The sequence below is a fragment of the Arcicella sp. GW821-FHT09D11 genome, from assembly GCF_059416265.1.
Genome location: NZ_JBWKOV010000003.1, coordinates 57,672 through 173,014, shown reverse-complemented (window position 1 = coordinate 173,014; position 115,343 = coordinate 57,672). Strand labels below are relative to the sequence as shown.

Sequence of the window (115,343 nt, the reverse complement as noted above, 5' to 3'; positions counted from 1 at the left end):
GGAGGCTTAGATGTTGACTCTTGTTTTGGCTTAAATCTTCTTTTCAATAATTCGTAATTAAACCTTGCGATATTATTTTCTGGCATCATCACTAAAGCTTTTTTGAAAAGAGTCAGCGCTTTGGCAGTGTCTTGCTGATTACAAAATATCAAACCCAATTGTACTAACGTAGTGGAAGTAAGTTTGGCTTCTTTTAACCCACTTAATCGAGCATATATTTGACGAGCAGCCAGCGTGTCTTTAGCTTCAAAAAGAGCGTGTGCATAATTTAAAGATACTTCGGGAGGTGTAAAAATGGATTGTTTAGATAAAATAAGATATTGGTTTGCCGCTTCACGATAATCCTTTTTTCTAAATGCAATCATTGCTTCGACTTTTGCTCTATTTCTTGTATTTACTTTCGAGAATGAGCCATTGTCAAGTATCCAAAGAAAAATATATAAAACAAATTGATTTAACAAGGTTGATTGATTTTAATAATTTTATGTGATAATAATAGATTAAACTTAATTAATAGCATAAAGTTTAATCGGCATTAGTTTTAAAAAAAAGTATTACAGCAAAATTATAATTGAAATGTCCTAACAGTAAAGAAAACGTCAATTCCTAGCAAAAATAATGCAATGATTAGAAAATAAAAATATTTATTTACAACAACATTAATTTGCTGATTATTTGAAAAAGTACTTTTTATTTGGCTGATTTCGGTAATTAACGCTGTCAAACTATTAGATATACTGCTTATTTCTAAGTATTTACCTTTGGCTTCATTGGTGATTTTTTTCAAGGAAGTATTGTCTAACTTTGTAATAACGATATTTCCATCATTATCTTTTTTGAAAGAATTTCCTTCTTTTATCGTAGTTCCTTTAGTAGTGCCGATGCCAACGCAAAAGAAATTGATACCATTTTGTTTAATTTGCCCAACAATGTTTCTGTCATATTCATCCGAAAACTCGCCATCACTCATCAACACGATTGTCTTTGATTTATTCTTTGACTTTGATTTTTGTAATCGATTATAAGCCATTTCAAGGGCTGGATTAATCAACGAACCTCCACCTAACAATAAACTAGTATTGATTTTGGGCACAAACAGGCTTATTGCATTTTTATCAAAGGTAAGAGGTGATAGTAAAAATGGTTCTTCTGAAAAAACAATAATACCAATTCTGTCATAAGGAAATTGGTTAATTACCCTGTTTATTTCAAATTTTGCTTTTTCAACCCTACTAGGCTGTATATCAGTTGCATCCATTGATTTGGAGACATCTACAAGGAAAAATATTTCTCTGTTTTCTGCTTTTACGGCTTCATTCAACTCTCCAAACGAAGGATTAAGCAACGCAAGTATCATTAAACCGAAGTAGGCTGATCTTAAAAAAAACTTCAAAATACTTGAACGTGCCGTAGTTTTGAGTCGCCTTGCTATCCAAAAGACACGCCCTAAATAAATTAAGTACAATATAAAAAATATAGCGATAAACCAATATTCAGTTTTGCCTAGCCCTGAGTTTACATTCATTTTATGAGGAAGTAAAAAGATAATTGTCGTTTACCTCACTAGTAATTTTCTGATTAAAATTACAAATAAACCGAAAATACTGTACCAAGCAAAAAAAGGTAAAATCATTTTGGTTAATCCTAAACAAAGCAAAGTACAAATTATTAATAATTGAAAACCTAGCCCTAGCAAAGAAAGTAGACTCATAAACCATTTTGGAAATTTCTTTACAGAAAGAGCAGGTTTGTCTAATACATAAACCAGCGCATCAAATACTAAATACAAACACAGGAATGCAATATGTAAAATATTTGCTATCTGCTGATTTTCATAATGATAGCTAACAGGTTTCCTAAATTCAAGGATACGACTGGTTTCATCGTTGTTCAAGCTTCTCCTCAAAATTACATAATAATAGTTATAAATCGAACATTGAAATTCAATGCCAAAGAAAGCCATCATGAAAATTACCTTCGAAGAACTTTCAATCGTAAGAATACTAAATAGAATAAGTAGATTAATGATAAAATCAAAAATGGAGTCAAGATACCTTCCAATAATTGATGGATGTTTGGTAATTCTGGCAATTTCACCATCGACAGCATCCAAAATATTTTTGAGCATCAAGAAAATTGCCGCCAAAATATAATGATTTGTCTGGATACAATAAACACAAATGATACCAGCCAATAAGAAAACAAAAGTTACTTGAATGGCGTTTATTTTTAAATTCGATAAATGATAAGCTAAAAACGTAGCAATGGGGCGTCCGTAGTCTGAGAAGTCAATAAATTTATCGTCAATCGAAAGCTTAGGCATAATTTATTGGAAAGTACTTATAAAACAATATAGGTAAAATACGCTATTGAATCAATAACTAATTTTTAAACTATTTGTTATTAAAAGTACTAATGTTACATTATCAGAGCCTCCATTAATACAAATGAAGGCTCTAATAATGAAAGCTTTGCTTTATAGTTTTTCGTAATATGCTAAAGTATTAGCGACATCACTCCATTCCTTAATCTTTTCTTTTTTTAAGTACTCCTCTATCTGAGCAGGTTTATCATTCAAAATAGCCAAAATAGCTTTTTTGTCTTTTTTAGCTTTAGCCATCGTGCCATCTGCTTTCAAGATATAATAATTAGTATTATGTAAAAACTTCTTGGTTTTAGTAGCGGAATTATAAGGCTTTTCTTCATACATTACTGCATTTTTGTAACACAGCAATTTAACTTTACCATCATACAATACTTCATAAAAAGTATTATTTGTTTGGCTGTCAACAGCGGGAAAACCTCTTCTGAAAGTAGCATTGAAAATAGTAAACTCATCAAAAGCATTAGTCACTACAAAAGTTTGGTCATCTCTTAAAAACTCAAGTGCACCCGTAGCAGTATTTAGCCTTAATGCATTATAGGTAACAATAGCACCATTTTTCAGTTTTATACTACCGGCGGCCCATTCTTCGGGAAAATACGGATTCCCTTCTATTTCAACAGAATTGTTCGATAGTACAGGTTTTCCATTAACATCTTGTAGAAAATTGCCAGAAGCATTTAAACCTTGGGCATTTGTCGAGAGTACTTTACAGAGAATGAGTATTATAAAAAGTGTTTTTTTCATTGTGTTGTGGAATTTTCAATTGAATAATTAAACTTAACGAAATTATCAATTTGATACAAATATTTAAAAATCAGATTTGAACAATACTTACAACGATAGGTGGATGCTATTATTAGAAATAAGCTCCTAATTTTTGTACCTTTGCAAAACCAAACGATATAGACTTTTGGAAAACAGTAAACAGTTTTAGAAGATGAAAGAAACGGATAGAAGAACAAATGAACGAAATCCAAAAGATACAAAAAAAACAGAACGCCATTTTGAGGTAAGTGAATCAGGAGAATTGTTGACTTTTTTGTTGGACAAGATGCCAAATAAAAGTCGCCATAATATAAAATCTTTTTTAAAAGATAAGCAAGTGTTGGTTGACAATAAAGCCATCACACAATATAATTACGTACTGAAAGTAGGGCAAATTGTTAATATTAAAAGCTCTAAAGCACCAGAAATACAAAAGTATAAAGGTCTTACGATTATTTATGAAGACCAATATTTAATCATTATTGAGAAACAAGAAGGGTTTCTGTCAATTGCTACTGAAAAGCAAAAGCTTTATAATGCCTATAGTACGCTGAGTGACCATGTAAAAAAACAAGACCCTGCGAACAGAATATTTGTAGTACATCGCCTAGACCGCGAAACGTCGGGTTTGATGATGTTTGCTAAAAGCGAAAGAGTACAGAAACTTTTACAAGAATCTTGGAATGAAACAATTCAACAGCGTACGTATTTGGCTGTTACCGAGGACGTTATAGAATACCCATTAGGGACTATTCGTTCGTATTTAGTAGAAAGCAAGGCGTTGACTGTTTATTCTACTTCAAATCCAGATATAGGAAAAGAAGCTATTACGCATTATGATACCCTAAATACTAGTGAATTTAATACGCTAGTAAAAGTGAATTTAGAAACGGGTAGAAAAAATCAAATCAGGGTGCATATGAAAGATATTGGACATCCGATAATAGGAGATGAAAAGTATGGTGCTAAGACCGACCCAATCGGGCGTTTGGGACTACATGCTTGGGTATTATCATTTGTACATCCGATTACCGATGAAGAAATGTATTTTGAGACTGAAGTTCCTAAGAAATTTTTGAGTTTGTTTTAGCCTTTGGTTGCTATGGAATAATTGAACATACGAGCGTGACACTCTTTTCTATTTTGAGTATTTAGAGGGGAATTATTTATTTTAGAAAATAAGTAATTCCCCTCTTTTTTTGTTACCAGTATTACATTATGTTTGTGTAAAGCTAATACATGATTACGTACTACAGATATAACACCTAAAAACCATGTCTTAGCTTGCTAATTTGCAATCTGCTGTATATATTATCAAATAGTTAAACCTCATAAAAATGAAAATTTCGACAATCACTACCGCTCTTTTCGGCTGTCTAACTTTGTTGACTGCTTGTAACAACAGTAAGAATACATCAAATACTGTTTTTGATAAGTTTGCTCCTACTACTAAGGAATACAAAAATGAACTAGCATCAATAGTCAAATCAAATCCTGAGGAACTCCATTACACTTTTAATAAATTCATTGAAAAAGATGGTAAAGAATATCTTGATATTCAAATAAAAGGGGAGGCTTTTGAAGCAACAGGACTTGTGTTAGTTAACAGCTGGAATAAACTTGAAGAAATAAAAAGTACGAATGGACTAGGATATGCAGGAGCAGAATTAAAAGGGCTTGAATTAGCTGTTATACCAAGACCGTCTGGTGCGGATTTAGTTTATAAAGACTTGGAGGAAATAGTTGACTAAGTAAAATATAAATAATTAACCTACGACCAGCATAAGTTTATAGCATATTTTTATGCTATAAACTATACTAATTAGCAATGTATAGATGCCTACTTTGAGTAAACCTTAAACATTCTACGCTTTATCCTCACGTAATTAATTGCATATTGCCAGCTCCTTATTTTTTAAAATCACAAGCAACTAAACTCATAAAATGAATTATATTTTCTGTCTAAGAAAAGGTGGTGCAACAGCACTATTTTATTTCTTACTATGTTCCGCCATTGCGCAACAAACCACTAACCCTAGAATAAAATACAATTTTAATCCATCATGGAAAATGTTTGTCGGCGATGATTCCTTGGCATCAAAAGTTGTATTTAACGATGCTTCATGGAAACCAGTAACACTGCCACGCGCTTTTAATGAGGATGAAGCTTTTAAAGTATCTATCGAAAAACATTCTACAGGGATTATTTGGTATAGAAAACACTTTAAGATTGATGCAAATCAAAAAGGAAAGAAAATATTTTTAGAGTTTGAGGGTGTTAGACAAGCAGGCGAGTTCTTCCTCAATGGAAAGCCAATTGGCATGAGCGAAAATGGAGCCATGGCTTTTGGTTTTGATATTAGCAATGATGTAAAGTTTGGGGAAGACAATGTAATTGCTGCAAGAATTGATAACGCTTGGAACTATCACGAGAAGGCAACGAGAAGTGGATTTCAATGGAATGATAAAAACTTTAATGCTAACTATGGAGGTATTACCAAGAATGTTTATTTACATGTAGCCGATAAATTATATCAAACATTGCCTTTGTATTCTAACCTCAAAACAACAGGCGTATATGTGTATGGGAAGGATTTTAACATTCCTCAAAAATCAGCTACAGTTACTGCCGAAGCAGAAATAAAGAATGAATATCCTGACACCAAAACCTTTCAATATTCGGCTTATATCGAAGATGCGATAACGGGTAAAAAGATAGCATCTGATTTCAAAATCTTGAATGTTACACTCGCGCCCAATGAAACCAAAATTATCAAAACAGCATCGCTCATCAAAAACTTGAATTTTTGGAGTTGGGGCTATGGCTATCTTTATAATGTATATACGTCTATTAGTGTTAATAATAAAGTAATTGATGTTGTTAAAACTACAACAGGTTTTAGAAAAACAGCTTTCACTAATGGTGCCTTGACCTTGAATGATAGGGTATTACATTTAAAGGGGTATGCACAAAGAACAAGTAACGAATGGCCAGCGATTGGGGCATCTGTACCCGCTTGGTTGAGCGATTACAGTAATCAATTGATGGTAGAAAGTAATGCCAATTTGGTAAGATGGATGCACATTAGTCCTTGGAAGCAAGATGTAGAAAGTTGTGATAGAGTAGGGCTGATTCAAGCCATGCCAGCAGGGGATTCAGAAAAAGATGTAGAAGGCAGACGATGGGAGCAACGCAAGGAAGTAATGCGTGATGCCATTATTTATAACCGAAATAATCCAAGCATTATCTTTTATGAATCTGGCAACAACCAAATTAGCGACCAGCACATGAAAGAAATGAAAGACATCAGAAATTTGTATGATGCAAATGGAGGCAGAGCTATTGGAAGTAGAAATATGTTAGCAAGCAAAGAAGCGGAATATGGGGGAGAAATGCTTTATATCAATAAAAGTGCAACAAAACCCATGTGGCAAATGGAATATAGTCGCGATGAAGCCTTGCGTAAATATTGGGATGAATTTTCACCACCTTATCATAAAGAAGGTGAAGGACCTACGCATAATGGACAAGACGCAAGTACATATAATCGTAATCAGGATACTCAGGCAATAGAAAATATTACTCGCTGGTTTGAATATTGGAAAGAAAGACCAGGGACAGGGAAGCGTGTGAATGGAGGAGGCGTTAACATTATTTTCTCTGAAAGTAATACGCATCACCGTGGGGCAGAAAACTTTAGAAGGAGCGGAGAAGTAGATGCACTACGCATTATCAAAGATGGTTTTTATGCACATCAGGTAATGTGGGACGGTTGGGTAGATGTAGAGAAACCTCGTATACATATTATAGGTCATTGGAATTATAAAGAAGGTGTTACTAAAAATATCTATGTGATGTCGAGTGCCGATAAAGTAGAATTGTTTGTAAATGGTAAATCGTTAGGTTTTGGCGAACAGAATAATCGTTTCTTGTATACTTTCAAGGATGTCGCTTGGAAGTCAGGAACTATTTCAGCCATTGGATATGATGCAAAAGGTAAAAAACTTTGTGAAACCAAACATGAAACAGCGGGAGCACCTTATGCTGTTAAGTTAACGCAAATTAATCCATCAAAATCATTGGTTGCCAACGGAGCGGATTTAGCCTTGATAGAAGTAGAAGTAGTAGATGCGAATGGAAAGCGTTGCCCAACAGCGTTGAACGAAATACAGTTTTCTTTATCAGGTGAAGCTGAATGGCGAGGAGGTATGGCACAAGGACCTGAGGATAACTATATTCTTTCTAAAATATTGCCCGTGGAATGTGGCGTAAACCGTTTCTTATTACGTTCAACGCTTAATGCAGGTAATATTATTGTGAATGCGGTTTCGAATGGACTAAAAGAAGGAAGTGTCTCTTTAAAATCTGTACCTTTTGAAGTAAAAGATGGCTTGGCATTACAATTACCATCACATGGTTTACCTGCTAACTTATCAAGAGGGGCAACACCTTTGTCTACTTCTTTTACGATTGATAGAAAATCATTAGAAATTGTCGGTGCCATTGCTGGGGCAAACCAAGATAAAGCAGTATCAAGCTATGATGATAACGAAGCCAGTGCTTGGGTAAACGATGGCAAATTAGGTACTGCATGGATTGAATATGAAATTACCAATGCTAACGCTATCAATGAAGTAACCTTGAAACTGAATAACTTTAGAACGAAAACGTATCCTATCCGAATTTCAATTGATGGAAAAGAGGCATTCAGAGGAAACTCTACCCGCAATTTAGGTTATTTTACAGCCAACTTTAAGGCCATTAAAGGAAAGAAAATTAAAATAGAATTGATTGACCAAGTAGCGGAACAAGAAGATAATACAAAAGAAGTGAATGGCAAGAAACTAGATGATGGAGTAGCCAGTAAAGAGGCTGATGCCAAAGGAGGTTTATCTATTATTGAAGCAGAGTTGTATGGACCTGTTAAGTAAAGAATAAATTATTTGAGTTGTCCAGAGGATAAAAACGCTTGGAGGAAGATACCTTCAAGCGTTTTTTATAGCTAAAATTAAGTTATGCCATCCCTACGGGATTCTTTAGGGGAAATTACATTTTTTCTACCGATATACTGTCTCTACGAGACAAATAGAATAGATTAAAATATGAGGGTAAAACAAGAAAATTTCAACAAATAAATCTCGTTAAGGATTAAAATCGAGAAAAAACAAGAAAATTTCGACAAATAAATCCCGTAAGGGATTGAATATCGGTAGCAAAAATAAACAATAGACTGTTTAAAGTCCCGTTAGGGATGACATAAAACATACGTTTGATTATTATCTTCCTCTAGTCGTAGGTTTATCTACGACTCCAAAGACAAAAGAGCGTCACGCTCATCATATAAAAAAAGGTCAACATTGAATTAATCATCTACGACGATTATCAGTTGAATTAATAACGATGCCTGAATCAACTAAATTTTAGTAGGTATTCTTTCTCAAAACCCCTAAATTTGCACTTTCTTTAGTAATTCAGCTATTTTGTTATCACTTTTTGTGAAAATAGCTGACAAACAACTATCAATCTGCTATCACCATGATTCATTTCTTCGGGAGTCACTCCAGCACAGTTTATGCCGTGCAAACGTATGCCATTATTTCAGATGAGGATATTCAAAAACTCTTTTGGCTTTTCAATAGTAAACAAGACCATGCTTTTACTGTCGTAAACCAAGAAAATGCTACTTTGGAAGCAGTTTTTGTAGGTCCACGTGCAGCAATGATTACGCCGTGGAGTACTAATGCTGTTGAAATTACTCAAAACATGGGTATCGAAGGGATTATTCGTATTGAAGAGTTTAAAGCAGTTGACGAAGATTTTACAGAATTTGACCCGATGTTGTCGCAGAAATATACACAACTGCATCAGGAAATATATACAATTAATATTCAGCCAGAACCAATTATTGAGATTGAGGATATTGCTGTTTATAACAAACAAGAAGGACTTGCTTTAAGCGAAGAAGAAGTAGGGTATCTGAATGGTTTAGCAGAACGTTTGGGTCGTAAATTAACAGACTCTGAAGTATTTGGATTCTCACAAGTAAACTCTGAACACTGTCGCCATAAAATATTCAACGGTACTTTTGTGATTGATGGCGAAGAAAAACCAACTTCACTATTCAAATTAATCAAGAAAACTTCTGAGACCAACCCGAACGATATTGTTTCGGCCTATAAAGATAACGTAGCCTTTATTAAAGGGCCACGTGTTACACAATTCGCGCCAAAATCAGCTGATAAGCCTGATTTTTACGAAGAAAAAGAATTTGATTCTGTTATTTCAGTCAAAGCTGAAACACATAACTTCCCAACTACTGTAGAGCCTTTCAATGGTGCTGCAACAGGCTCTGGTGGTGAAATTCGTGACCGTTTGGCAGGTGGACAAGGTTCGTTACCTTTGGCTGGTACAGCAGTTTATATGACTTCGTATTCTCGTTTAGAGGAAAACCGTCCTTGGGAAAATGCCATGAACGAACGTGAATGGTTGTACCAAACACCAATGGACATTTTGATTAAAGCTTCAAATGGGGCATCTGATTTCGGAAATAAATTCGGACAACCATTGATTACGGGTTCTGTGCTTACTTTCGAGCATGAAGAAGAAGCTCGTAAACTAGGCTTTGATAAAGTAATCATGTTGGCTGGTGGTATTGGTTATGGTAAAGAAAGCCAAGCGAAGAAACAAAAGCCAACGGTAGGGGATAAAGTAGTGGTATTGGGTGGTGAAAACTACCGCATTGGTATGGGTGGTGCAGCAGTATCTTCAGCAGATACAGGCGCATTTGGCTCAGGTATCGAATTGAATGCCATTCAACGATCAAATCCAGAAATGCAAAAACGTGCTGCTAATGCCATTAGAGGTTTAGTAGAATCAGAACATAATCCAATCGTTTCTATCCACGACCACGGTGCAGGTGGACACCTAAACTGTTTGTCGGAATTAGTAGAAGAGACTGGAGGATTGATTGACTTAGATAAATTGCCAGTAGGCGACCCTACACTTTCGGCAAAAGAAATTATCGGAAACGAATCGCAAGAACGTATGGGCTTGGTGATTGGAGAAAAAGATTTAGAAACTCTTCAAAGAGTAGCCGACCGTGAACGTTCGCCAATGTATACTGTCGGAGATATTACGGGCAATCATCGCTTTACTTTCGAATCGAAATCAACAGGTGCTAAGCCAATGGATTTTGCGATTGATGATATGTTTGGTAGCTCGCCAAAAGTGGTAATGGCAGATAAAAACGTAATACGTAATTACGCAGATTTAGCCTACTCAGAAGCACAAATTCCTGCTTATCTCGAGCAAGTATTGCAATTAGAAGCTGTAGCTTGTAAAGACTGGTTAACCAACAAAGTTGACCGTTGTGTAGGCGGACGTGTGGCAAAACAACAATGTACAGGGCCTTTACAATTGCCATTGAATAATGTTGGTGTAATGGCCTTGGATTTCAAAGGAAAAGAAGGTATTGCCACAACGATTGGTCACTCGCCAGTAACGGCTTTGATTGACCCTGTAGCTGGTTCTCGTAACGCTATCGCCGAGGCATTATCAAACATTGTTTTCGCTCCGTTGAAAGATGGTTTAAAATCAGTTTCGCTTTCGGCTAACTGGATGTGGGCTTGTAAAAACGCAGGGGAAGATGCACGTTTGTATGAAGCCGTAAAAGGTTGTTCTGATTTTGCCATCGAATTAGGAATCAATATTCCAACAGGAAAAGATTCGCTTTCGATGAAACAAAAATATCCTAATGATGAAGTAATTGCACCTGGTACGGTTATCATTTCGGCAGGAGCCAATTGTTCAGATATTACAAAAGTAGTTGAGCCAGTATTACAAAGAAATGGGGGTGCGATTTACTATTTGAACTTGTCTAAGGATAGCTTTAAATTAGGAGGTAGCTCTTTTGGACAAATTTTGAATAAAATTGGTACTGATGTACCAACCATTCAAGATTCGGCTTATTTCAAAACAGCATTTAATACCTTCCAAAACTTGATTAAAGCTGACAAAATAGAAGCAGGTCATGACATTGGTAGCGGAGGTTTGATTACTACTTTATTAGAAATGTGTTTTGCTGATGTAAACCTTGGGGCAAATATAGACCTTTCTGATTTAGGCGAAACAGATACTGTAAAAACTTTGTTCAACGAAAACATTGCTTTAGTATTCCAAGCAGATGCTTCGATAGAAGCTGTTTTTGCTGAAAACAATATCAACATTGTTAAAATTGGTGAAGTAGTAGAAGGCAATAGTTTGACAGTGAAAAACAATGAAGTATCATTCGATTTTGCCGTGTCTGAATTAAGAGATGTTTGGTATAAGACTTCGTTCTTATTAGATTCAAAACAATCGAAAAACGGTACAGCTTTGGCACGTTATACAAACTACAAAAACCAACCATTAACGTATACGCTACCAACACAATTTACAGGAAAGTTAGCTGATAATCGTACACTTGCTACTCGCCCGAAAGCGGCAATCATTCGTGAGAAAGGTTCGAATTCTGAGCGTGAAATGGCAAATGCCATGTACTTAGCTGGTTTTGACGTAAAAGACGTACACATGACCGACTTAATTGCTGGTCGCGAGACATTAGAAGATATTCAATTTATTGGTGCTGTAGGAGGGTTTTCTAACTCAGATGTATTAGGTTCTGCAAAAGGTTGGGCTGGTGCTTTCTTGTATAACGAAAAAGCCAATACTGCTCTTAAGAAATTCTTTGCGCGTGAAGATACCCTTTCAGTAGGGATTTGTAATGGTTGTCAGTTGTTTATGGAATTGGAATTGATTAATCCAGACCATGAAATACACGGCAAAATGCACCATAACGAATCGCATAAACATGAAAGTATTTTTACGTCGGTGACTATCCAGAAAAACAATTCAGTAATGCTTTCTACTTTAGAAGGAACTACTTTAGGGGTTTGGGTATCGCATGGAGAAGGCAAGTTTGTATTACCTTACGAAGAAGGGAAATATAGCATTGTAAGTAAATATGGTTATGAAGGCTATCCAGCTAATCCAAATGGTTCAGATTTCAATACAGCGATGATGTGTGATGCCACAGGTCGTCATTTAGTAACAATGCCACACATCGAACGTTCAACCTTCCCTTGGAACTGGGCAAACTACCCAGCTAATCGTAAAAACGATGAAGTAAGCCCTTGGTTAGAGGCATTTGTGAATGCTAGACTTTGGATTGATGCTAAGAATAAATAGAAATAAAAAGGAAGCTTTCGGGCTTCCTTTTTTGTTTGGAGTATATCTTAATTAGTTTTTGGTTTTCCATGAAAAAAATACCAGAAATTATTCAACTTGAAGTTTGTGTGATTACTATTGGTAGTCCTAAAAATGTAATGTTTATCTTTCAAGATTATAATTACAAATAAAGTATTTTATTGCACCAATATGATTTTCGAGAGACTTTGAGAAACTTAAAGCTTTTCTAACCAATCTGGATGCTCTTTGTCTTAATGTTCCATTAAAACGCTCAATATAAGCAGTCAAACCACTGTCTTTACCAACGCCATAATGTTTTTCTTTTCCAAAAGGCTCTATATAGGCTTGCCAATAGTCTGAAAAAAAGCCTGTACTACCTTTGAAAATAGCTGGTATTTTTTCATAAAATAGCTGTGCATCTTCTGCTGAACGTCCTCCTACGTGAAAGGCTATAATTTGCCTATTAATAGGGTTAAGAGCAAGCCACAACCACTGTTTATTACTCTTCTTCCCGACAAAACTCCATAGCTCGTCAAGTTGAACGCCATAAAACTCCACCCTCACACTTCTCTCTTTCCTATACAATTCCGTTACTAACAAATCGTTATTCTCAATATCAACCAAATTGTCTTCAAAAGGGCTATTTTCTTCTATAATTACCTCAATTTCTGAGACTTGAACGTATTCCTGTAATGCAATCGAATTTTTTTTATAACCTCTATTCTGCCTATTTCTTCATCCATCCTGTCTGCTAAGTAAGCTTCAATATCAGGCAAAGTCAAGTCAGCATTCAAATCATCCGGTAAGTTTTCATACAACTTTTTGATATAGGCTAAAAGCCATTGCTCGCTCACATCGCATACTCGACAAATACCTGATAAGGAGATGCGCTCTAAAAGCAATTTGTTGATAAGGGTTTTATCAGATTCCGATACAAACCAATCTTGACCACCTTCTACAAATTGACGGTTGCAACTATGACATAAATAGTTTTGTTTCCCATAATGGGTATGACCATTCTTCTTCGTTGTTACACTACCACAATGACTACAATTCATTTTACCTTTTTTATCACAAAGATAAATAAAGCATTGCATTTACAGGACTACCTACTATTCTTTATCTTTTCACGTATTGGAGTGATTTCAGTTAAACAATTTTCAGTGTGTGTATCGTAAGAACGAGTAGTGGTAATAATATTTTTATTATTTTCTTCAATTTGGAGTACTTGATTTTTTATCACTTTCCAATCTTTTATAAAGTCTTCGTTTTTTGCACCAGGCATATTTAAATAATCTTTTATTGGTTCTGACAAAGTTTTATAGATAGTCCATGCATCTGATTTTGACTCATCAGCAAGCCTATCAAAGGAAGTAATTAAGCTTTTTGAAAGTCTTGTGAACTCATCATTAGTATTGTTTTGTACCGACTTTCTTAATTCAATTATTATTACTTCAAAGTTAAGAAGTAATTGTTTTTTCGTTCATAATCATTGATAGTTCTTGTCTCTATATCTTCTAGTGTCATTTTTACTTTTACTCCAATAGAATCATAATGATTGAATAAATCTAATATCTGCTCATCATTATAAAATGACTTATAGCTGTGAAAATAAGCCTCTTGGTCTATTTTTTCATTAATAACTTTTAATATTTCCGTACTTGAGCCTACCCTAATTTGGGGAATATTAAATGGATTTTCGTTCAGTTCCTCATTAAATTTTTTAAATGCAGATTGATATTCCTGAAGCATTTTATTAGCCTTTTGGCAAACTGAGTACAAATAACTCATTCTATCAATATTAGCTTTTTTCTCTTTATCTACCTCTTGCTTTTTGTCCCAATAAAGTGTGAGAACAATGCCTATTATTGAAAGTCCTGAAAGAAAAGAGTTAAGAACTCCATACATATCCCCGAATGTTCCTCTATCTTCATTCGTAAATTGGCTATTTTCAGCAATACACACCGAGGACATAAAGTATTCTAATACGGATGGAAAAGTTACTACAAGGATTAATATTGCAGGAATGATTAAGAATAAGATTGGTTTAAATAAATTTTTCATTTAGATTAAGTTTTTATATATTCATAGCAAGTGAAATTTCATCATCAATCAAATCGAAATTTTGAACATAAGTTGCTAAATCTGTATCAATCCATGTTAGTAAATTATAAATCTCATTTTTTACCTGATTGGCTTCTGTAAAGTCAATATTTGTACCATTAAAGCAAATTGGTTCGTTGTGATAAATTCTATTCCTAAATTCTCTAATTTTAGTTAGTTTTTTAGTGATAATATTCCTATTGATATGTTTAGGTTTGTTATTGAATATCTGAATTACACATCCACCTATAAGTTTGAAGTGATGTGTTTCAAAAAGACTTGTCCAAAAACCAAAAGATTGTTCCGCTATTATTTTTCCTGATGTTACAGTTACTTTTTTATTTGTAATTGTTTTCTGTGCTTTTTCTATTGATTTTTTTAGGTAGAAATTAGATGCCATTAAACTTTTATCGCTCATAAAACCATTTTTTTGATTTATTATCCAATCAGAATCACCAAAATGAGTCGATATACTTATATCAATGCTGTTCCGTAATACTATTTCAAAGAGATTTAATACTGGATAAAAAGATTTTGCAACGTTTAAATTGGCTCCATATAATTCTTCAGCTCTCAGGGCTGAATGATTGGTCGCTTGTAGAAAACGATTGAATCTTGTCGGTGATAGATATTGTTCAAGTTTATTAATATTCATATTTCAAAGGTGGCTTGCATTTTTATAAAGTTAGTATTATATTTACAATGTAATGCTTAATCAAGCCTCTTTCTTAAAGTTAATATTTTAAGAAACGTAATTAAGTGAAAGACTTAAAGCCCGTCGGTTACCGATGGGCTTTTTTACGTTTAATAAATATATTAACTACTTTAATCACTTCATCACCACCCCACTAGACCCTTCCTCAGAAGGAAATAACTGAAATATATTTCTTGGAAAAAGCCCTTCTTCGGTGCGATGCGAAACGTATAAAATGGTGCTTTCGCTTTCGTTGGCAAATTTGTTGATTAAGGAAATAACTAATGACGTATTATGGTCGTCTAAACCAGCAATGGCTTCATCTAAAATCAACAACGGTGGATGTTTTACCATCGCTCTTGCTACCAAAGCCATGCGTTGTTGACCCGCTGAAAGCATAAAGAAGGGCTTCTTCTTGAGCTTATCCATCTCAATCAACGCAAGCCATTGTTTAGCTAGTTTTATCTGTAAATCAGAAGGTTTATTATACAAACCAATCGAATCATAAAAACCTGACATCAACATTTGCTCTAATGTATGACTGGCTGTAAACAAGTCTGTCATGGCAGGGGTAACGTAACCGATATTATTTTTAATCGACCAAACAGTTTCGCCTGTGCCTTTTCTTCTACCAAAAAGGGTTAAGTCTTGCCCGTATCCTTTTGGGTTATCCCCTGTAATCATCGATAGCATGGTGGTTTTTCCTGAGCCATTTGGACCAATTAAATGCCAAAATTCATTCTTATGGATTGTCCAAGTAATGTCTTTTAGGATATGTTTTTCGCCATAACTTACATCTACTTTATTGAACTTAATCAATTCAGGATTGGCTAAATCATAATGCTTGATAGGAGGAGGGATTTCTCCTGAAAAAGAATAAGTCTGTGTATTTCTATATGCTTCAAGAAATGTTGGAAGGTCTTCGTGCAAAACCAATTGATTATTTTGCTCGATACTTACCACAGTTTTGATAAATGGTAATAAATCTCTTTCACGATTTACCAATTGTATCAAAGATGTATGGCTACTGATTTCACACAACATTGCTAATAAAGATGCTTGTGCTTCAACGTCTAAATTATCAAAAGGGTTATCTAAAATAAGGTAATCAGGTTTTTGAGAGACTAGATAATTCAATAATGCTTTCTTCTGCTCACCACTAGACATCGACTTTAAACTCCTGTTCAAGTGTTTTGTTACAACCGTAAATCCATGCCTGTTTTCTTCATCAATGTATTCATTAACTGTAAGGCTTGAAAACAGCATCCCTTCTAAGGAATTCAATTCGGCAAAAATATCCTTAGCTTTTTGAGATAATAACTGTTGAATAAATACTTGTTTATTGGCACTGTTTGATAAAAATATTGCCCAATGTTTGGTGATTCCCATAAAATAAACCGCTTGATTTTGAATATTTCTGCTAGAAGTAAAGGTCTTTATATTTAGGGGAAATAAAAAACTCCTCAAAAGCATTGCTAATGAGGAGTTTTTTTAAGTGAGGAGTGTTGAGTTTCGAATGTAGAGTGACATATTTTATTAATATTTAATTCCATCCTTCAATCTCAAAACTCTAAACTGATATTTTGAGTGTTGATTTAAAAGTTTAGAATGTAGAGTAATATATTTATAAATATTTAACTCCTCACTCTAAACTCTTAACTGATTTTACATCATTAACTCAAAACTGATTTTACATCATTCCACCCATTCCGCCGCCACCACCGTGTGCGTGTGGAGCTTCAGCAGCTGGTTTGTCAGCAATAACACATTCAGTAGTCAATAATAAACCTGCGATAGAAGCAGCGTTTTCTAATGCTAAACGAGTTACTTTAGTAGGGTCAATGATACCCGCAGCAATCATGTCTTCGTATTTGTCTTCACGAGCATTATAACCGAAGTCACCTTCGCCAGCTTTAACAGCGTTAACAACTACTGAACCTTCACCACCAGCGTTAGCAACGATAGTTCTCAATGGAGATTCGATTGCCTGACGGATAATGTTGATACCAGTTGTTTGGTCTTCGTTGTCACCAGTTAAACCGTCTAATGCTTTGATAGCACGGATTAAAGCAACACCACCACCAGCTACGATACCTTCTTCAACAGCAGCACGTGTAGCGTGAAGAGCATCGTCAACACGGTCTTTCTTTTCTTTCATTTCTACTTCAGTAGCAGCACCGATGTAAAGAATAGCAACACCACCTGACAATTTAGCCAAACGTTCTTGCAATTTCTCACGGTCGTAATCAGAAGTAGTATTTTCGATTTGCGCTTTGATTTGGTTAACACGAGCTTCGATACCATCTTTCGCACCAACTCCGTTTACAACAGTAGTGTTGTCTTTGTCGATGATGATTTTTTCAGCTTGTCCTAAATATTCAATAGTAGCGTTTTCTAATTTGAAACCACGTTCTTCAGAAATTACAGTACCACCTGTTAATACTGCGATGTCTTCTAACATAGCCTTACGACGGTCACCGAAACCTGGAGCTTTAACAGCAGCAACTTTCAGGGCACCACGGATTTTATTAACTACCAAAGTAGCTAAAGCTTCTCCGTCAACATCTTCAGCAATGATTAACAAAGGACGACCAGTTTGAGCAACGCCTTCTAATACTGGTAATAATTCTTTCATTGAAGATACTTTCTTCTCAGAAATCAAGATGAACGGACGCTCTAATTCAGCTTCCATTTTCTCAGTATTAGTTACGAAGTATGGAGATAAATATCCACGGTCAAACTGCATACCTTCTACTGTTTTAACTTCAGTTTCAGTACCACGAGCTTCTTCAACAGTAATAACACCTTCACGACCAACTTTGTCCATCGCGTCAGCAATCATTGTACCGATTGTAGCATCCGAGTTAGCAGAGATAGTAGCAACTTGAGCAATTTGTTGTGAAGTTTCGATTGCTTTAGATTGAGATTTCAACGAAGCAACAACAGCAGTAACAGCTTTGTCAACACCACGTTTTAAATCCATTGGGTTAGCACCCGCAGCAACGTTTTTAGAACCGATAGTGTAGATAGCTTGTGCTAATACAGTAGCAGTAGTAGTACCATCACCAGCTTGGTCAGCAGTTTTAGAAGCAACTTCTTTCACTAACTGAGCACCCATATTTTCAACGGCGTCTTCTAATTCGATTTCTTTCGCTACTGAAACACCATCTTTCGTGATTGAAGGTGAACCAAATTTCTTGTCAATGATTACGTTACGACCTTTTGGTCCTAAAGTTACTTTAACAGCGTTAGCTAAAGTATCGACGCCTCTTTTCAATTTATCTCTAGCGTCTGTGTCAAAAAATAATTCTTTTGCCATTTTTTTTAATTTGAAAATTTGAAGATTTGAGGATTTGAAAATGAAAATATATATTCATTTAACGTTTTCCAGAATCCTATTTTTTTGTTTTACTATATTAGCGTAAACTCAAAGCTTACTGCTTATAGCTTAAAGCCACAATTAAAGAATTGCGAAAATATCGCTTTCACGCATGATAAGGTAATCTTTACCTTCTACTGCAATTTCAGTTCCTGAGTATTTACCGTACAAAACAGTGTCGCCAACTGCAACTGTCAATGGCTCATCTTTTTTACCAGAACCTACTGCTACAACAATTCCTCTTTGTGGTTTTTCTTTAGCAGTGTCAGGAATGATAATTCCAAATGATGTTTTTTCTTCTGCGGCTGCTGGTTCTACCAGAACTCTGTCAGCCAAAGGCTTGATACTAACTGTTGACATTGTTTTTTTGATAAGTTATTTTTTGTATTTGATTTTTTAGGTAAATGTTGAATTTAAATTTGACTTTCAAAGCACATTCATGAACTCTTAATCAAACCAATTCGAGCTTCAACTTCACAAATTTAATCATATTTTGTGCCATTGTCTGAAAAACGGTAAAATTGTCAGGTTTTGATACTAAATAAGAATTTTTGTATATAGATGATTTACTATTTGACAGGCTTTAAAATATTTTCCAGAAATCTTGGCATTTTCATGAAAATTATTAATTTTAAGTATTCTAATAAAGTGCCGTCTGTATTTACTTTTTTAGAATATTGCTTAATAATAATCCTTCACTAAATGATGTCGCCTATGAAAAGCTTAGAGAAAGATTGGCTAACCACTGGACTCATTGATTTTGAGTACAAAAAGTATGTTTTACTGGCATATTTGCAACAGGTTAAAAGTAATTTTAAAAGTAAGAAGTTATACCCTGACTTACGAGACTTACAGTATCATTACGATTATTCTATGTATTTCAAAGATGGTATCACTCAGATGAGCATTCAGTTCCCAAAGAGAATCAAGGGCGTTAATCCTGAAAATTTGAATTTGGAATATGAGTCATCTCACCAACCAGAGAGTGAGTATTTATCCGAGATACAATCTATCATGGAATATGCCTTGCCTCGCTTTAAAAATGCCTTAAGCGAAGGTGAAAAAATTGTAGAGGAAGTACAGAAGGATATTCAGATTGCTCCGATTGGGATTTTACCACTTTACAAAAATGATGGCTATTTGTTATTGCATGAGCCATGTATCAACGAAACACGGGTGTATCAATACAACCTAACCATTTTTGAAAACAAACACGAGCGTTTGAGAGGACTAAAAACTTTTTATGTAGAAACCATCAAAAAAAGTACGCTAAGTACTTTTGAGAACATCAAGCTAGATTTAGTGAAACGGTACAAACACCTTCCTAATCCTGCTACGTATTTAGTAGAATCAAAATATGTATTGCCACTGGAAGAAACTTTTTTGCCAATTGCTAAAAAGAAAGTAGTAGAAGTGGTTACGAACTAAAAAGGGGAAATTCAGCTGAATTTCCCCTTTTTAGTTCGTAACTATAATATTATTTTTTTGAAGTATCAGTTGGGTTTGTTCCTAATGCAGGTGCTGCTGCTGGAATACCTGCTTTTTTAGAAGCCGCTTCAGTGTTTACTGATTTATAAGCTTCAGTACTTTCTGTAGGAGTGATGAATTTTGTAGCTAAAACCAATAGTGCAATAGAAATGGCACCTCCCCAAGTAATTTGTTCCAAAAGGTCTCCTGTACGTTGAACACCAAACATCTGGCTTGCACCAGCAGTTCCGAATTCTCCAGATAAACCACCACCTTTAGGGTTTTGAACCAATACTACAAATACTAATAACACTGCAATGATGCAAATAACTACGATAATTGCTCCGAACATCTTTTATTTAATTTGAAAATTTGAAAATCTAAATATTATTTTTTACGCTTTTAAACGAGATTACAAGGCTTAAATGATTCCTGTAAATTTAAAATTCTGATAGCTCCTGAATTTTGGATGCAAAGTACGCCTTTTTTTCTGGGAATTTCAAAATTAATTTCTCATAAACTCCTATTGCTTTTTCTTTTCTACCCTGCATCGTCAGAATTTTTGCATAGCTCTCCGTAATAATGCCTTTGTCTAGCTTTACACTATTTGATGACAAATCTTCCTGTTTACCCATTGCTTCTAATTGACTTTTACTTGATCTTATCAAGCCTGGGTCTTTCAGTAAGAAACTATCAATAATGTTATTTTGTAATTGTTGTTTCTGGGCAATTTCATTCAGCAGTATATCTTCAGCCACAGTCGAATAACTCAGGAATTCTTTATCTGAAAGCACTTCTTGCTGATATTCTTGTTGTTTACGTTTTTCCTCGTCTTCTTTTGCTTCAATAATATTTTCCAGTTTCCGGATATAATCTGAATCAAATTTAGTAATGGTAGGTACATTTGAATGGTTCACAAAAGTACCATTCATAATGCGACGAAGGGCATTTCTACTAATAGTATAAGCAGCAGCTTTTCTTAGTTTTGACTGTTTCTCAACATCATTATCGTCATAAGCTTTGGCTAATAACGTATAGGCAAGCTGGCAATAAGGATAATTCTTAATGGTTTCCTCAAGTCCATTAATTTCAAGCGCTGAAACCTCAGACGGATTGGCAACAAGATATGTAAAGGTTTCTTTGGTCATTTTTCTTTTTTAAGACTTTAGGGTTGTTGGACTTTAGGACTTTGGACTGGAGGACTTAAAGACTTTAGACGCTAGATTTTAGACTTAAAGACACTAGATTTTAAGACTTTAGGACTTTAGGATTTTAGAACTTTAAGATTATTGGAGTTTTTAGGTATTTTAGCTTCTAAGATTAGAAGGGTTTTGATTACAAGACTTTAAGTTTATATGAAGACTAGGTTAATTATAAGTCCTATAGTCAAAGATTCAAAAAAGCCTAAAGTCGATAAACCTTATACCTAAAGTCTTTTAGTCTAAAGTCTTCAAGTCTTACAGTCCAAAATCCTCAAGTCCAAAAACTACCATTCCCCCGCCGTCTTATTAAAAATATCTAGTACAATCTGGTCAAGAATCTTTGGGATTAAAGTTCCCTGAACAGCCGTAATCGTTTGCGTTTGCGGAAAGTCTTGATAGAACGAAAACTCCTGATCATAGTTTTTGTTTTCGTCTTTTGCATTAGTAAACTTCACTTGAATTCTAATCGTCAATCTGTTTAATCCTCCTTTGTCATTAGCAGTAGGAGCTTGTGCTTCAACTTCAAAACCCGTAATAGCTCCTTCAAACATCAAGTCAGGATTAACATTTGTCATTTTCAAAGAAGTATTTCGTTGAAAATACTCTTTGAGTTTTTCGTTGAAAGTCAAACTTAAATTGGCAGGTCCACCAGCCGTTTGAAAGGCAAAGTTTTGAATTTGAATCGTTTTTAAAGTAGGGTCAATACTGTTACCTTTAAAAGAATAACAACCACTCAGTAACACAATGCTCAATGATAAAAGTGCTACTATACTGATTTTCGAGAAGGCCTTTGAAAAATATTGTTTACTCTTCTTCGATATCATATTGTTTGATTTTTCGGTACAATGTTCTTTCTGAAATTCCCAAATCTTGTGCGGCATATTTACGCTTGTTTTTATTTTTCTGTAAAGCCTTGATAATCATGTCTTTTTCTTGTTTTTCTAGTGAAAAAGATACCTCCTCGGCTTCGTGGGTAACGTCTATGAACGCATTTTTATTCTCAGGATTGTTATTTCCTAAGTTAATAATTGTTAATTCGTTATCGGGCTGATTGTTCGAAAAATTATTGACCGATGGCAATGTCCTAGGGCTTGCAAAATCTGGCTGATATGGGAAAGAACGCTCTTTGTCGATATTCTGAAAAAGACTTTCATTTTGTTTTAGTATATCAGGGCTCACTTCACCATTTTGTAGGACCTCTAAAAACATCTTTTTTAATTCAGTAACATCTTTTCGCATATCAAAGAGAATCTTATAGAGTAACTCTCTTTCTGTGAAATTATCATTTTGTTGAGCCTCAAAATCTCGCCTTACCAAACCATTATTCCCCATCATCTTGCCATTGTTCATCTGAAGATAATGCGCTAGCTTTTCACCATCCACCGTTCTATCATCCGTTTCAAGGATTGATATTTGTTCGGCAAGGTTTTTAAGTTGTCTGATGTTCCCTGGGAAACGTTGCGTTAACAAAATCTGTTGCGCATCAGAGGTAAGCTGAATAGGTTTGATTCTATATTTTTCGGCGAAATCGCTACTGAATTTTCTGAACAACAATTCAATGTCCATTCCTCTGTCACGCAAAGGTGGTACAAAAATCGGTACAGTATTCAAACGATAGTACAAGTCTTCTCTGAATTTTCCACGCTCCACGGCAGTCATCAAATTGATGTTAGTAGCAGCTACTACACGTACATTCGTTTTCTGGACTTTAGAAGAGCCCACTCTGATAAACTCTCCGTTTTCAAGCACCCTCAGCAAGCGTGCTTGAGTCCCCAAAGGCATTTCGGCGATTTCATCTAAGAAAATAGTACCGCCATCAGTTACTTCAAAATATCCTTTTCGGGCGTCGATAGCGCCTGTAAATGCCCCTTTTTCATGACCAAAAAGCTCTGAATCGATAGTGCCTTCTGGAATAGCCCCACAGTTTAGGGCAATGAATTGTCCGTGTTTACGGGCAGATAAATTATGAATTATCTTAGAAAATGATTCTTTCCCAGAACCGCTCTCACCTGTAATCAGCACTGTCATGTCCGTTGGTGCCACTTGCGACGCTACCTCTATGGCATGATTTAATGCTGGCGAATTGCCGATTATACCAAATCGGGCTTTTATCGATTGTAATTCGGTAGTTTGCATAGTTGAATGAGTTTTGGGTGTAAAATGAAATGTATCGTTCTCAGATATTTTTCATTACACTACATCTCCAAACAAAGTAGCCGACGAACAAGAAGTAATTATTACATTGACATAATCACCTTTTTTGTGATTGCCTTTTGGTAAAATCACCATTTTATTTTGGTCGTTGCGTCCTTGTAAGAAATCTTCAGAACGTTTCGAGTCACCTTCAATCAATACCTTTTGAATAGTACCTACCGACATCTGGTTGCGTTCAAGAGAAATCTGACGTTGAAGAGCGATGATTTCAGCCAGACGTCTTTGTTTTACATCTTCTGAAATATCATCTACTAATTTTTTAGCGGCAGGCGTGCCTGGGCGCTCTGAATAAGAAAACATATAACCGTAGTCATAACGAACGTATTCAATCAGCGAAAGCGTTTCTTGGTGTTCCTCCTCTGTTTCCGAACAGAATCCTGCGATGATATCTTGTGAAATACCACATTCTTCTCCTAATATTTCACGAATTTTATCAACACGATTGATATACCAAGCACGGTCGTAAGTACGATTCATCAATTTCAATATTCTACTGCTGCCGCTTTGTGCTGGCAAGTGAATATAGTTACAAACGTTTTCGTATTTTTTGATGGTATAAAGTACTTCGTCGGTAATATCTTTTGGGTGTGAAGTTGAGAAACGAACTCTTAACAATGGATTAATCAAAGCAACTCTTTCTAATAATTGAGCAAAGTTTACTGTTTCAGTGCCATCTGCCGAAGCCCATTTGTATGAATCTACATTTTGCCCCAGTAGCGTTACTTCTTTATAACCATTGTCTAATAAATCCTGACATTCTTTTAAGATAGAATACACATCACGTGAACGCTCGCGACCACGGGTGAATGGTACCACACAGAAAGAACACATATTGTCGCAACCACGCATGATAGAAACGAAGGCCGTTACTCCGTTCGAGTTCAAACGAACAGGCGATATATCAGCATAGGTTTCTTCTTTTGATAAGAAAACATTGATGGCTTTGTTGCCTTCTTCTACTTCTTCAAATAAATTGGGCAAATCACGGTATGAATCTGGACCCGCAACGATATCAACGATTTTTTCTTCCTCTAAAAACTTCGTTTTCAGACGTTCAGCCATACAGCCCAATACACCTACTACTAGGTTAGGGCGTTTTCTTTTGATGTGCGTGAAGTTCTTTAAACGATTTCTTACTTTTTGCTCAGCATTTTCACGGATGGCACAAGTATTTACCAGAATTACATCCGCTTCTTCAAACTGAGAGGTAGTTGCATAACCATTTTCTTGTAGAATTGACGTTACAATTTCGCTATCCGAGAAATTCATTTGGCAACCGTAACTTTCAATATAAAGCTTTTTTTTGTTTTGTTTTCCTATTTCATCAATGGTAGTGCGTGGAAGATCTAGGGTTTCTTTATCTTCTTCAGTAAGTATTTCTAAATTTCTCATATCTTTTTGTTCACAAGCTTTGCTAAAAATGATTGAGCAAACGTGAATATTATTTTTGGACTAATGGAATCACAATCTGTAATGAAGGGCAAAATTACGAAGAAATATTGTTATGTCTGACAGAATGTCAGTAAATTGTTGTAATTAAAAAGGATAACCAATTCCAAAGTTTAAAACCAAAGGATTTCGATACGTTGAAGGCAATTTTTCGCTTGGTTTAAACAATACCCAACGATTGTTTTCTGGTAAGGATGGGTCAAGCATTCTTACTGCCCAGTCTAGGCGCAATACAAAAAATGATAAATCGACACGGATACCAAAACCAGTGCCCACCGCAATTTCTTTGTAAAATCTATCAAACTGAAAATCACTTCCTGTAATCCCCTCTGTATTTTGTCCTTTAAAACGCCAAACGTTTCCTGCATCAATAAAGAAAGCTCCATTGATGTTATAGTCGCCATAAAACCTTAAAATTTTAAAACGATATTCAGCACTGGCTTCTAGCAAAATACTACCAGGTTGGTCAAAATTCCCTTGTGCCGACCCTGGGCCTAATCCTCTGGGTTTCCAAGCACGCAAGCTGTTTGGTCCCCCTACAAAAAAGTTTTTTTCATAAGGAAGTCCTCTTTCTGTACCATAAGCATACGCTAGTCCTGTGTTGACTTTATAAACGAAAATAGAGCTTCCTGTGGGGTTAATCGTGAAGTATTTGCGATAATCGACGTTGATTTTTAAGAACCTGTAAAACTGTAAACTATCTCCAAAGATATCAGAAACAAAGCCTATTTTGCCTTGTGGGAAAAAATTAAGCGTAGTTCCACCAGACTCTAACAATAGTCTTAGGTAATTACCTTTGGTAATTTGTCCATAAGGATTATCAGTATAGGTATAGGAAGCACTGATACTTGATACAAAAGATTTATTAAAGCTTCGTCCTAAATTGTTTCCTGCATATCGTTGAAGGCTATCCAAAAAGTTTTTAAAATCTCGAGCCTGCTGATTATTCGGATACGAAGTAGAAAGTAAGTTTAAGTCAATCAATGAAACCTGCCAAAACTTATTAGGCGAAGGTCGCCATAAATACGTTTCGTTGATTTTGAAATTTAGTCGATTGTATTCTTGCCTTCCTACAAATTCTACACCACCCCCTAAACGAGTTTGTGGTGTGTAGTCATTCAAGCGTTGGGCTATAAAATTAGGGGCTAGAATTTTAGGAATAATAATGGATGAGTTAAATCCTAATTCCAGATTCCTACTGACGATATCAGGACGAATAAAACCAGCTTGCGCCTCAAATCCGAAACGGAAGTTGGTTTCTAATGAACTCGCACTTCCTCTAAGATTCCTTAGTTTGAATGATGTATTAAAGAATGGGCCTAATACCAACTTATAAATACTACCGCCTGTTTCCGCTGTAAATTGGTATTTATCCAATGGTTTAGCATAAATAGTAGCATCCAATACGCCTTTTGTCGTATCAAAGTTTACTCTAGTAAACTGAAACTGGTCAAGTCCGTATAATTTCTTCTGAGTCAGCAATACTTTTTGAAGGCTGTAGTGTTCATTCGGGCGAATGTCTATTTTAGTATCTAACAGTTTTTCAGAGAATCTTTTATTGACAAACAAATACTTGATATTATTAAAAACGACAGTATCAACTTTTGAATTGGGAATATTCGGAGACGTACCATCTGAAATAAATGTTACCTTGTTTAAGAGATAAGATTTATTATAATTTGGGTTTTGAGGAGGACGGTCAGGATTGGGAATAAACGTAATAGCCGCTATTCCTTTGGTAATGGCCGTATCCAAATCATTGATTCTAATGCTTATATTATCTTTTGTAAAATGGTAATACCCATTATTTTTTAGCAATTCTTCTATTCTGGCTTTTTCAGCATTATAGGTTTCTACTTCTAAACGATTTCCATTTTTCAACAGACTTTGTTTTTGATTTTCCTTCAAAATAGCATAAATCGCTTTGTCGGGTGTAACCAACGAATCTGTTTTATAAAAAGGATAATAGTTTCCTTCGTTTACCAGATAAGTAACTGCAATGCTTCTTTTTTTAAAGAAAAGACTATCCGCCTTATAACTCACCGAATAGTTGAAAAATCCGTGGTTTTTGTAATAAGTTTTTACTTTTTCAACATTTTTTTTGGCGTCTTCTTCATAAAAATAAGAAGGAGGCTCGCCAAAAGTACGCATGCCCCAGTTTCCTTCGTTGATTTTTTTGGTAAGTTTTTGTGCTTTACTTTCTTTCTTTTTTGATAATTGTAAAAACTCTACAGAATTATTATCTATCTTATTTGCCTCACGGTCGAAATCCTCGTTTAACTTTGTTAGTTCGTTTTGCCATTTTATTTTCTGTTTAGGGTAATTTTGAGCAAAAAGTTGATGAAAATACAAACCAAGCGTAAGGGGAGTTTTAAGGATTCTTTTGTTGGGTCTTTGTGGGAGTAATGCTTCTAGTTTTTCGGTAGTAACAATTTTATTTCCTTTAAAAGCCTGTGAGTACAACAAAGGTTCGGTAAGAGTGCCTTTTGGTGAACATCCTGATAAATAGATGATTAACGAAAATAAGGAGATATGGAAAAGCGTTTTTTTCAAGGATAATAATGATAAATAGATTTTATAAATAATCAATAATTTTTAGACTGATGCTATCAAAAAATCAAATTAAATACATTAATTCTCTGCAACAAAAAAAGTTTAGACAAGAGCATCAATCTTTTATTGTAGAAGGAGCAAAAAGCGTACTCGAACTTATTCAATCTGATTTTGAAGTAGAATCACTTTTTGTAACCGATGATTTCTACAAAGAAAACGAAAGCCTTTTAGAGAAACAACCACTTCGTGCAGAAATTGTTAGTCAGGCCGAATTAGAGCGAGTAGGTTCGTTCAGCTCCAACAATGCTGCCTTGGCTACTGTCAAAACGAAAGGCAATCAAGAATTATTTGCCCAAGCAAATGAATATGTATTAATCTTGGATGATATCCGTGACCCTGGCAATCTAGGAACGATTGTCCGTGTGGCTGATTGGTATGGTATCACAAAAATTGTTTGCTCTAAAGAAACAGTTGATTTTTATGGACCTAAGGTAATATCCTCAACGATGGGGTCGTTCACCAGAGTGGCTATTTATTATACCGATTTAGTCAATTATCTGAGTAATAATTCCTTAAAAGTATATGGTACTTTTTTGAATTCGGCTAATGTGCATACTACCCAATTTGCAGAGGCTGGTTATATCATTATTGGCAACGAAGCTAACGGTATTTCGACTGAAGTAGAACGCTTGGTAACAGATAAAATCACCATTCCTCGCTTTGGTGGAGCAGAGTCTTTGAACGCAGGAATTGCAACCGCAGTTATTTGTGATAATCTTAGGCGATAGAAATATTAAAATCAGAGGTTTTTTTATGAATTTATGTAGTTTAATCGGTTGATTTTCAATATTTTATTTAAATTTAAATGCTGGTAGAATCGGTAACGATTTGTTAATTATTTACTAACCAGTAAAAAAATCATTTTTGTTTTTTTTGCATTTATATAAACTTTAAGGCTATGTTTTGGTACGAAGACGAAGTAAAAAGATTAGAGCAGGAGCGTTCGAAATTACCATATCAACCTAAAACGGCTTTTTATGGAAGCTCAACGATTACGCTGTGGGAAAGTTTATATGAAGATTTTAAAGATTTTTCTCCTGTTAATTTAGGTTTCGGAGGGTCAACATTGGCTGCGTGTGCTTGGTATTTTGACAGAGTCTTTGCTGAGTTTAACGAAATCAATTCTGTTATTATTTATGCTGGAGATAATGATTTGAGTAATAATCGTCATCCAGAAGAAATATATCTTTTTCTTTTTCAATTATTTGATCTCATTCAAAAACGCTATGGAACGATTGATTGTGCGTATGTATCGATTAAGCCTAGCCCACAACGTTGGTACTTGAATGATCAGGTAAAATATACCAACATGATTATTGAGAAAGAAATCAAAAAACGAGGAGACCAGCTTTACTATATAGATATTTACGACCAATATTTGAATGATAATCATCGCCCTGATTCAAAATTCTTTGAGTCAGATGGTTTACATTTCAATAAGATGGGTCATGATATCCTGAAAGATAAATTAATTGAGCATCTTTCAGCACTTGTTTTGCAATAAGAAAAATAACGAATGCTGATCACCATATCATTTATTCTTTATGACTATCAATATTATATTACCTTATAATCCTTCTGAATCAAATATAATTTCTAAACCTAAATTTTAGAAAATAATGAAAAGACAATATCATAAATGGTTTAGTAATTATTTGCAAAAAGATATGGAAATGCTAGTCTTTGGTCATGCAGGGGCAAGGGTTTTGTTTTTTCCAACACGGGGTGCTCGCTTTTATGATTATGAAGATTGGCGTGTGATTGATGCAATTAAGGATAAAATTGAAGCAGGTTATTTACAAATCTTTTGTGTAGATAGCGTAGATGCTGAAAGTCTTTATAGCTCAGAGAGTTCGCCAAGTTATCGTATTCAGAGGCACATGCAATACGAAGACTATATCATCAAGGAAGTATTACCTTTTACACGGCAACTCAATCCAGATATGACCATGATTTCGGCAGGTTGTAGTTTAGGTGCTTATCATGCCATGAATGTGGCAACAAAATATCCTCAGTTTTTTTCAAGGGTTGTAGGAATGAGTGGGCGTTTCGACCTCACGTGGCAGGTGGGCGTTTTCAAAGATTTATTTGATGGCTATCACGATGAAAATATTTACTACAACAATCCTGTTCAATTTATTCCTAATCTGAATGACGAAAAAATACTCACTGAATTAAGACGAATGGAGTTTATTTTAGCCATTGGTCAAGATGATGCCTTTCTTGAAAACAACAAATACTTCAGCGATATTTTGTGGAGGAAGGGAATAGTGAATAAATTGTATGTATGGGATGAAGAAGCACACAAAGCAAGATATTGGCGAAAAATGGTGCAGCTTTATTTATAGATGTAAGACTTGAAGACATAAGACGCTAGATTTTAGACTTTAGGATTATGGACTTTAGGACTTGAAGATGTTGACATTCGACTAAAACATATAGGACTATAAATATTAGACGTTAGATTATTAAATATTGGATCTAAAGGACATTGCTAATATCCCTTAGTCCTGTATTTATCCAATATCCTTAAGTCTAGCATCTTATGTCTTCAAGTCCTAAAGTCCATAATCCTACAGTCTTCCAGTCTACTCCTGATGTGCTGCTTGGTCTTGTAATCTATCCGTTAAGTCATCTCCCAAGTATTTATCAATTAAAGTATGCGCTAGATAAATCAGTGGGGTTAACAAAATAGCTACAATGAATTTATACAAATAAGTATTTAATGACGTAGAAAGCCATTGTTCTACTGTCCAGTTTCCAAACAATACAAAAGCGATACCGATTACTACAAAACTATCAATCAATTGAGATACCAGCGTTGAGCCTGTAGCACGAAGCCAGATTTTTTTGCCATCCGTTACTTTCCTAATTGCATGGAAAATATAAGCATCTAACAATTGACTAATCAAAAATGCCGTCAGTGAGCCAGTAATAATTCCTAAGCCTTGTCTAAAAATCTTCCCAAAGGCATAATCAATATTAAAATTATCGTCGCCCTTATTTACATCAAGCCAAAAAGGAGCAGGGGAGAGCAGCGTAGCCCCATAAATGATAATGAAACTATAGGCGATAAAACCAGCAGCCAGATACGACACTCGCTTTACGCCTCTTTTCCCGAAATATTCATTGATAATGTCAGAAGTAATAAAAACAAAAGGCCAGTTTAATGCCCCAGCAGTCTGATTAATATCCCAAGTACCCAAAAAGGTTTGTAAATGAAGTGGTTGAAAACCAAAAGTAGCTTCTACCGAAAAGATTTTTACCCCTATAATTTCGGCTACGATAGCATTGGTGAGGAAGATACCAAAAAAGAAAATAAATAGTTTGTTTCTCTTAGAGCTAAGGACGGGTGTTTTAGAGTTCATTTTGATAAGAATGAATATTAAGGAAAATATTGAAAGCCTTGAATGCAAAAAGAGGCTAGATGTTTGAAGCACCTAACCTCTTTACGAAGATAACAAATTATGTCAAAAATTGTTGAGAATCAATTTGCTCAGCATTACTTTTTACGATGATTTTCAAAATGAAGCGCAATTTTGTTCATCGCTATTTCAAGTTGTTCCAAATGCGGTAAAAAGACAATTCGGAAATGGTCTGGTTCTTTAAAGTTAAAGCCACGTCCACCTACTACCAAAATGCGTTGGTCTTCTAACAAACTCAATACGAAATCGCCATCATTTTTGAAATCGAATTGTTTTAAATCTATTTTAGGAAATAAATACATGGCTCCCTTCGGACGCACACAACTAATGCCTGGGATAGAAACTAGTTTTTCATGCGCCAAATTCATTTGTTTATATAACCTACCCGTAGGAATTACCAAATCATTAATAGATTGATAGCCTCCTAAAGCAGTTTGAATACCATATTGTGTAATCACATTGGCACACAAACGCATAGAAGCCAAGAAGGTAAGCCCTTCAACATACGATTTTGCCTTATGTTTTGCACCCGTCAGAATCATCCAACCACCACGGAAACCCGCAGCACGATAATTTTTAGACATTCCGCCCATTGTTACAATCAAGGTATCTTCAGACATCCCCGCTGTAGAATGATGGATAGTGCCATCAAAAAGGATTTTGTCGTAAATCTCATCAGCAAAAACAATAAGTTTATGTTTTTCTGCCAATCGGACAATTCCTTCTACAATTTCTTTGTCATAAACAGCCCCAGTCGGATTGTTCGGATTTATCAAAACAATTCCGCGTGTCTTTTTAGTGATTTTGGATTCAATATCTTTTAAATCAGGATTCCAGTCTGACGCCTCATCACAAACATAATGCACAGGAGTACCCCCGGCAAGCCCTACAGAGGTTGTCCAGAGGGGATAATCGGGTGAAGGTATCAATATTTCATCATTCGGATTCAACAGGGCAGTCATCACTAAACTAATCAGCTCGCTTACACCATTACCAATATATACATCTTCAATTTCAATACCTTTTACACCACGACTTTGATAATATTGCATAACGGCCTTTCTGGCGGCGAAAAGTCCTCGAGAATCGGCATAGCCTTGTGCGTTGCGAATATTCATGATGATGTCATGAATAATTTCCTCAGGGGTTTCAAAACCAAATGCCGCCGGATTGCCAATATTCAACGAAGTGATTTTATAGCCTTCACGTTGTAGTTGAAGAGCTTTTTCGTAAACTGGCCCACGAATATCGTAGCGTAGCGAATCAAGGCGACTACTTTTTAAGATTTCCATGCAATATTATTGTTTCATTGTTGATTGAAAACCATTCAATTAATTATTAGGGTTACAATTGTCTGGTTTCCAATTTTAAGTTTGCAAAGGTGATAAAAAATAAGCAAATACACTTAACTGAAAATCAAAAAAGGTTTATTGAAAGCCAAGTTGTTTCAATAAACCTTTATGAAAAGAAGTTTTTTGTATTATTTTACCGTTTCTCAAACCATTGTTCAAACAAAAAACCAATGTTCGTTTTATCAGAGGTATAATTTAGTTGAACGAATTTTGCATGAGGGTTTGCTTCTAGGAAAACACCTCCTCTGATAGAAGTGTGCGGAGCTAGCGTAGTAGCTTTAAAGTTCTCGTTAATCCATGTATGCTGTTCATTGCTGAGTTTATCCATTCGTGAATAATAATGCTCATGGTCTGCGATACGTTTAATTTGTGCTACTTGAACGATGGTTTCACCAACATTAGCAGTCCGCCAAGCTCTTTCGGGGCTTTTATTAGAAGAACTTGCTATCATGGCTATAATGTCCCCAATAAATAAAACCGTGTTAACCGTTTTAGCTCTTTTGAGTTTTGTTTCCTCATAATTCATTTCTTCACGTACTTTTCCAAGCTCTTCTTCGGGTTCTATGGCTTGATAGCTAAAAGTATACTTTCCATCAGTTGAAACAAGCTGTTGTTTATTGATATCAAGCGGAAGGGCGTTGAAGTCTTTTGGTGAAATGGTCAGCGGTTCGTCTGTATTATTAAATAACTCAACATCAAAAACCATGTATTTCTGATAGCGACCGTCATAAGAGGCTACTATTTTTACACCATTATTTTCTTGTTTAACGATTTCTTTGCCTGCGTCAACGATACTTTCTTGTTCAATAGGACGCATTTTCATGATATTTACTGATGAACATGAAATAAATAAACAGGCAGATAATAGTATGAGGAGGTATTTGTTCATTTTTAAGTCAATATTTTAAAAGTTATTTACAGAACATTGACAGACAAAATAAAGTTTTCCCCTATTGCCAAAGATGGGTTTTTATAAAAATGTTGTTGTGAGAGCGAGAAATTGGAAAAAATATTAATTTTTTTAGGGTTATAAGAGGGTAAATAACCTTCTGATTCTCAATTCTGTATCAGAAAGTTAGCATAAAAGGTTAAAATTATTTCAATTTTTTTTGCAAACAGGCTTGTTTTATTAAAAAAAATAGGCGTACCTTTGCATCACCTAAACACAACGACAGTATCACAAGCGATACAAAATGTGTTAAGGAGAGTTGCCTGAGAGGCCGAAAGGAGCCGTTTGCTAAACTGCCGTACCTCACAAGGGTACCGAGGGTTCGAATCCCTCACTCTCCGCTTAGAAGTATTAATTTTAAGCAAGGGAATATTTTCGGGGTGTAGCGTAGCCCGGTATCGCGCTTGGTTTGGGACCAAGAGGTCGTAGGTTCGAATCCTGCCACCCCGACTTTTAAATGTGTTAGTTTGAAGATTTGAAAATTTGAAAATTACATTTCCTTGATTTTCAACTTTAAATAATCTCAGATTAACACATTTTTTTTCGGTTCCATAGCTCAGCTGGATAGAGCAACTGCCTTCTAAGCAGTAGGTCTCAGGTTCGAATCCTGATGGAATCACTTAATTATAAAAAACCGCTTAGATTCGCTTTCTAAGCGGTTTTTTTGTTTACGAAATACTTTCGATAACACAAACTAGTCCTATGATTCTTTATAAAAACCTACTGATTGTCGCTACAGTAATTTTGCTGTTATTTTCAATATTAAGTATTTATTACGGAATCATTTCTCCTCCGCCATTAGTCACTTATACTACCGACGAAAATTTCATTAGTGAGTCAGGTGTTTTTCTTTGGTACGGTTGCACTCCCCGAACATTAGAATGGGCAGGCATCCCAAGTATTTTTATTGCCTACTTCTTATTTATTTTTCAATGTATCATACATATTATTACCCATTTTTCAGAAATACATCAGCTTACAGATATTTTAAAAGTATTTGATGATAATGCGTACTATTATTTGAATCATCGCGAAGAATTTATCCTTTGGGAGCGTGGTGCACAAATAGTAATAGTGGGTATCATCTTTTTTATGATTATCCGTTTCATTATTAGGTCATCACATTTTTTATTAACCAAAGAAACCAAAATCATACTAGTATTTCTATGCATCTGCATAGAAACAATCTGGGTTTCAATGGCTGTGATTCGACCAGAGGCTATTTCAGGGAGCTTGTTTATTTACTTAGTACTCAGGATTTTATTTACAGAAAAAATTACGCCTCAAATTGCTACGACCATATTTATACTTTTTGTTGCTACAGTTGCTCAGCGATTGATTTTTTTATTCATGACTCCGTTTATCATCGGAAGTTTAATTGTTCATTTACGTGCACAAAAAATCTCTTTTAGAACCTATCGCAACTATTTTTTAGTAATATTATTTGCTGTCTTTACTTTGATACCCTTTATCATTACAGATACCTTCGTAATATTGAAGTCATTTTTTGGGGTGATTTTTATCAAAATGCACCAAAGTCCGATGCAGACGTATTTTAATTATTCATTTATTGTGGACTTTTTGGCAAGTCCCGTGAATGTGATTTTTACTATCTGTGCCATTATTGGAACATGGTTTTTATTAAAGGTTTATCCTTCTAAAATAATTATTCTTTTATACGTGGGTAATTTATTGTTGTTTTTATTTACCTCTTTAAAATCAGCACAACTATATTATTCTCATCTTTTCCCTGCCACCATGATGTCTGTAATTTTAATAGGCTTTGGTTTTATAGGGATTATTCACACCCAAAAAGAAGCTATCAAAAACAAATTAATGCTTATCTTCTGTCTGTTATTAGTGATAAATTCAAGCTATGGCGTATATTACAATAACAAAAAGATGAATGCAGAAGAGGAAAATCTGGCTGATGCCATCAGTTGGGTAAAATCTTTAGATAACAACGACACAATTGCGTTAGAATTAGATTTTGATGGATTTATTCCAAAAAATTTAGCCTGTTTGGAAAGAGAGAAAAAAGCGAATATTAGCGAAGCTTACAAAATTGATAAACTGAGCAAACTCTTGAAAGTGTCAATCACTGATTCTTTACAAAGAATACAAGCCATGCCAGTTATAGCACAGGCTTTTGCGAGCGAAGATGAAAAATTGATGGATGTAGAATATCAAGTATTGTTAAAAAACATTCAGTATGATACTTCAAAGCGTTTTAATACATACTATTTTTTCGATACAAGCAGTATGATGAGCCACTGTATGCTTCGTGAAAAAGCATATCAGCAATTTGGACAAAACGAGTATCATTATATCATTACCACCAAAAAGTTGAATCAATACCAACCCATTAAAGCATTTGAAAAAGACGGAGGCGTAAAATATTGGGTGTATGAAAATAAAGGTTTTAAGAAAGTACTAGCTGAGTAACAGCTTAGATTTATTATTTTTGTAAATATGAAAGAGTACTTCAATTTTAAATATAGTCGTCAATCTTTAGGTTTGTTCATAGTATTTATGGGAAACCCATTGATTTTCTTTTTTAAAGAATACTTAGGCTTTGGTGGTAGTTCTACTTTTACCATCGGGAGCTTATTTATAGGCTTACTATTATTGATTTCCCCAGGCGACCTCTTTAGGAAATTTTATAAACCTAATATCCCTATTACGAGGGTCGCGATGTTTTTCTTAATCATCTCATTGCTAGCTTGTTTATTCTATAATCCTTTTTATGGATATGATAACGACCGTGCTGCCTTTACCCGAGATATAGGGAACTTCATTTTTATTTTCGCTTTCTATTTCTTGATAGTCGGCGTATCCAATGAAGTAGCCAATTATTTTCTACCTATAGCGCTTGTATTTACTTTTTTCGGAAGTGTTTGTTTAATCTATTCAATGGCTACCAACCCTTTGTTTATTATTGGACAAAGAGCAACGGTAGTCTTTGGAGATGGAACAAGTACAGCCAGTGGAAACCCCCACGTGTATGCAAGAAATGCATTTGCAGGCGTGTTTGCTTCGTATTTCTTCTTAAAGTCAAGAAATATACTTTGGAAACTATTTGCTTTCTTTAACCTCATTCTGTCATTAGTAGTATTAATTCTAGCACAAGCAAGATCTATTTTACTTGCTTTCTTATTTTCTGTAGCGTTGTTTGTCTACTTCAATGTTGGAAAAGATACCGTTAAAGTATTTTTTAAGGCCTTATTCAAACCCCTTAATCTAATTTATATCGGTCTGTTTATTGCTGGCTTGCTTTATTTTATCAGTACGCAACAACAGATTATAGATATTATTGATTTATACTATAATACCTTCTTAGAGACTTTTTCAAGAGCATTACTAACAGCTTTCGGACTTGAGGATGAAAAAAACCTCGATATGTCGGCGATGGGTAGGGTTAATAATATCGATTTAATTATTTTTCTCTTTTCAGAAATTCCCTATGCCTTTATTCTGGGTGGAGGATTTAGATTCTTTTATGTAGATGTACCTGTTATTGAAACCTTTGTAGATTTAGGAATTGCTGGTGTAGTATCATTTTGTTTGATGAACTATATGATTTTTAAAGAAGCTGTTTATACATTAAAATGGAAAGTAAATCCATTTGCTTGTTTTGTAGCCTATTTCTATATGACCTACTTCGTCGGGATTTTTACAGGGGGAGAACCCTACGGAACTTCCTATTGGTTTATATTCATTGTGGCCATTCGCTTCTTGGGAATAAAATATATCAAAGAAGAGCCTGTAGACGACTTGAAAGAAAATGAGCTTGCTCCTTTAGAACCAGCCGTTAAGTGATACCCATAAATACCGTTAATTTCTATTAATAATCGCCAGCAAACAAGGCTTATAGCATCGTGGAATAGATTCCTAAGGCTAATTTGCTTCTTAAAAAATGAAGGTTTTAATTGTTCATAATCAACTTTGGGCTCACTATAAAGCGATTATTTTTAATGAATTGCAATTAATTTCAAATCAGGAAAATGATTTTGGATTATTAGTTTTGCAGTTAGCTAAAATTGAAAAAAGCAGGTTGAAATTTGATGATACCAGCCTATTTAAGCATGAATATAATTATGAATTGCTTCATGATGGCGTGCTTGAAGAATTGGGCTTAAAACAAAGAATATTAGGTATTTTAAAGACAGTCAGGACTTTTAAGCCAGATATTGTCAACCTAACAGGTTATTATGATATAGCATCATGGTTTATCTTATTGTATTGTAAGTTAAAAGGTATCAAAACGGTGCTATCCAATGAATCTACAGGAGGAGATCATCATCGTAGTTTTTTAAAAGAATCGTTTAAATCGTTCATCATCAAACAATTTGATGGGTTCTTTAATTTTGGGCAATTATCGAAAGAGTATATGTTAGCTCTAGGAGCTAAACCTACCCAAATGCTTGTGAACAGAAATTGTGTGGATAATCAATTACTCCGAAAAATTTACCTAGAAAATTATAAAGACAGGAATAAACAAAAAGCTATATTAAATTTACCAAAGCACAACTTTATTTTTGTTGGGCGACTGATTGAATTTAAAAACTTATTCAAGCTCTTAGATGCCTTTAAGATGGTTCAGGGAACTACTGCAAGACAAGATTGGGGCTTAATAATACTAGGAGATGGAGATTTGAAAGCGGCTTTACAACAATATGTACATGAAGAAACCATTCATCAGGTTTTCTTTTTTGAAGGGGTAAATTGGCAACAAGTACCCGCATATCTAGCCCTGAGTGATGTATTAGTCTTGCCAAGTTATTCAGAACCTTGGGGATTAGTAGTCAACGAAGCCATGGCTTGTGGTTTACCCGTAGCGGTTTCAAATAAATGTGGTTGTGCTAATGAATTAGTAAATGAATCTGTCAATGGATTTACCTTTAATCCAAATAGTGTAAACGAAATATCTGAAACATTGATAAAGTTTATGAATACCGAACTGGATTTATTAAAAATGGGAGAGGCCTCTCAAGATATTATCCAGACGTATTCACCCAGTAATGTTGCCCAAGAAATGTTTCATGGATATAAAAGATTATGTCATCCAAAAAAGTAATTAATTCAATACAATTTTTAAGAGGTTTTGCGGCTTTTGTGGTAGTTTTTTATCATATTGGAGGCTACATAAAAAAGAATTTTCCTGTTAGTTTTTTAGGAGATTTTTTTGGTTTTGGCTTTGCGGGTGTCGATTTATTCTTTGTAATAAGTGGGTTTATTATTCATTTTACCAGCAAACAATATTTAGACCAACCAGCGTACTTTACTGAATACTTAAAAAAGAGATTTTTAAGAGTATTCCCGATTTACTGGTTTGTCATGACAGGGCTATTCTTGTTAGGATGGCTCATCAGTAATGTTTTGAATAAAGATGTGTTTAGTACTGCTTATCCTCATACATTTTCAGCCTATTTTCAAACCTATTTCCTTGTCCCTTTTCACTTTGCTATTAATCCAGTTACGTGGACACTCAGTTTCGAGCTTTTCTTTTACTTATGCTTTTCGTTATTGATACTTTCTAAAAAGCTATGGTTTATTCCCGTGGCTATATTGGTGGGTTCTGTCGTGAATATGATAGTTGGCAATAACTTCGATAGCAGATATTTCAATTTTGTTTTTAGTAGTTATAACCTTGAGTTTTTCTTTGGATTCTTGATTTGTGGATATTATGAAAAAATCAAACTGAAAAATATAATCTCGATATTGATTTTAATTTTTGCTCTTATCATTATCGTGAGCTTTGGTTTCGAAATTAGTGATTTCGACTACTGGAAACGCGTGTTGGTCTTTGGATTTCCTTCAGGGCTAATTCTGATTGCTTTGTTAAATTTAGAAGCTAATAAGGCTATCATAATCCCTAAATTTACTATTTTATTGGGTGATGCATCCTATGTTTTGTATCTGATACATTTTCCGATGTTACTTTTGTTGAATAAAATTCCATCAATCATTGGAAGTACTTTATCTGTCAACCAAACTGTTTATTATAACTATTTAATAGGTATCATGATTATCATAGTGAGTATTGTGATACATAAAATGATAGAAAAGCCACTTTCTAAATACTTGATGAATTTATCAAAATGATAAAACCTGTGAAGATTTTAAATATCTGTGCATATTCTTGGGATATCGGTGGCCCCCCAAAAATTATTTATGACCACGCCGTAGAACAAATAAAACTAGGAGCGGAAGTAACAATTTTGACGCCATTTACCGAAGGACAAAAACTATATGAACTACCAGAGGGTGCTAAAATAGTAGTTTGTAAAAGACATTGGCTGGCTAGATTTTGGGCAGAATTTTCTCCTGAATTATTTTTTTGGATAAAAAAACATGGTAATGAGTATGATATTATCCATATTCATGGACTTTGGCATTTTGCAGGACTAGCGCCTTATTTAGCAGGCGTTTCTACCACAAAATGTATCACGATTCATGGTTTGTTAGACCGCTGGGCATTGGCAAATGGCTATTGGAAGAAAAAGCTTTTTGGTGTACTTTTTCAAAAAAGAGTATTGGATAAAACCGAACTGATTCAGATTAATAACCTGGATGAACAAGAAGATTTAAAAAACTTTTTAGGTCATATTCACCCAAACGTGAAGATTGTGCCAAATGGGATGAATTTGAGTAATTTCAGTGAATTACCCCAGAAAGGAGTTTTCAGAAAAAAGTATCAGCTTCAAAATGATAAAAAACTGATATTGTTTTTAAGCAGAATAAATATTAAAAAAGGGTTAGATTTGCTTCTGCCAGCTTTCAAAGAAGTTTTGGCTACCAGAAACGATTGTATATTAGTATTAGCTGGTCCAGACGACGGCTATTTGACTGAAACACAAAAATTTATTGAAACGGAATCTTTGCAAGAAAATATAAAACTAGTAGGAATGCTAGTGGGCGACGATAAATTAGCTGCTTTTGCAGATGCTGATATTTTCACGTTACCATCGCATTCCGAAGGATTTTCGATTGCGACCCTAGAAGCCTTAGTTTCAGGCATTCCTTCGTTATTATCTGATAGAGTAGGCTTTGGAGAGAGTATTCGTGAAACAAACGCTGCTCATTTAGTTGAGCTTAATACCCAAAGTATCGTAGAGGGACTGAATAAAATGCTTGATGATGAAAAGTATCGCGAGTATCTGGCCAATAATGGAAAAGCGTTGGTCAAAGAAAAATATGATATAGCATTGGTCGCTAAAAATTTATTTGAAGAGTTTAAGAAAATTGCTAACAAAAATTAATGCAAGATATTTCCGTCATCATCCTAACTTTTAATGAAGAAAAACACATCAAAAGGTGTGTAGAATCTTTGTTGGCTTTTACTGATAAAATATTCATTGTAGATTCAGGTTCAACCGATAAAACTGTCGAGATTGCTGAATCACTAGGTGCGAAAGTAGTACAGCGTCCGTGGGTAAATTATGCTATTCAGTTTAACTACGGGATTCAGCATAATCCATTCAATACCACATGGTTGATGAGGATGGATGCTGACGAATATGTGTTGCCAGCTTTGGCAGCGGAAATTAACCAGAAATTATCAGAGACAGCTCCAGAGATAGGAGGGATGTATATTAAAAGGAGAGTAATATTTTTTGATAAATGGATTCGTTATGGTGCATATTACCCTATCTGGTTATTGAGAATCTGGCGAAGCGGACAAGGGGCTTGTGAAGAAAGTTGGATGGATGAACACATTACGCTGACTAGTGGGAAAACTATTCAAATGGAAAATGATATTGTTGATCATAATTTGAATAACCTTACATGGTGGACCCAAAAACATAATTTATATGCTATCAGAGAAGTAATAGACTTGCTCAATATCAAATATAATTTCCGCAACTTCGAATCGGTTGAGCCTAATTTTTTCGGTTCTCAGGAACAAAGAACAAGGTTCTTGAAAGTGAAGTACGCTTCTATTCCGCTGTTTATTCGTCCTATCATTTACTTTATCTATCGCTATATTTTTAGATTTGGTTTTTTAGATGGCAAACAAGGGTTTATTTGGCATTTTTTACAAGGATTCTGGTATAGATTTTTAGTGGATGCTAAAGTGTACGAAGTATATCATCGTGTCGGAAAAGATAAAAAAGCGATTGAAAAATTCTTTAAAGATGAGTTTAATAAAGATTTAACAAAATGAAAACAACCGACTTATCTAAGTACGATAATTCTTGGTACAAACCTGGCAATTTTTTCCTAAGAACGCTCTGGCATATAGTAGGTTCAATATTCATTAATTCTAACATCCCTTTTCCAGTATCGTTAAAGATTTCTGTCTTAAAATTGTTTGGAGCAAAAATTGGCAAAGGTGTAATGATAAAACCTCAGGTATCAATAAAATATCCATGGTTTTTAGAAATTGGTGATTTTGTTTGGATTGGCGAAATGGTTTGGATTGATAATCTAACAAAAATAAGTTTGGGGAATCATGTTTGTTTGTCGCAAGGCTCCATGTTGCTAACGGGAAATCATGATTATACAAAGAGTACCTTTGATTTAAAAGTAGCTGAAATACATTTAGAAGATGGCGTTTGGATAGGGGCAAAATCTGTCGTATGTCCGGGGGTAGTAGCAAAATCGCATTCAGTTTTATCTGTAAACTCTGTTGCTACTAAAGATATGCAACCTTATATGATATATCAGGGAAATCCTGCTAAAGAAATAAGACAAAGACACATCAAAGATTAAACCGTTTGGTGCTTTTGTATTTTAATTGTAATTTGACTACCATTAAACCCTCCAACGTAAATTCTATTAGTATAATGCTTAATAGGCTTGAATAATTTTGAATGTATAATAGCAATGAATAATTCTTTTTGGACATTTTACAATAGTAACCTTTTTCATGTCATTGTTTCAACAGTGGTTGCTTGTGCTACATCAATTACAGCCATTCCTGTTATTATTAATATTTCGACACTTAAAAACTTAATGGCAAGTCCGATTGAAAGGAGTTCCCATGAACAAGCTACTCCTACTTTAGGAGGTGTGGCTGTATTTGCTTCGATGTTAATTAGTTACTTTCTATGGGAAAATCCCGACGAAGGTCAGTTGATACACCTTTCTATTTCTTCTATCGTTATTTTGTTCTTTTTAGGCGTAAAAGATGATATCCTGATTTTGGCTCCAAAGAAAAAAATGTATGTGCAGATTGGTGCTTCGCTATTAGTAGTAGTGCTTGGAGATTTAAGAATAGAAAACCTTTTTGGTATTTTTGGTATTTACTCTGTACCTTATATCTTCAGTTTACCCCTTACTGTCTTTGTCTTTATCGCGTTGATTAATGCTGTAAACCTAATAGATGGTATTGATGGACTAATGGGAGGAATTGGGATGATTGCAGGCGGATTGTTTGGAATTTGGTTTTATTTAAACGAACACTATGCGTTGGCTTGTTTGGCAGCCTCAATGGCTGGGGCATTGCTAGGGTTCTTAAGGTTTAATTTTTCAAAGACATCCAAAATCTTTATGGGCGATACTGGCTCATTGATTGTAGGCTTTATTTTAGCTCTTTTCGCTGTAAGATTTATTCAGTTAAATGTTCAATATCGCTTCGACCCTAACAGTACTTTTGCAGCACCCATACTAGCTATTATCGTATTGGTAGTGCCTATTTTTGATACGTTAAGGGTATTCATTATTCGATTGAAAAACAAGAAATCTCCTTTTGTAGCGGATAGAAACCACCTTCATCATCTTCTGATTGATAGTGGCTTAAGCCATTTTCAAGCGTCGCTAGTACTTTGGTGTTTTACAATTATTTCTACGTTACTATTTGTTTTTATTAGCAAGAAAGCCGAAAATACTACTTCGCTTTACTTATTATGCTTATTGTTTGTCGTTTATATGACCGTAGCACATTTACTAAAAACAAATAACCAAAAACGTTTATTAAAACTCAATAAAGGAACTAAATCGGAAATGGAAACTGAAAAACCAGAGACAGAAGAAGCATTAAAAGCTTAATCTCTATTTAGTTTTTTCGAACTTTCTTTTATCTTTTGTCCAATTCTGTCTAGCACTTTTTTACTATTGTCCAATTGATCACTTACTGACAAATCTCCATTATTATATTTGTCCTGTAAGTCTTTTCTAATAGCTGTCCATTTGTCTTTTTGTTCCAATAAAGCAGTATAGTTCTGTTGTTCTTTTGAATAACTGAAAGGCTTTGTCTTTGGCTTAGTAGTAGCTTCACTAGGGCCAGTACTTTTAGGCTCATCAAAGGTAGATAAATCAGACTTTGATGTTTCTAATTTGTTCGTACTTTGGTTAGGCTTTGATTCTTCAAAACTATTAGGAGAATCTTTTGATGTTTCTGTGGGCTTGCTATTTTCAAAGTCATCCACTACTACCTGATTATTTTGGATAGGTGGTAATGAATCTTTTGGCGTTACATCAACAGTATCTTCAACAACTACTTTAGTTTCTTGACGATTAAAAAGCGTTGAAACATCAAAAGTATTTTTCTTGCCATAAGAATAAGCCAACAGCCCCACTATTGCTACAACAATAGGGATAAATAAGTATTTATCATTTGATTTAGTAATGAACGGATTGTTGTCATTAGAAATCACGGGAGTAACTATCTTTTTCTGATCGATTACTTCCAATACTATTACATTGTGTACATTATATACACTGTAAGGAGTATCAATATTAGCGATTTTTAATAAATTCAAACAAGCATCTTTAGGGCCTATGCTATTATGAAGAATTTCGTCAATCTCATCTTCAGATATTTTATTCATCAGCGATTCTCCGCAGATTAATATTTTATCCCCTTCCTCTAAGTGAAAAGTGATGATTTCTAATTTAGAAGGTTTGGCCAAATATTGTAATTTTTGACCTCTGCGACTGATATAACAATTTGTATCACTTATCCAGTTAATGAGAGAAAGGTCTCCGAGTTCCCAGAAAGCTTGAAGTTCGTGGCTTGGATTCGACTTTTTGGCTAATTTATTAATGGATCTCTGTATTTTTAAAATAGAGTTCTCCAAAGCCCGATAAGTTTTATCCGATTCATTTAATTCAGAAGGATTTGTCATGATTTTGGTATCCATTCAATAAAAACTTGAAAAACTCAAAATATCTTTTATAATGGTGTTCAAAGCTGAAAATAGTACGTTGATAAACTATATTGTTTGTTAGAAAATTTAAGGCAAAAATAATGCCAATAAAGGTTTTTTACAAGCTAGTTTAAGCTAAGACTATTATATAACTAAATTAATTTCGTTATGTTAAGATTTTTTAAATTTAAATAGTTCATCCATCGCTTTGGGTACTAATTTCTGTAAGGTTCGCTCGTTCAAGGAGGTAATATAATGAATCGTCATTTGCTCTCTAAAAGATTTAACGCCTTTTGAATACTTATGATCATGAATGATATAAGTAGGTTTAGCATTGATGGGGAAATACTCTAAGCCCGTACCCTCCTTAAACAAACATAGTGTAGCTGTTAAGGTAGAGGCAATATGTGCAGGGAAAGAATCTAGCGTAAGGGCGCCGATTGATTCTTTCAGTACAGGAATCATTTGTAAAATGGATAATTTACCCACTGCATCAATAATTTTTCCAGGATGTTTTTTTTCGAGTTCAAGCATTAGCTTGCTAGAATACTCTGTAAGACCACATATCATAATTTGAACATCTGGTCTTTTTTCTAAGATATAATCGCTGATTGTTATCCAAAATGTATTCGAGAACATCCTGTTTTTAGTACCAGCTTCTGGAAAAATGATAAAATAATCTTTTTGGATGTCGAGTGTATTTTTCTCGTCAGCAGGCATTAATAAAATGGGTTCGATATTTTTACCCGTTTGTGCAACGCCTAAACTCCTTAAACTCTGAATCTGTTGATCAATCGAATGGAAGGGTGTAGGAAGCATATAATACTCTATATCTAGTAAACTACCCATTCCTCGTGTACCAAAGCCTATTTTCTGTTCAGCATTTAAAAATGGTAAAAGTAAATTAGCATTATAACCAGAATACCTAAAGTCGAAAGAATGAGAATAATATAGATTTTTATGTTCAGCTAAAAATGTCTTGATATCATTTACATATAATTTGAATTTTGCAAAAATCGAAATGGCACTTCTGTTAGTTCGATAATGATTAATAAAAAATACTTTGTCGTATAGAGGGTTATCTACAATTAAATTTTTACACCAACTTCCTGCTACTATGTGAATTTCAATATGTGGATGCTTATTTTTCAGCGCATTTATCATATAACTCATCATCAGCATATCGCCTAGGTGACCAAAATTAAAAAGTAAAATTTTGTTGGGTACAATATACTTATTATGTTTACTTTTTCGGAAAATAAAAACAAAGAAATCAACAAATAAGTCTAATACTCTTAGTCTTAGCTTAGTTGGTCTATTTCCACAATACTCTCTTTTTAGCATAATGTTTTATGAACAGGGGTTAGATTACTACCGAATAGTACTTATTTGTCCGAATTGATTAATTCTACTACTTTCCTAAAGGGCAATTGTAATGCTTTTCTTACTCTTTTATAGCGTTTTACTTTTGGCGGTTTAATATAAAAGCAAGGAATCTTGATATAATAATCATTAAAGTTTTCTTTTAATTTATTGGCATAGTCTTTAAAAAGAGGAACGATGTCAGGTCTTTTTTCAAAAGTTGAACGATCCTGATATTTTGAAACGCTATCGGGTTTACTTAATTGATAACCACTATAATGGAAAAAAATTAAAGGCTCGTTGTTACTAAAGAAATAGTCTCCATTTTTAGTAATCTGCCTCTCGTGAAGATTCCAATAAGCAACATTATAGCCAGGGTGTTTTTCAATCAATACAGCATTTTTATAATAAATAGGAACGAAATTTATCCAGAGTTGGTCTACAAACAAGCCATTGCACAAATCTATTCTACAATCATTTTTAAGGCGTTCTTTCCACCAGTCAATCATCTCCAAACTTTCCTTGCTTCTAGCAACACCAATAAAGCCTAAATTATAAATACCCGTGTTTAGATGTGCAATTTCTTTAGTATCATAATCATCGAGAATCGGCGATGTGATGTGTGGAGTAACTACAATGCTTTTTGTTTGTAAGCTTTCTGTTAATTTACTTAATTTTTGATAAACTATAATATCGGGGTCAAAGTAAATAACATTATTGATATCTTTTCTATGTTTGAAAAAGTAGTCAAAGTAAAAAGGCTTAACGGCAGTATTAAGTTCAGTAATGTCATAATTTTCGCACATAGCATCCAAACAATCAATACCAATCTTATTAATCTCTAGCAGCTGAAAAGGAGGAGTTTTTTCAGTATCTAAGCTTACCTGATCAAGCCTATCCACTAATCCAATTACATATTCTATATCAGGGTTAGTTTTTTGTAGAGACTGCCCTAATGTTTGGGCTTGTGCAAGATAATTTATGGAACAAATTGTAAAGGCTAGCGTCATAGTTATTTCAAAATTTAAGCTACTACTATAGTAATAAAGTTTAGAGATAATTTAAATGTAAGGATAAGTGTGTTTTTTGAGGAATAAACTTAATTTTTCTAATATTTTATCACAAATAGCATTTTAATGCTATTCAAAAAGATAATATTTTCGAAAATAAAGTTACGACTTTATCATTAAACAGACTTAAAATATCTTTAAGATGGTTAATAAAATAACTTAAAACCAATCTTCGGGCTTATTTTTTGTTTCAATTCTTTGCTCTAAACTATCGGGCAGTTTCTCGAAAAAATCAATACCAGTTAATACTTCAATGGAATCAATGCTTACAGCAAACGATTTAATAGATTTTTCAGAGCCTTCGTTTGGAATGACAAAGGCGATAGCTTTTTCATTTTCGGGGTCGTAAACTATTTTATAAAAATGTGTAGGAACAGCTACCAAATTGGTTCTACCAATTGTTTTAAGCCCTTTTTTCAACACAGGCCCCGTGATGATAATCAATTCATTTCTATGAATAACCCACTGACGAATTTTGCTTTCTAAATTACTCCAAATTCCTCGATTAAAATCGGGGGTTTGTGGGGACATATTCGACATATAGAAAGTTTCGTCTTCCAATGCCTTATCATATTTAAAATCCGCCGCAGGACATAAGTGTCCACGGTCGTAGCCAGAACGTGAATAATCACGCGTATGTGCCGAACCTGTTTCAACGAGGGGGTCTTCTATAAACTCATTAGAACGCGTAGCGTTGCCGTCAACAGCGTCTTTAATTAAACGATGTAAAACCCATGAAGCTTGTTCATATTCTTCACGATAATTTAAAATAAAGGCTGTATGACGAACAATCTCTTGATTGAGTTTTGAAGAAGGAATATAATCGTCTAAACTACCGCCATCACTATTTTGTGGCTTACTTTTATTATCGCCAAAAAGCTTGTCTTTGATGGTTTCTAATACAGAGCTTTCAATTTTATCTTCTATTTTTTTGGATAAATTATCTGTAATTCCGCCAGACTCTTTGTCTGTTTCCTCCTCATTATCCTCCTGTTTGGTTTTTTCTTTTTCGGATGACTTTTTCTGAGTGGTGATTTTCTGAAAATCTTTTTGTAGTGATTGTAGGGGTGCTGGCTTTCCTAGGTAATACAGAACAATGCCAAGTAGGAGTAGGAAAAAAAGAAATTTGATTTTGCCCATGATTTTAGGTATGGTTAAGCACCGTTTTAGATTATTAATAGAGAAGCTGTTTAAACTTTCCCTTTCGGATTAAACTAAGTCTTTTAGAATAGCTTGTTCCAAAATTTACTCAACGTAGCGATGCTATGCTTCGCAAATTTTGAAAAAATCAATTCAAAAATACAATACTTTCACCTCAGAAACGGAAAGTTTAAACAGCTTCAGATTTTTGAAAACGCTCAAATGAAATTTACCATTACATTTTTAGTAATTTTGTTTTTCAAGGAAGTACACAAAGGTGGCTTCGATAAGAATCAATGTCAAAAAAAAATATAATAGTGATTGGGGCTGGTGCCGCTGGTTATTTCGGTGCAATCTCGGCCGCTGAAAGTAATCCTGATGCGAAAATAACACTTTTAGAAAAAAATAGGACTGTTTTAAATAAAGTTCGTATCTCTGGTGGTGGGCGTTGTAATGTTACGCACGCTTGTTTTGATAATAAGCAGCTCGCTAAGTTTTATCCAAGAGGAGGGAGCTTTCTCAAAAATTTGTTTACTCAGTTTAATGCCAAAAATACCGTTGAATGGTTTGAAAAACAAGGTGTTACACTAAAGACAGAACCAGACGGTAGGATGTTTCCCAATACTGATAGTTCTGAAACAATTGCTAGGTGCTTAGAAGAAAAAGCAAAAAAGGTAGGTGTAAAAGTAATGACCTCTACAGGAGTGAAAGCTATATTAACCAATGAAAAAACAGTCACAGGTGTTGAATTGCTTAGTGGCGAAACATTGCCTTGCGAGGCGCTATTGATAACTACTGGTGGAAATCCACAAAAAACTGCTTACCAATGGCTAGCTGATTTAGGTCATCAAATTATCGAACCTGTTCCTTCCTTATTTACGTTCAATGTTCCAGATTCTCTTTTTACTGAACTTTCAGGGGTGAGTGTTCAGCATGCTTCTGTAAGAATTGCAGGAAAAAAGATGCAACAAGAAGGTGCTTTATTGATTACCCATTGGGGTTTTTCAGGACCAGCCATTTTAAAACTTTCGGCATGGGGAGCTAGAGAATTAGCCGAAGCAAATTATGATTTTACTGCACTGATTAATTGGAATCCTGAGTTTTCAGAGAACCAAATGAGAGAAAACTTTTTATTGCAAAAAAAGATAAGTCCTAAGAAAATTATTCAGTCGAACCCACAGTTTTCAATACCCTCACGGCTTTGGAAAAAACTTTGTGAGCTTTCAGATATTGATGAAACCCTTCGTTGGATAGATATTGCTAATAAATCAACCAATAAATTAATTGAATACTTGCTGAATTGTCCTCAGAAGGTGAAAGGGAAAACTACTTTCAAAGAAGAGTTTGTTACTTGTGGAGGAATAAGTTTAGCCGAGATTAATCAGCAGACGATGGAAAGCAAGTACATTAAAAACCTGTTTTTTGCAGGAGAAGTCTTGGATATTGATGCCGTAACAGGAGGCTTTAATTTTCAGGCTGCGTGGACGACGGGCTATGTAGCAGGCAAAAATATGTAGGTAAATCGTAAAAGAATAAACAGTTATTTCAACATCAGCTAATTTATACCAATGAAGCTATTTAAATTTTCCGTTTCTTAGGTGAAAGTATTGTATTTTTGAATTGATTTTTTCAACATTTGGGAAGCATAGCATCGCTACGTTGAGTAAATTTTGGAACAAGCTATTCTAAAAGACTTAGTTTAACCCGAAAGGGAAAGTTTAAACAGCTTCAATATGTATTATCAACAAATAGTAAAAACCACTGAATTTATTCAGCAACAAGTACCTGATTTTAATCCTGATTTTGGTATTATTCTTGGCACAGGTTTAGGGGCTTTGGTGAACGAGATAGACATCATAAAGAGTATTAACTATGCGGATATTCCACATTTTCCTGTATCAACGGTTGAGTTTCATCAAGGCAAACTGATTTTTGGTAAAATTGGCACGAAGCATGTCATTTGTATGCAAGGACGCTTTCATTTTTATGAGGGCTATTCTATGAAAGAAGTGACTTTCCCTGTGCGAGTAATGCAACAATTAGGCGTACGCCAGCTAATCGTTTCAAATGCTTCGGGAGGAATGAATCCCGCTTTCAAAGTTGGCGACTTGATGATTATCCAAGACCATATCAGTTTGTTCATGCCTGAAAACCCACTGACAGGCAAACACATTTCAACTTTTGGTGACCGTTTCCCTGATATGTGCGACCCGTATGATTTATCTTTAATCAACAAAGCTGAAGCTATTGCACAATCATTGAATATACCAGTTCAAAAGGGAGTTTATGTGATGGCTTCTGGTCCACAATTAGAAACCAGAGCAGAATATAAATTGCTGAGAATGTTAGGCGCTGATGCTGTGGGGATGTCTACAGTTCCTGAAATAATTGTGGCACATCAAATGGGAATAAAATGTTTTGGGATGTCTATCATTACCGATATGGGTATTCCTGAAACCCTGCAAAAAGCAAGTTTGGAGAAAATTATTGCTGCTGCTAGTAAATCAGAACCGATGATGACGAAGATAATCAGTGCGTTAATCAAAGAATCCTAAAACTAAATCCGTGTTCTGTGGCAAATAGAACATGGGTTGTATTCTGTGTGCCACAGACCATGGATTCGAACACGGATTTAGGTTAAAAGTCATGCCGTGAGTAGAATATTTCTAACCCTTTCTATTAGTGGGTGACTTAAGTCACCCACTAATAGAAAGGAAGATATTTCCATTTTCAGATAATCTCTATTACATCTCTAATTCATCTAAAAATAACTGATAAGCCCCTTTCAATTCTTTCAAAGCTTTTTCATTGCCCAGTTTCTGGGCTAGTGCTATGCCATCAGTATAAATTTTTTCTGCTAAATCCGTTTCTCCAAATTCCGAAAATAAAGCCCCTGCATGATAATAAGTAGGGAGATAGTCTGGATGATTTTTCAAGAGGAACAAATAAATATTACCTGCTTCTGTAGCATCTGATTTCAACAATTCAGTTGCCAATGCATAGTGATTAAAAGGGTTTTCAGGTTCTTCTTCCAGAAACTGTTTTAGTAAAGCTAATCTGTTAAATGACATTTGATAAAATATTTATAAATAATAGTATGCTTGCATACTATTATTAAAACTTTTCGTTATTATTGTGATGAAATAAGGAATACTACAAATTAAACCTTTAAAAGTTAAATTTATCATGTAATTCTTGAAACAAAACTCAAAAGATTAACAAAATAAACGATATACAATGAAAATTTTAGTTTGTGTAACAAGTGTACCCGACACCACAGCGAAAATTTCGTTCACGGACGGAGATACAAAATTCAATAAAGCGGGCGTAACCTATATTACTGGACCCTATGACGATTATGCACTTTCGCGTGCAGTAGAATTAAAAGAACAACATGGTGGCACTGTAACTGTGCTAAATGTGGGTGAAGCAGATGCTGAGCCTGTAATCCGTAAATGCTTGGCAATTGGTGCTGATGATGCTATTCGTGTGAACAGCGAGGCAACAGATTCTTATTTTGTAGCAAGCCAAATTGCTAGTATTGCTACTCAGGAAAAATACGATTTAATTTTGATGGGACGTGAGTCAATCGACTTCAATAGTGGCGTAGTGCATGGATTGGTAGCAGAAATGTTAGGAATTCCTTCTTTGTCACCTGTCATGAAACTAGATATTGAAGGTACTACAGCAAAAATCACCCGTGAAATAGAAGGAGGGAAAGAAGATTTAGAAGCTAGTTTGCCCTTAGTATTGGGCTGTCAGGAGCCTATTGCAGAATGGAAGATTCCGAATATGAGAGGTATCATGACCGCAAGAACAAAGCCTTTGAAAGTAGTAGAGCCAGTAGGCGAAGGCTTAACAAGTACAGATAAATATCAATTACCTGCACCCAAAGGAGCTTGCAAAATGATTCCAGCCGAAAATGCTGAAGAATTAATCACGCTATTAAAAACTGAAGCAAAGGTACTTTAAGCAATGTTATGCTTAGTGAATTTATCTTCTTATCATTAAAATCTGAAATACAATGTCTGTTTTAATATTCACAGAATTAGATAATGGAGCGATAAAAAAATCTTCGCTCGAAGCCGTTTTTTATGGCTCAGAACTTGCTAAGTTACAAGGTACTTCTGCTACGGTGTTGGCCATTGGCGAAGCATCTGAAAGCGAACTAGCGAAGGCAGGTAACTTTGGTGCAAGCAAAGTACTTCATGCCAATGATGCTCGTTTAGCGGTTTCAAATATTCAAGCTTATGCCTCTGTGTTGACTGAGGCCGTTAATACTGAAGGTGCTGATATTGTTGTGCTAGCAAAATCATCGTTGGGAGATGCCGTTGCTGCTAGGGTAGCAGGCAAATTAAAGGCATCAATCGTTTCTAATGTAACGGCGTTGCCCAATTTAGCGAATGGTTTTGTGGTAACTAGAAGCATTTATACAGGTAAGGCTTTTGCTAGTGTGTCACTGAAAAGTGAAAAAAAAATCATAGCAATTAAGAAAAATGCAGTGAGTCCTGTTGAAACGGATGCTTTGGCTACCGTAGAAGTATTTGCACCAGCATTAAATGATGGCGATTTTGGTGTAAAACTAATTGAAACTCATAAAGCATCAAGCACTATTTCCTTACCAGAGGCCGACTTAGTAGTATCTGCTGGACGTGGATTGAAAGGCCCAGAAAACTGGGGTATTGTTGAAGACTTAGCGAATGCTTTAGGGGCAGCAACGGCTTGTTCAAAACCTGTTTCTGATTTAGACTGGCGTCCTCACCATGAGCACGTTGGACAGACGGGTATCAAGGTTTCTCCTAATTTGTACATTGCTGCTGGTATATCAGGAGCTATTCAACATTTGGCGGGAGTTAATTCATCAAAAGTTATTGTGGTGATTAATAAAGACCCAGAAGCTCCTTTCTTTAAAGCAGCAGATTATGGTATCGTAGGAGATGTTTTTGATATTTTACCGAGACTGACCAAAGCCGTTTTAGCATCAAAATAAGTAACTTTACAAGGATTATTTAAAAGACCTGTGAAATTTAAATGTCACAGGTCTTTTATTTTGAATGAATATCCAGAAAACTTTTTTAAATTTATCGGGGTTTATATCTTTGTTACTTGCTAATGAAAACCCCAATTATTAAAAGCATATATTTGTAAAGTGGAAAAAATAAAATTAGAAATATTAGGATTGTCTCCTAGTTCATCTCAAACGGGTTCGTTCGCATTGATATTAGGAGAAGAGTTTGGTCCCAGAAGGTTACCTATCATCATTGGCATGTTTGAGGCCCAAGCAATTGCCATTGAAATTGAGAAAATCGAGCCTAATCGTCCGATGACTCATGATTTATTCAAAGCGTTTGCTCGTACTTTTCATTATTCTGTGAGTGAAATTTCAATAACCGACATCAAAGAAGGTGTCTTTTTCGCTAGAATTCATTGTACTGACGGTATTAAAGATACTTATATTGATGCGCGTCCATCGGATGCCATCGCTATTGCTTTACGTTTTAATGTACCGATTTATACCTTTGAAAATGTATTGTCGGAGGCAGGTATTTCTACCAACGAGTCGTCGAAAGACCCTTTAATTGATGATATTGAACCAGAAATTAAGCCTAAAAAGACTTTTGGAGAGATTTTGAAAGAAAATCCAGTGGAACAGCTTAATAAAATGTTGCAAGAAGCCCTTGCTAACGAAGAATATGAAAAGGCTGCGAAAATTCGTGACGAACTAGATAAAAGAAATTAAACAAAGGATTCTAAAAAAAGCCATCTGAAAACCTCAGATGGCTTTTTGTTAAAAAGCGTTAATTGGCTTTCATTGCGATATAAAAATCGTAAATTTGTTTGTAATCTTTGCCTCAAGATGATATGGCTAAAATAAAGAAATTAGGAAGTACGCCGAATGTAATGGTCGTTATTAGCTTAACCATCGCACTTTTCTTAATCGGAATGTGTGGTTTATTAACGCTGAATGCTCGTAAATTGGCTGAATTGGTAAAACAAAACGTAGAGCTACAAGTATATTTAGATGACGATTTAACTACCAGCAAACTTGATTCAATCTACAAATTGTTGACAAAAAAAGAGTTTGTTCTGCTGAAAGATAATTCTCCTCAAATTAATTTTATTTCTAAAGAAGTAGCAGCTAAACAATTTATTGAGGAATCTGGAGAAGATTATAGAAAACTATTAGGCGATAATAATCCTCTTCATAATCTGTATGCTGTAAAAATTAAGCAAGAGTATTTTAATGATGTCAAATTAAAAGAAATTAAAACAGCACTAGAAATAATTCCTGGCGTTCATGAAGTAGCTTATGTTGAAAATTTTGTAGAAGAGGTAAATAAAAATATTTCAAAAATATACCTCGTACTTTCAGTTTTTGTGATGTTGTTGCTGTTGATTATCATCATTTTAGTCAACAATACCATTAAACTATCATTGTATTCTCAGCGATTTTTAATCAGAAGTATGCAATTAGTAGGAGCAACAAATGGTTTTATTCGCAAACCATTTATCATAAAAGGAGCTTTGCAAGGGCTTACTAGTGGATTAGTGGCAAGCTCATTGCTTATTTTGCTTCAACAACTAGCTGTTCGTAAAGTAGAAGGTTTGGTGCTATTACAGGAAATGGATAAAATGATTTATTTATTCTTGGGTATCTTGATTATTGGAACGTTGATGGGTATCCTAAGCACATTCCAATCTGTTGAAAGATATTTACGATTATCATTAGACGAGCTATATTAAGCATTAAAAAAATACAAAATCAACTTTCATTTGAAATTCAAAATAAAAATATAAAATGACTAATAAAGATAAACTCCCTTTTGGAAAAACAAACTACTTAACCATGTTGCTAGGAATAGCCATTATCCTTATCGGATTTTTTATCATGAGCCAAGATAAAGAAGAATTCGGTTTTGGGTTTTTGGGCTTAACACTAGGGCCAATTATTGTATTGGCAGGTTTTACGATTGAATTTTTTGCTATTTTAAGAAAATCGTAGTTAAGAAAGATTTATATATAAAAACGCTCTTTAACCAATAAGTTAAAGAGCGTTTTTTATGTTTCCTTAGCAATGCTTCTTAATTAATATTCATCATTTTTAAACAAACAGGATTAGGTACCGAAATCTCTTTTCCAGTTGATGTTAGGGTTCCTTTCAAAGGATTGCGCTCAAAAATGGTAATATTATCACTATCCTGATTGGCAATTAAAACAAATTTACCTGTAGGGTCAATGATAAAATTTCTAGGTTTTTTACCTAAAACAGATTGATTCGTGATATAAGTAAGTTTACCTGTTTTAGGGTCTATCGCATAAATAGCAATGCTATCATGGATTCTGTTAGACCCGTATAGAAACTTGCCATCAGGCGAAATATGAATATCTGCACACGATTTTCCCCCCGTATAATCTGCTGGCAAGGTTGAAATTGTTTGAAAAGCCTTAAGTCCTCCCTTTTGATAGTTAAAACCTGTTATCTCTCCGCTTAACTCTTGTATCACATAAGCAAACTTTTTGTTGGGATGAAAAGTAAAATGTCTTGGTCCAGTTCCATCCTGTACTTTTGTAAAAGGAGGGTTTCCAGCAGTTAGTTTTCCTGTAGTGTTGTCTAATTGGTAAGTAACAATTTTATCAGTTCCCAAATCTGGTACAAATACGTCTACATTATTAGGAGCAATATTAATAGAATGCACATGGGGCTTTTCTTGTCTGGTTTCATTCACTCCTTTACCTTCATGTTGTATCGTCTGAATGGCAGTACCTACGCCTCCATTACTTTCTACAGGCAAAACACTTAGGCTACCAGCCCCATAATTCCCCACAATTACCCATTTTCCTGTCTTATCAACAGCCACATGGCAAGGTCCTGAACCATTAGCTGATTGTGTACTCAATTGATTTAATATGCCTTTTACTTTGTCAAACTCAAAAGCATATACGGCACCACCATTGTTAAATTCGCCTACTGAATATACATATTTTTGGTTGGGAGAAATCGCTAAAAAAGCAGGGTTTTTCAAGCCTTTAGCAATACTGATGGCTTGGTAATTTCCAGTTTCACTGTTGAATTTATAGACGTAAATTCCTTCGCTTTTTCCTGAGGTATAAGTACCTACCAATAAATAAAATTCTTTGGGTGCTATGGGTTTAGATATTTTAGTAGCAAAAGCAAAGGATTGAAATAGTACAAGCAGTACGAATAAAAACTTAGTGCTGATTTTCATGGAGAGAAGATTTAGGATGACTAATGATAATTTTTGAAAAGATAAGTATTTTTTGTTTTTTACTTATAGAGTATTGTAGGGATTAATTTTTACTCAATTCTGATAAATTATGTTTCAAGATGGCGTCCTGCTAGGATAGTGGGGTGTTTTTTCTACAAATTTTCGAGATAATCTTTGGTACAATAATTTAAAAAAGAGATTTGATTAAAATATTAACAACAATCGCATGAAAAAACTATTATTCAGTGCTTTTATACTCGTTTTATTGGGTGTAAGTACTTCTGTAAAAGCTCAAGGGCAATACAAATCAGCGTTAGGTATTCGTTTAGGTAATACTAATGGTATTACATTTAAAACTTTTGTAAACGAAAAAAGTGCAGTAGAATTGATTGGCTCATTCCGTTATGAAGGTTTTGGTTTAACAGGTCTTTATGAAGTACATGGCAGGGCTTTTAATTCTAGAGACTTTAATTGGTTCATTGGTGGTGGTGGTCACGTGTATGTTTGGGGTGATAATCGTCCAGGATTTTTAGATAGAAACCAAACGACCGTATTAGGTTTAGATGGTATCCTTGGTTTAGAAGCTTATGCAAGAACAATTCCTTTAGCAATCAGTTTAGACTGGAAACCAGCTATTAACATCGTAAATTATAGTAGTTTCTGGGCTGATGAAATCGCTTTGTCATTCAGATATACGTTCTAGAACAATATTTATTATACAAAAACAAAAAGCCCTACGGAAGCGTACTTCGTAGGGCTTATATATATAGCTAGTTTGTTTCCTTAAATTTCTACTTCTATTCTTTTTTTGAAGCCTTTTCGATGCTCATCAATAGGCATTACTATTTTCCATTGATTGTTGTAATATCTGGCAACGATATTATCTAAATCAACAAAGTTGGGCAACATAATATGACCCATCGTTTGTGGTACAAAGTTCTGTGCTTCTTCTTCCTCCGCTTTTTTCAAAACTGGTTGCAAAGCATATAACCACAAAATATTGTCTTCTACATCCATTTGCAAATGGTCTGCACTCAAACCTGCTACTTTTACATATACTTCAAAAGCTTCATCTGTTAGATTTACTTCAATAGTTGGCTCAACTCTGCCACCGTTAAGGGTATTGTTAAAATCAATGTCTGCTAGTATATTTTTCGGAATTTCTATTTTATAGTTCTTCATCTTGTTGACGCTTTAAAGGTTAAAACAAATTTGTTGAATGTCTTTACTATATCCTTTCAAATCTTATACCAGCTGTTTTGGTAAGACAAAATGGCTTGTTTTGAATAATAGGCAAGACATTTTGTCTAGTATAGGTAATTTTCTACAATAAATAAGTCATTTAGCATACAAATAGCTTAATAGCATTTTTATTTGCTACTACATAGTATGTAACTTTATGATTCATTTAAATGATAACTTCGATGACTTACCCTGAATTTAAGGCAACACTAACTCATCCAACCCCACCGACCTCGGTTCATGAATTGTTAATTGCACTTTGGTATGATGCGAATGAAGATTGGGAAAAAGCTCATGAAATAGCCCAAAGCAATGAAGGTTCAAAAAAATATGATCAATTGCATGCCTACTTACACAGAAAAGAAGGGGATAATTGGAATGCCAAATATTGGTACACGCGTGCTAAATCAACTGTTTTTGTAGGTTCGCTAGCTCAGGAATGGGAAATGTTAGTAAAGGAGTTTTTGACTCTATAAGTTTTGCCTACCTTTGTACAAAATATAAACTAATGCTATGTACGGCTGTTTGATGAAGATATTCACCTGAAAGTCGGAGATTTATATATATTAATTATGACCAAAATTACCCAATACATCGAGCAAGCCAAAGGCAAAACGCTATTTTCAATTGAGATTATTCCGCCAGTAAAAGGGGAAAGCATACAATCGTTAATGAGTAATATTGAGCCTTTGATGGAATTTAAACCGCCTTTTATTGAGGTAACGTATCATCGTGAAGAATTTTTAGAAAAAATTGTGAACGGTCAGATAGATAGAATTCCTATTCGTAAACGCCCAGGTACTGTCGGTATTTGTGCTAGCTTGATGAATCGTTTTAATGTTGATGCCGTTCCTCATGTGATTTGCGGAGGTTTTACGAAAGAAGAAACAGAAGACTTTTTATTTGATTTACATTATTTAGGCATTGATAATGTATTGGTACTTCGTGGCGACCCTGTGAAGGGTAATCCAGCTTTTACACCTGAAAAAGGAGGGCATGCCTATGCAAGCGACTTACTGCAACAAGTAGTAAGAATGAACAACGGAGAGCTTTTGCACGAAGAAACACAAGCTTCGCCAACCAATTTCTGTATCGGAGTGGCAGGTTATCCAGAAAAACATTTTGAAGCTCCCAACCTTAATACAGATTTTGCTTACTTGAAAAAGAAAGTTGAATTAGGGGCAGATTATATCGTTACACAGATGTTTTTTGATAATCAAAAGTATTTTGATTTCGTAAAGAAATGTCGTGAAGAAGGAATTAATGTGCCAATTATTCCAGGGTTAAAGCCTTTGGCAACAAAAAAACAATTGACAGTGTTGCCAAGAATTTTCCATTTAGATATGCCCGAAGATTTGGTAAAAGCAGTAGAACAATGCCAAACAGATAAAGATGTAAAACAAGTAGGGATTGAATGGTGTATTCAGCAATGTAAAGAATTGATAGCTTTTGATGCGCCAATCTTACATTTTTATACCATGAGTAAATCTGAAAGTACAAAAAAGATTGCAGCAGCAATTTTTTAAATTAAATTTTAGCAGTAATACGGTATTTTTTGAAGAAGAGTCTTTTATACATAATAAGACTCTTCTTTTTGTTTAGTCCAGATTAAGTTATTTTGAAAAAATACACTATTTTTGATAGAACGAATGAATCCTCTTTTTCAATAATATATAATATATCCATATCAGTCTTATTTGTTGTGTCAAAGCATTTATCAAAATGTTAGGTATAATAGTGGGCTCTTCACAAGTAAAGTGTTATGAATCATACATTTACTAAAATTCTTATCTCTCTTTTCCTTAAAAGAAACCTCTTTCTGAGTTTTGCTTTTTTGTGTTTTGGCTTAACATCTTTATTGTATGTTGTGATTGAAAACGACAAAGGCAATACATTTGAAGAAAAGTATTTATCTGATATTCAACATAAAGTCAGCAAAGAAATCCAAAAATCAAACCTTGATTTAGATAAAGTAAGCAGTATCATCAATAATCTAAAAGAACTTAGATTTGGTTCATTGTTTACCAAAACCGAATACCCATACTTTATCTTTAACAACGGCAAGCTGATTTTTTGGTCAGACAACCAATTTGTTCCAGACTATTCATTAATCAAAGGCAATTATACTACAAAAGGAATATTGCTAGAAACTGGTAAATCAATTGTAAATCGCAGAGCCATATCAGCGGGGAAGAATAATATTGAAATCTTCTCAGTATTGAATTTGTATTATTCAAATGAATATAGGGTAAATGGACTAAGAGAACAATACAATACAAAAATTTTCAGAACAGACGCCCAAGATATTTCCATTACGCCTTCTTCCAACAATCGCCTTAATATTTATACCACATCCAAGCAATTCTTATTTTCCATTGCTACTGAACAAGGTGACAATTTCCAGATTTATATCATTTCAGCCTCAGTAATTGTTAGTGGTTTGCTGTGTGTATTTTTTGCAATTATTTACTTATTTACTTGGCTTTGGTATTTAAACAATAGTCATCGACATGGGTTAGCATTTGTTATTTTAATAGGATTCCTGATAGTATTAAGAAGCATTTCGCTTTTTTATTCAATCCCTTTTTCACTTTACCAATCAGACCTTTTTAATCCTAAGTATTTCAGTTCGTCTGTTTTGTCGCCATCGTTGGGCGACTTGATTATCAACTTACTGATTTTTGTTTTTATATTAATTTACTTAGTGAACTATTACTACAAAATGAGGGCTTATTTATGGTTGATGAACTTACCAAACCTTATTAAGCAAATTACTACTGTAGTATTATTGATATGTAGTTTTTGTCTTACTCAGTTTATATATGGGCTTTTAGGCGATATTTATGAAAAATCCAACAATGAACTTAGCTTGGCTTTAAACATTGATATTTGGGAAAAACCTTTGGTGTTGTTTTCATTATTGGCCTATGTATTAATTGCATTGATTTATTTTTTAAGCAGTCATTTCCTAGTTATCCTGATTATTAAACTAAACAGACGCAACGATAGATGGATGTATATTTCCTTATTGATTGCTTTGGTATTTACTAGTCTTCTTGTTTTGATTTTCTCAAACTTCAGTATTTTTGTTTTTGGACTTTACAGCATTTATTTGTTTGTTCTTTTTTACACGTCATTTCCTCGCTATTTATATACTTTCCGTTATCAAACTTCTATTTACTTCTTTTGTGGGGCTTTAGTTTGTGCAGGCATAGGCAATTATGTGGTTTATCAAGAAAATATTCAGGAAGATTTCAACCATAAAAAACAGTTTGCTAAACGTTATTTCGATGAAAATGATGAAAAGGCTGAGTTTCTTTTAAACAAGGCAAGCCTTTCAATCAGTAGAGATTCGGCTATTATTGATTTAATGAAGTCTGACTTTCTACCAAAAGAACAAGTAGGCAACTATGTAAAACACAATTTGCTGGATAATTATTTTTCTTATTACGATGTTCAAGTTTTTGTGTTTGATAGTACTGGCAAGTCGCTTGATAATAATGATGAAATAGAAAATTATCAGACTTTCGAGAAGATGTTTAGGTTGCCAAAATATAGCACAAAAAATGAAAAAATATATTTTGTAAACGACTTAGAAGCTTATGCTAACAAACAGTATTTTAATTTCATCCCGATTCTGAATAAAGAAAATACATCAGCGGGCTATATTATTCTGGATTTAAAGCGGAAAATTCAGCTTTCTAATGATATTAATGATGAATCTCCAATTTTTACGGGGACGAAGCTAAAAGCCAATGCTTATAGTTTTGCAGTATATGAAAACGGAAAAATTTTAAAAACTGGCGGAGAAGGCTTTAACTATGAAGGGAAATTATCTAGCGATGTGCTACAAGGAGAAGAGATTTTCCAAGATGGCATAGAAGAAAATGGCTACAAGCATATTGGTTTTGTTAATAACAAAGGCAAAGCAATCATTGTTTCTTCAGAATCGCAAAGTATTGCTTCAATCTATGCCAATTTCTCATTCTTGTTTTTGATATTAGTTTTTACCATCATTATCGTCATCTTATGTTATGCCTTACACTATGGCTTTTCGATGATGAATATCAACATTGCCAGCAAGATTCAAATATACCTCAATATTGCATTTTTATTACCCTTGATTTTGGTAGTAAGTATCACCCTGACCATCATCAGTGCCAAGTTTTCGGAAAGTCAGCAAGATGGTTATTTGAATCAAACAGAGAGCATAGGCATTAATTTAATGCCCGCAGTTGATAGATTCGCTCAAGGCAAAATGAGTAAACAATTTTTATCTGATACGATTAATAGCATTTCTACTAGTACCAAAAAATACATAAGCGTTTTTGATACTAAAGGTCATTTATTGGCTAATAACAAACCATTCAGTTTTGAAAATGGATTCCTTTCTAATTATATCAATCCAATAGCTTATATCAAGCTGATGGAAGAAAAGGACTCGAAAGTGATGTTGGATGAAACCATTGGCGATTTATCGTTCAAGACTTCTTACTTAAAGCTAAAATCAAATGAGGGTAAGTTGCTCGGGATTGTTTGTATACCATTTTACGATTCAAAAACATACTTTACAAAAGAGGTAAGTTCCGTAATTGGCTCAATGCTAAATACGTTTACTACCATTTTCTTGATTTTACTATGGTTTTCGTACTTAGCTTCTAATGTATTGATTGTTCCGTTGCAAATGATTGCCAATAAATTACGGAAAGTAGATTTAAGCAAGCCAAGCGAGCCACTTTCATGGCGGTCGGATGATGAAATAGGCGTTTTAGTAAAAGCCTACAATGAAATGTTGGTAAAACTTGAAGAATCTAAAGTAGCGCTCACAGATGCGAATAAGCAATCTGCATGGCAACAAATGGCTAAACAGGTGGCTCACGAAATTAAGAATCCACTTACACCCATGAAATTGTCTTTACAATTGCTTTGGCGTAAGCTCTCAAGAGGAACAGAATTAGATTTAGCGCAAGTGAAAGACCAAATAGAATCGTTAACAGGGCAGATTGATAACCTTTCCTATATTGCTACTTCTTTTTCAGATTTTGCCAGATTGCCAATTCCTAAAAGTGAGGTATTTGATTTTGCCCATGAGACCAGAAAAGTAGTGAATTTATTCACAGATGATTCTCAGTTAGAATTAAGAATGATTGTGCCAAATAAAGCCGTAAAAGTAATTGGTGACCGTCAGCTAACAGGGAATATTATCAAAAACCTGATTATGAATGCCATTCAATCAGTGCCTTCCACTAAAACGCCCGAAGTAATGATTGTGGTTGAGTTAGGCATTGAAGCCGTTACTTTCAGCATTCAAGATAATGGGGTAGGGATTCGGGAAGAACACCGTGGAAAAATATTTATGCTGGACTATTCAACGAAAACCCAAGGCTCGGGTGTTGGTTTGGCCTTAGCAAAATGGGTGGTAGATAATGCCAAAGGAAGTATTTGGTTTGAAACTGTAGAGAACCAAGGAACTACCTTCTTCTTTACCTTGCCATTAGCCCCTTAATATTGATTGAAAGATGAAGTAAAATACTTTTACTTCATCTTTCCTCTTTTTACCAAATACGATGTAAGGATTTGTTCAAACCCTTCAGCAATATCAGCTTCAATAAAATCAATTTTATATTGTCCGCAACGCAGTTTTAATTCTTGGTAAAACTGATGCAAAGTTTTCTGATAATCAACCTTTACTTGAGCAGGATTCAACTTGATGGTTTCGTTGGTTTCTAAATCAATAAATTCATAGGGACGGTCATCGAATTCAAAGTCAGATTCTGTCTTTTTATCTGTCACATGAAAAATCAATACCTCGTGCAGGTTATGTTTCAGGTGTTGTAAAGAAGAAAAAATCTTTTCTGAATTATCAATATCATCAAACATATCGCTGAAAATGATTACTAACGAACGCTTATGAATGTTTTCAGCAATCTGGTGAATTACCGACGCCACTTCCGTTTTTTTATGTTCTTTAGGTTTTTGAAGTAAATTTTCTAAATCCAAAAAGATTTTATGGATATGCGAAGGCGTTGATTTGACAGGCGTTTGAATCTCAACAGCTGAGGAGAAAGTAATTAAGCTAATAGCATCTTTTTGTTTTTGAAGCATATATGCCAAAGCCGCTGCTGCCATAGTAGAGAATACAATTTTGCCATTATTTTTCTCTGGATAATACATCGAAGAAGACGTGTCGATAATTAAATGACAACGCAAATTTGTTTCTTCTTCATATCTTTTAGTGTAAAGTCTATCCGTTTTTGCAAATACCTTCCAATCTATATGCCTAGTACTTTCGCCATTATTATACAAACGATGCTCTGCAAATTCCACCGAAAAACCGTGAAATGGTGATTTATGAAGACCCGTAATAAAACCCTCTACCATTTGCTTGGCTAAAAATTCTATATTCCCATATTGGCGTATTTGTGTTAAATCCATAAATTATTTTAAAACTTTGTTGAGTGAACTAACATTATTTAGTTGGCTTTTTAGGAGTTGCTTTCGCTAATTTCCGCGCTTTGATTCTTTGCTTAGAAAGTTTCCTTAAATAAGAATTTACCTTTAAACGTCGATGTTTGAGGTTTGGATATTTTCTTTTTTGCCAATTTTTTTTGAGGCGATAATAGCGATGATATTTTAACTTCGTTTTCTGATAAAATTTAGGCTCAAAATGCGGAGGGGCAGTCAGCCTTAGCGAGTCGAAAGGCTCTAGCATAATATCTCCGTCAAAGCCAACCACTTTTAAACGTACTTTTGTAAGCCCCTTATTCGTCATTTTTAGCCACTTTGCTGGATTTTCAGTTAAGTCAATAATCCTTCCAGGCTTAAACGGACCGCGGTCGTTTACTCTTACAATTACAAAACGTTTATTGGCAAGATTTGTTACTTCCAGCATCGTGCCAAAGGGCAATGTCATGTGGGCAGCAGTGTACTGATTTCGTTGAAGTATTTCACCCGTCGAGGTAGGTTTATTATAGAAATACTGAGCATAGAATGAAGAAATACCAAAAGATTCATCCCCTAATTTTTGTGCATGGGCAACAGAACAGAAAAGGCTGAGAATTATGATAATTCCTAGAAGTGGTTTTGACATTTTGTGTGATTTAGTGGTTTTAATTTAGTGGCTTTCTACACATTATCTACCAAAACTGGAATACGAAATTAGCCTTTTTCGGGCGAAATAAAAATATAAATTTTAAGCATATAATATTGGAATTTACCCATAAAGCATAGCATGTATAGCACAATGATTTTTTTGTTTTAAGAATCAATCGTTTTGTTTTCAATATTAAATTAGTCGATTTAACTAATAATTAATGTGAAGATGTAGAAAATAGAAATTATTTTTCATGATTAACTTTTGAAACATTCAGAAAATTTATATTTTTACCAATCCGTAAACCCTAAATTGTCATAGCACAGTGGAAGAAAGAGAAAGAGAAGAATTGTTTTCGAAACGTATCAGAGCAGGAAAGCGAACGTATTTTTTTGATGTGAAATCGACCCGCTCAAACGACTACTACATTACTATTACAGAAAGTCGCCGTTATCAAAAAGATGATGGTTTTGCTTACGAAAAACACAAGATGTTCTTATATAAGGAAGATTTTGATAAATTTGTTGAAGGCCTTCAAGAAGCAGTTGACCATGTGAAACATGAACTTTTGCCTGATGTAGATTTTACTCAATTTAATCGTGAAGACGAAGATACTGTGGGCGGATTTGGTAGTGATTTGAAATGGGAATAAACGAATGAAAGAATTTATAAGCCTCTGAAATTTCAGAGGCTTTTTTGTTGTTGTACGATTAAACTTGTAACTTTGTATAAACCGTTTGCAATGTCATTATGGAAAGAATACTTAAAAATATCGAATTAGAGCGCGCCGCAGAAATCGCTTATGATAGTTTGAAAGAAAGCTCACGCAATGAGATTGAAAATTCTTTAAAAAGTGTATTGAAAAATAACGATCAACAAAACATTGAATTATTACCTGTAGCAGGCGACCCCAAAGAGTATTATATAATGAATGTAGGTATATATAAAGTCATTTTTGAACGAGAACCAGATATGCTTCATGTTCATGCTATTCTTAGTGGTAGTTTTGGGAGATAGAAATATGATAGTTGATGAAAGATTTTAAAGAAATTAATATTGACTGGAAAGCAGTTGAAAAAGAATTGCTTACTTTAGAAAACCTATTAACCAATTATAAAGAGTTAAAAGAATCCTCTCAGGTTTTGCCTTTTTTTAAAGAATCCCCCAATTTATCTGCATTAATTGGTAAATTATACTTCCCTGATTTGGTTGAAATCAACAGAATTTCTTATGAGTTTGATTTTTTCGGTGACTTTAAAGCTGATTTGGTTATCGGTGATTCTGTAAAAGCATCCTATGTTTTCATTGAATTTGAAGATGGAACATCAGACAGTATTTTTAAGAAAAAGAAAGGTAAATATCAAAGAGAATGGGCAAATAGGTTTGAGCATGGATATAGTCAAATAGTAGATTGGTTTTGGAAGTTGGATGATTTAAAACAAACGACATCTTTTGAAGGAAAATTCGGTGCACGTATTAGTAGCTATAATGGAATTTTAATTGTTGGTAGAACAACATCATTAGAAAACTTAACAGATAAACAAAGATTTGATTGGCGTAGAAGCCATACAATTATTAACTCTAAAAAGATTCACTGTGTTACTTATGATGAGCTTTTAGAGGATTTAAAGAAAGTGATAAAATTTTTTGCAATTAGTAAATAAAAATAAATGGGTCTTCAATGTGGAATCGTAGGTTTGCCTAATGTTGGGAAATCTACTTTGTTTAGTGCAATTTCTTCAAATAAGGCGGAAGCCGCTAATTACCCTTTCTGTACAATTGAACCTAACGTAGGGATTGTAACAGTACCTGACGAACGTCTTAATATTTTAGAAAAATTGGTAAATCCTCAAAGAGTGTTACCAACCGTAATAGAATTTATGGACATTGCAGGGCTAGTAAAAGGAGCTTCGCAAGGAGCAGGGTTAGGTAATAAATTCTTGGCAAATATTCGTGAAGTAGATGCTATTCTACACGTAGTACGTTGTTTTGCTGATGATAATATCGTTCACGTAGAAGGAAGAGTGAATCCTGTATCGGATAAAGAAATTATCGATTATGAATTACAATTAAAAGATTTAGAATCGGTTGATAAAAAAATCCAGAAAGTAGAACGTGCTGCCAAAGCAGGCGATGCAAAATCGAGAGCTCAATTAGCCATTCTTCAGCAATATAAATCAACATTAGAAGCGGGTAAATCTGCAAGAACCGTTCAGGGCTTAGAGCCTGATGCTAAGTTTGAAGCAATTGGTGACTTGTGCTTATTGACAGACAAGCCTGTAATTTATGTAGCCAATGTAGATGAAGCATCAATTGCTAAAGGAACAAACGAATACGTTGAGCAATTGAAAGCTGCTGTAGCCGAAGAAGGTGCAGAAGTAGTAGTAATTTGCGCGGCCTTAGAAGCACAAATTGCTGAAATGGAAGACGAAGACGACCGTCAGATGTTCTTAGAAGAATATAATCTTACTGAGTCTGGTTTAGATAAGTTAATCCGTAGTTCATATTATTTATTGAACTTAATTACTTATTTCACAGCAGGCGTTAAAGAAGTACGTGCATGGACAATCCAGAAGGGTTGGAAAGCACCTGCGGCTGCAGGCGTAATTCACTCTGATTTTGAACGTGGTTTCATCCGTGCGGAGGTAATTAAATTTGCTGACTATCAACAATATAAATCTGAAGGAGCTTGTAAAGAAGCAGGAAAATTATCTGTTGAAGGAAAAGAATATGTTGTAATAGACGGTGATATTATGCACTTCCGTTTCAACGTTTAGTAATACTAAGTGTTATAAAAAAGCCTTGCTAACAATCATTAGTAAGGCTTTTTTATAGCACTATAATTTTAATACTACAAATTCAACTCTTCTATTTACTTTCCTTTCTTCATCGCTTCCTTTCTTGACCAATGGTCGATTAGCACCATAACCAACTGCTTGGATTCGCTTGGTCGAAATGCCTTTTTGAACCAAATATGTTTCGCAAGCATCTACTCTTTCTTGTGATAATTCAAGGTTAGCATCGGCATCACCAATGATGTCGGTATGGCCTTCTAAACGAATTTCCATCTCTGGATTATTCTGCATCATCGTCACTAGTTTAGTAAGTTCTGAAAAGGATGCAGGCAATAAATCAGATTTTGATACTTCAAAATAAATATTTTTTAATGCTATTTTATCCCCAACTATAATAGGTGTAAGATAAATATCTTTACTGAATTTAGTTTCATTGGTAATTTTAGATAAATCAACAATGTCATTAACAGATAAATAGCCTTTAGCAGAGGCAGTGTACGTATAAATTTGCCCTTTTTGTAACCCCATTCTATAAATACCAGTACTCACAAAACTCTGTACCGAATCTATAATTTGTTTGCTGCTAGATAATTTATAGTTGATAGTAGCACTAACTGGCTTGTTGGTCTTTATATCTCGCACGATGCCTGAAACTTGAATGTTAGTAATTACTGGCATTGGGACAGGAGTATTTTCTACTTCGCCTAATTTTCCACTTTTAGGTTTTGTTTTAACTGTTGTGGTACTTTTAGGAAGCGTTTTAGTCGGAGAAACAGGAGGAGCAGGGTTGGCTTTCGGCTGTGTTGGCTGGGTGACAATGTCTATTGGATTGCTAATTCGTAAGCCATATACATTCCAACAAGTAATGTAATCATAATCGTTACATTCAAATAAATCGAAATCTTCCAAGCCTTTATCTAAGCGTTCAAAATACACAACAAAATTTATTTGGTCACCAGGTACTGTTTTTCTACCGTAAACCTTTACATTTTGCCCTGCAACAAGCTGAGGAATGCCTTCTGTTTTGATTAATTTAAATGACCTTGCACCATTGGCTGCAATTAATTGAGCAGTTGACTGAAAGGCGATGTCTTCGTGTCCATCATTGACTAATCTCCCGTTCCTATCATATTGGGGAGAATTGTTATTTCTATAGGCCACATACAAGATTGTATATTTATCAGTAATGCGAATATTGCCGATAGACACATTTTTATCAGCGGCTCTACCTGTTGAGGTAGATGGATAGGAATCTCTTCCCGATGGCGTTTGATTACGCTCTGTAGGATACTGAGTACCTCCGCCCGAGCTTTGTGGGTAACTCCCGCTCTGACAACTTTGGAGTATAACCAACGATGCAAAAGCCCAAAGTAAGTTTTTCATTTGAATATAAATTTTATAGCAAGATAATAAGCAAGTAAGTAAACGTAATTATTATAAATTTTAAATGAAAATAGCTTATTGATTTTTAATCAATACATATCCTACTAGAGCATCAGCACGTGCACCAATGGGGCGGTGATAGATTAAAATTTCATAAATATTTTCCGTTTGCGAGTGTGTTCCTTCTAGTTCCGACTCACTTATATTTCCTTGGTCGTCTTTGGTGACATATAGATAATTATAGATGCCTTGTTTCAACTGGATAAATGCCTCGTAAGCCTGACTTTCAGGGACATAATGCATTTGGTTTACCTCATTTAATTGCCAATCGTTGAACGCACCATTGAGATATACTTTTTTGTTTGCTAAAGAATCAGTTTTCAACAGGAAACTTACCCGAACATAATCTGACTCCGTATCGCCTCGATTGGTTTCATAATTATCAATTACGTACATTCCATTAAAATCATTTGTAGCAACATACGCTAAGCCATTTTGTGGTTTTTCGGGACGAATTTCTATGATGCTTTCTCTTTCTCCTTGTACAATCCTAGCAATATTTACTAGTTTTTGTTGCGTACTTCTGCCATCAAATATCCTAAATTCGTTACTGCCTTCTAATTGGTTTTCTCCTTCAAAAAACTGATAATCCATCTTACGATTATAAGAATCTATCATAAAAGGTTTAAGGTTTGTCAGTGTTTTGTTATCTCTAAAGTTCTGACGAATAACAATTTTAAGGTCTTGTTTAAGATCAATGATTTCGTAACCACTATAATTTACACTAAAGTTAATTTGTTGGTGAGTACGCCTTCTTTGAACATTATTCGGGAAGGTTACATTGCCAGCTACACCAATTCGGTTTTGGAAAACCATAAATCGATGCGTAAGCATGATATCATCTTCATTACGATTCTTATAAACCATTACCAGATAATTTCCAGCTAATTTGGTTTTAGGAATCTCCACAGCAAAATGCGTATAAGGAATTTTAGTAGCAAATGAATTTCTATAATCATTAATCGGGAAATCGTTGAATTCGGTGAGGTATTCAATATCGTTTAATACTGAAGGTGTCCAATCTGCATTACAATGAAATATTTTCACCCTGAAATTTTGAAATTCGGGTGCTAAACAGTCGAATTCCAATTTTAAAATTTGATTTTCTTGTAAATTGATGACTGGTGGATTAAGGGTCTCTTGTGGGGTTTTAGTCGTGCTCAATGACGGAAATAATTGTACAGTACGTATATAAGGTTCATAGATATAATTATCATAAATAACCTTTTTTGCTTGATAAGTGTTCTTCTTTTTCTGAGCAAAAAAGGCAAAAGGAATAAATAATAAGCATATAATCGATAAAAGTTTCATAGAAGAGTAATGTATGGAGTTGAGCGTATGAGCGAATTGATATTAGCTATTTGTAAATAATAAAACTAACGGATAGTATCTTAAAATATTCTGCAATAGCCTAAAGCAAAAAACGCAGGAAAAAGCATATTAGCTATTTTACCTGCGTTTTTATGATGAACGGAATGCCATTATTTTACTGAACTAAGCTTTCTACTTCTTCAATTTCCAACATTACTTCTTCCCAAGCATCATTTACTTCTTCCAATTGATTCAGGATTTTTTGATAAGCAATGTTTTCACGTTTCAACGCTTGTGCATCATTATAAATAGCAGGGTCGGCCAAAGTCTTTTCTTTTTCGACTTTCTCTGCTTCTAATTTCGCAATCAAGCTTTCTGTATCTGCTAATTTCTGATTCAGTTTTTTCAGATTTTTCTGTGCTTCTTTTTTAGTAAAATCATCAACAGGTTTTTTCTCTACTACTTTTTCAACCGTCTTTTTAGGGGAAGTTTCCTTACTGAATTCACCATTCATTCGACGTTGTTCCATCCAAGTTTCATATTCATCATAAGTACCCGGATATACTTTTATCTCTTCATCTTCGATATACCAAATTTTATTAGCAATCTCTGAAACAAAGAATCTATCGTGAGAAACCACTACGTACGTACCTTCGTATTGCTGTAAAGCCTGAATCAAAATGTTCACCGACATCATGTCTAAGTGGTTGGTAGGCTCATCTAGTAACAAGAAGTTGGCTTCTGAAATCAATACTTTTGCTAAGGCAACCCTTGATTTTTCACCTCCCGAAAGTACTTTGATTTTTTTGAAGGCATCATCTCCCGAAAACAAGAAACAGCCTAAGATACTTCTTAATTCAGTTTCAAGTTTACCCGTACCTGTCATCTTCAACTCATCAAGCAATGTATTATTTACATCCAAGCTTTCCAATTGGTGTTGGGCATAAAATGAGTCAATTACATTATGTCCCAATTTACGTTCGCCTTGAAACTCTTCAGAACCATCAATAATTCTAAGAACAGTAGATTTACCTTTACCATTGGCACCAATCAAGGCGATTTTATCACCTCTTTCAATGACAGCATTGGTATGCGTCAGGATTCTTTTAGGACCGTAAGCTTTGGTGATGTCTTCAAGGTGCATAATAAAACGACCCGGTTGAGTTCCAAAGTTAAACTTAAAATTGACTTTCGCATTTTCATCCAACACGTCATCAATAATATCTAATCTTTCTAATGCTTTTACCCTTGATTGTACCTGACGAGCTTTTGATGCTTTGGCTTTAAACCTTGAAATGAACTTTTCAGTTTGTTTGATAGCTTGTTGCTGGTTTTCGTATGCTCCTTTTTGTACTTCGTTTCTCAAGGCTTTTTCTTCCATATAGAAAGAATAATTACCCGAGTAAGGAATCAATTTTGCACCTGCCACTTCAACAATCGTCGTTACAGTGTTGTCCAAGAAGAATCTATCGTGAGAAACCACAATGATGGCACCTTCATAAGTATTGATGTAGTTTTCTACCCACTCAATAGACGGTAAGTCCAAGTGGTTGGTAGGTTCATCAAGCATTAATAAAGATGGTCGTTGTAAAAGCAATTTTGCTAGCATTACGCGCATTCTCCAACCTCCAGAAAACTTTTGTAGGGGTTGGGAAAGCTCTTCGGTACTAAATCCTAAACCTTCAAGGATAGCTTCTGCTTCTGATTGAATGGTATAACCACCCAACGCATCAAATTCATCTTGAAAACGTGCCAATTTATTTACGTCATCGTCTTCAAAATCAGTTTCCATTTTATGTAAAACCTTATCGATTTCTGCTTGAAGGAAATTCTGACGTTCAAAAGCTTGCATTGCTACCGAAAGGATAGAATCGTCGCTTTGATATGAAAGTAAGTCTTGATTTAAAAACCCGATGGTACAGTCGCCTGATTTAGAAATATTACCACCGTCGGGTAAATATTCACCATCAATTATACGAAGTAAAGTAGATTTACCAGTACCATTTGCCCCGATAAGACCGATTTTGTCTTTAGGCTTAATATGTAAGTTCGCCCCATCATACATTGGGCGAGAACCGAAATAAAACGAAAGATTATTGATAGATAACATACTACAAAGATAATGAAAAATAGCTAACGAGCAGTTAAATGGAGCTATCGAAAGCAGAATGGTATCAATTTATCCACTTTTGTGATTGATTTTATTGTAAAATAATTGATTATAAACGTTTTAGCTAGGATAATTTGAAGCATGATAAAGTCTTATGATAGCATAAACACTTAGTTTCTGAAAATTAATATACAAAAAAAAGGATGGCTTTCGACCATCCCTTTTTTGTATATTAATTAACCTGTGCTTTTCCTCCGCCTAGATAAGGGCTTTTTAAAAGCTTATCTACCCCTTCAAAAGGAACTTTTGTTTTGTTATAACCAAAAGTAGTAGCCAGCGACTGTGTTTTATTATTATCACCCATTACCATATCAACGTCTTGCATCGTCATTTGACAAGGGTGTTCATAACCACAAGCATGAGTTATTTCAAGAATTTCTTTGTTCAATGTTTTTACATAATTATAAAAACGCTCACTTTTAAGAGCTGGGTCTATACCCGCTTGAAGCCAAGGGCTAGACGTAGCAACTCCTGCTGGACAACGATTGGTATGACAAACCTGTGCTTGGATACAACCGATAGACATCATGGCTTCGCGCGCTACGTTAATTAAATCGCAACCCATCGCAAACGCCATCATAGCTTTTTCAGGAAAGCCTAATTTGCCCGAACCAATAAATACGATTTTATCAGCTAATTCATACTTCTGGAAAATCTTATATACTTTGGTAAAGCCATAGTTGAAAGGTAGCGACACATGGTCTGCAAAAGCATGGGGTGCAGCTCCCGTACCACCTTCGCCACCATCAATGGTGATAAAGTCGGGTCCTTTACCAGTTTTTACCATGTATTGAGCCAATTCTTCCCACATTTCTAACTTTCCGACAGCCGACTTTATCCCTACAGGCAAGCCAGTTTGGTTAGCCATTGCTTCTATAAAATTAACCATTTCTGGAATGGTAGAGAATTCAGAGTGAAAAGCTGGAGAAATGGCATCTTTCCCTAAAGGAATGTGCCTGATTTCTGCAATTTCCTTCGTGATTTTGGCCGCAGGGAGCATACCACCTTTGCCGGGCTTAGCACCTTGAGAAAGCTTCAACTCTAATGCTTTTACGAATGGATTATCGGTAGTCATTTTTATTAATTTTTCCATCGAAAATTTACCATCATCGTCCCTTACTCCGAAATAAGCTGTTCCGATATTTACGATAACATCCGAGCCATACTTATGATAAGGTGATAATGAACCTTCGCCAGTGTTATGATAACAGCCAAATTTTAAGGCGCCCTTGTTTAAGGATTCAACAGCTTTGGCCGACAATGAACCGTAGCTCATACCAGAAATATTTACGACCGAGTAGGGCTTATAAGGACGTTTCCTTTTATGATATTCGCCTATTGTTTTTGAACATGGTACAGCGCTTGGGTCTTTTTGATTAGGATGGTTATCCGCTAACTTATGTCCTAACATGGCATGTTTGATAAAGATATACCCTGCCGAGTTGAAGTCTTGATCTGAACCAAAGCCCTGTAAGTTGTTTTCTTTTTTGGATGAAGCATATACCCATGCTCTTTCACCTCTGTTAAAAGGAAGCTCCTCACGGTTATTTGCTACGATATATTGCCTTAATTCTGGACCAATTTTTTCGAGCATATAACGTATATGACCAACCACAGGAAAATTATGCTGAATAGTATGGCGGTTCTGCAACAAATCACGAATAGCTAGAATTAGTATTGCAATGGGGATGATAAGCCACCAAGAAAAACTTGAAAAAATATTTGCCAAAAACATAGATGATGAGATTGAATTAAAAATTATTGAGATTGATGGATACGCAATATAATGATAGCAAAAACAAACAAACGTTTTACAATCAATAACTAAATTAGAAGCTTTATGTTGTGTGTTAAATATTGATTTTAAGGATTACTTGCCAGCGATACGCCACCCGATACAATCATTTTCATGACATCAGACGCTGGAAGGTTCAACAAAGTAATATTTGCGCTTGGAACAATAAATACCTCACCCGAAAAAGCATAAGAATGCGGACAGTAAACAATGACAGAGTCTTGAATATCTAAAAAAGATAAATCAGTCTGAGTAATAAACCCTAGTTTTTGAATACCATTTTCTTTGTTGAATATAATTTTCACAGGTTGATTGAATTTCTTTTTATCACCCACAAAAGCTCCAATAAGGTCTTTTAATGAAAAATAAATCAAACCTACCAAGGGAAGTTTGGAAACCCCTTCTTCTAATATTTGAATAAGAGGCAAAGAAATAAAAGTTGACCCCAAAAAACCAACAATCATGATGATAGCCACCATAATAACTAATCCCGTTCCTCTGAAATAAAAATAAAACTCTTGGTCTAATGAGTTCAGCAGGTTGAAAATAATGTAGCCTGTTATATAAACAGGGGCTAATAAAAATAATCCTTTTACGAAATAACTAAACAGTTTGGCTGTGATACGTTTTATTCTGAACGACATTTTTTTACTTATTTATATGCTCAATATTTACTGGTTAACGCTTTCTTAAGAAGCTAGGTTCTTATAATTGGGTGATTGAATAAAAAATATTTCAATACCTTCAATTTACTACAAAAGTAAGTATTGAATGATATTCTACCGATTTAAAGTAGTTTATTTCATCGATAATATACAAAATTTTGAATGAAAATGATAGAGACCAATCATCAATGCTAAGGCAGATATTTTATATTCCTACCTGATATTTCTGCTTTTTACTTGAAAAAAGACTTTCATCGAACAATTATTTGTAATTTTGTGCTCCTCGGATATCGACAAATAGGTAAAATTATTAGAAAATAATCTCAATTTCATTCATGATTTACGAATATAGCTCCCTACAAAACTTTATTAAAAATGTATTTCTTTCGATAGGATGTTCGGAAGACGATGCAGATTTGGCATCAAAAGTATTGATTTCTGCCGACCTCCGCGGTGTAGATTCGCACGGAACAGCAAGATTAAGTGGCTATGTTCGTTTGTATGATAATGGAAGATTGAATCCTAAGCCAGACATTAAAATCATCCATGAAACGCCTTCTACGGCTGTGATTGATGGTGACAAAGGTTTAGGCTTAGTAGTAGCACCTAAAGCGATGCAAATTGCGATGGAAAAAGCGAAGAATGTGGGTTCTGGATGGATTTCTGTACAGAATTCAAACCATTTTGGCATTGCAGGCTACCATGCTATGTTGGCTTCTGACAACGATATGATTGGTTGGGCTATGACCAATGCCGCCCCTTTGGTAACACCAACTTTTTCAAAAGAGAAGCTTTTAGGAACCAACCCTATTGCGGTAGCTGTTCCTGCACAGAGGAATCCTGCCTTCGTAGCAGATTTTGCTAGTACAGCAGTGGCTTATGGTAAAATGGAAATTTTACAAAGAAAAGGAGCCGCCGCACCGATTGGCTGGGTACAAGATAAAGAAGGGAACCCTACGGATGATTCAAACGCTGTTAAAAACGGAGGAGCATTATTACCGTTAGGTGGCGACCGTGAACATGGTTCTCATAAAGGCTATGGTTTGGGTGCTATCGTGGATATTTTTTCTGGTGTATTATCAGGAGCTAACTTTGGCCCTTGGGTGCCGCCATTTGCAACAGCAGGGTTTATGACTGCTGGCGAGCAAGTAGGCAAAGGAACTGGACACTTTTTAGGAGCCATGAGAATAGATGCTTTTCGCCCAGCTGACGAATTTAAAGCTGATATGGATAAATGGATTGACCGTTTTCATGCAGCCGAAGCAGTAGAAGGCAAGAAAGTATTAGTGCCAGGTGACCCTGAAAGAGAAATTGAAGCAGAACGTAAAGCAAATGGTATTAATCTATTAGAACCTGTCGTAAAAGACCTGCAAGCGTTGGCCGATAGATTTGGAATTGAGTTTTAAGGTTTAGATAATATTGGTTTATTCATTTAATAGTTAAATATAATAACTTAACATATTTCATTGAATGTTATGAAAAATAATAGCTCCAATCAAAAACCAAATATTTCTCGTCTACCATTTTGGGATGTGAAGTATGAAGATTTGGATTATGAGAAGGATAAGTTTTTTATCATTGAAAAAGTGTTAAATTATGGACTATGGGACGATTTTGTTGAATTGGTTAAATTCTACGGAAAAGATACTATTAGAAAAGAAATCATAAAATCAGCATATTTAAAAAAGGATGTCTTAAATTTTGTATGTGAATATTTTGATTTAAAACGAAAACAATTCAAATGTTACAATCGCAGACAGTCGAGCCAAGAACTTTGGAACTTCTAAAAAAAATAATGCAAATACCTGATTTAAAAGATTTTGTATTAGTTGGGGGTACAAATTTATCTTTAAGGTTAGGACATCGTTTAAGTATCGATTTGCATTTATTTAGCAACAAAATTTTTGACCCACAAGAAATTAGTGATGTTCTGATTGATGTCTTTCCTCAAACAATAATAGTATCACAAAGTAAAACAATGTTATTTTTATTTATTGAGACCATAAAAATAGATATTGTATATATTCCTCAATCATATATTCAGCCTGTTGAAGAAATTGATGGTATTAGATTGGCATCAATTCCAGATATAATTGCAATGAAATTAAATGCTATTGCAAGAAGAGGAGTAAAAAAAGATTTTTGGGATATAGCAGAATTATTGGATTCATATTCTGTTGCTGAAATGATTGATTTCTTCAAAATGAAATATGTTAACAATGATATTTTTTCAATACTTCGCTCAATGATGTATTTTGAAGATGCAGAAATACAAAAAGACCCCGACCCATTAAAAAAAATAACTTGGTCAGCTGTAAAGAAGAAAGTAAAAACAGCAGTAAAACAATATATAGATATTAGGACTATAAATAGTTAGTTAAACAAAAACAATCATTTAAAAACGCTTGAGCGTTATTTCATTATCATTACAATGCAACAAAACCATAAATTATTACGCTACTTCTTTATCGCTTTCGCTTTGTTTGCGACAATGTTTTCTTATTATGTCTGGCAAATCACCAAAACGCCTAATTATGAAGTAGACCAGAAAAAAGGTTTTGCCCTTTTGATTCCTAAAGGAGCAACTTTTGAAACTGTTTGGGATTCGTTGAGCAAACATAAAATTGTTAAAGACGAACTTTCATTTAAGTTTTTAGCCAAATTGTTGGAATATAAAGAAAACGTTCGTGAAGGACGATACGTCATCAAGGCTGATATGGGTAATTATGAAGTAATCAAGAAACTTCGTTCTGGTAATCAAGATGCTATCAAACTTACCTTTAATAATATTCGCCTAAAAAAAGATTTGATTCATAAGATTGGTAATCGCTTTGAATTTGATTCTACTGCGCTTGCTAGTATGCTAGATGATTCAGCAGTGGCACAAAAATACGGTTTTACGAAAGAGACCATCATGTGCATGTTTTTGCCAAATACGTATGAAGTATATTGGACTACTACTCCTGAAGAACTGATGAGTACCATGAAAACTTGGTATGATAAATTCTGGACAGAAGAGCGTAAAAGAAAAGCAACAGAAATTGGTCTAGACCCTATCAGAGCGCAAATAATGGCTTCAATTGTGGAGGCTGAGACTAAAAAAGCTGACGAAAAGCCACGAGTAGCAGGGGTTTATATGAATCGCTTAAAGGCTAATATGCCTTTGGGTGCAGACCCAACGGTTGTGTTTGCTCACCAAGATTTTAGCATTAAAAGAGTAACCAAAGCACTTTTGCAAATCAATTCGCCTTATAATACTTATCGTGTAGTTGGGTTGCCTCCAGGGCCTATTAATTTACCAGACTTGGCTTCTATTGATGCAGTATTGAATTACGAACATCATAACTATATGTACTTCTGTGCAAAAGAAGATTTCTCTGGCTATCATAACTTTGCTGAAACCTTTGCAGACCACCTTAATAATGCGCGTATTTATCAAGAAGCACTGAACAAATTGAACATCAGAAAATAATCGTTTGTAATTAATTATTTCATCAGCAATGTATCAACACGAATATCAGTACAGAGTTAGATATGCAGATACTGACCAAATGGGCTATGTTTATTATGGGAACTATGCACGGCTTTATGAAATTGGTAGGGTAGAGGCTCTCAGGAGCCTTGGCTTTAGCTATAAAGCGATGGAAGAGTCTGGAGTGATGATGCCTGTTTATGAGAATACATCAAAATATATTGCCCCAGCGCTATATGATGATTTACTGACAATTCGTACAACCATCAAAACTATTCCTGCTGCTAGAGTAGTTTTTCATTATGAAATTCTAAACAGTAAGGGCGTGTTGGTACATAAAGGAGAAACAACGTTAGTTTTCGTGAAAATGGAAAATAATAGGCTTACTACGGCACCTAAAGAATTGTTGGAACGATTGAGTGCTTTCTTTGCTTAATCGTTAATTAAAAATCGCATAATGCTAACAAAAATACAACATACACAAGCATACAATCGATTTCGCCTTTTCTTGAAGCGTTATCATTTAGAAAATGTAGCTAATAGTGTTTACCAAGTCTATAAAGTTTTAATTAAAAAAATTACCCTATTTGATATTGATGTTCGGGCAGCAGCAGTAGCTTATAATTTTACATTAGCCATATTCCCGACTATCATCTTTCTGTTTTCATTAATTCCTTATATTCCTGTTAATAATCTTGATTTAAAAATCATATCATTACTCTCAGATGTATTGCCCAAAGGAATTTTTCATGAAGCCCAAGAAACTATCATTGAGATTGTCAGTAAACCACGAGGAGGAGTACTTTCGTTAGGTTTTATCTTTGCTTTGTATGCCTCTACGAGTGGTATGATGGCTTTGATGCGAGCCTTCAATATGACCTATAAAACATCTGAAAAACGTGGATTTATCAAGGCAAGGCTGATAGGAATCATGCTAAACTTTTTATTGACGTTTGTATTAATCATCGCAATAGTGGTTTTAATTGTGGGTAGAGTAATGGTTGATTTCCTTTTTGATGAAGGTATCATGAACCGAGATATTACTTTTTATGTGCTTCAACTCCTTACTTATTTTGTAATATTCCTCGTTTTTTTCGTAACCATCTCCATCATTTATTATTGGGCACCTGCTATCCATAAAAAATGGAATTTTATCAATGCGGGTTCTATCACTGCTTCTATTTTGACAATCTTAATTTCTAACTTATTCTCTTATTATCTATCCAATTTTGCTACGTATAACAAACTTTATGGCGCTATCGGTACCTTCATTGCTTTAATGGTTTGGTTGTATCTGGTAGCATTGATTCTTATTCTAGGGTTTGAAATAAATGCTAGTATTACTGAAGCCTTACATTCTTCAAAAGAAACGGATACTTTAATTGATTCAGAGACATAGATTGTGTTTAGAACTACCTATCTTCTATTTTGAAATTCCCGTAACTTGCTATATCAGGAATTAATTACTGGTAAAAAATGTTAAAGTTTGAACGAATGATAACTAAATAGAGGGTAACAGCGTTAATAGTTGTCTATTCTTCAAAGAAATAAAACCTTAGTTCAGCATTACACCATTTTATAATGGAATAGTTTTTTTCGTTACATTAACCATTAAAACAATCTATAAGAGCGATGGCGGAGTTTATAAAATTATATGAAAAAGGCACCGATATGAAAAAGATAAACCATATCGTAAATTGCCTAAAAGATGGTGGCGTAATTATTTATCCAACCGATACAGTTTATGGAATGGGTTGTGATATTCATAATACGCGTGCAGTAGAAAGGATTTGTCAAATAAAGGGCATCAAGCCTACTAAGAATAATTTCTCGTTTATCTGTAATGATTTAAGTCATATTGCAGATTATGCCAAGGTATCTAATGCTGGCTTTAAATTAATGAAAAAAGCTTTGCCTGGCCCTTTTACATTTGTATTAGAAGGCAACAATAAAGTGCCTAAAGTATTATCACAAAGTAAAAAAACGGTTGGTATTAGGATTCCAGCGAATGAAATTCCAAGGTTGATTGTAGAAGAACTCGGCAATCCTATCATCACAACGTCAATTTATGATGATGATAATATTGTAGAATATTCAACTGACCCTGAATTGATTTTTGAAAAATTCCAAAATCAGGTCGATATCGTAATTGATGGGGGCTATGGAAATAACATACCTTCAACGATAGTAGATGCTACTTCGGATGACTTTGAAATTATCAGACAAGGTCTGGGAGATTTATCTCCCTATCTATAACAAAAAAGCTTGCCTAATAGGCAAGCTTTTTTGTTGGATAAAATACAATCAAGGTGTTATCTCTTGTTTCTCTCTTTTATGTTTCCATCTCCTGTGTGACCATAAGTATGATGATGGATTTTGTTTTATGGAAGCATCTAATGTCTGAACAAAACGCTCAAGAATTTCATTAGGAGCGAGGTGATCATAAGGAGGACTTACAATCTCTGAAAGATTCATATCATAGAACCCTCTTCCTTTCCTGACAAACTCCATAAAAATTACTGGATAATCAAACTTGCGCGCTATGCGTTCTGGCCCAGTAAAAAAAGCAGAATCTTGATGCAAAAAGTTGGTCCAGTAGGCTGATTTCAAATGACTAGGAATCTGGTCGGCTGCCAAACAAATCGCTCTTGGTTTATCTTTCCTTTCAATGGTAGCTTTAATGGTATCCTTTCTTTCAATTAAAAATGCCCCAAAGCGACTTCTGATTTCGTAAGTAAGCTTATCGAAGAACGGGCTACTAAGTTTTTGATAAACAACATCTAACTCAACCCCTTGTAAGCTAACAGAATGAATTGCCCATTCCCAATTACCTTGATGCCCACCCACGAAGATGATAGGTATGTTATTATCTAAATACTTTTTTACAACCTCAATATTATTTACTTGCACACGCTGTGTAACCTCTTCTGCTGAAATACTTAATCCTTTAAAAAACTCAATAAAAATATCAGCTAAATGGTGATAAAATCCCTTGGCAATTTCATGGATTTCCTTTTCGTTTTTATCAGGAAAAGAATTTCTAAGGTTTTCAAAAACTACTTTTTTACGGTATTTCAATATGTGAAAAAGTAAAAAATAGGCAAAATCAGAAATGCCATAAATTAACCAAAATGGTAAAACCGAAAGAAATTTAAAAAAAATCATGTTTTATTTTGCGAATTTGTATTTTTTCTTGATAAATAGAATGATTTTAACATAAAAATTTGAAATTAAATCATTCTGCTGTATTTTAGGGAAATGATAATTGATTTACAATATTTACCCAGTCTCGAATATTTTGTATGCTTACTTCAACACGAAACCGTTGTTATTGAAGCACACGAATATTACGAAAAGCAAAGTTACCGAAATCGTTGTATAATTCAGACAACTAATAAGATTGATACGCTGTCTATCCCAGTAAAAAATGGCAATGCGAAGGTATTGATTCGAGATTTAAAAATAGAATATCATCAAGATTGGATTCGCCGACATTGGGGTGCAATACATTCAGCATACGGAAAATCACCTTTTTTTGAATATTATTCAGAATATTTTAAAAATATTATTGAAAAAAAACCTGACTTTTTGTTCGATTTGAATCTAGAACTTCTGTCAATTTGTCTGAAACTTTTACGTCTCGAAAAAAAGATTATATTTACAGAAAAATATGAAAAAAATGTAGAGAACGATTTGAGAAGTAAAATTCATCCAAAAATAGCGTTTTCTACGAATGGAATTTACAAACCAACTGCTTATCGACAGAACTTTGGCAGTGAATTTGTACCTAATTTATCTATCTTAGATTTGTTATTTTGTCAGGGAAGTCAGTCTTTAAAGATACTTCAAAGTTCTATAGAAAATGAACAAAGATTAATTAATTAACGTTTAAGATTTAATTTGGAAGAGATTTACTGAAAGTAATTATTAAGAAAATAACCAGAGATTACCTTCAGCATCAGAGTAAAGAATAATTGGATTTTTCCTGTCACTCTTAACGGTCAACTCTGACGCTCTATAACGCTATAACTCAACAACTCTAAGCATGGAGGCAAAATTTTCAAACAGAGTAAAAGAGGTTATCTCGCTCGCACGTGAGGAGGCAATCAGGCTTGGGCATGATTACATCGGGACGGAACATCTAATTTTAGGAATGATCAGAGAAGGCGAAGGCATTGCTCTAGATTTAATTAAAAAGTGTGGGACAAGCCTAGATGATTTGCGTGTTACTATAGAACAAGCTACTAAGAGTACGGTTCGATCTACGTACACTATCAAAAACAAACAAGACATTCCGCTTTCAAGACAATGCGAAAAAGTATTGAGAGTAACGTACTTGGAAGCAAGGATTTTTAAAACTAACCTTGTTGGAACGGAACATTTGTTGATGGCTATTCTTAGAGATGAGGATAATTTAGCCAAACAAATTCTTGAGAAGTTCCAGATACATTATGAATTAATTAAGGATATGGTGGAATATCAATCAAACCCTAATATCAAATCGGGCCCATCTGACACAGATGATAACGATGATGATGCAAGAATGTTTGCAAGCGGAAACGCAGCTGGAGGAAGTTCTACCACCAATAAAGGAACAGAAAAATCTAAAACACCTGTATTAGATAATTTCGGTAGAGATTTAACAAAAGTAGCGGAAGCGGGTAAACTAGACCCAATTGTTGGTCGTGAAAAAGAAATAGAACGTGTTGCTCAGATTCTTTCACGTAGAAAGAAAAACAATCCAATTTTGATTGGTGAGCCTGGTGTGGGTAAAACAGCTATTGCTGAAGGACTAGCACTACGAATCGTTCAGAAAAAAGTATCGCGTGTTTTATTCGGTAAAAGAGTTGTTACCCTTGATTTAGCTTCTTTAGTGGCAGGTACAAAATACCGTGGTCAGTTTGAAGAAAGAATGAAAGCGGTAATGAACGAGTTGGAGAAATCACCTGACGTGATTTTATTCATCGACGAATTACATACTATCGTAGGTGCTGGCGGAGCTTCTGGTTCATTAGATGCTTCGAACATGTTCAAGCCTGCTTTAGCCCGTGGTGATATACAAGTTATCGGTGCTACTACTTTAGATGAGTATCGTCAGTACATTGAGAAAGACGGAGCATTGGCTCGTCGTTTCCAAACAGTAATGGTAGATGCTACTTCTATTGAAGAAACAATCGAAATCTTGAATAACATCAAGGATAAGTATGAAGACCATCACCATGTAACTTATACTGACGAGGCGATAGAACAAGCAGTGAAATTATCTGAACGTTATATCTCAGATAGATTTTTACCTGACAAAGCTATCGACGTGATGGATGAGGTAGGAGCGAGAGTTCATATTTCAAATATTACAGTACCAGAAGATATTGTTCGTTTGGAAGAAGCCATCGAAAATATCAAGAAAGAGAAAAATGCAGTAGTTAAATCGCAGAAATACGAAGAGGCTGCTCAGTTACGTGACCGTGAAAAACGTTTGTTAGACCAACTTGACCGTGCAAAACGTGATTGGGAAGAAGATACTAAACGTCGCCGTTATACCGTATCAGAAGAAAGCGTTGCTGAAGTAATTGCACAAATGACTGGTATCCCAGTGAACCGTGTAGCTGCTACAGAAGGACAGAAACTTCTGAATATGAATGAAGAGTTACAAGGTAAAGTAATCGGACAGAATCCAGCCATTGCTAAACTTGTTAAAGCGATTCAACGTACAAGAGTTGGCTTGAAAGATCCTAAAAAACCTATCGGTTCATTTATTTTCTTAGGCCCAACGGGGGTAGGTAAAACAGAATTAGCGAAGGTATTAGCTACTTATTTGTTCGACAAAGATGATGCTTTAGTAAGAATCGATATGAGTGAGTACATGGAGAAATTCAGTGTATCTCGCTTGGTCGGAGCCCCTCCGGGATACGTTGGTTACGAAGAAGGCGGACAGTTAACTGAAAAGATTCGTCGTAAACCTTATGCCGTAGTATTGTTGGATGAAATTGAAAAAGCTCATCCAGATGTATTTAATATCTTACTTCAAGTATTGGACGATGGTATTTTAACAGATGGTTTGGGTAGAAGAGTAGATTTTAGAAATACTATTATCATCATGACGTCAAATATCGGAGCAAGAGATTTGAAAGATTTTGGTACAGGTATTGGTTTCTCTACTAAAACTAAAGTTGATGGTCTAGATGATGCGATGAAAGGAACGATTCAGAATGCTTTGAAAAAAGCTTTCTCGCCAGAGTTCTTAAACCGTTTGGATGATGTAATTGTGTTTAATTCACTTGAACGTGAGCACATCCACCAAATCATCGACTTAATGTTGAAAAAGCTATTCATTAGAATCACAAACCTTGGCTATACAGTTGAATTGACTGAAAAAGCAAAAGACTTTATCGCTGAAAAAGGATATGATTCACAATATGGTGCAAGACCATTGAATCGTGCTATTCAACGTTATTTAGAAGACCCAGTAGCAGAAGAAATATTGAAAGGTGATTTAGCCAACGGAGATGTAATCTTAGCAGATTATTCTGGCGAAGGAGATACGTTAACACTTTCAAGAATTTTGGCGCCAACAGCAACAGAAGAATAAACATTAGTTTTCAAATAGATACAAAAAAGGTCGGTTCATTAAATTGAATCGACCTTTTTTAGTAAATCTATAAAAATGTAAATTGAGATTATTTTATTTGTTATTTTTGAGATGTAAACAAACTAAAGTCATGACAGTTTTGATAAATATCATAGCCAATAACATGAGAATAATTAGGGATAATATGCATTTATCTCAAAAAGAGGTAGCTGAGAATATAGGGATACCTGAAAAGAAATATGATAGTATTGAGAAAGGAAAAGTAGAACCATCATTAGCAACACTTGAAAAATTTACGAATTATTTTGGTATTTCTATGGCAGAGCTTTTTCAAAATAATATAACTATTGATAAACAAAAACCTTTGGAGATTCCGACCTTTAATGCTATAAAATTTAAGACAAAAGGATTTAAGTTCAACAGAGAAGAAGCAAATGCAAGATAATGGCTGTATTTATAGATACTAATATTTTGATTTATGCCTATTCTGATGACGAACCTGAAAAGCAAATGATTGCTCAAAGGATATGTAGTCTGCCAGACAGGTGGATTTCAACACAAGTAATGATTGAGTTTAGTAATATAGCACGAAAAAAGATGAAGATGGATTGGAGTGATATTACTTTGGCGTTGCTTGAACTTCGTAGAAACTTTAATATTTATGTCACTACGGATATTACTATCACCAAGGCTTCAATATTGACTGATACATATCAATTAAGTTGGTTTGATAGTTTGATTGTTACAGCTGCATTAGAGACAAAGAGCTTAACTCTTTATTCTGAAGACCTCAATAATAAACAAATTTATGAAAATCAATTAACTGTTGTTAATCCATTTGTATAATTGAAGAAGTCGCAATATATAAATAGATTATTAGTTTAAAGATGAATGATTTATCTAAAATCATTTTGAAGAAGAACCATAAATAATGCCAAATAATAATATATCTCAATCTGGAATATTTTTTTCTTGTACTGAAAAATCATTCTTAGTAAAAGAACATACTGTACCAGTGCATGTGCTTACGCATATCTATTCGGGTAAATTATTAGTAAAAGAAGCTGATAAATCGTACTTAATTAATGAGGGTGAAACAGTGTTGTTTGCTAAAAATCAATTGGCAAAAATTACGAAATACCCAAGTGATGACCAACCATTTAAATCTATCTCTATTTTCTTTACTCAAGACTTTCTTCAACAATATTATACGCTTCATTTAAAGGCTGAAACGACCATAACGCAACCCAAGGTTTTATTATTCAACAAGCATCCGTTATTGGATAGTTTGTATAATTCTATCTTGCCTTATTATGAGATGGCAGAGGGCTTACCTCAAGCATTGCTTTCGTTGAAATTAACGGAAGCAATGACCATTATCAGACAAATCAGTCATACGGTTGATGGCATTTTAACCGACTTTGCCGAACCAGGGAAAATAGATTTAGCAGAGTATATGCAAAAGAATTTCTCCTTCAATATTCCTACCGAACAGTTTGCTTATTTAACAGGAAGGAGTTTAGCTTCATTCAAGCGAGATTTTCAAAAGAAATTTAATACTTCTCCCCAAAAATGGCTAGTCCAAAAAAGATTAGAACAAGCCCATTACCTCATTGCTGAAAGAAAACAAAAGCCTTCTGAAGTATATTTAGAAGTCGGTTTCGAGAATCTTTCTCATTTCTCTTATGCCTTCAAACAATTTTTTGGCTATAATCCTTCTTCCATCTCATTGAGCTTCTCAGCAAACAATCTCTGAGCTTTTCACCAAAGTGAATCTTTCTGATGCTATCTATCTTTGTATCGCAATCAATGTTAAGATACGATATAAATAATAGCCTTTAAAAATCAGAAAAATGAATAATCAAGTAGTTTTAATAACGGGAGCTTCGGCAGGGATGGGAAAAGAAACGGCGAAATACTTACGTCAAAAAGGATATATTGTTTATGGTGCTGCCAGAAGGATAGATAAAATGGAAGACTTAAAACAATTAGGGATAAAAGTTTTGTCAATGGATGTTTCAGATGAAGCATCAATGGTAAATGGTATCAACCAAATCATACAAGAGGAGGGACGAATAGATGTATTGATGAATAATGCTGGCTTTGGCTCTTATGGTGCTGTAGAAGACGTAACCATCACTGACGCAAAATATCAATTAGAAGTCAATGTTTTTGGTTTGGCTCGCCTTACTCAATTGGTGTTGCCTTATATGCGCACCAATCGTTTTGGCAAAATTGTCAATGTAACTTCCATAGGTGGTAAAATGGCAACGCCATTGGGTGGATGGTATCATGCGAGTAAATTTGCGGTAGAAGGGCTAAGCGACAGTTTACGCATGGAAGTAAAACCTTTTGGGATTGATGTAATTCTGATTGAACCCGGAGGAATTAAAACAGAGTGGCAAGGAATAGCGAATGATAGCATGAGAAAAGTATCGGGAAACACTGCTTACAAGCATTTGGTAGAAAAGGCCTCAAATGTTGGTGTAAAAGGCGAAAGCAATTTTCATGAGCCTGATGTGATAGCACATTTGGTCTATAAAGCCATTCAAGCTAAAAAACCTAAGGCTAGGTATAGTGCGGGCTATATGGCAAAACCTATCTTGTTTTTGAAAAAGGTTTTATCAGACAATCTTTTCGATAAGTTAATAATGAGCCAGCTAAAATAAATAGCTAACATCTTTTGCTATAATAAAAAAACGTACCGACAATCAATTGTCGGTACGTTGCAAAATTTCTTTAATTACTTCTTGGTCTTTGGCTATTTGAGCTTTTAGGGCATCTAATCCGCTAAATTTCTGTTCGTTTCTTACTTTCGAAATAAACTCTACTGTTAGTGTTTCACCGTAAATTTCTTTACTAAAATCAAAAATGTTAACCTCAATCGTCTGATATGTTCCATCAACTGTTGGGCGATTACCAATGTTTAGCATTCCTCCAAAAGTTTCATTGTTATAATGCACTTTTACAGCATATACGCCATCTGTTGGTATCAGTTTGGCAATTTCTCTTACTTGGATATTGGCCGTCGGAAAACCGATGGTTCTTCCCAATTGTTTGCCTTTAACGATAAGGCCTGTAATAGCATAATTTCTACCCAATAGGTGGTCGGCCGACTGAACGTTTCCTTCTAATAATGCTTTCCTGATTTTAGACGAGCTTACAGCTACATGATCAATATCCTGACGCGCTATTTCTTCAATAGAAAAGCCATATCTTGAAGCATTGGTTTTTAAATAATCAAAACCACCTTCACGATTTCTACCAAAACGATGATCGTAGCCAATTACGAGTGTTTTGGTACCAATCGCATCAATGAGAATCTTTTGAATAAATTCCTCCGAAGAAAGTTCAGAAAACTCTCTGGTAAAAGGAATAATCAAAAGGTGTTGTACGCCATTTTGTTCCAAGAGCTCAATCTTCTCGTCGAGCGTTGAAAGTAGTTTGATAGCTTGGGTATCAGAAGAAATTACACTGCGTGGATGAGGGTAAAAGGTAATCACTACGCTTTCTCCCAGCGTTAGCAAAGCAACTTCATTCAAGCGATTTAATATTTTTTGATGTCCCAGATGTACACCATCAAAGGTGCCACTTGTTACAACTGCATTCTCTAATTTCTTGAATTCTTGTATTCCGTGATAAACTTGCATTTTTATATTAGCTCAGTTATAAGTCCTTTTTATTGATAGGATTGCCAACAGAGTTTTATTCTTTACATTAATACTAAAACCTTAATTACCAATAATTAATCAACTTTCCTTTGCTCAATAAACGCTTGAATGGTAAGTGCGTCTTTTACGTCAAACTCACCAATTTTTTCTCTTCTCAGTGAACTTAAATAAGCACCTGATTGGCAAGCTGTCCCGAAATCTCTCACTAAACTTCTGATATAAGTGCCTTTCGAACAAACGATTGAAAATTGAATTTCAGGGAAATTACTACTGTCAATTTCAAACTTTGATATCTCTACTTCTCTTGATTTAATCTCAACATCAGCATCCGTTTTTCCTTTGCGGGCTAATTCGTACAATCTTTTACCATTTACTTGTATGGCCGAGTAAATAGGAGGTATTTGTAAAATTTTTCCTTGAAATTTACTTAATGCTTCTTGAAGTACCGCTTCGTTAATATGGTCAATAGGAAATTCTTCGTCAAACTCCGTTTCTAAGTCGATAGAGGGCGTTGTTTTTCCTAGCACAAAAGTACCAGAGTACTCTTTTTGTTGAGCCTGAAAAGAATCAATTTGCTTGGTCATTTTGCCAGTGCAAAGAATTAATAAGCCCGTTGCCAAAGGGTCAAGTGTACCCGCATGTCCAATTTTTTTAAAGCGACCAGCAAATTTTAATTTCTTTACAACGTCAAAAGAAGTCCAAGTAAGGGGTTTATCAATCAATAAAACCTCTCCAGGGTCTGGAGAGGTCTGATTTGGGTTCAATTTTATAGTTTCTTGATTCATTTTTAATGAGAGCCAGTAGTCGCCAAAACTAGGATGACGATTCCGACAATGATGCGATAAATACCAAAATATTTAAAGCCATATTTATTTAATATTGTGATAAAAAATTTGATAGCTAAAACAGCAACGATAAATGCTACAAGATTACCTATACCTAAAAGCTTAACTTGTTCTTCTGAAATACTTCCTTCGTCTGAGATAAATTTCAATAATTTATAACCTGTCGCGGCTGCCATAGTGGGTACTGCCAAGAAAAAAGAAAATTCGGCAGCTAATCCTCTGCTTAATTTTTGTTGCATACCACCCAATATTGTTGCAGCACTTCTGCTCAAACCCGGAAACATAATGGCTAAGCATTGGTACGTTCCAATTTTGATAGCCGTAACATTCGTAATATCTACTTCTTCGTTAATGATTGGATTTTTGAACCAATTATCTACAAATAATAAAATAATACCACCCACCAACAATACTGTAGCAATGAAAACTGGATTTCCTAAATGCTCATCAATCAAATCGTCAAATAGTTTTCCGAAAATCAAAGCAGGAACAACTGCCAAGGCAAGTTTTACATAAAATTGCCATTTTGAAAAATCCAAAAACTTTTTCCAGTACAACACCACAACAGCCAAAATAGCTCCAAATTGAATGCAAACTTCAAAAAGTTTGGTGAATCTGTCATTTTCAATACCTAAGTAAGAACTCATCAATACCATGTGTCCTGTAGAAGAAATTGGAAGAAACTCTGTTAAACCTTCGATAATAGCAAGAATAATTGCTTGAATTGTTGACATTGATTTAAGGGGTATATTATTCTAAAATAAATTTACTACTGTAAATCTCTTAATTATTGTTGATTATCACAAGATAAAGCCCTTTATTCAGGGTCGATAAATCTAAAGAAAATAACTTTTGATTCAATATGATTTTCTCAAATGTTTTATTTCCTAAAAAATCTAAGATTGGTACAACGTTTGACTATTGAATAATTACGATAAGTATAAGAGATACAACAAGAATGCTTTATCAAGCATCTCAAACAAAAACACTTCATTACGCTATTAATCGTAGCATAATGAAGTGCTTTTTTAGACAATAGAATATACTAATCGTTTTTAATACTTAACTGATTATCAAGAATACTCTTCCAGTCTTGATATATTTCTTTGTAAGTATTGGCTTTTGACGTATCGGGTTCAATCACACCAATTTTTTCCATATTCACGAAGGCATCTTTAGGGTAAGCAAAATATTTAACTCCAATACCTGAACCCAAAGCTGCGCCTTTTGCACCATCAGTATCGTATAATTCAACGGCAACACCCGTAACATTTACTAAAGACTGTGAGAAAACATCACTTAAAAACATATTAGCCTTACCTGCTCTAATAACAGAAGGAGATGTGCCATTTTCTGCCATAATATCCATTCCGTATTTCAAAGAATAAGCGATACCTTCTTGGGCAGCACGAATAATATGTGCATTAGTATGAGCATTAAGATTCAAACGTTGGAAAGTAGCACCAATCACTTTATTTTCTAATACTCTTTCAGCACCATTCCCAAAAGGTAAAATTCTTAGTCCGTCGGCTCCTTCGGTCACACCAGCAGCAAGAGAATTCATTGCTTGATAGCTTAATCCACTAGCTACGTTATCACGAACCCAACGATTCAGAATACCCGTACCATTTATACATAAAAGCGTTCCTAATCGATTGGCACCGTTTAATTCATGGTTTACATGGGCAAAAGTATTTACCCTTGATTTTGGGTCGTAGCTTACTTTATCAGAAACAGAATAAATTACGCCCGACGTTCCCGCTGTAGCCGCTACTTCTCCTGGGTCTAGTACATTCAATGAAAGGGCATTATTAGGTTGGTCGCCTGCTTTATAAGTCACAGGAATACCGGCTTGTAGACCTAATGCATCTGCAATAGAGCTTTTTACCTCGCCATGATTTGAAAATAAAGGACGAATATCAGGTAAAATAGTTGAAGGAAAACCATAATATTTCATCACGTCTTCGGAAACGCCATTTGTTTGGAAATCCCAAAAGATCCCTTCTGAAAGGGCAGAGTTTGAAGTAGTGATTTCGCCTGTAAGCTTCATCGCAATAAAATCACCAGGAAGCATAATTTTATAAATTGAACCATATACTCTCGGTTCATTTTCTTTGACCCAAGCCAATTTAGAAGCAGTAAAGTTTCCTGGAGAGTTAAGTAAATTAGCCAAACTCTTTTCATGACCAATTTTGTCAAAAGCTTTATTGCCTATTTCTACAGCGCGACTATCGCACCAGATGATAGATGGTCTTAAAACATTCAGGTTTCTATCAACAACGACCAATCCATGCATTTGATACGCTATACCGACCGCTTGAATATCTTTAGGATTATATTTACCAGATGAATTACATCTTTGAATGGCTAATTGAACACAAGTCCACCACATCTCAGGGTCTTGTTCTGCCCAGCCATCGTGCGGAGAAGAAATGGTGTTTTCTGTATCTGGATATTGGGCTGAGGCAACTAGTTTGCCTGTTGAACCATCTACAACAGATGCTTTAATGGATGAGGTACCTAAATCTAAGCCTAAAAGTAACATAGTCGAAGTTTGTATTTATTGAGATTATTTGGCAATTTTTATTGATTACCTTGCAACAAAAATATATAAAAAAATATAAATGTTCTATACTGTTCTAGTTATATTTTATTTTTAATCATAAATTAAACCAAAACAGAAAATGGAAGAACGCTCACCAGTAATTTCAATAAAGAACCTACAGAAGAGCTATGGCGATCAAAAGGTATTGAAAGGGATTAATCTTGACATTTATAAAGGCGAAATCATTGGTTATATTGGGCCAAATGGTGCTGGGAAAAGTACTACGCTAAAAATTTTAATTGGTATACTGGGCGATTTTTCAGGCGAAGTGTCAATTCTTGGCTACGACGTTACTAAAGATGCCATGGAAGTTAAAAAACGCATTGGGTATGTACCCGAAAATGCGATGCTTTATGAAGTCTTAACCCCAATGGAGTATTTGCTTTTTATAGGAAGATTGTATCACCTTGAAGATGCGCAGATAGAAAAACGAGCAAAAGAATTACTTGGTTTGTTTGGACTGAGTGATGTGGTAGATACAAGGATGAGTACTTTTTCAAAAGGAATGCGCCAAAAAGTATTGTTGATTTCGGGTTTAATTCATAATCCTGAAATTATTTTCTTAGATGAGCCTCTTTCTGGACTGGATGCCAACGCTGTAATTTTGGTGAAAGAGATTTTGGCAAAACTAAAAGAAGCAGGCAAGACTATCCTATATTCTTCACATATTATGGATGTTGTAGAAAAACTATCCGACCGCATCGTGATTATCAATAAAGGTGAGGTAGTAGCGAATGGTACTTTTCAAGATTTAAAGGCTCAGGGTTCGATGCTTTCCTTAGAAAGTGTCTTTGGTAGCTTAACAGGTGCCAATGAAGAAAACCAAACCCGTGCTGATGATTTTATTCAAGCTTTATCCTCTCAATAATTATGACAAAGTTTATTCTTCGCACACTTGATAAACTTCAATGGCTTTTTAAATGGTTATCTGTCGATTACCCTTCTTTAAGAGCCATCGTGGAGGTAAAGCTTATTGCTGAAAACCGTAGAGTACATGGATTACAAAGAAACCAACAGCAGAAAAAGGAGCAAAGCAATACATTCTTGAAATCATTACTGCTTCAAGCATTTTTTAGCTTGTTGTATGGTTTAATGATACTTTTTATTAAACAGCCTGTCTATTTAGTAATGATGATAAGTTTTGCTTTCATCATGTTTATGGTGGCTTTTAATATGATTTCAGATTTTGCTGAAGTACTTTTTGATACAAGCGATAATATTATTTTATTACCAAGACCAGTTGATGGTAAAGTAATTTGGATGGCTCGTTTAATTCATATTATTGTTTTTTTAGGAGCATTAACCTTAGCCAATTCCTTTGGATCAATCATCTTTACAGCCTATAAATTCGGCTGGCAGGCGGGGTTACTTTTTATAGGCTGTGTGGTACTACTATGCTTGATAACTATTTTTCTAACGAGTATTCTGTACTTATTACTTACCAAAGTGGTATCTGAAGAAAAACTAAAAGATATTATTGGTTATGCCCAAATTGCCTTTTCAGTATTCTTGGCAGTAGGGTATCAGTTTATCGCACGAACTGATAAATTAATCGGTACAACGACACAAGAAATTGTCATTAAATGGTGGCACTATATAACTCCTCCAGCATGGTTTGCAGGAGTGATGGAGGCTTTTATTGAAAAGCACTTCGAGTTGCCTTATATCATTTTTACTGCCCTAGTCCTGATTGTACCTTTTGCGTCTTTGTATATTATCAATAATTATTTATCACCCCTGTTTGCCAAAAGTTTGTCTGGTTTAGGCACGCCATCAATTATCAAGGATGAGCGACAAAAGCCTGCGACAAAAAACAATTTGTTGCATATACTTTCAAAAGTTTTTACGAAAACTACCTTAGAAAAATCAGCTTTTGAATTAGTCTGGATTATTACTGCACGTGACCGAAAGTTTAAAGTGCGTGCCTATCCGATTTTTGGGATGTTGATTTATTTTATGTACAATTATCTTAGTCAAACCGACAAAGAAGCTTTTAATGTATTGATGGTGTTGTATTATGCCATGTTTATCATCTGGATTTTTTCACAGCAAATCTATATTTCTGATGATTGGAAGGCAGCATGGGCATATCGAGTGGCACCACTGATGCAGCCAGGGGAGATTTTGTTAGGAAGTCTAAAAGCTGTTTTAGTGAAAGTAGGCATTCCTGTATATATCATTATCGGGACTATCGTGATTTATAAATCTGGCTTTGGTATGATTGACGATATCCTTTTTGCCATGGCAAGTACACTGCTCTTTATTAGTTTAAACGTTTTTGGAGGCGAGTTTTCATTGCCATTTTCAATTGAAGTAGTGAATGGAAAAGTAAAAGGGAGCCAATGGATGAAGTTTTTATTCTTATTTTTTGTGGCACCAGTCTTAGGTTTTTTACATTATTTCATTGCTAAAACAACTTATGGGCTAATAGCGCTAACGCCCATCTTGTTAATCATTGCTTTACTTTTATTGAAAGAATACCGAAAAATAAGCTGGGAAAGAATTAAAGAAGCGTAAAATCATCACAAAATAATAGGTAAAATTTAGCGTTAAAAAGTACTTCAAAAATAATACTGGATTTTTAAAAATATGCATTTAGGGATGTTTGATGAGTTTTTCTGTAATTTTGACATGCTCTTATCAAAGAGTACTCAAAATCCTTAACCTACCAAATAATTATAAACAATGCCTATACTTTTAATAGTTATTTGTTTTTTATTATTAGCTATCCTAAACTATAATAGTTTAAACAACACTAGTGTCTTTACATTAATATTTTTTGCGTTGCCTTATGTGTATGTCAACCCTAAAAAACAGTAGTGCCTATCAGGTAGTTTATGAAAAAGACTTTGGGATATGTGCCTTTATACTTAAATAAGACTAATATCAAAATACTGAGAGATTCAGTTATCTCAAAAGCATACTATACAAAAGATAATAAAATTTGGAGCCTAAAGTCAGGACAAAGCTATTCTGAAAAAGTAGAAATTAATAAGGTATTAGCAGAGGCGGGTTTCTATAATGAAGATATAATGACTGTTTTTACAGGAACCAGATTTGATAAGTATTTCTTTGGGAATGTATCTCAAAATAATGATTTAGTTAAAATTGCTGAAATATTAGATAGAATTGAAGGAGACAAAACCATTGGTATCGTTTATAGAAGCCATACAATGTTGGTTTATCCTTTTTGGAAACTCTCTCAAACTAATCAAGGAAACAATACCTTTGAATACATTTATTATTCTAAAGAGATAAGAAATGTTTATAATAAAAATAAGCCTTATGACTATATTGTTTCAACGGTTTCTCCGAAAAAACTAGCCATTTCAGAAAATGATATTAAAAAGATATATCGACTGCATGAGTACTTCTTGATAGAATTATCAAAGCCTTCAACAAAAACTTATTATTGGGAAGAATACAAATTTAAATGAGTTACTTTGGGTAAATTTTGCGGAATTAAGGATGTTAAAACTAGAGAATATAGTTAAAAAATATGATGATAAAACAGTTGTTGATAATGTTTCAGTAGAAGTACAAGCAGGTGAAATTTTAGCAATTGTAGGAGAGAGCGGTTCGGGAAAAACTACTTTTTTGAATATCATTTCAGGAAACATAATGCCTGATGACGGAAAATTATGGTTAAATAACGAGCCAGTCGATTTATATTTTAATAGATTAATCAGAGACTTCCCTAATATCAAGCTAGTTCCGCAAGATTATAGATTAAAACCTGAACACAAAATTTGGGAAAATATAGACCTTGCTCTTACTCAATATACCCTTGAATATCGAAAAGAAAGAGTAAAAGAGTTATTAGCACTTTGTGGGATTACGGCAGTAAAAGATAAAAAGCCAAGGGAAGTGTCGGGTGGAGAAAAGCAAAGAACAGCTATTGCGCGTGCCATTGCTGAAGAACCATTAGCCTTGCTGTTGGACGAACCTTTTAGCAATTTAGATTCGATTAATCGTACAAAATTGCGGTCAAAAATTGTTGAGATTATCAAAAAAGAGCTGATTGCTTGTGTATTAGTAACGCACGATTTGTTAGATGCTTTTTTGGTAGCGGATAAAATTGCGATTATGCACCAAGGGAAAATCTTGAAAATAGATACGCCACAAAATATATATGATGAACAAACTGATGAGTACATCCAACATTTTGTTCAGAGTGCCATTGAGCCTATCAAAGTTTTTCAGGAGCGGTATGTTTTATGAGCTATCACCATCATAACTCAAATGAAATACCTTCAGATTCTTTCTTGTCAGCATACAAAATAATCTCTTCTTTTTTACCATTAACAGTAAAACGAATGGCAGTAGTATTTGCCCCTTCGCTACCAGTATTATTGGCAAAAACTGTTAAGATATTTTTCTGATTAGAGTTGATTCTCAAAGTCACAATCTTAGATTTCTTTGTAAGTAAATGCTTCTCAAGGATGTATTGCCCATTAAAACAAACTGAAATGATGTCGCCATCTGCATTTTCATGGTCAAAAAGTTCGATGTTTAATAGTTCATTACCTACTTTAAAATGATGCTTTATTTTTACTCTTCGCTCCATTTCGCAGTAAATTTTATCAGCTTTCCTACCTAGATATGGTTTTGAGAGAGTTTTGATAGGAAGGTTATAAGAGATTTGAAACCCGATGTAGGCACCACTTTCTAAGGCTGAAGTTGAAGCGACCACTTGGTTATTAGTAATGCCCGAATAGGTATTGGACACCAGATGTTGCAAGGGAATACCCACCCTGATGCCCATATTCAAAGAACGCATATCATTGGCAGGTCGCCAATAGGTTTTACCAATTTCAAAGAAAACCATGTTTGATTGCTGATTGACAACTTTACTTTCTATTCTAAAGCCTTGTCCGTTAGCCACCCAATCTTCGCTTTCTTTGGCAGATTGGCTGAGGAAATTCATCGTTCTGGCACCTACTTCCAAATAATTTCTTACTTCACCGAGCGCCCTTCTTCCTCTCGACTTAGAAGTATACGTTAGACTTGCAGAAAAACCAGAATAACTAATGGTGTTTTGCCAAATGCTTGATTCTTTGCCATTTATTACAAAATGATAAGGGTCTTTAATCGAATAACTACTTGGAGCGCAAGTATAATATGCACCAATTTCGGTTTTGAAAATTCTGTTATTGCGTAAAAGCTTGGTATAGTTAATGCCCAAATCAAAAGAACCAATCAACCCATAGAGGGTTGTTTTACCATCTTTATTAACACTAGAATTGATAGGCAGGGCAGTAAATGGAAAAGGTGTATAAGAAAATGCTCCTTGCTGATATCCGTTTGTGATAGAATTACTTTGTGGTAACCCAAAGGTAAATAATGTAGCCGAAGGATGAATGCTAATAGTACTGATGCCCTGTTTATTAGAGATTTGAGCATCAAGAACATTAAGCCTTAATAGACACAACAAAAACACAGTAAAGAGCTGTAGAGCACAAGTTTTCATCCATTAAGTAAGTTTGAGATTATTCAAATTAAATAAAGCTATAATATTTTAAGTTATCCATGTGAAATAAAGTGCTGTATGTCAAAACTTTAAGTCTTCGTAGAGAACCGCTCAAAGCTCACCACTCAAAGCTCCTAGCTAATAAAACCCTATTTAATTCTTTCAGGATTTTCATTCACAAAAGCTCCCCAACCTTTTTTTGTACCCTTGTTCGTTGCCATGATGCTAGTACCATGAAAATGATGACAAACAGCAATACCCAGCGCATCGGTGGCATCAAACATTTTGGCATCTAGTTTCATTTTTAGCAACTGGTCTAACATATGGGCCACTTGTTCTTTGGAAGCATTACCATTGCCCGTCACCGATTGCTTTACGGTCTTAGGGGAATATTCTACAATTGGTATTTCACGAGAAAGCGCTGCCGCCATCACTACCCCTTGTGCTCTGCCCAACTTTAGCATCGATTGTACATTTTTTCCGAAAAAAGGTGCTTCAATAGCCATCTCATCAGGCATGAATTCTTCTATCACCGAGATGATTCGTTCATATATTTTCTTTAACTTAATTTCCTGCGTGCTATATTTGCTAACATTGATAACGCCATATTGTAAAACCTTTATTTCATTGCGTTGAACCAATATCACACCATACCCCATAAAACGAGTACCTGGGTCGACGCCTAAAATTATTTTTTCTGTATTATTTACCATTTCTTAGCACAAAAATTTCCGTCTCTGCTTTATCTTTTCATGCAAAATACCAACGAAACAAATCCTAAAACAAGCATTTTATCTGAAAAACTATTTTCATTGTTCAAAACATTGCTTTTCGTCGTGATTGTCTGGATGCTATACAAGGCTTTTGATAAAAAACAGCAAAATATTGATAGTTTGCTGTTGGAATGCCAAAAAGCTTTTGTTGTAAAGAATCTGTGGAAAGGACTTTTGTTAATACTATTAATCTTTTTTAATTGGGGGTTTGAAGCCAAAAAATGGCAACAGTTAGCCCTGAAAGTTGAACAGATTTCGCTAAAAGAAGCCTTCAAGGGAGTATTGATGGGCTTGTCCTTAGGATTTATCACCCCAGCGAACTTAGGAGATTATGCAGGAAGAATGTGGAAGTTTAAACAACAAAAAAGAGCAGAAAGCATAGGGGCTATTCTTTTGGGCAATGGCATACAATTTTACATTTCTTTGCTATTTGGTACCTTGTCTTTTGGGTATTTTTTGGTTACTAATAACCAAATCATGATAGGCATTAATGGCATCATTATGCTTTTATTAATATTGAGCTTGCTACTGGGCTTTTTTGCGTATTTAAAACGACATTTATTTTATCTTTTTGTACTAAAAATACCTTATTTGAAAAAGTTCGCACACAGTGTGAAAATCCTAGAGTATTTTAGTAATGAAGAGGTGAGAAAGGTTTTTCTATGGGGACTAATGCGTTATTTTACTATCTCGCTACAATTTGTATTGGTCCTATTGATTTTTGAAGTCAAGTTGAATGTAATAGATTTATGGACAATCTCATGTTTGATTTTTCTGGTTAAAACCATTGTTCCTGCTATTAATTTCATAGGCGATTTAGGGATTAGAGAATTTTCTGCCATCTACTTTTTTGGTTTTTATCAAGTAAATCATGCGGCCGTTATTACCGCCACTTTTGTCCTTTGGTTTATCAATATTCTGTTTCCTGTATTAGTAGGAAGCATTTTAGTGTTGAAAACAAAGATTCTTTAATAGTTACTAGTTAACCAACAACCACAAACTAAACTATGCTCTTATTTATCATCTTGATGATTACCGCCTTTTACTTTATTTTCAATCTGATTTTGATTGTCGTTTGGAAAGAAATGAGGGCAAAACATAAAATACCTCCTGTTCAGAGAGATACCAAACTCACTGTGATTGTGCCTGTAAGAAACGAAGCTAATAATATTTTACAGCTACTTCAAGACCTTAATCAACAGACCTATCCTTTTGAAAACTTTGAAGTAATTATTGCCAATGATGGTTCAACAGATGATACTGAAAACATCGTGTTGGCATTTCAAGAAATCGCTTATTACGAACTCAAAGTGTTAAACCTATTGAATGATAGTAGTGCTTCGCCCAAAAAGAGAGCCATTCAAAAGAGCATAGAAATATCTTCGGGGGAATTATTAATTACCACTGATGGCGATTGCTCTGTGTCGCGTGATTGGCTCAGTTCAATCCAGCAGTTTTATGAAACAAAGCAAGCTAAGTTAATCAGTTCGCCTGTCACATTTACAGAAAAAAACACCTTCTGGAATACGATTCAAATCATAGAATTTGCTAGTTTGATAGGGTCTGGTGCATGTGCGATGTATCTGAAAAAGCCCAATATGTGCAATGGTGCCAATTTGGCTTATACGCGCGAAGTATTTGAGGAAGTAAATGGTTTTGCAGGAAATGAAATGGTGGCCTCAGGTGATGACGAATTTTTGATGCACAAAATTGCCAAAAAATACCCTGATAAAGTGTTTTTTAATCCTGATGCGGATGCAATAGTTAGCACAACGTCGCAAGAGGATTTATCACACTTTTATCAACAAAGACGACGATGGGCAAGTAAATGGAAACATTATGATAATTGGCAGGTATCGGCTTTGGCTATCTTCATTTTCTTGGCTAATCTTAGCGTATTAATCGCCTATTATTTGATAAATGAATATTTGGGTATAGGTATTTTGCTCCTAAAATTTTCTGCAGAGTTTTTCTTTTTATCGTTAGTCGTTACGTTTCTGGGACATCGAAATAAAATCATTTATATTCCTTTTGTGCAATTATTTTATCCATTTTATGTAGTCTTTTTTGGACTATTAGCACAAGGGAAAGGATATCGTTGGAAGGGCAGAAAATTGCAGTAGAAAAACTTGAAAAAGAGCTTTAAAAGGTACAATGAAAATATACTTTTAAATAAACCCATGATGAAAAATATAGCTTTCTTAATAATAGCTAGTATTGTTTTTGTTAGTCAAACTTTCGCACAAGCTCCTACACAAATAGATTCAAATTTTGATATTTATGTTTTAATGGGACAGTCTAATATGGCTGGCAGAGGTAAGATAACAGAGGAATATCAAAAAGAAGTTAACCAAAACATATTTGTATTAACCAAAGACAATACTTGGGCTGTTGCCAAGCATCCACTTCACTTTGATAAGCCCCAAATAGTAGGCGTAGGCCCTGGATTACAATTTGCTTTAACGATGCTAGAGGCCAATAAAACTAAAAAGATTGGACTAGTACCTACCGCAGTAGGCGGAACATCAATTAATCTGTGGAAACCCAATGCTTATGATGCTAGTACAAAAACACATCCATTTGATGATGCTGTTCGTCGGATAAAAGAAGCCATGCAGTATGGGGTAATAAAAGGCATTATTTGGTTGCAAGGAGAAACAGATGCTAGTCCTAAAAAATCAGAAAATTATGAGGTTAAATTTAAGATGATGATAGATTCAGTGAGGGTATTGGTGAATAATCCTAAACTACCTGTTGTATTGGGCGAGTTAGGGCAATACCGTCCTGAATATGTTCAATTTAACCATGACTTATTAAAAACAATTCCTTCCACCATTCCTTATACTGCTCTAGTATATTCCAAAGGATTAGTTCATAAAGGCGATACTACACACTTTGATGCTCCATCTGCTGAAATGTATGGGAAACGTTTTGGGAAGGCAATGATTAAGTTGCAGAAGAAGAGTAAGTAAGACTTCTATCGGTTGATTTATATGCTTAGAAAGCTTTAAATTGCACAAAATCTACTTTACAACTAAGACACAATTCCATGTTTATCCATAAAACCAATTTCTTGATGCGGGCTTTTTATCCAGATTTTGTCTGGAAAGTAAAGAACGCAGAAAAAGCAATTTATCTTACTTTTGACGATGGCCCTATTCCAGATGTAACAGCGTTTGTGTTGGATGAATTAGCTAAATTTCATGCGAAAGCTACATTTTTTTGTATTGGTGATAATATCAAAAAACATCCCGAAGTATTTAAAAAAATTGTTGTTCAAGGGCATTCCATTGGTAACCATACCTTTAACCATTTAAAAGGGTGGAAGACTGAGGATGAACTTTATTTTCAAAATTTTCAAGAATGCGAAGCCATTATTGAAACAAATGACTATTATTCTTTGGCTCAAAACGCGGTGTTGGCAAAGAAAAAATTTCGTCCGCCTTATGGACGTATTAAGAAAAGTCAGGCTAAAGATATTTTACCAAGTCACGACATTATTATGTGGGATGTACTTTCTGGCGACTTTTCTAAGGATTTATCACCAGAGAAAGTCTTGCAAAAAACGATGCAGTATACAGAAAGCGGTTCGATAGTATTATTTCATGATAGTATCAAAGCCAATAAAAATATGTCTTATGCTTTGCCAAGAGTATTATCACATTTCTCAGAAAAAGGTTTTACTTTTAAGGCATTATAAAACGAATGTCATATTTACCTTTCCTGAATGAAGATTTCCTCAAGACCAAATGTAACTATCTGGATTGCGGCCAGAAATGAAGAAGATACTATTTTGAAATGTCTTCAATCGATAGCCAACCTCCATTATCCTCAAGAAAACCTGCAAGTATTAATTGGCAATGATCAATCTGAAGACCAAACCAAAGCTTTGGTTGAAGATTTCATTAAAGAAAAATCACATTTTCAACTTATTGATATTCAGAAGGTAATTAATCACCAACGTGGTAAAGCGAATGTATTAGCAAATTTATACGAGTATTCAACAGGTAAATATTTCTTGATTTGTGATGCTGATGTGACTGTAAACCCTGATTGGGTAGAAGGGATGATTGCTAATTTCGAAGCTAATGAAAATATTGGTCATCAAGTAGGAATTACTGATATTAAAGGCACTAATCTGTGGCATCATTTCCAGTCTATCGACTGGCTTCATGCACTTACATTATTAAAAATAGCCGCAGATTTAAAAATTCCTTTAACAGGTTTGGGCAATAATTCAGCCGTCACTCGCAAAGCTTATGAAGCTACAGGGGGCTATGCCAAAATTCCTTTTTCAATTACAGAAGACTTTGCTTTGTTTCATGAAGTAGTGAATAAAGGTTTTGGGTTTAAAAATACGATTAACCGAGCAGTGTTTAATCAGACACTCCCGATGATTAATTTGAAAGAATTTCTTCATCAAAGAAAACGGTGGATGGTCGGAGCGTTGCAATGTCCGTGGTGGATTGTGACGTTACTTTTTCTACAAGCCTTATTACTTCCAATTTTACTAATAGTAGGCTTGTCTTTTTCTTGGCAATTGGCAGGTATCTTATGGCTGATAAAATGGCTTAATCAAAGTATTACTGTTTTACCAACAATTTTAAAATTAAGGCGATTTCACCTGATAAAACACTTAATTTTGTATGAAATCTATGCAAATTGTTGGCAATTAACCATGATTCTATTTTATTACTCACCCGTGGCGGTAGATTGGAAAGGAAGAATTTATAAGTGAGGAGGTTCTTAGTTTTGAGTAAGTGAATTGTGAGTGATGAGTTGTCATTGCTTAACTCAGGCTACTTATTTTGACAATGTAATTTATCCCTAGGGAGGGACTTAAGTCCCTCCCTAGGGATAAATTAAGAATATTAATTTTAGAACTTTCAAGCCTTTTAAAAAACAAAGCTTATTGCCTACAGCTTAAGGCTTATAGCTAATCCCAAGAAAACAATATAATGAACAATTTATCATCAACATTACAAATCATTGAAACTCACGCACATATTTATGACGAAACCTATTTAGAAGATCGTGACCAAATGCTAGAAAAAGCCTTTTCGGCTGGTGTTTCGCAAATCTGGATGCCTAATTGTGCTGCTGAAACAATTCAAGGAATGATGGCGTTGGCAGCACAATATCCTGAACAATGTTTTCCGATGATGGGGCTACATCCATGTTATGTAAAAGAAGATTTTGAGAAAGAATTAGCCATTGTAGAAGAATGGCTGAATAAACATCAATTTATCGCTATCGGTGAAATTGGGATGGACTTATATTGGGATAAAACCTTAGTCAAACAACAAGAGGAGGCTTTTTTATACCAATGTCAATTAGCAAAAAAACATAATTTATGGATTGATATTCATTCAAGGAATGCCTTTTGGGAAACTGTAGCATTGATTGAAAAAAATGCAGACCCAAATCTAAAAGGAATTTTCCACTGTTTTACGGGAACGTTAGAAGAAGCCCAAAAAGCCATTGAATTAGGGTTCCTTTTGGGAATAGGAGGAGTAGCTACTTTTAAAAACGGGGGACTTGATAAAATTTTGCCTAACATAGATTTAAAATCAATTGTGTTAGAAACAGATGCCCCTTATTTAGCGCCTGTACCTTACAGAGGTAAAAGAAACGAACCGTCGTACCTAACGATTATCGCACAAAAAGTAGCGGATATGATGGCTTGTAGTGTAGAAACAGTCATCGAACAAAGTACAAAAAATGCTATTAATTTATGTAATTAATGGGTGTTTATTAGTAACGGAATAACCTTCAAAACCCTTTACTATTAGCTGGTGACTTAAGTCACCAGCTAATAGTAAAGGATATTTTATTAAAGAATCCTTCATTGTATAAAACTTATATTTACCATTTATAATTCATTCAGCAAACATGTATAATATTATAAAAATCAACACGAAAGCTCATGGCAAAGGCGATGTAAAAGTACTCGTTATTTATACAGGAGGAACTTTAGGAATGGTGTATGATGCAAAATCTGATGGTTTAGTACCATTTGATTTTGCTCAGATTCCTGAAAATTTGCCTGAAATGGCTCGTTTAGATTTCGATATTTCAGTACTTACTTTTGATAATTTATTGGATTCTTCTAACATGAATCCCACGGTTTGGATTACTTTAGCCAAAATCATTGGTGAAAAATATCATGAGTACGATTCATTCGTAATTCTCCACGGAACGGATACGATGGCTTATACCGCTTCGGCTTTGAGTTATTTATTAGAAAATCTCAACAAGCCTGTTATTCTTACGGGAGCTCAGTTGCCTATTGGAGTAGCTAGGACAGATGCTAAAGAGAATTTTATTACAGCCCTTGAAATTGCAGCCGACCGAATTAATAATGCTCCTGTTATTTCAGAGGTATGTATATATTTTAATTCAATATTATTAAGGGGCAATCGTGCAAGAAAAAACGAGAGTGTTCAATTCAATGCTTTTGAGTCAGAGAATTATCCAGTTTTGGCAGAAGCAGGCGTGAAAATTGAATATAATAAGCCTTATATCAAGCACCATCATCCTAATGCTAAATTAATTGTGCATGATTGTTTGGATGAAAATGTAGTAATCTTGAAAATATTTCCAGGAATCTCTGAAAAAGTAGTTAGAAGCATATTGGGTATTGAGGGATTAAAAGGTGTTGTGATGGAGACTTTTGGTTCTGGTAATGCACCAACCGTACAATGGTTTCTAGATTTGATGAAGGAGTTTATCGACAAAGGAATTATTATTTATAACGTATCTCAATGTAATGGTGGCAGAGTAACGCAAGGGCATTATCAAACAAGCCAGTATTTACAAGAAATTGGGGTAGTAAGTGGGGCAGATTTAACGACCGAAGCTGCTATTACCAAGTTGATGTATGTATTAGGACAAAACACTTATTTTGCGGAGAAAAAGAAGAATTTGAGGTATTCAATAGCAGGAGAAATGTCTTAATAAATAAGAAATCTGTAATTTTTAGACAAAATTTTCTCGCAGCTTGCACAGATAAATACCGCTGATTTACGGAGATTTTATGATAATTTTTCAGCGTAAATCAGCGCTATTTATCTCCAAAAATCAGTGGGTAAATAATATTTTATCACACTAACTAGTGTGTAATATTATTATAAATAGCATCCAGAATCTTTACGAAAGTTTTGTAGTCTTCTTCTGATAAATCACCCCAGCCTTTTCTTCTTACTTCTACAACCAGCGGAAAAGCTTGCACAAATATTTCTCTGCCTACATCTGTTAACGTAATCATAAATCTACGACGGTCGTTAGTAGCCATTTTTCTTTCGGCAAATCCTTTTTTTACCAATAAATCAATTATTCTGGTAACTGTCGGAGCATCCTTCACGGTCATTTCTGCCAATTCATTCTGACTAATACCAAATTCTTCGTGTCTTTTGATATGATCTAATAAAACCCATTGGTCAACAGTAAGGTCAATATTGGCATCGTCTAATTTTTTTTGAAGAGAAAGCCTGATTTTTTTGATAGTAGTATCTATTTTAAAAAAGTAAGCTCTGGTATCAGCAGGATTTGTAGTCATTGTACAATAAAAAATGAAGATTGAAAAGAAGTCGATAGAAAAAACATTTCTCTACTTTCAAATGAAATAAGACACTAATCAACATATTGGTTTTAATTAAACTAAGTAGTCAAAAGTACAGTTAAATTTAATTCAAAATACATTTGTAATAATCAATTTTAGCTTTTTTTACTTTTTGCTTTTTCAGCTTGGTAATAACGATACATAAAATCATAAATAATCAATTCATGAAAACGCTGATTATCTGCAATAGAACGATTGACGGTCATGTGAATAGTATCGCTTAAGAATTGAGCGACCTCATTTTCATTTTTAAGTTTTTTTATTTCGCTAACACAGGCTTTTATCAGCTCACTTTTATGTTGAATGCTTTCAAAAAGAACAACATATTCCTCCTCAATTTCTTTGGCTAAAATTCCTTCAATCGTTTTTCTATTTTCTCTAAAACGCTTATCCATTTGCAGTTTCAGATGCTTATCCACCTTGAATTCTTTTGCAAAACTATCTTTAAGATGAGTCATTAAACCAAGTTTTTGATTCAATGAAAACTCAAAATCATTCAAATAAGCATCTATTATTTTAATAGTAAACTGCCAACGGATTTGTTCTCTTTCGTCGCCCCAAGTTTGTTCTAATAGCTTTACAATCGCTTCGCTATCGTGGAAAAAGATACTTTCAGCTAAAGCGATAGCATCGGCTCCATATCTTTCAAGTTCTCTTTGATAGGTATCAAACTGAATTTTTCGGATAATTCCTTCTGTTTCAAGATTTGTTAAGGCTTCATTTAAGGCGATAACTAGCTTACCTAAATATTGTAAATCCGTAAAATGGAACCTTACTCTGATATGATTGTCAGGGTCTAGATAACGAATAAAAAACCATTTATCTATTACCTTTTCTGCGAAGAATTGTTCTACCAACGGTTTTATGACTTGTGTCAAAATATCATCAGCAGCTTTTACCCCTGAATATATTTTTACATAAAGCCATTCAGAGCCTAAGGAAAATTTACGTCTTGGGTCATTGTTCGCTTTTTTGATAGGAAGAATACCTTCAAAAACAGTTTTCTTATTGATTAAAGATGCAATAAATTGATTCGTGAAAGTCTCCCCATCTTGATTAATAACAATATCACTTGCTGTGTTGAACAAAAATTCCTTTAATTCAATGTCTTTTCTATTTTTAATAGTATCCAACCATGTTTGCACACTCAACAAATTATCAGTGTTTACTAAAAGCTCATTATCGAAATCTGCTAATACAAAGCGAGTCGGTATTGCCCATTTTTGTGTGAAATCTTTGAGGGAAGCTAATAAATTATCAGGAGAGCAACTGATTAACTCCTGATAATCTTCTTTCTCAAATTTCCATGTGGCAGATTCTATGATAATATTTTTAAATGTGATTCTTGGTAGAAATTTAGCGTTAGGTACTACATTTTTCCAAGAAATATTAAAGGAAATAGGTATATTTTGAGCCTGTAAATCACACAAGAAATAATAAATGGGTAACGCATTTAGCGAATAGCTATGAGCATTACTTAATCTAGGAATAATTTCTTTATTAAGTCGTTTTGATATTAACTTGATTTTCTTTTGGCTGTAATTAACAGAAACCATTAAGTCTTCCAGCAAAATTTGATTTTGCTCGGGCAATGATGATTTTGCTAAATAGGGAATTTCGTAAGGCCAGAAAACGGGATGAAGTAAAATATTGCCAATCCTGTTTTCGGGTAAATGCACGATTTCTGCAAAGATTACCTCAGGATTAAGTGCTTGTTCCTTCTGTGCAATCTCTTTTGTAATATTAAATATTTCAGCATCAGTATGTGCAAACCTGCCTAATAAGCTCATGGCAGTGGCTCCTCCTAATTTTTCAAGATAAATAGGATATTGTTCGTCACCTGTTAATCGGAATATTAATGAAGTAGAACTTGGGACTTTATAGTTTTTTTGTTGAAAATGCTGTAATTCCTTCACATTCAATGCTATCTCATAAGCGCCCTGTTTATTTGCTACTAAATATTGCTTGAAGAGGTATTGCTTAAAAGCATTTTGACGAAGTACTATTTCATCTTTTTCGATACTCGGCATTTCAAAACCATTGGCAATGGGGGTATAATTGCTTTTTCCCGTTTGCCCATAACCTATGCCTGTTTCAGTATCAAGGGCTACCAAAAGAGGAACTTCTTGCCCTTCGTATCGGTCATAAAACTTTTGAATGAATTCTTCTTGCAGTGGATTGATAGGCTTTTGACCAAGCTGAAACAAAACCTCAGCAACTTCGCTTAGTTGTTCTTGATAAGTAAAAGAAAGCTTTTTTTGATTGAATACCTTGACCAAATCAGTCTGAAATAGTTTCCCATCTTCAAACGGAACATCCATTTGCTTAATCAATGCGATGATTTCCTGATAAGCAGTTATATCATTTGATTGATGAGCGTCTATGTTTTTTAGCTTTGCTTCGATGTTTAATAATATTGGGCTATATTGTTCTTCGACCTTAATATTTTGAAGAACTTTCAACATTTGCTGGGTCAATCCTTCGCCTGTAATGGCTGGTTCCAACTCGTTAACCAATAGTTGAGCATCCACCAATTGCTCTATGAAGTCGGTTGCTTCTTCTTCCGAAATATCATCATCTATTAAATAGGGTACAATATCCTGTATTTTAGCACCTCTTTTACAAGTATCTAGCACTAAAGTGATGTATTCAGACCATTCAAAAGCGGTGATTTGATGCGTTCTACGTCCTTCAATATACTTATATTCTATGTAGCGTATTTCACTACCAATTTGGTAAATACTTGAATTGGGATAATACTTTAAATGTTTTTTGATAAGCGGAACTTCTGATAAACTTTGTGCCAAAGCACCAGCATAATGCATATCTAAACGAGTACTTCTCTGCTTTTCAGAGGCTAGCTGTAGGTTGGTTTCTTCATCCCATTCAACGACAGAGCAACCTGCAAAGAGACCAAACGGAGTACATCTACTACTCATTCTGCTGTAATATTTACTGATTGAATAAGCTATTTTCTGGGCTTTCTTAGGGTCTGATATTTTGTCATCTTTCCAGAGTAGTGCTTCATGATAGAGGACTGGTGAGGCTAGGTAAAGTGCTTCTGAAAAAATAGGAAGATTGATTAAATCTTTCAGAAATGCTTCTGAAACATCATCTATAAATGGTAGTGATGGTGTTCTGACAATAAGTTTTTTCAGAAATTGATACGTATTTGACATTAACTGTTTATTACTGGTTTGACGTTACCATCAAAATTAATGTTTAATGCCTGAAATTTTATTATTTATTTATAAATACAACAACATACAGTAGGGACGAATGCAATTCGTCCCTACCTATTTTTAATACTCTTGGCTCATAGGATGAATCATCAATTCATCAATCACCACATGTTTAGGTGCTTCTAGGATATAAGTAATCGTATCAGCCATATTTTGAGAAGTTAAATATTGCGCTTGATATGGGTCTCCTTCTGGACGCGTATGAAAATAAGTATCCACCAAACCAGAATACACTACCGAAACCTTGATACCATCTTTACGAACCTCCTTACGAAGAGCCATAGAAAAAGCATCTTGTGCATATTTTGAAGAACAGTATAAAGAACCACCATCAAAAACACGCTTGGCAACGTCTGATGCAATATTGATAATATGCCCTTCGCCAGCCGATTTCATAAATGGAACAGCCTCTCTACAAAACAGGAAAGTACCCTTTACATTGGTTTCATAAATAGCATCCCATTCCTCTGTAGTTATATCTGTAGCCTGTTTAAAAACGCCAAAGCCAGCGTTATTAACCAAGGCATCGATTTTACCAAAAGTGCCAATGGTAGAAGCAATTGTTTCTTTTACAAAAGCCTCATCACCTACAGAACCTACAAATATTTCAGCCTTTGCACCCTTAGCTTCTATTTCAGTTTTCAACGTACTAAGTTCAGCCTTACTTCTTGCTACTAAACTCAAGTTTACCCCTTTATCGGCTAACAATAAAGCTAATGCTCTACCAATCCCTTTACTTGCACCAGTTACTAAAATGGTTTTATTTTGAAGTGACATAATTTGTTTTTGTTTATAAGAATTATAGTTAAATATTTCATGCTAAGTTGATAAAATTAATAGAAGCAATAATTCTTCTTATCCTTATTTTGAATAATATTTTGATGATTAACAAAACCTCCAAACATTTCGCTATAATGTTCCCCGCAAAATGTAAGTTTCCTATCCGAGTATTAATATGGTTGAGTTCAGGGTTTTAAGATGAAAAAACTGCTGTGACATAAAATTATTTTGTTACAAAGTGACCAATTTACAGGTATTTTCTACTAGTAAACAACTAAAAGGAGTATTTTCCCATACCAAAGAAGAAATTTTTAGTGAATTTAATGAATTGACTAATCTGGTTTTTAAGCAAAAAATATTACATTCAACTATATTTGCTAAATACTTATAATCAATTAATGCAGAGTATATCATATCTTAAATCGACCCATGAAGAATAATCCTAAAACTTTAACCGCCTGGACAATGTACGACTGGGCAAATTCTGTACACTCTCTGACCATTACCTCCGCTATTTTCCCGATTTATTATCCTATTGCAGCAGTAATGTTGCCATCAAAAAGCAGAACCTTAGATTTTTTTGGATTTCAACTCGAAAATACCGTTTTATATTCATACGCAGTTTCAGTGGGTTTTTTATTACTAGCATTTTCTGTTCCCTTAGTATCGGCCATCTCTGACTATACAGGCAACAAAAAAGCGTTCATGCGTTTATATTGCTACCTTGGTGCTATTAGCTGTATGTTCATGTATTTTTTTGTGGAAGGGAGCTATTATTTAGGCACTTTTGCTTTCTTATTTTCAATCGTGGGTTGGGGGGGAAGTATCGTTTTTTATAATTCTTATCTACCCGAAATCGCTACGGAAGACCAATACGACAGGCTATCAGCCAGAGGTTTTACCATGGGATATATCGGTAGTGTGATATTATTGATTCAAAACCTTACAATGGTGCTAAAACCAGAATGGTATGGTGGGATTACTGGGGGAGAGGCTTCAAGAATTTCATTCCTGACTGTAGGTATTTGGTGGATAGTATTCGCTCAATATTCATTTCATTATTTGCCTGATAACGCTGTTGCTCAAAAACATGGAGGAAACTGGATTTTTAATGGGTTTAAGGAATTAAAAAAGGTATTTCATGAATTAGAGAATTTAAAAAATACCAAGCGTTTCTTGAGTTCTTTCTTCTTTTATAATATGGGAGCACAGACTGTCATGTATCTTGGAGCATTGTTTGGTAGTGAAGAGCTAAAATTGCCTTCTGATGCATTGATTGTAACGGTACTATTGATACAACTGGTTGCTATTGTAGGAGCGTATCTTTTTGCGAAGATTTCTGGCAACATTGGTAATACTAAATCGCTATCTATCATCGTGGTTTGTTGGGTAGTTATTTGTATTGCTGCCTATTTTGTTACTACCCGTGATCAGTTTTATATTTTGGCAACGGGTATCGGGTTTGTAATGGGCGGAATACAGTCGCTTTCACGCTCTACTTATGCAAAACTAATTCCAGAAGGAACGACAGACACTGCTTCATACTTTAGCTTTTATGATGTTTGCGACCGCCTTTCAACAGTAATTGGTACGTTTATGTTTGGCTTGGTCAATCAGCTAACAGGTAGTATGCGTATGAGTGTACTTATCCTCACAGTTTTCTTTATCATTGGTTTAGTGATTTTATCAAGAGTGCCTTCTCAGAAGGTTTATCGATAGCTATAAGCTATGAGGCTTGAGCAATAAGCTTTGAGCTGTAAGTAAGTCTTAAGCTATATTATGTAAGTTCAAACTAAAGGCTCATAACTCATTGCTCAAAGCTTAGAGCCTATAGCTAAAAATGTCATCTCCCCGACAGTTTTGGACAAATAATAGTTAAATATAGATTAGCTCGTAAACTATATGCTTCCTTTTTTCGTAATTAAAGTAAATACATTAAAACATAGAATAAGGAAATGAAAATCATCATCATAACATTAATTACTTGCATGTCAATATTAACGAATTGTACCGCACAGGAAGAGTCGTCAGGAGTTACTCACCACAAATTTACTGTAGTGAAAACGGATGCTGAATGGATGAAAATCTTAACGCCAGAGCAATTTAAAGTAACCAGAAGAAAAAGTACTGAATTAGCATGTTCGGGAGCATATTGGAAAAACCATGAAAAAGGAATTTACAAGTGTGTATGTTGTAAACTCCCCCTTTTCGACTCACAAACAAAATTTGAATCTGGAACAGGTTGGCCATCTTTTTATAAGGCTATCCACAAAGATGCGATTTTGGAAGTAGCCGATAATAGTTTTGGCATGGAAAGAGTAGAAATATTATGTAGTCGTTGTGGAGCACATTTAGGACACCTTTTTGAAGATGGACCTAAACCAACAGGTTTACGTTATTGCTTGAACTCTGTCGCGTTAGATTTTGAAAAAGATGAGAAAGTGAGTAAGAAGTAGCTTTGAGCTTTCAGTTGTGAGCTTTGAGCTTTTTTATATGAAACGAGGATAGTCTGATAAATCAAACTATCCTCGTTTTGTTTTATTATGCCATACAACATCATCAAACAATCTTTTCCAAAAACACACTTAAACTTTCTTCATGGGGAACTTGTAATTTCTTACGAATTTTCAACCTAGCCGTTTCAACACCTCGGGCTGAAATATTCAAAAGGGGCGAAATTTGTTTATTACTGAAATCCATTTTTACAAAGGCACAAAGCCTAAGTTCTCGCTGAGATAATTCTGGATAAATACTTTTTAGTTTTTTAAAGAAATCATGGTTTACCTTTTCAAAATTAACATCGAAAATTTCTATAAAATCACTTCCTATTTTCTCCGAGTTTAACTTTTTGTAAATATCCAATAACTTTTTCTTCGATTCATCACTTTTTAGTAAAGTCTTAAGCTCTTGTAAATCTGTCTTTATATCTTGAAAAACCTCCGTTTTTTGGCTCAACATTAATGTATAATTGGCTAGTTCTTTACTCTTTATAATAATGTCTCTATCCAACTCCTCCGTATACTTATCAATCTGTGCTTTATCTTCTTTTAGTTTTAGCTGTTCAAGCTCTAGTTCTATTAATTTTTTAGATTTTTCTATTTCATTTCTAGTTTTAAGGTGCTCTATTTCAAGCCTTTTCTTAATAAGCGAATAGGCATATCTTAATGCAAAAATGACTAAAAAAACATACACTAAATAGGCTAAAGTAGTCTGATACCACTTTGGTTTTATCGTAAAAATCATTTTCGCTTCCGTTGCTTCAACACCTAGGAGGTTTCGTGATTTTAAGGTAAATACATAAGTGCCGGGACTCAAATTGGTGTATTCTTTGAATGAATTGTTCGTCCAGTTAGACCAATTTTTATCGGTAGGGTTCAATTTATAACTATATTGAACACCAATATTCGAGATTAATTGTGGTACAGCAAATTCAATTCTTACGATTTCAGCACCATTAGGAATATCTATTTCATTATTGGTATGATTGATTGGTAATTCATGTTCAGTTTGATCTATCAAATAACACATTCTACTAATCTGAGTAAGGGGCTGTTTTTGCTGCTTCGGAATTTTTGTGTCATATAAAAAAAGTCCATTGTGTGTACCAACAAATACTTTGTCATTATCAACAGGCAGTACTACCTCCATGCCTTTATTAAATGTTCCTTTCAAATTAAGAAAAGTATTTTTTTCAAACACTGGATTTTTTTCTGTAAAATAGCCTAACTCATCATCCTCAATAGCCCATGTTTTGTCTTTCGTTTTGAATATTTTTCGGGTATTTTTTTGTGGGTTTAAAATTGTATTTAAAGTAGGATGGAGCACAAACGAATTCGTATTTTCGTCAAATTGATAAATCCCTGTATTGGTTGTAAAAATGGCTCTTCCTTCATAATTATGGACATTGATATTAAAAGGAGAAATAAATCCATTGGTATTGGTATAGTTTTCAACGGATTCTACACGCTGATAATCGTTATCTATTCTGATTCTGAACACCCCTTTATACCCATGACAAACCCAATAAGTATTGGGGCTGGTATCTGGCGAAATATCACGGGTAGATTCATTAAATCCTTCAATTTTATTATTAATAGACCATTCCTTACCGTTCTTTTTTACCAAATAGACCCCATTATAATTTGACCCTAAATACCAATTAGGTTTATTGGCAATGGGCGTTATTTTCCAAAAACCAGATGGCGCAGAAATTTTTTTATAGGTATTATCCGTGATTTTTAAAATACCAATATTATGCGAAGCGATGATGTCGTCACCAAAACTTTGGATAGTCCATGTTTGCCCTTTTAATTGGTTAATGGCTTTAAAATCATAATTATTACTCATGATATTCTGTGGAATTGTCGAGTAAAATATGCCTTGATTGGTCGCTAAATAGATTTTCTTGTTTTTAATCAGGATATCATAAATGGAGGCTTTGTCAAAAATATTCTGATAGGATGAATTGTAGATTAAAAAATTTAAGCCGTTATTTTTTAATACCCAAATGTCACCTTTTGACGTAATAAATAGATTGATGATAGGATTATTTTTGATAATGTTCTGAAATTCAGTATTGTATGACAAAGTATTGCTTTTATAGTTGTACCACAACAATTTTGACCCTAGCGTACCTATTAAATACAAATCATCATTTTTCCGAATCCCACAGTTGAGTTGGTCATTATCGTTTACTGAAAATATCTCTTTAATAACTGCTATCTTTTTGGTTTGTGTATTCCCTAAAAAAATCTTTCCACTGCGTGTCATTATCAATATTTCATCGGGCACTTTTGTAGGTAAAATGGCCGTAGTAACCTCGTCTTTAAAATAGCTTGCAGGGAAAACAGGTTCTAACTTCTTACTTGAAAGATTTAGTGACAAAAATCCCTTTTCATAGTCTTGAATGAAATAATTATGCTCTATTTGGCTACCATACACAAATGTTTTTGGCGCACGGATGATGGTTGCTACATTTTTATTAATAACAATCAGTTCGTTGTATGACATCAAAATAATGTAATCTCCGATACTATTAGCTCTCCATATATTTTCAAAATTGCGGTTAGATAATTTCAATTGATTGACCATCGAATGAAATACATATTTTCCATAGATGTCTTTTTTTAAGGTGCCAAAGTCGTTATAACCTCCCGCATAAATTTCTCCGCTTTTTGTTTTTACTAGACTATAGATAGATGAATTGTTAGGTAAAAATATCTTTTTCCAATTGTTCCCATCATAACTGACAGCGCCTTCATAATTACCAAAAAACATGGTGCCATCATTGGCCTCGCATCCGATGCTAAAGTGCGAATCACTTTTGAAATCACTTTTTACAAAACTTAAAATAGCAGGTTGGGCATTGACAGAATTATCTTGACTTACCTCTTGCATGGCTTGTGCAAAAAGTGAATTACTACTAACAATTTGAAGATATAATATTATTAAGCTCCGAATAAGGGAGAAAATGTTTTTCATGTTTTTCTACTGATAAATTAAAGCAATCATCTTAAGTGGACACAAAGATACAATTTTATATGCAAATATTTATATTAATTATATGTATTAAAGTATTGATAATTAGGTAGATGTAAATATAAGAGTAGTAGTAACGTAGTGTTTTTTAAAATCAAACGTAATT

Annotated in this window: 104 protein-coding genes and 3 tRNA genes (1 of these 107 only partly in view); 60 read left to right on the top strand and 47 right to left on the bottom strand. The window is 34.5% G+C overall.

Features of this window, described 5'->3' with window-relative positions; translation table 11 throughout:
* The 4 genes from AC07N0_RS10925 to AC07N0_RS10910 form a co-directional block, all read right to left on the bottom strand.
* Positions 1-365 carry the 5' portion of a hypothetical protein gene (locus AC07N0_RS10925; RefSeq protein ID WP_492799704.1) on the bottom strand. The gene continues 232 nt to the left of window position 1, outside the view, so the window shows 365 of its 597 coding nt (coding positions 1-365); the start codon lies at positions 363-365; its stop codon lies off the left edge, out of view.
* Between the two features lie 200 nt (positions 366-565).
* Positions 566-1,525, bottom strand: coding sequence for a vWA domain-containing protein (locus AC07N0_RS10920; protein WP_494589202.1), 960 nt, complete (start codon positions 1,523-1,525; stop codon positions 566-568).
* Positions 1,526-1,555: 30 nt separating this feature from the next.
* The gene (locus AC07N0_RS10915) at positions 1,556-2,323 is read right to left on the bottom strand and encodes a CDP-alcohol phosphatidyltransferase family protein (RefSeq protein ID WP_494589201.1); all 768 of its coding nucleotides are present in this window, start codon (positions 2,321-2,323) and stop codon (positions 1,556-1,558) included.
* A 153-nt stretch (positions 2,324-2,476) separates the two neighbouring features.
* Positions 2,477-3,130, bottom strand: a complete 654-nt coding sequence (locus AC07N0_RS10910; protein WP_494589200.1) for a hypothetical protein — start codon at positions 3,128-3,130, stop codon at positions 2,477-2,479.
* Positions 3,131-3,323: 193 nt separating this feature from the next.
* Here AC07N0_RS10910 and AC07N0_RS10905 point away from each other — a divergent pair, with 193 nt between their 5' ends.
* The 4 genes from AC07N0_RS10905 (at position 3,324) to purL (ending at position 12,377) form a co-directional block, all read left to right on the top strand.
* Positions 3,324-4,241 carry an RluA family pseudouridine synthase gene (locus AC07N0_RS10905; RefSeq protein WP_494589199.1) on the top strand — a complete coding sequence of 306 codons (918 nt, stop codon included), beginning with the start codon at positions 3,324-3,326 and terminating at the stop codon, positions 4,239-4,241.
* 247 nt (positions 4,242-4,488) lie between these two features.
* Positions 4,489-4,902 carry a hypothetical protein gene (locus tag AC07N0_RS10900; RefSeq protein ID WP_494589198.1) on the top strand — a complete coding sequence of 138 codons (414 nt, stop codon included), beginning with the start codon at positions 4,489-4,491 and terminating at the stop codon, positions 4,900-4,902.
* A 193-nt stretch (positions 4,903-5,095) separates the two neighbouring features.
* Positions 5,096-8,083 (top strand): glycoside hydrolase family 2 protein, encoded by a 2,988-nt coding sequence (locus AC07N0_RS10895; RefSeq protein WP_494589197.1) that lies wholly within the window; start codon positions 5,096-5,098, stop codon positions 8,081-8,083.
* A gap of 604 nt (positions 8,084-8,687) precedes the next feature.
* Positions 8,688-12,377 carry a phosphoribosylformylglycinamidine synthase gene (gene purL, locus AC07N0_RS10890; protein WP_494589196.1) on the top strand — a complete coding sequence of 1,230 codons (3,690 nt, stop codon included), beginning with the start codon at positions 8,688-8,690 and terminating at the stop codon, positions 12,375-12,377.
* 141 nt (positions 12,378-12,518) lie between these two features.
* Here the strand turns inward: purL and AC07N0_RS10885 are convergent, their stop codons facing one another.
* The 8 genes from AC07N0_RS10885 to AC07N0_RS10850 all read right to left on the bottom strand — a co-directional run bounded on the left by AC07N0_RS10885 (position 12,519) and on the right by AC07N0_RS10850 (position 18,913).
* Positions 12,519-12,935, bottom strand: coding sequence for an IS1 family transposase (locus tag AC07N0_RS10885; RefSeq protein WP_494589471.1), 417 nt, complete (start codon positions 12,933-12,935; stop codon positions 12,519-12,521).
* A 98-nt stretch (positions 12,936-13,033) separates the two neighbouring features.
* Positions 13,034-13,435 carry an IS1/IS1595 family N-terminal zinc-binding domain-containing protein gene (locus tag AC07N0_RS10880; RefSeq protein ID WP_323248634.1) on the bottom strand — a complete coding sequence of 134 codons (402 nt, stop codon included), beginning with the start codon at positions 13,433-13,435 and terminating at the stop codon, positions 13,034-13,036.
* Positions 13,436-13,482: 47 nt separating this feature from the next.
* Entirely contained in the window at positions 13,483-13,692 is a 210-nt protein-coding gene (locus AC07N0_RS10875; protein ID WP_494589195.1) for a hypothetical protein, read from the bottom strand.
* A gap of 134 nt (positions 13,693-13,826) precedes the next feature.
* The gene (locus tag AC07N0_RS10870) at positions 13,827-14,441 is read right to left on the bottom strand and encodes a hypothetical protein (RefSeq protein WP_494589194.1); all 615 of its coding nucleotides are present in this window, start codon (positions 14,439-14,441) and stop codon (positions 13,827-13,829) included.
* 13 nt (positions 14,442-14,454) lie between these two features.
* The gene (locus tag AC07N0_RS10865; protein WP_494589193.1) at positions 14,455-15,135 is read right to left on the bottom strand and encodes a hypothetical protein; all 681 of its coding nucleotides are present in this window, start codon (positions 15,133-15,135) and stop codon (positions 14,455-14,457) included.
* Positions 15,136-15,309: 174 nt separating this feature from the next.
* The gene (locus AC07N0_RS10860; RefSeq protein ID WP_494589192.1) at positions 15,310-16,563 is read right to left on the bottom strand and encodes an ATP-binding cassette domain-containing protein; all 1,254 of its coding nucleotides are present in this window, start codon (positions 16,561-16,563) and stop codon (positions 15,310-15,312) included.
* A gap of 301 nt (positions 16,564-16,864) precedes the next feature.
* Positions 16,865-18,493 carry a chaperonin GroEL gene (gene groL, locus AC07N0_RS10855; protein WP_323250467.1) on the bottom strand — a complete coding sequence of 543 codons (1,629 nt, stop codon included), beginning with the start codon at positions 18,491-18,493 and terminating at the stop codon, positions 16,865-16,867.
* A 141-nt stretch (positions 18,494-18,634) separates the two neighbouring features.
* On the bottom strand, positions 18,635-18,913 hold the full coding sequence (locus tag AC07N0_RS10850) for a co-chaperone GroES (protein ID WP_184135555.1): 279 nt from the start codon (positions 18,911-18,913) through the stop codon (positions 18,635-18,637).
* A gap of 354 nt (positions 18,914-19,267) precedes the next feature.
* Here AC07N0_RS10850 and AC07N0_RS10845 point away from each other — a divergent pair, with 354 nt between their 5' ends.
* On the top strand, positions 19,268-19,981 hold the full coding sequence (locus AC07N0_RS10845; RefSeq protein ID WP_309918865.1) for a hypothetical protein: 714 nt from the start codon (positions 19,268-19,270) through the stop codon (positions 19,979-19,981).
* Positions 19,982-20,030: 49 nt separating this feature from the next.
* Here the strand turns inward: AC07N0_RS10845 and secG are convergent, their stop codons facing one another.
* The 6 genes from secG to tamL form a co-directional block, all read right to left on the bottom strand.
* Positions 20,031-20,372 carry a preprotein translocase subunit SecG gene (secG, locus tag AC07N0_RS10840; protein WP_323250464.1) on the bottom strand — a complete coding sequence of 114 codons (342 nt, stop codon included), beginning with the start codon at positions 20,370-20,372 and terminating at the stop codon, positions 20,031-20,033.
* A gap of 88 nt (positions 20,373-20,460) precedes the next feature.
* On the bottom strand, positions 20,461-21,168 hold the full coding sequence (locus AC07N0_RS10835; protein WP_492799691.1) for a DUF8458 domain-containing protein: 708 nt from the start codon (positions 21,166-21,168) through the stop codon (positions 20,461-20,463).
* Between the two features lie 338 nt (positions 21,169-21,506).
* Positions 21,507-22,046 (bottom strand): LPS assembly lipoprotein LptE, encoded by a 540-nt coding sequence (gene lptE / locus AC07N0_RS10830; RefSeq protein WP_494589191.1) that lies wholly within the window; start codon positions 22,044-22,046, stop codon positions 21,507-21,509.
* Positions 22,027-23,358, bottom strand: a complete 1,332-nt coding sequence (locus AC07N0_RS10825; protein WP_494589190.1) for a sigma-54 interaction domain-containing protein — start codon at positions 23,356-23,358, stop codon at positions 22,027-22,029. Before AC07N0_RS10825 ends, lptE begins: the two co-directional genes overlap by 20 nt.
* 54 nt (positions 23,359-23,412) lie before the next feature.
* Positions 23,413-24,828 carry a tRNA (N6-isopentenyl adenosine(37)-C2)-methylthiotransferase MiaB gene (gene miaB, locus AC07N0_RS10820; protein WP_494589189.1) on the bottom strand — a complete coding sequence of 472 codons (1,416 nt, stop codon included), beginning with the start codon at positions 24,826-24,828 and terminating at the stop codon, positions 23,413-23,415.
* Between the two features lie 144 nt (positions 24,829-24,972).
* Positions 24,973-27,438: a translocation and assembly module lipoprotein TamL gene (gene tamL / locus AC07N0_RS10815; protein WP_494589188.1), complete on the bottom strand. Its 2,466-nt coding sequence runs from the start codon at positions 27,436-27,438 to the stop codon at positions 24,973-24,975.
* A gap of 50 nt (positions 27,439-27,488) precedes the next feature.
* Between tamL and AC07N0_RS10810 the strand changes: the two genes are divergently transcribed.
* The 3 genes from AC07N0_RS10810 (at position 27,489) to AC07N0_RS10800 (ending at position 29,846) form a co-directional block, all read left to right on the top strand.
* On the top strand, positions 27,489-28,226 hold the full coding sequence (locus AC07N0_RS10810; protein ID WP_494589187.1) for a TrmH family RNA methyltransferase: 738 nt from the start codon (positions 27,489-27,491) through the stop codon (positions 28,224-28,226).
* Positions 28,227-28,396: 170 nt separating this feature from the next.
* Positions 28,397-29,002, top strand: a complete 606-nt coding sequence (locus AC07N0_RS10805; RefSeq protein WP_494589186.1) for a GDSL-type esterase/lipase family protein — start codon at positions 28,397-28,399, stop codon at positions 29,000-29,002.
* A 115-nt stretch (positions 29,003-29,117) separates the two neighbouring features.
* Complete coding sequence (locus AC07N0_RS10800; RefSeq protein ID WP_492799684.1) at positions 29,118-29,846, top strand: esterase family protein; 729 nt, start codon at positions 29,118-29,120, stop codon at positions 29,844-29,846.
* 240 nt (positions 29,847-30,086) lie between these two features.
* Here the strand turns inward: AC07N0_RS10800 and AC07N0_RS10795 are convergent, their stop codons facing one another.
* The 3 genes from AC07N0_RS10795 to AC07N0_RS10785 all read right to left on the bottom strand — a co-directional run bounded on the left by AC07N0_RS10795 (position 30,087) and on the right by AC07N0_RS10785 (position 33,164).
* Positions 30,087-30,866 (bottom strand): queuosine precursor transporter, encoded by a 780-nt coding sequence (locus AC07N0_RS10795; protein WP_494589185.1) that lies wholly within the window; start codon positions 30,864-30,866, stop codon positions 30,087-30,089.
* 134 nt (positions 30,867-31,000) lie between these two features.
* Positions 31,001-32,215 (bottom strand): pyridoxal phosphate-dependent aminotransferase, encoded by a 1,215-nt coding sequence (locus tag AC07N0_RS10790; RefSeq protein ID WP_323250443.1) that lies wholly within the window; start codon positions 32,213-32,215, stop codon positions 31,001-31,003.
* 193 nt (positions 32,216-32,408) lie between these two features.
* On the bottom strand, positions 32,409-33,164 hold the full coding sequence (locus tag AC07N0_RS10785) for a putative periplasmic lipoprotein (protein WP_494589184.1): 756 nt from the start codon (positions 33,162-33,164) through the stop codon (positions 32,409-32,411).
* A 313-nt stretch (positions 33,165-33,477) separates the two neighbouring features.
* Here AC07N0_RS10785 and AC07N0_RS10780 point away from each other — a divergent pair.
* From AC07N0_RS10780 to AC07N0_RS10730, 11 genes are all read left to right on the top strand, one after another.
* Positions 33,478-33,565: transfer RNA gene (locus tag AC07N0_RS10780), tRNA-Ser, on the top strand.
* A gap of 35 nt (positions 33,566-33,600) precedes the next feature.
* Positions 33,601-33,674 (top strand) — tRNA-Pro (locus AC07N0_RS10775).
* A 95-nt stretch (positions 33,675-33,769) separates the two neighbouring features.
* Positions 33,770-33,843, top strand: a tRNA-Arg gene (locus AC07N0_RS10770).
* Positions 33,844-33,926: 83 nt separating this feature from the next.
* Positions 33,927-35,669, top strand: a complete 1,743-nt coding sequence (locus AC07N0_RS10765; RefSeq protein ID WP_494589183.1) for a hypothetical protein — start codon at positions 33,927-33,929, stop codon at positions 35,667-35,669.
* Positions 35,670-35,696: 27 nt separating this feature from the next.
* Complete coding sequence (locus AC07N0_RS10760; RefSeq protein ID WP_494589182.1) at positions 35,697-37,043, top strand: hypothetical protein; 1,347 nt, start codon at positions 35,697-35,699, stop codon at positions 37,041-37,043.
* A 97-nt stretch (positions 37,044-37,140) separates the two neighbouring features.
* Positions 37,141-38,301 (top strand): glycosyltransferase family 4 protein, encoded by a 1,161-nt coding sequence (locus tag AC07N0_RS10755; RefSeq protein ID WP_494589181.1) that lies wholly within the window; start codon positions 37,141-37,143, stop codon positions 38,299-38,301.
* Entirely contained in the window at positions 38,283-39,329 is a 1,047-nt protein-coding gene (locus tag AC07N0_RS10750) for an acyltransferase family protein (protein WP_494589180.1), read from the top strand. Before AC07N0_RS10755 ends, AC07N0_RS10750 begins: the two co-directional genes overlap by 19 nt.
* A complete protein-coding gene (locus AC07N0_RS10745; RefSeq protein WP_494589179.1) occupies positions 39,326-40,486 on the top strand; it encodes a glycosyltransferase in 1,161 nt (386 codons plus the stop codon). Before AC07N0_RS10750 ends, AC07N0_RS10745 begins: the two co-directional genes overlap by 4 nt.
* On the top strand, positions 40,486-41,391 hold the full coding sequence (locus AC07N0_RS10740) for a glycosyltransferase family 2 protein (protein ID WP_494589178.1): 906 nt from the start codon (positions 40,486-40,488) through the stop codon (positions 41,389-41,391). Before AC07N0_RS10745 ends, AC07N0_RS10740 begins: the two co-directional genes overlap by 1 nt.
* Positions 41,388-41,939, top strand: coding sequence for a WcaF family extracellular polysaccharide biosynthesis acetyltransferase (locus AC07N0_RS10735; protein WP_492799674.1), 552 nt, complete (start codon positions 41,388-41,390; stop codon positions 41,937-41,939). The genes AC07N0_RS10740 and AC07N0_RS10735 overlap by 4 nt, the downstream gene beginning before the upstream one ends.
* A 114-nt stretch (positions 41,940-42,053) precedes the next feature.
* Positions 42,054-43,217 carry a glycosyltransferase family 4 protein gene (locus AC07N0_RS10730; protein ID WP_494589177.1) on the top strand — a complete coding sequence of 388 codons (1,164 nt, stop codon included), beginning with the start codon at positions 42,054-42,056 and terminating at the stop codon, positions 43,215-43,217.
* Here AC07N0_RS10730 and AC07N0_RS10725 read toward each other — a convergent pair.
* The 4 genes from AC07N0_RS10725 to AC07N0_RS10710 form a co-directional block, all read right to left on the bottom strand.
* Complete coding sequence (locus AC07N0_RS10725) at positions 43,214-44,296, bottom strand: hypothetical protein (RefSeq protein ID WP_494589176.1); 1,083 nt, start codon at positions 44,294-44,296, stop codon at positions 43,214-43,216. The genes AC07N0_RS10730 and AC07N0_RS10725 overlap by 4 nt on opposite strands.
* A gap of 192 nt (positions 44,297-44,488) precedes the next feature.
* The gene (locus tag AC07N0_RS10720) at positions 44,489-45,661 is read right to left on the bottom strand and encodes a glycosyltransferase family 9 protein (RefSeq protein WP_494589175.1); all 1,173 of its coding nucleotides are present in this window, start codon (positions 45,659-45,661) and stop codon (positions 44,489-44,491) included.
* A gap of 41 nt (positions 45,662-45,702) precedes the next feature.
* Complete coding sequence (locus AC07N0_RS10715) at positions 45,703-46,689, bottom strand: glycosyl transferase (protein WP_492799670.1); 987 nt, start codon at positions 46,687-46,689, stop codon at positions 45,703-45,705.
* 219 nt (positions 46,690-46,908) lie between these two features.
* Positions 46,909-47,889 carry a DNA/RNA non-specific endonuclease gene (locus AC07N0_RS10710; protein ID WP_494589174.1) on the bottom strand — a complete coding sequence of 327 codons (981 nt, stop codon included), beginning with the start codon at positions 47,887-47,889 and terminating at the stop codon, positions 46,909-46,911.
* A gap of 296 nt (positions 47,890-48,185) precedes the next feature.
* On the opposite strand from AC07N0_RS10710, the gene AC07N0_RS10705 reads away from it, so the two are divergent.
* Together AC07N0_RS10705 and AC07N0_RS10700 are read left to right on the top strand one after the other, a co-directional pair.
* Positions 48,186-49,406: a BaiN/RdsA family NAD(P)/FAD-dependent oxidoreductase gene (locus AC07N0_RS10705; protein WP_494589172.1), complete on the top strand. Its 1,221-nt coding sequence runs from the start codon at positions 48,186-48,188 to the stop codon at positions 49,404-49,406.
* 216 nt (positions 49,407-49,622) lie between these two features.
* Entirely contained in the window at positions 49,623-50,444 is an 822-nt protein-coding gene (locus AC07N0_RS10700) for a purine-nucleoside phosphorylase (RefSeq protein ID WP_492799667.1), read from the top strand.
* A gap of 189 nt (positions 50,445-50,633) precedes the next feature.
* On the opposite strand, the gene AC07N0_RS10695 is transcribed toward AC07N0_RS10700, so the two are convergent.
* Positions 50,634-50,960 (bottom strand): tetratricopeptide repeat protein, encoded by a 327-nt coding sequence (locus AC07N0_RS10695; RefSeq protein ID WP_494589171.1) that lies wholly within the window; start codon positions 50,958-50,960, stop codon positions 50,634-50,636.
* Positions 50,961-51,126: 166 nt separating this feature from the next.
* Between AC07N0_RS10695 and AC07N0_RS10690 the strand changes: the two genes are divergently transcribed.
* From AC07N0_RS10690 to AC07N0_RS10670, 5 genes are all read left to right on the top strand, one after another.
* On the top strand, positions 51,127-51,861 hold the full coding sequence (locus AC07N0_RS10690) for an electron transfer flavoprotein subunit beta/FixA family protein (RefSeq protein ID WP_494589170.1): 735 nt from the start codon (positions 51,127-51,129) through the stop codon (positions 51,859-51,861).
* A gap of 52 nt (positions 51,862-51,913) precedes the next feature.
* Entirely contained in the window at positions 51,914-52,879 is a 966-nt protein-coding gene (locus AC07N0_RS10685) for an electron transfer flavoprotein subunit alpha/FixB family protein (protein WP_492799665.1), read from the top strand.
* Positions 52,880-53,038: 159 nt separating this feature from the next.
* Positions 53,039-53,629: a bifunctional nuclease domain-containing protein gene (locus AC07N0_RS10680; RefSeq protein WP_309918956.1), complete on the top strand. Its 591-nt coding sequence runs from the start codon at positions 53,039-53,041 to the stop codon at positions 53,627-53,629.
* Between the two features lie 122 nt (positions 53,630-53,751).
* Entirely contained in the window at positions 53,752-54,633 is an 882-nt protein-coding gene (locus AC07N0_RS10675; protein WP_492799664.1) for a cell division protein FtsX, read from the top strand.
* A gap of 55 nt (positions 54,634-54,688) precedes the next feature.
* Positions 54,689-54,892 carry a DUF3098 domain-containing protein gene (locus AC07N0_RS10670; protein ID WP_494589169.1) on the top strand — a complete coding sequence of 68 codons (204 nt, stop codon included), beginning with the start codon at positions 54,689-54,691 and terminating at the stop codon, positions 54,890-54,892.
* A 79-nt stretch (positions 54,893-54,971) separates the two neighbouring features.
* Here AC07N0_RS10670 and AC07N0_RS10665 read toward each other — a convergent pair whose 3' ends face one another.
* Positions 54,972-56,117: a lactonase family protein gene (locus AC07N0_RS10665; protein ID WP_494589168.1), complete on the bottom strand. Its 1,146-nt coding sequence runs from the start codon at positions 56,115-56,117 to the stop codon at positions 54,972-54,974.
* Between the two features lie 226 nt (positions 56,118-56,343).
* On the opposite strand from AC07N0_RS10665, the gene AC07N0_RS10660 reads away from it, so the two are divergent.
* Positions 56,344-56,820: a hypothetical protein gene (locus tag AC07N0_RS10660; RefSeq protein ID WP_492799661.1), complete on the top strand. Its 477-nt coding sequence runs from the start codon at positions 56,344-56,346 to the stop codon at positions 56,818-56,820.
* 80 nt (positions 56,821-56,900) lie between these two features.
* Here the strand turns inward: AC07N0_RS10660 and AC07N0_RS10655 are convergent, their stop codons facing one another.
* Positions 56,901-57,299, bottom strand: a complete 399-nt coding sequence (locus AC07N0_RS10655) for an Hsp20 family protein (RefSeq protein ID WP_494589167.1) — start codon at positions 57,297-57,299, stop codon at positions 56,901-56,903.
* Between the two features lie 242 nt (positions 57,300-57,541).
* Here AC07N0_RS10655 and AC07N0_RS10650 point away from each other — a divergent pair, with 242 nt between their 5' ends.
* From AC07N0_RS10650 to AC07N0_RS10640, 3 genes are all read left to right on the top strand, one after another.
* Positions 57,542-57,835 carry a hypothetical protein gene (locus AC07N0_RS10650; protein ID WP_309918972.1) on the top strand — a complete coding sequence of 98 codons (294 nt, stop codon included), beginning with the start codon at positions 57,542-57,544 and terminating at the stop codon, positions 57,833-57,835.
* A 96-nt stretch (positions 57,836-57,931) separates the two neighbouring features.
* A complete protein-coding gene (gene metF, locus AC07N0_RS10645) occupies positions 57,932-58,885 on the top strand; it encodes a methylenetetrahydrofolate reductase [NAD(P)H] (RefSeq protein ID WP_492799659.1) in 954 nt (317 codons plus the stop codon).
* Between the two features lie 236 nt (positions 58,886-59,121).
* The gene (locus tag AC07N0_RS10640) at positions 59,122-62,865 is read left to right on the top strand and encodes an ATP-binding protein (protein WP_494589166.1); all 3,744 of its coding nucleotides are present in this window, start codon (positions 59,122-59,124) and stop codon (positions 62,863-62,865) included.
* A gap of 29 nt (positions 62,866-62,894) precedes the next feature.
* Here the strand turns inward: AC07N0_RS10640 and AC07N0_RS10635 are convergent, their stop codons facing one another.
* Complete coding sequence (locus AC07N0_RS10635; protein ID WP_494589165.1) at positions 62,895-63,794, bottom strand: DUF58 domain-containing protein; 900 nt, start codon at positions 63,792-63,794, stop codon at positions 62,895-62,897.
* A gap of 34 nt (positions 63,795-63,828) precedes the next feature.
* Complete coding sequence (locus AC07N0_RS10630; RefSeq protein WP_494589164.1) at positions 63,829-64,449, bottom strand: septal ring lytic transglycosylase RlpA family protein; 621 nt, start codon at positions 64,447-64,449, stop codon at positions 63,829-63,831.
* 328 nt (positions 64,450-64,777) lie between these two features.
* Between AC07N0_RS10630 and AC07N0_RS10625 the strand changes: the two genes are divergently transcribed.
* The 4 genes from AC07N0_RS10625 (at position 64,778) to ychF (ending at position 67,229) form a co-directional block, all read left to right on the top strand.
* Positions 64,778-65,104, top strand: a complete 327-nt coding sequence (locus tag AC07N0_RS10625) for a DUF3276 family protein (RefSeq protein WP_309918987.1) — start codon at positions 64,778-64,780, stop codon at positions 65,102-65,104.
* A gap of 98 nt (positions 65,105-65,202) precedes the next feature.
* Positions 65,203-65,469, top strand: a complete 267-nt coding sequence (locus AC07N0_RS10620) for a hypothetical protein (RefSeq protein ID WP_494589163.1) — start codon at positions 65,203-65,205, stop codon at positions 65,467-65,469.
* 14 nt (positions 65,470-65,483) lie between these two features.
* Complete coding sequence (locus AC07N0_RS10615) at positions 65,484-66,116, top strand: Shedu immune nuclease family protein (protein ID WP_494589162.1); 633 nt, start codon at positions 65,484-65,486, stop codon at positions 66,114-66,116.
* Positions 66,117-66,122: 6 nt separating this feature from the next.
* Positions 66,123-67,229, top strand: coding sequence for a redox-regulated ATPase YchF (gene ychF, locus AC07N0_RS10610; RefSeq protein WP_492799655.1), 1,107 nt, complete (start codon positions 66,123-66,125; stop codon positions 67,227-67,229).
* Between the two features lie 60 nt (positions 67,230-67,289).
* On the opposite strand, the gene AC07N0_RS10605 is transcribed toward ychF, so the two are convergent.
* From AC07N0_RS10605 to AC07N0_RS10585, 5 genes are all read right to left on the bottom strand, one after another.
* The gene (locus AC07N0_RS10605; protein ID WP_494589161.1) at positions 67,290-68,630 is read right to left on the bottom strand and encodes an OmpA family protein; all 1,341 of its coding nucleotides are present in this window, start codon (positions 68,628-68,630) and stop codon (positions 67,290-67,292) included.
* A gap of 75 nt (positions 68,631-68,705) precedes the next feature.
* The gene (locus tag AC07N0_RS10600) at positions 68,706-70,001 is read right to left on the bottom strand and encodes a type IX secretion system plug protein (RefSeq protein ID WP_494589159.1); all 1,296 of its coding nucleotides are present in this window, start codon (positions 69,999-70,001) and stop codon (positions 68,706-68,708) included.
* 175 nt (positions 70,002-70,176) lie between these two features.
* Complete coding sequence (gene abc-f, locus AC07N0_RS10595) at positions 70,177-72,066, bottom strand: ribosomal protection-like ABC-F family protein (RefSeq protein WP_494589470.1); 1,890 nt, start codon at positions 72,064-72,066, stop codon at positions 70,177-70,179.
* 277 nt (positions 72,067-72,343) lie between these two features.
* A complete protein-coding gene (locus AC07N0_RS10590; RefSeq protein WP_494589158.1) occupies positions 72,344-73,906 on the bottom strand; it encodes an FMN-binding glutamate synthase family protein in 1,563 nt (520 codons plus the stop codon).
* A 128-nt stretch (positions 73,907-74,034) separates the two neighbouring features.
* Positions 74,035-74,610, bottom strand: a complete 576-nt coding sequence (locus tag AC07N0_RS10585) for a DUF502 domain-containing protein (RefSeq protein ID WP_309919017.1) — start codon at positions 74,608-74,610, stop codon at positions 74,035-74,037.
* Between the two features lie 356 nt (positions 74,611-74,966).
* On the opposite strand from AC07N0_RS10585, the gene AC07N0_RS10580 reads away from it, so the two are divergent.
* From AC07N0_RS10580 to AC07N0_RS10550, 7 genes are all read left to right on the top strand, one after another.
* Entirely contained in the window at positions 74,967-76,037 is a 1,071-nt protein-coding gene (locus AC07N0_RS10580) for an Ldh family oxidoreductase (RefSeq protein ID WP_492799651.1), read from the top strand.
* A 69-nt stretch (positions 76,038-76,106) separates the two neighbouring features.
* The gene (locus tag AC07N0_RS10575) at positions 76,107-76,418 is read left to right on the top strand and encodes a DUF6922 domain-containing protein (protein ID WP_494589157.1); all 312 of its coding nucleotides are present in this window, start codon (positions 76,107-76,109) and stop codon (positions 76,416-76,418) included.
* Positions 76,419-76,426: 8 nt separating this feature from the next.
* Entirely contained in the window at positions 76,427-77,008 is a 582-nt protein-coding gene (locus AC07N0_RS10570) for a nucleotidyl transferase AbiEii/AbiGii toxin family protein (protein ID WP_494589156.1), read from the top strand.
* A 54-nt stretch (positions 77,009-77,062) separates the two neighbouring features.
* Positions 77,063-78,103 carry an endolytic transglycosylase MltG gene (gene mltG / locus AC07N0_RS10565; protein ID WP_494589155.1) on the top strand — a complete coding sequence of 347 codons (1,041 nt, stop codon included), beginning with the start codon at positions 77,063-77,065 and terminating at the stop codon, positions 78,101-78,103.
* Between the two features lie 28 nt (positions 78,104-78,131).
* Positions 78,132-78,539 carry an acyl-CoA thioesterase gene (locus AC07N0_RS10560; protein ID WP_309919030.1) on the top strand — a complete coding sequence of 136 codons (408 nt, stop codon included), beginning with the start codon at positions 78,132-78,134 and terminating at the stop codon, positions 78,537-78,539.
* Positions 78,540-78,560: 21 nt separating this feature from the next.
* Entirely contained in the window at positions 78,561-79,502 is a 942-nt protein-coding gene (locus AC07N0_RS10555) for a YihY/virulence factor BrkB family protein (protein ID WP_492799646.1), read from the top strand.
* Between the two features lie 272 nt (positions 79,503-79,774).
* Complete coding sequence (locus AC07N0_RS10550) at positions 79,775-80,359, top strand: L-threonylcarbamoyladenylate synthase (protein WP_492799645.1); 585 nt, start codon at positions 79,775-79,777, stop codon at positions 80,357-80,359.
* 48 nt (positions 80,360-80,407) lie between these two features.
* Here AC07N0_RS10550 and AC07N0_RS10545 read toward each other — a convergent pair whose 3' ends face one another.
* Positions 80,408-81,268: a lysophospholipid acyltransferase family protein gene (locus AC07N0_RS10545; protein WP_494589154.1), complete on the bottom strand. Its 861-nt coding sequence runs from the start codon at positions 81,266-81,268 to the stop codon at positions 80,408-80,410.
* Between the two features lie 93 nt (positions 81,269-81,361).
* On the opposite strand from AC07N0_RS10545, the gene AC07N0_RS10540 reads away from it, so the two are divergent.
* The 6 genes from AC07N0_RS10540 to AC07N0_RS10515 all read left to right on the top strand — a co-directional run bounded on the left by AC07N0_RS10540 (position 81,362) and on the right by AC07N0_RS10515 (position 87,361).
* A complete protein-coding gene (locus AC07N0_RS10540) occupies positions 81,362-81,988 on the top strand; it encodes a WbqC family protein (RefSeq protein ID WP_492799643.1) in 627 nt (208 codons plus the stop codon).
* A gap of 160 nt (positions 81,989-82,148) precedes the next feature.
* A complete protein-coding gene (locus AC07N0_RS10535; protein WP_494589153.1) occupies positions 82,149-84,692 on the top strand; it encodes an ATP-dependent Clp protease ATP-binding subunit in 2,544 nt (847 codons plus the stop codon).
* 130 nt (positions 84,693-84,822) lie between these two features.
* Entirely contained in the window at positions 84,823-85,137 is a 315-nt protein-coding gene (locus tag AC07N0_RS10530; protein WP_492799641.1) for a helix-turn-helix domain-containing protein, read from the top strand.
* A complete protein-coding gene (locus tag AC07N0_RS10525) occupies positions 85,137-85,538 on the top strand; it encodes a PIN domain-containing protein (protein WP_494589152.1) in 402 nt (133 codons plus the stop codon). Before AC07N0_RS10530 ends, AC07N0_RS10525 begins: the two co-directional genes overlap by 1 nt.
* An 85-nt stretch (positions 85,539-85,623) precedes the next feature.
* Positions 85,624-86,448 carry a helix-turn-helix domain-containing protein gene (locus tag AC07N0_RS10520; protein ID WP_494589151.1) on the top strand — a complete coding sequence of 275 codons (825 nt, stop codon included), beginning with the start codon at positions 85,624-85,626 and terminating at the stop codon, positions 86,446-86,448.
* Positions 86,449-86,545: 97 nt separating this feature from the next.
* Entirely contained in the window at positions 86,546-87,361 is an 816-nt protein-coding gene (locus AC07N0_RS10515; protein ID WP_494589150.1) for an oxidoreductase, read from the top strand.
* 42 nt (positions 87,362-87,403) lie between these two features.
* Here the strand turns inward: AC07N0_RS10515 and AC07N0_RS10510 are convergent, their stop codons facing one another.
* The 5 genes from AC07N0_RS10510 to AC07N0_RS10490 all read right to left on the bottom strand — a co-directional run bounded on the left by AC07N0_RS10510 (position 87,404) and on the right by AC07N0_RS10490 (position 91,753).
* A complete protein-coding gene (locus AC07N0_RS10510; protein WP_494589149.1) occupies positions 87,404-88,342 on the bottom strand; it encodes a bifunctional riboflavin kinase/FAD synthetase in 939 nt (312 codons plus the stop codon).
* A gap of 95 nt (positions 88,343-88,437) precedes the next feature.
* Positions 88,438-89,148, bottom strand: a complete 711-nt coding sequence (gene truB / locus AC07N0_RS10505; protein WP_494589148.1) for a tRNA pseudouridine(55) synthase TruB — start codon at positions 89,146-89,148, stop codon at positions 88,438-88,440.
* 2 nt (positions 89,149-89,150) lie between these two features.
* Entirely contained in the window at positions 89,151-89,942 is a 792-nt protein-coding gene (locus tag AC07N0_RS10500) for an undecaprenyl-diphosphate phosphatase (protein WP_494589147.1), read from the bottom strand.
* Between the two features lie 49 nt (positions 89,943-89,991).
* A complete protein-coding gene (locus AC07N0_RS10495; protein WP_494589469.1) occupies positions 89,992-90,111 on the bottom strand; it encodes a T9SS type A sorting domain-containing protein in 120 nt (39 codons plus the stop codon).
* A gap of 142 nt (positions 90,112-90,253) precedes the next feature.
* Complete coding sequence (locus AC07N0_RS10490; protein ID WP_494589146.1) at positions 90,254-91,753, bottom strand: xylulokinase; 1,500 nt, start codon at positions 91,751-91,753, stop codon at positions 90,254-90,256.
* A 139-nt stretch (positions 91,754-91,892) separates the two neighbouring features.
* Here AC07N0_RS10490 and AC07N0_RS10485 point away from each other — a divergent pair, with 139 nt between their 5' ends.
* From AC07N0_RS10485 to AC07N0_RS10470, 4 genes are all read left to right on the top strand, one after another.
* Positions 91,893-92,681 carry an ABC transporter ATP-binding protein gene (locus tag AC07N0_RS10485; RefSeq protein ID WP_494589145.1) on the top strand — a complete coding sequence of 263 codons (789 nt, stop codon included), beginning with the start codon at positions 91,893-91,895 and terminating at the stop codon, positions 92,679-92,681.
* 2 nt (positions 92,682-92,683) lie between these two features.
* A complete protein-coding gene (locus AC07N0_RS10480; RefSeq protein WP_494589144.1) occupies positions 92,684-94,330 on the top strand; it encodes a hypothetical protein in 1,647 nt (548 codons plus the stop codon).
* 320 nt (positions 94,331-94,650) lie between these two features.
* Entirely contained in the window at positions 94,651-95,250 is a 600-nt protein-coding gene (locus tag AC07N0_RS10475; protein WP_494589143.1) for a hypothetical protein, read from the top strand.
* Between the two features lie 31 nt (positions 95,251-95,281).
* A complete protein-coding gene (locus tag AC07N0_RS10470; RefSeq protein ID WP_494589142.1) occupies positions 95,282-96,034 on the top strand; it encodes an ABC transporter ATP-binding protein in 753 nt (250 codons plus the stop codon).
* A 10-nt stretch (positions 96,035-96,044) separates the two neighbouring features.
* Here the strand turns inward: AC07N0_RS10470 and AC07N0_RS10465 are convergent, their stop codons facing one another.
* Together AC07N0_RS10465 and ruvC are read right to left on the bottom strand one after the other, a co-directional pair.
* A complete protein-coding gene (locus AC07N0_RS10465; RefSeq protein ID WP_494589141.1) occupies positions 96,045-97,283 on the bottom strand; it encodes a hypothetical protein in 1,239 nt (412 codons plus the stop codon).
* A gap of 149 nt (positions 97,284-97,432) precedes the next feature.
* On the bottom strand, positions 97,433-97,996 hold the full coding sequence (gene ruvC / locus AC07N0_RS10460) for a crossover junction endodeoxyribonuclease RuvC (protein WP_492799628.1): 564 nt from the start codon (positions 97,994-97,996) through the stop codon (positions 97,433-97,435).
* Positions 97,997-98,035: 39 nt separating this feature from the next.
* Between ruvC and AC07N0_RS10455 the strand changes: the two genes are divergently transcribed.
* The 7 genes from AC07N0_RS10455 to AC07N0_RS10425 all read left to right on the top strand — a co-directional run bounded on the left by AC07N0_RS10455 (position 98,036) and on the right by AC07N0_RS10425 (position 105,013).
* Positions 98,036-99,028: a lysylphosphatidylglycerol synthase domain-containing protein gene (locus tag AC07N0_RS10455; RefSeq protein WP_494589140.1), complete on the top strand. Its 993-nt coding sequence runs from the start codon at positions 98,036-98,038 to the stop codon at positions 99,026-99,028.
* A 35-nt stretch (positions 99,029-99,063) separates the two neighbouring features.
* Positions 99,064-100,179 (top strand): glycosyltransferase, encoded by a 1,116-nt coding sequence (locus AC07N0_RS10450; RefSeq protein WP_494589139.1) that lies wholly within the window; start codon positions 99,064-99,066, stop codon positions 100,177-100,179.
* Positions 100,180-100,236: 57 nt separating this feature from the next.
* Positions 100,237-101,028 (top strand): sialate O-acetylesterase, encoded by a 792-nt coding sequence (locus AC07N0_RS10445; protein ID WP_492799625.1) that lies wholly within the window; start codon positions 100,237-100,239, stop codon positions 101,026-101,028.
* A 77-nt stretch (positions 101,029-101,105) separates the two neighbouring features.
* Positions 101,106-101,756, top strand: a complete 651-nt coding sequence (locus tag AC07N0_RS10440; RefSeq protein WP_494589138.1) for a polysaccharide deacetylase family protein — start codon at positions 101,106-101,108, stop codon at positions 101,754-101,756.
* Positions 101,757-101,783: 27 nt separating this feature from the next.
* The gene (locus tag AC07N0_RS10435) at positions 101,784-102,794 is read left to right on the top strand and encodes a glycosyltransferase (RefSeq protein ID WP_494589137.1); all 1,011 of its coding nucleotides are present in this window, start codon (positions 101,784-101,786) and stop codon (positions 102,792-102,794) included.
* Positions 102,795-103,014: 220 nt separating this feature from the next.
* Positions 103,015-103,800: a TatD family hydrolase gene (locus AC07N0_RS10430; protein ID WP_494589136.1), complete on the top strand. Its 786-nt coding sequence runs from the start codon at positions 103,015-103,017 to the stop codon at positions 103,798-103,800.
* A gap of 148 nt (positions 103,801-103,948) precedes the next feature.
* On the top strand, positions 103,949-105,013 hold the full coding sequence (locus AC07N0_RS10425) for an asparaginase (protein WP_492799619.1): 1,065 nt from the start codon (positions 103,949-103,951) through the stop codon (positions 105,011-105,013).
* A gap of 154 nt (positions 105,014-105,167) precedes the next feature.
* On the opposite strand, the gene AC07N0_RS10420 is transcribed toward AC07N0_RS10425, so the two are convergent.
* From AC07N0_RS10420 to AC07N0_RS10410, 3 genes are all read right to left on the bottom strand, one after another.
* On the bottom strand, positions 105,168-105,614 hold the full coding sequence (locus AC07N0_RS10420) for a MarR family winged helix-turn-helix transcriptional regulator (protein WP_494589135.1): 447 nt from the start codon (positions 105,612-105,614) through the stop codon (positions 105,168-105,170).
* Between the two features lie 158 nt (positions 105,615-105,772).
* Positions 105,773-108,856 carry a lantibiotic dehydratase gene (locus AC07N0_RS10415; RefSeq protein WP_494589134.1) on the bottom strand — a complete coding sequence of 1,028 codons (3,084 nt, stop codon included), beginning with the start codon at positions 108,854-108,856 and terminating at the stop codon, positions 105,773-105,775.
* Between the two features lie 123 nt (positions 108,857-108,979).
* Positions 108,980-109,696, bottom strand: a complete 717-nt coding sequence (locus AC07N0_RS10410; protein ID WP_494589133.1) for an SDR family oxidoreductase — start codon at positions 109,694-109,696, stop codon at positions 108,980-108,982.
* Positions 109,697-110,128: 432 nt separating this feature from the next.
* Here AC07N0_RS10410 and AC07N0_RS10405 point away from each other — a divergent pair, with 432 nt between their 5' ends.
* The gene (locus tag AC07N0_RS10405; protein WP_494589132.1) at positions 110,129-111,418 is read left to right on the top strand and encodes an MFS transporter; all 1,290 of its coding nucleotides are present in this window, start codon (positions 110,129-110,131) and stop codon (positions 111,416-111,418) included.
* Between the two features lie 269 nt (positions 111,419-111,687).
* Positions 111,688-112,155, top strand: a complete 468-nt coding sequence (msrB, locus tag AC07N0_RS10400; RefSeq protein WP_494589131.1) for a peptide-methionine (R)-S-oxide reductase MsrB — start codon at positions 111,688-111,690, stop codon at positions 112,153-112,155.
* 103 nt (positions 112,156-112,258) lie between these two features.
* Here the strand turns inward: msrB and AC07N0_RS10395 are convergent, their stop codons facing one another.
* Entirely contained in the window at positions 112,259-115,180 is a 2,922-nt protein-coding gene (locus AC07N0_RS10395) for a triple tyrosine motif-containing protein (protein ID WP_494589130.1), read from the bottom strand.
* Between the last annotated feature and the right edge of the window lie 163 nt (positions 115,181-115,343).

Bases quoted from the DNA above. Each gene is read 5' to 3' on its own strand.
- AC07N0_RS10910 (WP_494589200.1), bottom strand. From the start codon at position 3,130: ATGAAAAAAACACTTTTTATAATACTCATTCTCTGTAAAGTACTCTCG.
- AC07N0_RS10675 (WP_492799664.1), top strand. From the start codon at position 53,752: ATGGCTAAAATAAAGAAATTAGGAAGTACGCCGAATGTAATGGTCGTT.
- AC07N0_RS10660 (WP_492799661.1), top strand. From the start codon at position 56,344: ATGAAAAAACTATTATTCAGTGCTTTTATACTCGTTTTATTGGGTGTA.
- AC07N0_RS10450 (WP_494589139.1), top strand. From the start codon at position 99,064: ATGCTCTTATTTATCATCTTGATGATTACCGCCTTTTACTTTATTTTC.
- AC07N0_RS10835 (WP_492799691.1), bottom strand. From the start codon at position 21,168: ATGACCAAAGAAACCTTTACATATCTTGTTGCCAATCCGTCTGAGGTT.
- AC07N0_RS10640 (WP_494589166.1), top strand. From the start codon at position 59,122: ATGAATCATACATTTACTAAAATTCTTATCTCTCTTTTCCTTAAAAGA.
- AC07N0_RS10685 (WP_492799665.1), top strand. From the start codon at position 51,914: ATGTCTGTTTTAATATTCACAGAATTAGATAATGGAGCGATAAAAAAA.
- AC07N0_RS10540 (WP_492799643.1), top strand. From the start codon at position 81,362: ATGATAATTGATTTACAATATTTACCCAGTCTCGAATATTTTGTATGC.
- AC07N0_RS10410 (WP_494589133.1), bottom strand. From the start codon at position 109,696: ATGTCACTTCAAAATAAAACCATTTTAGTAACTGGTGCAAGTAAAGGG.
- ychF (WP_492799655.1), top strand. From the start codon at position 66,123: ATGGGTCTTCAATGTGGAATCGTAGGTTTGCCTAATGTTGGGAAATCT.
- AC07N0_RS10805 (WP_494589186.1), top strand. From the start codon at position 28,397: ATGTTTTGGTACGAAGACGAAGTAAAAAGATTAGAGCAGGAGCGTTCG.
- AC07N0_RS10440 (WP_494589138.1), top strand. From the start codon at position 101,106: ATGTTTATCCATAAAACCAATTTCTTGATGCGGGCTTTTTATCCAGAT.
- AC07N0_RS10880 (WP_323248634.1), bottom strand. From the start codon at position 13,435: ATGAATTGTAGTCATTGTGGTAGTGTAACAACGAAGAAGAATGGTCAT.
- AC07N0_RS10535 (WP_494589153.1), top strand. From the start codon at position 82,149: ATGGAGGCAAAATTTTCAAACAGAGTAAAAGAGGTTATCTCGCTCGCA.
- AC07N0_RS10735 (WP_492799674.1), top strand. From the start codon at position 41,388: ATGAAAACAACCGACTTATCTAAGTACGATAATTCTTGGTACAAACCT.
- AC07N0_RS10530 (WP_492799641.1), top strand. From the start codon at position 84,823: ATGACAGTTTTGATAAATATCATAGCCAATAACATGAGAATAATTAGG.
- AC07N0_RS10635 (WP_494589165.1), bottom strand. From the start codon at position 63,794: ATGGATTTAACACAAATACGCCAATATGGGAATATAGAATTTTTAGCC.
- AC07N0_RS10865 (WP_494589193.1), bottom strand. From the start codon at position 15,135: ATGAATATTAATAAACTTGAACAATATCTATCACCGACAAGATTCAAT.
- AC07N0_RS10740 (WP_494589178.1), top strand. From the start codon at position 40,486: ATGCAAGATATTTCCGTCATCATCCTAACTTTTAATGAAGAAAAACAC.
- AC07N0_RS10575 (WP_494589157.1), top strand. From the start codon at position 76,107: ATGAAAAATAATAGCTCCAATCAAAAACCAAATATTTCTCGTCTACCA.
- mltG (WP_494589155.1), top strand. From the start codon at position 77,063: ATGCAACAAAACCATAAATTATTACGCTACTTCTTTATCGCTTTCGCT.
- AC07N0_RS10845 (WP_309918865.1), top strand. From the start codon at position 19,268: ATGAAAAGCTTAGAGAAAGATTGGCTAACCACTGGACTCATTGATTTT.
- AC07N0_RS10580 (WP_492799651.1), top strand. From the start codon at position 74,967: ATGATTTACGAATATAGCTCCCTACAAAACTTTATTAAAAATGTATTT.
- abc-f (WP_494589470.1), bottom strand. From the start codon at position 72,066: ATGTATGATGGGGCGAACTTACATATTAAGCCTAAAGACAAAATCGGT.
- AC07N0_RS10810 (WP_494589187.1), top strand. From the start codon at position 27,489: ATGCTATCAAAAAATCAAATTAAATACATTAATTCTCTGCAACAAAAA.
- AC07N0_RS10570 (WP_494589156.1), top strand. From the start codon at position 76,427: ATGCAAATACCTGATTTAAAAGATTTTGTATTAGTTGGGGGTACAAAT.
- groL (WP_323250467.1), bottom strand. From the start codon at position 18,493: ATGGCAAAAGAATTATTTTTTGACACAGACGCTAGAGATAAATTGAAA.
- AC07N0_RS10705 (WP_494589172.1), top strand. From the start codon at position 48,186: ATGTCAAAAAAAAATATAATAGTGATTGGGGCTGGTGCCGCTGGTTAT.
- miaB (WP_494589189.1), bottom strand. From the start codon at position 24,828: ATGAGAAATTTAGAAATACTTACTGAAGAAGATAAAGAAACCCTAGAT.
- AC07N0_RS10665 (WP_494589168.1), bottom strand. From the start codon at position 56,117: ATGAAAATCAGCACTAAGTTTTTATTCGTACTGCTTGTACTATTTCAA.
- AC07N0_RS10445 (WP_492799625.1), top strand. From the start codon at position 100,237: ATGATGAAAAATATAGCTTTCTTAATAATAGCTAGTATTGTTTTTGTT.
- lptE (WP_494589191.1), bottom strand. From the start codon at position 22,046: ATGATATCGAAGAAGAGTAAACAATATTTTTCAAAGGCCTTCTCGAAA.
- truB (WP_494589148.1), bottom strand. From the start codon at position 89,148: ATGAATCAAGAAACTATAAAATTGAACCCAAATCAGACCTCTCCAGAC.
- AC07N0_RS10525 (WP_494589152.1), top strand. From the start codon at position 85,137: ATGGCTGTATTTATAGATACTAATATTTTGATTTATGCCTATTCTGAT.
- msrB (WP_494589131.1), top strand. From the start codon at position 111,688: ATGTCAATATTAACGAATTGTACCGCACAGGAAGAGTCGTCAGGAGTT.
- AC07N0_RS10905 (WP_494589199.1), top strand. From the start codon at position 3,324: ATGAAAGAAACGGATAGAAGAACAAATGAACGAAATCCAAAAGATACA.
- AC07N0_RS10670 (WP_494589169.1), top strand. From the start codon at position 54,689: ATGACTAATAAAGATAAACTCCCTTTTGGAAAAACAAACTACTTAACC.
- secG (WP_323250464.1), bottom strand. From the start codon at position 20,372: ATGTTCGGAGCAATTATCGTAGTTATTTGCATCATTGCAGTGTTATTA.
- AC07N0_RS10750 (WP_494589180.1), top strand. From the start codon at position 38,283: ATGTCATCCAAAAAAGTAATTAATTCAATACAATTTTTAAGAGGTTTT.
- AC07N0_RS10700 (WP_492799667.1), top strand. From the start codon at position 49,623: ATGTATTATCAACAAATAGTAAAAACCACTGAATTTATTCAGCAACAA.
- AC07N0_RS10825 (WP_494589190.1), bottom strand. From the start codon at position 23,358: ATGCAAACTACCGAATTACAATCGATAAAAGCCCGATTTGGTATAATC.
- AC07N0_RS10630 (WP_494589164.1), bottom strand. From the start codon at position 64,449: ATGTCAAAACCACTTCTAGGAATTATCATAATTCTCAGCCTTTTCTGT.
- AC07N0_RS10895 (WP_494589197.1), top strand. From the start codon at position 5,096: ATGAATTATATTTTCTGTCTAAGAAAAGGTGGTGCAACAGCACTATTT.
- AC07N0_RS10920 (WP_494589202.1), bottom strand. From the start codon at position 1,525: ATGAATGTAAACTCAGGGCTAGGCAAAACTGAATATTGGTTTATCGCT.
- AC07N0_RS10435 (WP_494589137.1), top strand. From the start codon at position 101,784: ATGAAGATTTCCTCAAGACCAAATGTAACTATCTGGATTGCGGCCAGA.
- AC07N0_RS10545 (WP_494589154.1), bottom strand. From the start codon at position 81,268: ATGATTTTTTTTAAATTTCTTTCGGTTTTACCATTTTGGTTAATTTAT.
- AC07N0_RS10560 (WP_309919030.1), top strand. From the start codon at position 78,132: ATGTATCAACACGAATATCAGTACAGAGTTAGATATGCAGATACTGAC.
- metF (WP_492799659.1), top strand. From the start codon at position 57,932: ATGACCAAAATTACCCAATACATCGAGCAAGCCAAAGGCAAAACGCTA.
- AC07N0_RS10430 (WP_494589136.1), top strand. From the start codon at position 103,015: ATGAACAATTTATCATCAACATTACAAATCATTGAAACTCACGCACAT.
- purL (WP_494589196.1), top strand. From the start codon at position 8,688: ATGATTCATTTCTTCGGGAGTCACTCCAGCACAGTTTATGCCGTGCAA.
- AC07N0_RS10520 (WP_494589151.1), top strand. From the start codon at position 85,624: ATGCCAAATAATAATATATCTCAATCTGGAATATTTTTTTCTTGTACT.
- AC07N0_RS10455 (WP_494589140.1), top strand. From the start codon at position 98,036: ATGCAAAATACCAACGAAACAAATCCTAAAACAAGCATTTTATCTGAA.
- AC07N0_RS10555 (WP_492799646.1), top strand. From the start codon at position 78,561: ATGCTAACAAAAATACAACATACACAAGCATACAATCGATTTCGCCTT.
- AC07N0_RS10795 (WP_494589185.1), bottom strand. From the start codon at position 30,866: ATGAACTCTAAAACACCCGTCCTTAGCTCTAAGAGAAACAAACTATTT.
- AC07N0_RS10715 (WP_492799670.1), bottom strand. From the start codon at position 46,689: ATGACGCTAGCCTTTACAATTTGTTCCATAAATTATCTTGCACAAGCC.
- AC07N0_RS10415 (WP_494589134.1), bottom strand. From the start codon at position 108,856: ATGTCAAATACGTATCAATTTCTGAAAAAACTTATTGTCAGAACACCA.
- AC07N0_RS10720 (WP_494589175.1), bottom strand. From the start codon at position 45,661: ATGCTAAAAAGAGAGTATTGTGGAAATAGACCAACTAAGCTAAGACTA.
- AC07N0_RS10515 (WP_494589150.1), top strand. From the start codon at position 86,546: ATGAATAATCAAGTAGTTTTAATAACGGGAGCTTCGGCAGGGATGGGA.
- AC07N0_RS10650 (WP_309918972.1), top strand. From the start codon at position 57,542: ATGACTTACCCTGAATTTAAGGCAACACTAACTCATCCAACCCCACCG.
- AC07N0_RS10420 (WP_494589135.1), bottom strand. From the start codon at position 105,614: ATGACTACAAATCCTGCTGATACCAGAGCTTACTTTTTTAAAATAGAT.
- AC07N0_RS10490 (WP_494589146.1), bottom strand. From the start codon at position 91,753: ATGTTACTTTTAGGCTTAGATTTAGGTACCTCATCCATTAAAGCATCT.
- ruvC (WP_492799628.1), bottom strand. From the start codon at position 97,996: ATGGTAAATAATACAGAAAAAATAATTTTAGGCGTCGACCCAGGTACT.
- AC07N0_RS10655 (WP_494589167.1), bottom strand. From the start codon at position 57,299: ATGAAGAACTATAAAATAGAAATTCCGAAAAATATACTAGCAGACATT.
- AC07N0_RS10690 (WP_494589170.1), top strand. From the start codon at position 51,127: ATGAAAATTTTAGTTTGTGTAACAAGTGTACCCGACACCACAGCGAAA.
- AC07N0_RS10745 (WP_494589179.1), top strand. From the start codon at position 39,326: ATGATAAAACCTGTGAAGATTTTAAATATCTGTGCATATTCTTGGGAT.
- AC07N0_RS10485 (WP_494589145.1), top strand. From the start codon at position 91,893: ATGGAAGAACGCTCACCAGTAATTTCAATAAAGAACCTACAGAAGAGC.
- AC07N0_RS10550 (WP_492799645.1), top strand. From the start codon at position 79,775: ATGAAAAAGATAAACCATATCGTAAATTGCCTAAAAGATGGTGGCGTA.
- AC07N0_RS10510 (WP_494589149.1), bottom strand. From the start codon at position 88,342: ATGCAAGTTTATCACGGAATACAAGAATTCAAGAAATTAGAGAATGCA.
- AC07N0_RS10500 (WP_494589147.1), bottom strand. From the start codon at position 89,942: ATGTCAACAATTCAAGCAATTATTCTTGCTATTATCGAAGGTTTAACA.
- AC07N0_RS10395 (WP_494589130.1), bottom strand. From the start codon at position 115,180: ATGAAAAACATTTTCTCCCTTATTCGGAGCTTAATAATATTATATCTT.
- AC07N0_RS10785 (WP_494589184.1), bottom strand. From the start codon at position 33,164: ATGAACAAATACCTCCTCATACTATTATCTGCCTGTTTATTTATTTCA.
- AC07N0_RS10710 (WP_494589174.1), bottom strand. From the start codon at position 47,889: ATGGGCAAAATCAAATTTCTTTTTTTCCTACTCCTACTTGGCATTGTT.
- AC07N0_RS10585 (WP_309919017.1), bottom strand. From the start codon at position 74,610: ATGTCGTTCAGAATAAAACGTATCACAGCCAAACTGTTTAGTTATTTC.
- AC07N0_RS10480 (WP_494589144.1), top strand. From the start codon at position 92,684: ATGACAAAGTTTATTCTTCGCACACTTGATAAACTTCAATGGCTTTTT.
- AC07N0_RS10605 (WP_494589161.1), bottom strand. From the start codon at position 68,630: ATGAAAAACTTACTTTGGGCTTTTGCATCGTTGGTTATACTCCAAAGT.
- AC07N0_RS10470 (WP_494589142.1), top strand. From the start codon at position 95,282: ATGTTAAAACTAGAGAATATAGTTAAAAAATATGATGATAAAACAGTT.
- AC07N0_RS10860 (WP_494589192.1), bottom strand. From the start codon at position 16,563: ATGGGAATCACCAAACATTGGGCAATATTTTTATCAAACAGTGCCAAT.
- AC07N0_RS10475 (WP_494589143.1), top strand. From the start codon at position 94,651: ATGAAAAAGACTTTGGGATATGTGCCTTTATACTTAAATAAGACTAAT.
- AC07N0_RS10765 (WP_494589183.1), top strand. From the start codon at position 33,927: ATGATTCTTTATAAAAACCTACTGATTGTCGCTACAGTAATTTTGCTG.
- AC07N0_RS10915 (WP_494589201.1), bottom strand. From the start codon at position 2,323: ATGCCTAAGCTTTCGATTGACGATAAATTTATTGACTTCTCAGACTAC.
- AC07N0_RS10755 (WP_494589181.1), top strand. From the start codon at position 37,141: ATGAAGGTTTTAATTGTTCATAATCAACTTTGGGCTCACTATAAAGCG.
- AC07N0_RS10870 (WP_494589194.1), bottom strand. From the start codon at position 14,441: ATGAAAAATTTATTTAAACCAATCTTATTCTTAATCATTCCTGCAATA.
- AC07N0_RS10725 (WP_494589176.1), bottom strand. From the start codon at position 44,296: ATGACAAATCCTTCTGAATTAAATGAATCGGATAAAACTTATCGGGCT.
- AC07N0_RS10465 (WP_494589141.1), bottom strand. From the start codon at position 97,283: ATGAAAACTTGTGCTCTACAGCTCTTTACTGTGTTTTTGTTGTGTCTA.
- AC07N0_RS10600 (WP_494589159.1), bottom strand. From the start codon at position 70,001: ATGAAACTTTTATCGATTATATGCTTATTATTTATTCCTTTTGCCTTT.
- AC07N0_RS10590 (WP_494589158.1), bottom strand. From the start codon at position 73,906: ATGTTTTTGGCAAATATTTTTTCAAGTTTTTCTTGGTGGCTTATCATC.
- AC07N0_RS10695 (WP_494589171.1), bottom strand. From the start codon at position 50,960: ATGTCATTTAACAGATTAGCTTTACTAAAACAGTTTCTGGAAGAAGAA.
- AC07N0_RS10760 (WP_494589182.1), top strand. From the start codon at position 35,697: ATGAAAGAGTACTTCAATTTTAAATATAGTCGTCAATCTTTAGGTTTG.
- AC07N0_RS10620 (WP_494589163.1), top strand. From the start codon at position 65,203: ATGGAAAGAATACTTAAAAATATCGAATTAGAGCGCGCCGCAGAAATC.
- AC07N0_RS10405 (WP_494589132.1), top strand. From the start codon at position 110,129: ATGAAGAATAATCCTAAAACTTTAACCGCCTGGACAATGTACGACTGG.
- AC07N0_RS10850 (WP_184135555.1), bottom strand. From the start codon at position 18,913: ATGTCAACAGTTAGTATCAAGCCTTTGGCTGACAGAGTTCTGGTAGAA.
- AC07N0_RS10425 (WP_492799619.1), top strand. From the start codon at position 103,949: ATGTATAATATTATAAAAATCAACACGAAAGCTCATGGCAAAGGCGAT.
- AC07N0_RS10900 (WP_494589198.1), top strand. From the start codon at position 4,489: ATGAAAATTTCGACAATCACTACCGCTCTTTTCGGCTGTCTAACTTTG.
- AC07N0_RS10790 (WP_323250443.1), bottom strand. From the start codon at position 32,215: ATGGAAATCTTAAAAAGTAGTCGCCTTGATTCGCTACGCTACGATATT.
- AC07N0_RS10730 (WP_494589177.1), top strand. From the start codon at position 42,054: ATGAATAATTCTTTTTGGACATTTTACAATAGTAACCTTTTTCATGTC.
- AC07N0_RS10615 (WP_494589162.1), top strand. From the start codon at position 65,484: ATGAAAGATTTTAAAGAAATTAATATTGACTGGAAAGCAGTTGAAAAA.
- AC07N0_RS10800 (WP_492799684.1), top strand. From the start codon at position 29,118: ATGAAAAGACAATATCATAAATGGTTTAGTAATTATTTGCAAAAAGAT.